This is a genomic window from Algoriphagus aquaeductus (assembly GCF_003253485.1).
In the GTDB taxonomy this organism is placed as follows: domain Bacteria; phylum Bacteroidota; class Bacteroidia; order Cytophagales; family Cyclobacteriaceae; genus Algoriphagus; species Algoriphagus aquaeductus.
In genome coordinates this window covers 115,343-230,685 of the sequence record NZ_QKTX01000005.1, presented here as the reverse complement: position 1 = coordinate 230,685, position 115,343 = coordinate 115,343, and the positions used below count along the sequence as shown (strand labels likewise).

Here is a 115,343-nt window from a genome sequence, read left to right as displayed (position 1 = left end):
TTATCGTTTCGATGAGAGTCAATTCATGGAATCCGATTTCAGTAATTTTTTCCACCATCCATTCCATCCGATCCGGGCTTTTGGTAGGAGCAATGGCCAGGTGGATGTAAAAAAGGTCTTCTTGGGCTACTTTCTTGCTCAGGATTTTCAGACTGGCTTTTTTGGGATTGGCTTCCAAAATCACCGATTCATAGACCATACCTTTTCCATCAGTCAGTGAGATGACATCTCCCTGCTTTTTGCGAAGCACACGGATCAAATGCTTGGATTCTTCTTCTGTGAGCGTGGAAATGGGTTCGGTAACCTGGTCTTGAAAAAACAGCTGCATAACCTGATGGGATGTGGACACAAAAAAAGCACATTCCTATCAGAAATGTGCTTTTAAACCAAATTAACCTATAACCAAATTAACCTTTTGAAATTTCCATGTTGACGGTCTTTCCTTTGATGGTGTTGTTTTTCATCACTCGGATTACGTGCTCAGCGTCTTTCTGAGGCACATCCACAAAGGAGAAGTTGTCAAAAATGTCAATGCCGCCGATGCTTTTTCCAGGTACGCCAGTTTCTCCGGCGATGGCTCCTACAATATCATTCGGACGGATTCTATCTTTGTTTCCTAAGTTGAGGAATAGACGCGTCATGTTAGCATCCCGTGTACGCTCTGTTCTTGGAGCGAAGTCTCTTCCGCCTTCTTTTTTGTCACCAAAACGGCTTCCTCTTTCGAAACGATCTCCACCACTTCTTGGACCTCTTTCAAAACGGTCTCCTCTTCCTTCGCTACGTCCAAATCGATCTCCTCTTCCACCTTCTCTTCGGTCTCCGAATCTGCTTTCACGACCTCCGTCACGTCCGCCTTCTCTTCTTCGGTCTCCGTAGGCTGTTTCGATGCCAAAGTCCTGATCCTTCAGTTCTTTCACGGCATCTCCCATCACCATTTTCAATAGGCCAAGAGAAATTTGCTCTGGAGTCAAACCTTCTTTAACCATTTGACTGATGGTAGATTCGAAGATTTCGTTGTTTTCTTCCTTGCTCAATACGCGGTGTACGTCTTTCACCAATTGAGCTTTTTTCAACTCGACCAGTTCTGTAACTGATGGAGGAGTCATTTTATTGATAGAAGCCTTGGTGTAACGCTCCAAGTCTCTCAATTTCATGGTTTCTCTACGACCCGTAATAAAGGTGATCGCTGTTCCGGATTTGCCGGCACGGCCTGTTCTACCGATTCGGTGTACGTAGTACTCTTCGTCCAATGGAATGTCGAAGTTGAAAACAGCTTCCACATTGTCCACGTCAATACCTCTGGCGGCCACGTCAGTTGCTACCAAAACGGTGCAAAGTCCTTTTCTGAACTTGCCCATCACCTTGTCACGCTGAGCCTGAGAAAGGTCACCATGAAGTGCTTCTGCTAGGATTCCTCTGGCACCCAATGCCTCAGTTACCTCATCGGTCATGCGCTTGGTGTTACAGAAGACCACGCTGAGGGCGTAGTTGTTGATATTCATCAGACGAACCATCAATTCCATTTTCAAAGAAGGCTTCACTTCATAGTAAACCTGCTCGATTTTGGATACGGTAAGCTCATTTTTAGCAACCTTGATGATTTCCGGGTTGGTCTGGTACTTTCTGGTCAAGTCCATGATTGGCTTGGCCATCGTAGCTGAGAAGAAGACGGTCTGTCTTTCTTCCGGCATTTCCTGAAGGATCGCCTCGATATCATCTCTGAAGCCCATATCCAGCATTTCATCTGCCTCGTCAAGGACAATGATACCGGCGTCTTCCAATCTAAGCGTACCACGATCCATGTGATCTTGAATACGGCCTGGAGTACCTACCACGATCTGAACGCCTTTCTTCAGGGTACGAATCTGCTTGTCGATAGATTCGCCACCATAGATAGCCACAGAACTGATTTTTTTGTGATACTTCGCCAATTTCTGGATTTCTCCTTCTACCTGCACCGCGAGTTCACGGGTAGGGCAAAGGATGATGGCCTGAGGTCTGTTGAATTCAGGATCTACCAAATCGATAATTGGAATGGCAAATGCTGCAGTCTTTCCGGTTCCGGTTTGCGCCTGACCGATGACATCGCGACCTTCCAGTACGAAAGGAATAGCTTGTGATTGAATGGGGGAAGGTTGAGTGTAACCCATCTCTTCCACGGCCCGCAAGATTTCTTCTGAAATCCCCAGGTCTGAGAATTTGATTGTGTTTTCCATGAATGTTTCCTTACTTTTTCTTGCCATGTACTCCTAAATCCCAGACAAGCGACAGTAAGGATTCACGGCTCGAAAAATAGCTGTGTCAAAATTGACGATGCAAAAGTAGGATGAAAAATTCCGAAAACCAAACCCACTTCAAAAGTTTTTAGAATATTCTGTAAAAATCAGAGGTTTAAAGCGAAATATATTTGGTTTTCCTTTTTTTGAATCTTTTAAATTTTCTGTTTTTATCTCCAAACTATTATAAAAACGACCTGTCTGCCGAAGCCTCCTTTGCCATTTTTTCTGCAAGATCCTTACCCAAATAACGGTCAATCATGCCATGTCCCACATACAAAAGAGGTGTCAACAAAACTGCCACGGTAAATTTGTAGATGTAATTGATCATGCCTACGGCGATGATCTGACTGATGCTCCAGTTGCCAAAGACATAAAAAGCAATGCCAAGCACCACAAATGAGTCAATAAACTGGGAAACCAAGGTAGAACCTGTGGCTCGAAGCCAAATCATTTTTGGACCCGTGACAGCTCTGAGTTTTTGGAACACAAATACGTCGATCAACTGACCCAATAGAAATGCGGTTAATGAGCCGATGATGATTCCCAGACCTTGTCTGAAAATCGTATTGAAGGCATAGTCAATATTGAAGCCAGAACCATCCGGAGTCTGGGCATTGACTTCCAACCAGAAATCTGCGGGCACTAAAACTGTGACTAAGCTGATGATTACAAAAACGTAAGCGATCAATCCTGCTGTAATGAAGCTGATCTTTCGGACTCCTTTTTTTCCAAAGTATTCATTGATGATATCTGTGGTAATAAAAACGATAGGCCAAATGACGGCTCCTGCGGTCAGATTGAAATCCAAGACATATTCTCCGAAAAAAGTCCAGTTGACCGGCTCAAATCCCAGTGTTTTTTCTCCGGAAAATATCTTGACTCCGATGATTTCGGCGAGGATGGCATTGGTCAAAAAGATGGATCCCAGAATGATAAACAGGTTCGTTTTTCTGCTTTGTTGAATTTCATTCATAATTAGAAAGGATAGGGTAAGTGCTGCCTTCTTCGCTTAAAACAGAATGGGGAAAAACGGTTTGGGCTTCGGTCAGCATATCATTTAAGTCCGCATATCGGGATGAAAAATGACCCAACAGCAATCTTTTTACGCCGCTTAGTCGTGCGATTTCGGCAGCTTGTATGGCAGTGCAGTGGAAAGTGTCTTTTGCACGCTTTGAATCAACTTCCATAAAGGTGGATTCATGGTAGAGTAAATCTACCCCTTGAATAAATCCGGAGATTTCGGGATGGAAAATCGTATCGGAACAAAAAGCATAACTCCTCAAAGGAGGCAGGGGATAAGCATAGTCTTCTGCCCGGTAATCCTGACCGTCCGAATCCCTGTAATCCCTGCCTTGACGGAGTTCGTGAATGGCCTCCAATGGAATTTTCTTTTCTTGAAGTTTTTCTTTGATCAGGCTTCTGAGTCCTTTTTTTTCCCTGATCAAAAATCCAGTGGTAGGTATGCGGTGAAGCAATGGGAAACTGTAAACAGCAAATCTGGGAAGGTCTACCAGTAGATTTAGGCTATCAGCCTTGGTTTGTACAAATTCGATGGGATAGGAAAGACGCGTGTTACTCCAGCGGAAATGGGTGGTAATAATTTCATCCAGGCCTTGCGGACCAAAAATAGTCAATGGCTGGGTTCGTTTCGAAAGATGGTAACTGGACAACACTCCGATCAAGCCCAAGTAATGATCTCCGTGAAGGTGGGAGATGAAAATGTGTGAAATCTTGGAAGACTTGATCTTATACTTCCTCATTTGGATTTGAGTAGCCTCACCACAGTCCAGCAATAAACACTCCTGCCCAAATCTGACGACTTGGGCAGTGTGATTTCTTCCATGCACAGGGATGGAAGAAGTGTTTCCTAAAATGGTGACTTCAAATTCAGGGATCAAGCCTCCTCCTCGTCTTCGCCTCCGTCGATTTCGTGCATGAATACGGCTTCTCCTGCCTCTTCAAGACTGTTGACCAAATTTAGTTTTTTGTCCAGCATGGAGATTTTCAACAGCTTCATGACATGCTCCTGCACTCCTGAGATCAAGAAAATACCCCCGTTTCGGCCGAATTCGCGATCTCCTACAAGCAGTGCACTCAATCCGCTGGAGTCCACATATTTTACCGCACTCATGTCCAATACAATATTGGCGTATCCTTCTGCATGGATGGTCAACAGCTCTGACTTCAGTTTTGGAGCCAGCAAGGAATCGATCTTTTCCTCCATAGGGGAGAAAACTACATACTGCTCTTTTTTATCGATGGTGTATTTCATATTTGGTGGGGTTCTTATTAGTTGGTCAAATGGTTCGTAATTGCTTTTTCTATTCTTGATTGGATGTTGTTCGTGTCTGCTTTGACGAACTTTTCTCCGGTGATGTTTTCGAAAAGCTCAATATAGCGATCAGAGATGCTTTCTACAATTTCATCGGTCATTTCCGGTACGGTCTGCCCTTCTTTTCCCTGAAATCCATTGGAGATCAGCCATTGTCGGACAAATTCCTTGGACAATTGCTTTTGAGGCAAGCCTTTTTCCTGATTTTCTTCGTAGCCTTCAGCGTAGAAATATCGGGAAGAGTCCGGGGTGTGGATCTCATCGATGAGCAGGATTTGATCTCCGAATTTTCCAAACTCATACTTGGTGTCCACGAGGATCAAGCCCTTTTCCCGGGCCATTTCCTGACCTTTTTTGAATAAGGCTCTGGTGTATTTCTCCAAAATCACATAATCTGCCTCGCTGACAATTCCCTTAGAGAGAATGTCTTCTCTGGAAATGTCTTCGTCATGCCCCTCGGAAGCTTTGGTGGTAGGAGTGATGATGGGTTCAGGGAAAGGATCATTTTCTCTCAAACCTTCCGGCATGTTGACCCCGCAAAGGACCCGCTTTCCAGCCTTGTATTCTCTCGCGGCATGTCCTGCCAGATATCCTCTTATGACCATTTCCACTTTGAATGGTTCACATCGCTTGCCTATCGTGACATTCGGATCGGGAGTGGATGTCACCCAGTTGGGTACGATGTCAGCGGTGGCTTTCAAAAATCCCGCTGCGATCTGATTGAGCACTTGACCCTTGAAAGGAATCGGCCGGGGAAGGACCACATCAAATGCCGAGATCCTGTCGGATGCGACCACCACCAGTTCTTCTTCGAAAATATATACGTCTCTTACTTTTCCTTTATAAAATCCCACCTGTCCCGGGAAGGTAAAGTGGGTTTCTTTGATGGCATTGCTCATTTGAAATACGTTTGGGCAAAAATAGAAAAACCTATTTCCCCAGCCTCAGACTGGTGTTTTATTTATTGATAATATTTCCGAATTCATAGGTTTCCGAGCGGACTAACTCCCCATTTTCATTGAAGTATTCCCGCTTGCCATGAAGTCTTCCTTTGGAGTAATTTCTGATTTCCTGAGGATTGCCGTTTTCGTAATAAATTTTCACTTCACCTTCTTCCACTCCGTTGATAAATTGGACGATGGAATAAGGCTTGCCTGAAGCGTAGAAATTTTCCTCTTTTTCTTTTCCGCCCTTGGAATCAAATGTGACACGCTGTCGGAGGTTTTCATTTTCATGAAAATAGAGGATAGGCTGGGTGGGAATCCCCTTGGAATAAACCGCCTTCATTTTAAGGGTCCCGTCAGGGAAATATTCGATCAGCTCGCCTTCCGGAATGCCTTTTTTGAATATTCCTTTCCGCTCCGGTTTTCCATCCGGGTAGTTGTTGAGATAGGCTCCGTCCAGAGCTCCCATCACAAATTGCCTTTGAGACTTGATTTGCCCCTCTGAATAGTAACTGATTTCGGGACCGTTCAAAACGCCTTTACTGTAAATGGCTTTGTAAAATAGATTGCCTGATTCATCCCATTCCTCAAAAGTGCCGTGATATTGGCCTGCCTGAAAATTAATCCTTGATTTGACTGCACCATTTGGATAGTAGGAAAGAGAAAGACCATCCGGCTTGTTGTTTTTGAAGGTGGTTTTATCCTGAATTTTTCCATCTTCAAAATAGGAAATGACTTCCCCCTCGAGTTGATTGTTGACAAAGGTGGATTCTTGACTGATTTTGCCTCCGGGAAAGTAACTGATCGATTTCCCTTCCCGCTGATTATCCCGAAAAGTGACGATTCGGAGGGTATCTCCCGTCTCCGGATCCAAATCATAAAAAGCCCCGTTTCGCTTGTCATTTTTGAGATTTCCGATCAAAATCAGCTTTCCGTCGATGTCATACAGCCACACAGGTCCTTCTGCTTTTCCATTGATTTTGGTCAGGACCTCCTTGATTCGGGTTTCACCTTCATCATAATAGGTACGGATGGTATCTTGAGAGAAAGAATGAGACATAAAAACTCCGGACAGCATCAGGAGTGTCAGGAATTTGAATTTTTTGTTAACATGTTGGCTGACCCGAAGAAACAAAACCATATCAAGGCGTTGGTAAGATTTTGGAAAATTAACGAGCAAGGGAGTCAAATTGACTATTTTTGGGCAAAAATTATCCAAACCTTATTTTTCAGGGTTTGCCAAACTCCATTCCGTATGTCATCTAAACCGACTTATTTACTACTTAGCCTGATTTTTATTTTTTCATGCACTCAGGAAAAAGCGCTCGAATTCAAAATGTATGAGGGGGAGATTTTTGGGACTTACTACCGAATTCAGGTCGGTGATCCCGAAAGAGATTTTCAGCCCCAGTTTGATTCGGTTTTCGCATTGATCAACAAAGCCTCCAACTCTTATATTCAAGACTCTGAGGTCTCGGATTTCAACAACACCGGAAAATTGACTCAGCCTTCTTTCACCTTCCAGGACATGATGGATTCTTCGATGAAATACCATCGGTTGAGTCAAGGTTTTTATGAGCCTACGCTTTTTCCGTTGCTGAAGGCATGGGGTTTTTCTTTTGAACAAAGAGAAAAAATGGATTCGATGAAAGTGGACCAACTCAGAAAACTGGTGGGTTTTGAATCCAAAGTTGTCGTTTCTGATTCTGGTTATGTGGCAGCAGAGGATGGAGTCAAACTGGATATTACCGGAATAGGGGAGGGATATGCCATCGACAAGCTTGTAGCGGTATTGGAAGGGGCCGGAGTGGAAAACTATATGGTCGAAATCGGTGGAGAAATGAAGGCTAAAGGCAAAAACCCACGGGGAACGGTCTGGACCATAGGCGTAGAAGATCCTCAGCAGGCAGAATTGGGTATAAGCAGCACCATGCTGACCAAAGTAGAACTGGACGGGAGGGCGATCAGCAGTTCAGGGAATTATCGAAAGTTTTACGTCGACGAGGAAGGAAACAGGCGTCCCCATCTGATCGATCCGTTTACCGGGTTTCCGGTGAGTCATTCGATGGTTTCGGTCTCCGTGCTGGCTCCTTCTGCCACAGAAGCAGATGCTTTGGCTACAGCCTTTATGGCAATGGGATCTGAGCGGGCCAAAGCCTTGGCTGAGAAGCTTCCCGGTGTGGAAGCCATGTTTGTGATCGGCGGAAAAGAAAAGCTGGAACTGGACTTTACCTCAGGTTTTCCAAGAGATCCAGCAAACTAGATTCAATCGCTTCCAAATCTCTGAAATGATGGCTTTTACAAAGAAAAATCATTGTTCAGCCTTTTATCAAACTTTGGCAGGAGTGCTCCTTGTTGGGACGTCATGTTCCTCTATCAAAAATTCTCCGAAATATGGGCTAGGAGAAGAGGTGTATTTATCAAAAATTGATGAAGGAAATTCTCAGCAACTGTACCTTGAGGAGCAAGGGGAGGTCTTGGAATTTTATGAGGTAGAACGGAAAGACGGAAAATGGGTAGTTCCCGATGGTAAATCTCCTTTGCTTGTTATCGATAAAACGAACCCTGAATTTGCCAACCAGCTTCATCTGACAAAGAAATCTTTTGATTTGGATCTGATCACCATACCTATAAAGTATAGACCTGCTCAATCTGTTGTTCCTTCTCAAATCAACAGCGTCTTAAATGCCGCTGCGTATCTTGGGTACCGTCTTGACTACTATCAATTAGACGGGAGTGCCACTTCTCCCCTCGGAAAGGTAAACTTGACCACCGACCATTTTGGGGTTTCTTTTGGTGGGTTTTTAGGAATCGGCAATTCTGATGTCAATGAATTCCTGACGGCAGGAATTGTTCCAATTGACTATCAGGGAATAGTTCTTTCAAAAGGCATTGCAGCCATTTTTGCCGTGAACAAATTTACTTTGGGCTTAGCTATTGGTTGGGATAATCTTCTGGATTCCAACCGGTCGTTTTGGATCTATCAAAATAAGCCCTGGTTGGGTTTAACCATTGGAATCAACTTGAATTAAAAAGAGGCCGCATATTTGTTTGATGCGACCTCTGTTTCTTATTATTTATCGAAGATTAGAACTTTACTGTTGGTTAAAATCTGTTTCTATCCCAATCTTCAAACCTTCTCAATCACAATCGCTGAAGCGCCGCCACCCCCGTTGCAGATGCCTGCTACTCCGATGTTACCGGATTTTTTGTGAAGGACAGAGTTGAGCGTCGTGATGATTCTGGCGCCTGATGCTCCAAGTGGGTGACCGAGAGAAACAGCCCCTCCAAATACATTCAGGCGGTCATTGTCCAAGTGAAGTTGACGCTGATTGGCGATCGCTACCGCTGCAAAAGCTTCGTTGATTTCGTAATAGGAAACCTCGTCTGAAGAAACTTCGGCATGTTTCAAGGCCTTTGGAATGGCCAAAGCCGGAGCTGTGGTAAACCAAAGCGGATCGGTAGCCGCATCTGCAAATCCTCTGATTTTGGCAACTGGAGTCAGCCCAAGCTCCTCCATTTTTTCTTTACTCATCAAAACCAAGGCCGAAGCGCCGTCATTCATGGTAGATGCATTGGCAGCTGTTACGGTTCCGTTTTTGTCAAATACAGGCTTCAGGGAAGGGATTTTGTCAAACATCACATTTCTGAATTCCTCGTCTTCTTCCATCAGGATCGTTTCTCCCTTTCGGCCGGTCATTTCCACCGGTACGATTTCATCCTTAAACATGCCTGCTTCCCAAGCCGCAGCGGCTCTTTTGTAGGATTGGATGGCATATTCATCCTGCTGCTCGCGGGTGATGTTCATTTCTTTGGCGGTATTTTCCGCACAGTTTCCCATTGGGAATTTATAGTACACTTCAAAAAGTCCGTCTTTTACCAATCCGTCGATCAGTTCGGCGTTTCCGTATTTGTACCCAAATCTTGCCTTTGGGACATAATAGGGCACATTGGACATGCTTTCCATACCACCGGCTACCACCACGTCATTGATGCCCAGCATGATCGATTGCGCTGCGAGCATCACGGCTTTCATTCCGGATGCACATACTTTATTCACGGTGGTGCAAGGCACATGGTATCCGATTCCCGCTCCGATGGCAGCCTGACGGGCAGGAGCCTGACCCAGATTGGCAGAGATCACATTGCCCATAAATACTTCATTTACGTCTTCGGATTTGACTCCGGATTTGGTCAAAGCGCCACGGATGGCAATGCTTCCCAGTTCTATGGCAGTCATTCCGGAGAGCTTGCCTCCAAAACTTCCCAGGGGAGTTCTGACTGCGGAGACGATAAATACTTCCTTGTTCATGTTACTATTTGGGTTTAGTTGATGCTTGATGTCTGATGTCCGGTGACCGATGATTCAGCTGACATCGAGCATCGGTCATCGGGCGATTTTTTTACCAATCCGGCAATCCTTTTTTAGGTCGCTGAGTCGGCTTCTTTTTGTTTTCCTGGATATAGCGAAGTTCGGCGGCGTTCAGCGACTCCAGAATCTGCGCTGCCTGTTCGGGAGTCAGGTTCATAGACTTCAATTTTTCCCTCATCTCTTCCAACTTCTTTTGACGATCGGCTAGATTGGCGTCCATTTGGTCATTGGCATTTTCTCCGGCCTCTTCACTTTGTTGGGATGGATTTTCTCCCTTCTGGCCTTCTTTGGCTTTGTCTTCGTTGGTTTGCTCTCCGTCTTTTTGCTCAGATTTGGAGTCTCCCTGTTCGCCTTCGCTTTTTTGACTTTGGTTCTGCTGGTTTTGCTGCTGCTGATCTTGAGGATTTTGCTGTTGTTCTTCCTCCTGTTCTTTTTCCAGTTTTTCCTTTAGTGCCTTAAGCTTGGCGTCATTGGGGAATTTGGTCAAACCATCATTGACTTCCCGGAGTGCCTGTTCCTTTTCGGTTTTTACATAGGAGCGTGCCGCCCGGTTGAAAAAGTCTCCGGCACTTTGAGCGATGGCATATTCCGAAAATATAAACGCCAAAACGAATACCAATCCAAGAGTTTTATTTTTCATCGATTTCTACCACGTCTTTGAGTGTTGTCATAAAATCCTGATATGCTGCCACGGTTGAATCCTGTGCCAAAGCTTCCTCCATAATTTTCAAAGCATCTTTGAAGCGGAATTGTTCCACCAATCGGTCTGCTTCTGCCTTTTTCCTTTTGGCAAATTCCGAAGGTTCGGGCTTGTTTTGTTCCTGTTGCTTTCGCTCTTCGTCTCTTTTAAGCCATCTGGCTAGTAGTTCATAGTTGTATCGGGCTTGCTCATTGAGTGGATTTTGAATCAAGGCGGATTGAAATTTACTCAAAGCCGCTTGGTATTCTTTTTTATTTCCCAGGATGATCCCTGCCTGATTGAAGGAAAAGGAGGCCAGATTTTTATCCTTACTCTGTGTGGCCTGATCATAGAAAGCCATCGCCTCGTCTGTTTTTCCAGCATAGTGATTACTCAGGCCAAGGTCAAAATCCAAGGCAAAGGAGCTATACTGAAACTCATCGATCAATAGCTGATGGTCTCGGATCGCATCTTCGTATCGGGCTTCTGCATAGCTTTTTTCCGCAGTTTGGATGGCATTATTCAGCCTGGTCACCTTGGTCCACGAAGAAGGGATAACAAGTAAAGCCGCAATGATCAGTTTATTCCAGCCCATTAGATTTTGATGGTTTTGATCGGTAAAATCATATCCAGCAATGCCAAACCTAACGCTGCCAACAGGAAATAGAAATACTTGTTGGAGCTGGCTTCCACCACCCGGGTATTGGCCACACCGCCTTCGAGATTTTCTATGGCAGAGATCAGGCTGCCCATTTCTTGAGCTTGATCGGAGATCTCGAAATATTGCCCCCCGGTTTCATTTGCCACATATCGCAGTGGATCGGGGTTCAGTTTTGTGAGCGCAGGCTGCCCGGTTTGCGGGTCGATCACCACGCCATTGCCCCTTGGCATTTGGCCTCCTTTGGTAGTGCCTACGCCAATGGAAAATACTTTGATGCCGTTGTCATAAAGCTCCTCAGAAATACTGCCCAGATTGTCTCCAAAGTGCTCTCCATCAGAAATAAGAATCACTGATTTGGATTTCAGTTCAGGACTTTGGTCATTTTGAAATCGATCCAGGGCCATTTTTAAGGGAGTAGTCAGGTCCGTTCCCATGTTCGGGACCAAACCGATGTTGAGCCCATCGATGTATAAGTTGGCCACTGCCTGGTCATAGGTCAATGGCAGCTGCAGGAAAGCCTCGGTTGAAAAGATGATTAATCCGATTCGGTCTGAAGGAAAAGACTTGAGCAGTTCTTTGAGTTCAAACTGAATTCTCCTCAGTCGATTGGGGGCTACATCCGTCGCTACCATAGACTGCGAAAGATCGATCGCAATAAAAATATCCTTTCCTTCTTCTTTTACTTCCTTGAAGGAATTGCCGATGGATGGGCCTGCAAAGGCGATCAGAAATAGAATGAAATAACTCGTCCTCACGATCAGTTTGGTGAATAGACGCTGCTTTTCAACCTTGAGGCGGCGATTGATTGCCCAAAAGCGGGTGATGTAAAGCAGGTATAGCAGGATAAATATCCCGGCAAACAAAAGGGTGAGTTTGAGGTCAGGGTATGCCCAAATCATGGCCTGAAATTAGGAAATAAACCTAACTTTGAAAGACTCAATTCTGCAAAGGCGCTTATGAGAAGCAAAAGAAATGGCAGAATTAACAAACATTAATTTTCTCTGACCGTTCGCCTTCTGTGACTTATTAATCTTCCCATTCATGCCTTTTTTGCGAGTTCTTACCTTGGTTTACTTGTTTTTCTTTGGCACTCAGGCATATTCCCAAGCGGTAAAGACTTTGAATGGACAGGTCATGGACGTCAGCAATTCAGGGCCTTTAATAGGGGCAAGTGTTTTTTGGGAAGGATATACTTCCCAAGGAACCATTACTGATCTGGATGGAAGATTTCAGCTGTCTGTCATATCCCTACCTGCCAAACTGATCATTTCTTACGTGGGTTTTGAAAGGTCCATCCGGGTGATCCATGAACGAGAAACGGATAAACTGTTGAAGTTTTATCTCAAACCGGAGGAACTTTCCCTTCAAGAAGTCATCATCCAAGAGCGAAGACCGGACGAGCAAATCAAAAATCTGGAAATCGGGAAAGCCTCGGTTCCTATTGAAACCATCAAAAATATTCCGGCACTATTTGGTGAGGTGGATTTGCTGCGAAGCCTTCAATTACTGCCTGGGGTACAGACTGCGGGTGAAGGAACCACCGGGCTTTTTGTAAGAGGAGGTTCCGCGGATCAAAACCTCGTGCAATTGGACGGAGCACCTGTCTACAATGCTTCTCATTTTTTTGGAGTCTTTTCAGTGTTCAATCCTGATGCGCTGAAAAAAGTAGACCTTTACAAAGGAAACATGCCCTCCCAATTTGGAGGAAGAGCTTCCTCGTTGATCGATGTCAGCCTGAGAGAAGGAGGTAGGGATAAAATCCACGGGGAAGGAGGGATAGGCAGTATTTCGTCCAGATTAACCTTGGATGGTCCACTGTTTGGGAAAAATTCAAGCTTTATTCTCAGCGCCCGGAGAACCTATGCGGATTTGTTTTTGAAACTTTCTTCTGATCCCAATATCAATAACAACAAGCTCAATTTCCATGACTTGAGCGGAAAGTTTTCTTTTGTATTGGGGGAAAAAGACAAGCTGTCTTTGAGTACTTATCAGGGAAGCGATTTTTTGGGTTTGGACAATCAGTTTGGCCTTGGCTGGACCAATTGGGTGAGCTCGGTCAATTGGAATAGGGTGAACTCAGAATCCTCTTTTTTCGATTTGCAGGCCTATCATTCGCGATATAAATACCGGGTAGATTTTGAGGATCGGGAAAATGGATTTTTATGGAAAAACGCGCTTTCCGAGTCAGGAATTAAGGCCAATTGGACTCGAATATTTAAAAAATCTACTACAATAAATTGGGGCACGCACCATCAGCTTTATTCATTTGCGCCGATCGATTTGATCCCGGCCCCCGAAAGCGCGATCAGCCCTATCGCTACTCAATCCGTTCAGGGAGTATTGCTGAATTTATTTGGAGGAATAGCCCATGAAATTTCACCTCAACTCAGTACCGAGGCAGGTATTCGATGGGGAGTTTACCAACAGGTGGGAAAAGGAGTTCAATATCTGTATCCCGATGGAATTCCTGACCGAAATATTGACCCTTCCGATTCGGTTTCCTTTGGGACACTTGAAAAAATGAAGTTTTACCAAGGACTCGAGCCAAGACTTGCCTTTCGCTACCTGATCAATCCTGAGTTTTCGGTAAAAGCCGCATTCAATAGAAATTTTCAGTACGCACAGATTGCAACCAACAGTTCTGCCGGTCTGCCGATTGATCGGTGGATCTTGGCAGGAAGATATGTGCGACCGGTCCGAAGCGATCAGATTTCGTTGGGGTTGTTTCATAATTTTGATCAAAATCGCTGGGAGGTTTCATTGGAAGGGTATTATAAAGACTTGCGAAATGTGATTGACTTGCGAAATGGAGCACAAGTGCTTTTTACAGATCGGGTGGAAACAGAAATTCTCAGCGGGAATGGCTGGTCTTACGGAACAGAATTTTTGCTTCGAAAAAATACAGGGAAGACAACCGGATGGCTGGCGTATACCTGGTCACGGGCATGGAGGCAAATCGAAGGAATCAGCAGAAATCAACCCTACAATCCACGTTTTGATCGGCCTCATGATGTGACTTTGGTGCTCAATCATGAGTTTTCCGCATCCTGGACAGCAGGGTTGACTTTCTTGTATACCACCGGTCAGGCCGTATCTTTTCCTGTTGGTTCTTATGTGGTCGACAATCAGATTGTGCCGCTTTATTCGGATTTTCGGAATACCAACCGTTTTCCGGATTATCATCGGATGGATGCATCCATTACCTGGAAAAATCCCGACAAAGGTAGAAAGTGGCGAGGAAGCTGGAATTTCAGTGTGTACAACCTCTATGGAAGAAAAAATCCGTTTGCATACGAGTTTAGGACCATATTCAACAATGACATCAACTTCTCCTTTTCGGACGGCGAGGTGGTCTCTGCAAGGCCTGGTGTAGTGATGACTTACCTGTTTACTTTCTTACCTTCACTTACTTATAATTTTCAGTTCTGATGATAAGATACGCCGTCATATTTCTTTTGAGTCTGACTTTAATGTCCTGTCAAGAGGAGGTGTTTTTGGTTTTGGATCAAAACGAGGAGAGACTTCCGGTCATCGAGGCGCTTTGGACCGATCAGGGGGTCTATAATGAAGTCAAAATGTCCCTTTCCAAAAACTATTATGATTCGATGGATTTGGAGATCATCAGAGATGCGCAGGTTTTCATCCGGGTCAAAAGTTCCGGAAGAGTGATTCCATTTAATTTCATCACTGCTTCCAATTCTTACCGCCCCCATCCATCAGAGCGGGCGCGGGTAGGAGAAACCTATGAGCTCAATGTGGTGTGGAATGATAAAGCATATCAAGCCTCAGGAATGATGCTGGCTGCACCGATTGTAGACAGCGTCACCTGGAAATTTGAAGAAAAAAGACTTTTTAGAGAAGAAGGTTTCTACATTAAAGTATATGGAAAAATCCCTTTCACAGCGGACAACAATTACCGCATCCGGGTGATAGAAAATGATACCCTCAAAAATCAACGGGAGGATTACCTGTTGTTTGACGATACTTTTGGTCTTCAGTTTTTTGAAAAAGGCTTGGAATTGGGTTATTCATTTAAAGAGAATGACCGGGTGCGACTTGAACTATACCGTCTCAATCGGGACGCGTTTGAGTACCTTAATCAGCTGGTCAATTTGCTTTTCAATGACGGGGGATTATTCAGTCCTCCGCCTCAAAATCCTGAGTCGAACATTAAAGCAGTGAAAGGTAATACCCCCGCTCTTGGATTTTTCACGGTTTCACCCATTTTGAGCCGAACCGTCCTGATTCAGGCCAAATACGACTGATTTATTTTTAATAATTGTCCGCACTTGTAACATTCCAAATCCTCATTGATTCACGAGGTGGGTACATCGAGTGTGTTCGGCACGGGCAACCGATATTTCGACAAGCTCAGTACAAACGACCGGAGGATTTGTATTTCAACCTTTTCGGGAAATTCCCAATGCCTGCTAAGCCGTCTTACAGGGAGGCTGATTGCCAGTATCCGAAAATTTTTTTCAAAAAATATTCGCAAATGTTTGTCTGAGAAATTTTATTAATCGTAATATTGCAATGTAATTATGGGAATCACGAAAACAGATCTCTTCAGCACTGAGCAAAACGAACTGGCTCAATTGGCAAAGGCCTTTGCGCATCCCGCGAGGATTGCCATTCTGCAGTATTTGGCCAAGACCAAGTCTTGCATCAACGGAACCTTGGTTCAGGAGCTAGGGCTTGCCCAAGCTACTATTTCTCAGCATTTGAGAGAATTGAAAGAATTGGGACTAATAAAAGGGTCCATCGAGGGTGTCTCAGTCAATTATTGTCTCAATGAAGAAAAATGGGAGCGAGTCAGTGCTTTGTTTAATGGTCTTTTTGATCAACTGACCCAGTCTTGTTCATCAGGAGATTGTTGTTAAAAAAAATTTATCTTAATCAATCGTAATATTGCAATAATCCAATCTTTATGTACTTATCAGAAATCAAATCCCAGCTTCCATCCCTAAGTCAACTGACCTTCCTTTTGCCGGATGGAACTTCAGTACCTGCGCATTTTCACATCACTGAAATCGGTCAGGTAAACAAGAAATTTATTGATTGCGGAGGGACCATCCGAGATGAAAAATCCATCAATTTCCAGCTTTGGGAAGATGGAGATTACGATCACCGGTTGGGTGCCAAAAAACTTTTGGACATCATTGAGCTTTCAGAGCGAGTTTTAGGCTTGGAGGATCTGGAAGTGGAGGTGGAATACCAAGGGGATACCATCGGGAAATATGGACTGGAATTTAACGGAGCAGCTTTTGTGCTGACTAAGAAAATGACCGATTGCCTCGCAAAAGACAAATGCGGAATACCTGCTCAAAAACCAAAAGTACGTCTCTCTGAGTTGCAGGCCGCTTCAGCAGGTTGTTGTACTCCCAACTCCGGGTGTTGTTAATTGTTGATTTTCCTTTTTATGAAAAATACAATTTATCCAGTCCTCCAGAGGACTATTGACTCCTTGCCAATCCGTCAGATTCCTGAAGAAAGAATGCCGGTCATTGAATCCCTGGTTGAGTATATTTTAGGCAAAATCAAAAACAGAGAGGAAGTGCGACTGAATTTTATCTGTACGCACAATAGCCGAAGAAGTCAGTTTTCCCAGATTTGGGCACAGACTGCGGCGGATTATTTTGGTATCGAAGCTTTTTGCTATTCCGGTGGAGTGGAGGTGACGGCTTTCAATGAACGGGCCGTAGCTGCGATCCGTCGTGATGGATTCAAAGTGATCCAAAAAGGAGAAGGCAATCCTACCTATTTTGTTTTTCATGGGGAAGATTCCGAGCCTATCACGACGTTTTCGAAAGTATATGATGATGTCATCAATGCACAGAAAGGTTTCGCTGCGGTGATGACTTGTGATCATGCTGATGAGAATTGTCCGTTTATTCCCGGTGCAGAAGCCAGAATCCCTTTAAGGTTTGAAGATCCCAAAGCCTTTGATGGGACAGACTTGGAGGAGAAGATGTATACCGAACGCTCCCATCAGATCGGGGCAGAGTTGTTTTTGGTTTTTCAAAAAGTAAGTGAAAGACGATGAGCGCACCAAGGAGATTGGGATTCTTGGATAAAAATTTGACGCTTTGGATCTTCCTTGCGATGATTCTTGGCGTGGCTTTGGGGTACTTCTTGCCATCATTTGCCGACAGGGTAGAAGCCATGAGCCGGGGTACGACCAATATTCCCATAGCCCTTGGTTTAATCTTGATGATGTATCCTCCCTTGGCCAAAGTGGATTATAGACTTATGCCCAAAGTCTTCAAAAACGTCAGAATTCTCAGCATTTCCTTAATTCTAAATTGGATAGTGGGGCCTATGTTGATGTTTGTCTTGGCCATTGTTTTCCTCAGGGATTACCCGGAGTACATGGTAGGGTTGATCTTGATCGGATTGGCGAGGTGTATTGCCATGGTCTTGGTGTGGAATGATTTGGCGGAGGGTAGCTCGGAGTATGGAGCAGGGCTTGTTGCACTCAACAGTATTTTTCAAGTGTTTGGGTACAGCTTTTATGCCTGGTTTTTCATTACCAAACTTCCTCCCTTATTAGGTTTTGAAGGCGCCATCATTGATGTTTCCATAGGTACTATAGCTGAAAGTGTTGCCATCTACCTGGGTATACCTTTCTTGGCCGGACTTTTAAGCCGCTTGATTTTGCCAAACATCAAAGGTGAAGCCTGGTATAAAGAAAAGTTTTTGCCAAGAATTGCCCCGATCACCCTGATAGCCTTACTGTTCACCATTGTAATTATGTTTTCACTTAAAGGAGAATTGATTGTAGAAATCCCAGGCGATGTACTTCGAATCGCCCTTCCGTTGCTAGTTTATTTCTTGATAATGTTTGTATTGGGCTTCTTTTTCAGTAAAGTGATGGGAGCTCCCTATGTTCAAAATGCTGCGATTTCTTTTACCGCAGCGGGAAACAATTTCGAATTGGCAATTGCAGTGGCAATTGCAGTTTTTGGCTTGAGTTCAGGTCAGGCATTTACCGGGGTAATTGGTCCTTTGGTAGAAGTTCCGGCCTTGATCTTATTGGTCAGGGTTGCTTTCTGGTTGAGAGCTAAATACTATTCAAATTAAGAAGACACACGCTTCTATTTTTATTTCAAAACCGGCTCAAAGACCGGTTTTTTTCTTTAGGTAAGAAAAGATTCAATTTTTTTTGATTCTTCTTCTTGCAATTAACAAGTCAAAAACGTAGAATTACTAAATATTAGTAGCACCAAGAAAAACCACTTAAAATGTCACCTATGGAAGAGTTAAATCAGCACGAAGAAGAAATCATGAGCCTGTTTTGGAAACAGGGAGAACTCTTGATCCGAGATGTATTGGATCAGTTGGAGGATCCCAAGCCACCTTACACGACCTTGGCATCAACTATTCGTAATCTAGAGCGCAAAGGATACCTAAGTCACCGCATGTATGGTACTGTGAATATTTACAAGCCTATCATCAATCAGGAAGCATACAGCAAAAGAAGCATCAACAGATTGGTTTCCACATTCTTTGGAGGATCGGTTGGGAATTTTCTCTCCTTTATGGTTAAGGAGAAAAACATCTCTGAGAAAGAAATTAATGAATTGCAGGATTTGATCGATAAAATGGATAAACCCTCCGAATAATGGAATCAGTACTTGTTTACCTACTTGAAGTTTCGGTTTGTTTGGGTCTGACCTTGTTGATATATAGGTTTGCGCTAAGCGAATTGACTTTTTTTTCCCTAAATCGGGCGATTTTATTGGTACTGTTGGTAAGTTCTTTTACGATTCCTCTACTTTCCATTGATTTTATGGGAATTGGTGGAGGCAATGTAGTGAGAGAAATGACCCTCCCGGTATTTCAAGTAGGTGAACAAGAAACTTTGCCGGCTTATCAAGCCCCTAAATGGCCTTCCATACTCTTAGTAGGTTATTTAATTGGGGCGTTGGTGATGGCTGGAAGATTGATTTTTGGCTTTATGATTTCCCAACGGCTTATCGGTCAAGCGCAGAAAGTCAGGCATGAAAATCATTTGATTGCCTTGCACCCTGATTTTGTTCCGGCTTCGTTTTTTGGATACATCCTGATGCCAAGTTTTGAGCCGGAAGATCCCTCCCAAAAGCAAATTATTCTTCACGAATCCATGCATGTGACCTACCGGCATTCTTGGGATTTGCTATTGGTAAATTTTGCCAAGGTGATCTTTTGGTTTAATCCATTGATTTACCTTTTCGAAAGGTCTTTGAGGGAAGTTCACGAATATCAGGCTGATCAAGGGGTTACTTCTTATTATTCACCGAAAGAGTATGCCATGCTTCTTCTGAGGTTGATCTCAGGCAAACCAGGCTGGCAATTCATGAATAACTTCAATCAGTTTCAGACCAAGAAAAGGATTCTCATGATGGCGAAAGGAAAATCATCTCGCCTGCAGAGATTCCGATTTTTTGCACTGATTCCTGTCCTTGGTATTTTGATGTTTATGTTTTCATGCGAAAAAGAGGAATTGCTTCCAAAAGTCTCCGATTTGAAAGAAGAATTCACCGAAATCGTAGAAGTACCTTTGACAGATCAACCCGCTCCTTCATTTGCTGATTTGCCCAAGGATGAAGTTCAAAAAATCAATCCTGTAATCATCACGGAAGTAGCCGATGAGGTTTTTGATGTAGTGGAGCAACAGCCTAATCCAGAAGGAGGAATGAAAGGCTGGAATGAGTATTTAGCGAAAAACCTTAAATATCCCCTTTCGGCCAGGGAAAAAGGAATCGAGGGAACGGTCATTGTTGTGTTCGAAATTCACACGGATGGTTCTATTCATAATGTTGAGATTCTACGCGGAATAGGAGGGGGAGCCGATGAAGAGGCTGTACGTGTCGTAAGTAGTGCGCCACGTTGGGAACCTGGAAGGCAAAGAGGTAGAGCCGTAAAAACCCGAATGAGATTACCGATTCGATTTAAAATCGAAAAGCCTGTTGCCTTTCCCGTCAAAATCCCTGTATCCGAAATTCCACTTCCAAAAGTCAATCAGCAAAGTGGGTTGGTTGTCACAGCCTACCAATCTAAATAGGAAATATCATCCATCTCTCTAACCAAAATAGATTTGATCTTTCCTACTTAATTAACATACCATAATTAACCTAAACTATAAGCTATGAAATCGAATCGACTTATTCAATTTGGGATACTATTTGTATTTCTAAATTTTGCTTGTGTTTTCCCTGTCTTTTCCCAGTCCAATTCAATCAGAATCATCGGTTCTGTGGTCAATGAGCAAGATGAAATCATCAAAGGTGCGGCCATCCTAATCAAGCAAAGCACTACCGGAACCGTTACCGATCTTTCCGGTAACTTTTCACTGGATGTTCCTTCTTTGCCTATCGTGTTGTTGGTGTCTTATATCGGATATGATACCCAAGAAGTCCAGGTGAATGAAGCTGATGGAACGGTCAAAGTAAAGCTAACCCAAACCCAAAAAACAAATCCGTCTCCAACTGAACCAGAGCCAATTTACCAGGCCATTGACCAGACTGACGAAATCCCTCAGCCCATTGGGGGTCGGGAAGAGTGGCATAAATACATCGCCAAAAATATTGTGTATCCGGCGAATGACAGGAAATCTGGAATCCAAGGAGTGGTGTTGGCAGTCTTCAATGTTACCTCGGAAGGAAAAGTACAGGATGTCGAATTGTTGAGAGGAATAGGAGGCGAATGTGACCAAGAAGTGATTCGGGTAATTTCTGCCAGTCCAGATTGGATTCCTGCCAAACAGGATGGCAAGCCCGTTCAATCAAGAATGCGTGTGCCTATACTCTTTCGGGTGGATTCGGACAAGCAAGAAGACATCGACAAATGGATAAAGGAAAAAGCTGTGTCGGAAGCATACGGAAGGCATTTTGTCGTGGTCGGTTATTCTTCTCCTTCTTCTACTAAGTAATCTGAAACCAGTTTGATGCCCAATTTCCATCCATAAAAATGGATGGACTGGGGGTAGTATGTTCAAAATTTAACCTAAACTCTATAAATCCATGAAAAACAATCTCATGAAAATCAAGCACATGGCTCTAATCTCCGTGTTAGGGCTTGGAGTCACCTTTTCTTCCTGCCAAATCGATCAGGCAGAGGAAATCGAAGGGCCTACACAAGTGGCCGCCAAACCCAGCATGGCTCCCACCAACATTGCCGCACGTATTACGGATGTAGGCAAGGACGGAAAAGAAATTTTCGACGTCACTGAAGTACAGCCAGTACCTCCTGGAGGTTTGGAAGGATGGAACTCGTATTTATTAGCCAACTTGAAGTATCCTTCTGAAGCTAAAAAACTTGGTATTGAAGGCACCGTGATCGTAGATTTTGTGATCAATTCAGACGGTTCAATTTCCAACCCCACTATTCTTAGAGGCATTGGGGGTGGCTGTGATGAAGAGGCTATTCGTGTTGTTCAAAATTCTGCTAACTGGGAACCTGCTCAGCAAAAGGATAGAAAAGTAAATTCCAGAATGAAGTTGCCTGTTCGATTTAAATTGAGCTGATAGGCTTTTGGGAACTAGACCAACTTATTTTGCTGCCAAAGAGAGTATCGTGGCTGCAATGAGAGCCGGGAAGATTAGGGTCTCGAAATCGAAAGGTCTTCGAACCCTCGACTCCAATCTGTCGGCAGCTTGAATTGATACGTTATTTCATTCCCTAGATTACCCCCAACCTGGACAAATCATGGTGCAAAATCAGTAAAGATTTGAATTGTTGGTAGAAAAGCAAAAAAGCCGCTGAATGAGTTATTCAGGGGCTTTTTTTCAAATTCTTGTGCTGAGCTTAGTCGAAGCATCAAATTTCCAATCTCAAATTTCCTAATCCATATTTTCCCCATGGAAAATAGCATTCAAAAAGAGCTTGTTGGTGCCATACCAAGTTCCACGGAAGTTGGGACTGTCGAAGAAATGTACCACACGGCCTTGTCCGGCAGGAGAGATCACCACTCCGGCACTTTGCTTGAGCTTTTCCAGATTCGTTTTTGAAATGTAGCCTCCTAAGTGAGGATTTGAAGTGTATTTGATCGGAGTCAGGTATTTGTCTGCTGATGGTTTGATGAAGATGTCCGTATTTCTGTACACCGGCAGATTTTTTCGGTGATAGCCATAAGCGATCGGATGCGTCAAATCCATTTCTGCCAGATAGATACTTCCGCCTACTTCTTTTGCTCCTTCGAAGTCATTTCTGACACTGAATGGAAGAGCGGCAGGCTCTTGTTCCTCTTTTTCGAGTTTCACGGCTTCTTCTTTGGTGATTCCTTTTTGATTGAGCCAAAGTGAGGCGCTCTTCATGGAAATGATGGTGCCGCCTCGATTCACCCAGTCTTTGAGGTGATTGACTTGTCCTTCGGAAAGCGAATTGTAGTTCCCGGAAGGAAGGATCAGCGTGTTGTATTGGTGAAGGTTGACACGCCCAAATTGTTCCATATTCACTTTGGTAATCGGCATACCAAAATGCTGGTCCAGCAAATTCCAGATTTCTCCGGCTTCGGTGGCGTTGATACCCAAACCTACCATCATGATCACTTTTGGCTGCTGCACGGCTGAAACCAAATTAGACCCCAAATCAATGCCGCTGAGGTTTAATCCGGTCTGTACAGCATAGACTTTCTGTGCATTTTTGGCTGCCAATTCTTTGATTTTTGCACTGACTTCCTCGGCTTTAAGCTTTTGAAAGCCCATAGGAATCATCAGGGTACCCGCCGGAAAGTCCACTTTTCCGTCTTGGGTTTGGGAGGAAAAAGGCCGGTGAATCGATTCCACATGGATTCCTGCTTTTTGCAGATCATAGAGCATTTTGGGAGCATAATAGTCCGACCAATCGATCAGGTAAGCGTAGGCTTTTCCTTCAGGGAAAGAAAAAACAGGAGCTTTAACCTCAGAAATTTGGCTACCAGTTTTTACCGTTGGCGCTGCCGAAAAAGGCATCCCATAAGCCGCAGCCATGGTCCAGGCTGAAGCATCGTAAAATACCGAGTCCGCAAACTCTTTCACATATTCAAACATGGTTCTCACCATGCGGTATTGAGGTTGATTGGTAGGAACCACCCAGGATTTTCCTTTTTTAAACGACTGGCCAGAGGCAGTTAAGTCGGCTGTGTTTTCATAGACTTTGATCTTGTGGTCTAAAAGGAATTGGACAAAAAGTCGGTTTCTGCTTTCATCAAATTCGTCTCCGAACACATAGTTTTTCGCAGGGTCTTTGGCTCCTTCCGCCACCGCAGTTTGGAAAAACTCTCTGAGGTACTCATGCATGTATTCCCGGTTGTCCAAAGCGGCTTCCATGGTGGCCAAGGAATTGACTACATGATTTCGGATAGTAAAGGCAAACGTGATATCTCCTCTTTGGCTGCTTTGCACATGCCCTCGGCTGCTGGCAGTTTCAAACACCAAACCCAGTCCACCATGAATGTCCGGATAGGTTGATCCATAACCTGGGTAGCTATTGTCAAAAACTTCTTTGGTCCAATAGAGACTTCCGATCTCGTCCATGTATTTGGCGAAATATTTGGCGAAGCGGGGATTGATATCGTCGTAATTTTTTCTCGGTACCACCGGGTTTTCGGAACCGTAGGGCTTGGTGGGTTCGAAGAAATAGGTGCTGTTGGTGCCCATTTCATGGAAATCCGTGGTCACGTTGGGATACCACTGATGGTACCATTCCACTTTTACTTTTGATTCGGGATGAGCTAAAGGCAACCAATCCCGATTGAGGTCAAACCAGTAGTGATTGGTTCGTCCATTGGGCCAAGCTTCGTTGTGCTCACGATCCAATGGATCAGCAACGGGAGGGAAGCCTTTGTTGGAGTTAGCCCAAAGGCTATGTCGGTCACGTCCGTCTGGATTCAGAGTCGGGTCGATGTGTACAACGGAATTTTCTCTGAGATTTTTGGCCAAATCCGACTGCGAAGCCATCAGCCAATAGGCGGTCAGCATGGCTGCTTCGGCAGAGGAAGGTTCATTTCCGTGTACGCCATACCCCAGGTGAATGATGGAGGGCATATCGGCTACAGCAGGCTTTGGCTGAGATGGATCGGCCAGTTGAAGCTGCTTTTGGCGGATTTGATCCAGATTCCCCATGTTTTTAGCGGAGGCAATCGTCAAAATGACCTTGGGCCTATGCTCATGGGTGTAGCCGATGGTTTGGAGTTGGGCGGTCTCGATGAGTTGGTCGAGTTTTTCGAAATACTTCACGATCAGGTCATAGCGTGTGTGCCAATCTCCGATCGGGTAACCCAAAAACTGGGAGGGAGAGGGGATTGCAGGATCAAATTTTTCTCCGGGGAAATAGTATTCCTCCTGGGCAAAGGCTTGTAAGGTCAGGATAAGGCCGAAAATCAATCCGAGTAAAGGTCTTTTCATTTCGATAGTTTTTTTGGAAAAGTAGAAAAGGATTTGGGTAAATCCATCAAAAATCCATCAACGGCTTTCCGTTTCACGCCTTTTTTCCTGTAATTTATTGGCAGAGTACTAATTCCTAAAATAATCTATTGTACTATGAAGAAACTATTGACCCTGGCTTTGATTGGAAGTGGCATGAGCCTTAGCCAATTATCTATTGCCCAGCAAAACCCAACTCCTCCGCCATTGCCTCCTCAGGCTACAGAGTTTTACACCCCTGTTGTTCCGAAGATTAGCCCCGGTGCCCAAAACAATCTTCCTCCTTCAGACGCCATCGTCCTATTTGACGGAACCAGTCTCAACAATTTCGTCTCTGCCAAAGATGGAAATGCACCGGCTGAGTGGAAGATCGAAAATGGAGAATTGGTGGTGGTTCGCGGAAAAGGAGATATCCAGTCGAAGCTTCCTTTTGGAGATGCCCAATACCATGTCGAGTGGTCTGCTCCAACCGAGATCGTCGGTGAAGGTCAGGGCCGAGGCAATTCAGGATTTTTCCTGATGGGAATGTACGAGGTTCAAATCCTCGATAGCTACGAAAGCAAAACCTACACCAATGGTCAGGCTGGTTCGATATACAAGCAGTATCCACCCTTGGTCAATCCGCTGAGGGCTCCGGGAGAGTGGAACTACTACGACATCATTTTCAAGGCTCCACGTTTTGACAAAAACGGACATTTGACTTCTCCGGCTACCGTGACTGTTTTGATTAACGGAGTGGTGGTACAAAACAATGTAATTCTCAAAGGCCCAACCGAGTACATCGGTATTCCTAATTACAAAGCCCATGCTGAAGCCCTACCGATCAAGTTACAAGACCATGGCAACCCGGTGAGATTCAGAAATATTTGGGTAAGACCGTTGTGATTTCGGATTTCGGATGGTTGATTTCGGGTCTTCCGACGTCCGAAATCCCAAATCCGAAATTTCACTTTTCTCCCAATAACCATTAATCCAATAACCATCATGTCCTCAAGAAGACGATTTATACAAAACACCATGCTCCTCGGGGCTGGACTTAGCATGCCGTCCATACTGACTGCTGCTGATTTCGGGAAATTCACCCGTACTATTGGCCCGAATGATCAGATCAATTATGGTTTGATTGGCTGCAAAGGAATGGGCTGGTCCAATATGAATGCCCACCTCAAGATTCCTCAAGTCAACTGTGTGGCGATCTGTGATATCGATCAAAGTGTACTCGATCAGCGTAGTGAAGATGTATTCAAACTACGAGGAACCCGTCCCAAGCAATACAAGGACTATCGCAAAATGCTGGAGGACAAGAATATTGATGTCGTCATTGTCGGTACACCGGATCATTGGCACTGCCTGAATATGGTAGATGCGGTATCAGCCGGTAAGCATGTCTATGTGGAGAAACCCATTGCCAATACCATCGAAGAGTGCCAAATTATGGTCAAGGCCCAAGAGCGCTACGGCAAAATCGTCCAAGTAGGACAATGGCAGCGTTCGGGTTCTCAGTACGATGAGGCAATCCAATACGTCAAATCAGGCAAACTGGGCCAAATTCGTCTGGTGAAATGCTGGGCTTACCAAGGTTGGATGAAGCCGGTTCCTGTCGTGCCAAATGGCCCTGTGCCTGCTGGGGTGGATTACGATATGTGGTTAGGTCCTGCACCGAAAAGAGAATTCAACGCCAATCGATTCCATTTCAATTTCCGTTGGTTTTGGGATTACGCGGGTGGCTTGATGACCGACTGGGGCGTACATGAGATCGATATCGCACTGTATGCCATGGGTGTCAGTGCACCTAAGTCAGTGATGGCTTCCGGGGGTAAATTTGCCTATCCGGATGATGCCTCAGAGACTCCGGACACTTTGCAAACCGTATATGAATACGATGGCTTCAATATGCTTTGGGAACACGCCACGGGAATCGATGGTGGAAACTACGGCACTACGGAAGGTATTGCCTTTATCGGAAACAATGCCACCTTGGTCGTCAACCGGGGTGGTTGGAAAGTGATCCCCGAAACCGAAAACGTGGACGGTCAGCGCAAACCAAAAGTGGAAGAAGTCCCTCATACCCGTCCTGCCGGGCCAAGTGCTTTGGACCTGCATGCGGTCAACTTTGTGGAGGCCATGACAGCCAATGATGCCAGTAAGCTGAAGTGCGGTATCCAAACCGGTTCGGTGGCTGCGATCAACGCCCAAATGGGAAATATCGCTTACAAAACCGGCAAGAAAGTCTATTGGGATGCGGGAAAAAATCAGTTTACTGATGCGGATGCCAATGCACTGATGAAAGCACAGTACCATAATGGCTGGAATGTGCCGAAGGTGTAAGATTTGAAATTAGAAATTTGAAGTTTGAAATTGCCCTCCGGAGAAATTCTGGAGGGTTTTTACCCTTCATCATCTTTATGGGGATATGATATCATTCAAGATCTCAAACCATACCTCTGAGTAGAAAATCGGTAACTCCACCTTATTTTTCAAAGAAAATCTTCATCATTTTTCAATATGATCGCTAAGTCAAAAGGTAACTTTTCTCTGATTATTGGATATTTACTTGTTTTGTTCGGATTCCTTTTGTTTCCAATCTTATCCTGGGCTCAGAACAATGATTCACTTTTGCGCAGATTGGAAAAACAACAGTTTGAAAATTCGCCAGAACAACTCCTTTCGCAACTTCAGCAAGTAGATGAAGCGCTTTTGAATCGGAAAATCACCTTTTCTCTTCCTGAAAATATTCGTTTTGCAGCCATCAAAATGGCCTATTTCAACTCCAATGGAGAAGGCGACAAAGGTCTCTTGCTTGCGGACTCACTTCAAAATATTCCTGAATATAAGACTCTGCCTGAGGAGGCTTGGGCCAGCATTTACTTTCAGAAAGGAGACATTTATCTCTACCAGGAAAAAATGCTGGAATCCAGTCGCAATTATGCGCGTGCAATCCAACTTTATGAACTTCAAGCCAAGCCCAATTTTTCCGAACTGGCCCTTTGTCATAACAACCTGGGCTATGTTCAGGATATCCTTGGTTTTCAGAACCGCTCAAAGCAAAGTTATTACCGAGCATTTGAAATATGGAAAACGAGTCACTTGGATGAATTTTCGAATATTTCAACTGTACTGAATAACCTGATATTTGCTGAAATAGAATATGGCAACTATACGGCAGCCGAGGAGCTCTTGGCCTTTTTTCAAAGGTATGTGACTGAGACCAAAAAGTCCTTTGGATTATCTGAAATCGAGGAATTAGATCTTGAAATGAAGCTTCTATTGAACTTTTCCAGGTTTTATGGAGCCACAAAAAATGACCGGCAATTGGATCGGATATTAATTCAAGCTGAGGCGATAATCCGACATGCACCTCGGGATTTTTTTGAGGAACAATGGGGAGTAATGGCCGCGATTTATGAAGAAGCAGGTTTTCTCCAAAAGGAGATGAAAAACTTCCAAGCGGCAGTAGGCTACTACGAACGAATGAAATCCCTTCCTCTTTCGGGATTTTTTCAGATGAAATATCTTGCCAACCAGGCCATAGTATATTATGATGCAGGTGAAAATCAAAAATCGCTCGACTATGCGCAAAAAAGCTTAAGCCTCCTGGAACGATACGGATTTGGAGGTTCAAGTGGTTTTTCATTACAAGTTTTACAGGCGGATCTTTTGAATCGTCTCGGAGAGGAAGGAAAATCCATGGAGATGTTGGAAAAAATGTTGAGTGATCTCCTCCAAAAGCCCATTAATCGTAAAGGGATTGCAGAACTTACCTATTCGGATTTTAAGCAGTTGAATAATGAACGGTACCTCACCATCTTGATCAAATCCGGTCAGATTTTAATGCGGATGGGCAAGAAAAATTCTAATCTTCAAGATTTGAGTTCTTCTCTGAATTTGTTTCAGGTGGCAGGGGAGATGTTTCAGGAATATTACCTGAAGGGAAGTTACACCCAATCCTTGGAAGAGATAAACAAACAGATTCAGGAAGGCATTTTTTCGCTTTGGAATGAAAATGGGCTGCTCACCTCTGAAAAGAAGATCCGCCTATTGGAGTTAGTGGAGCGAAATGATTCGCAACAGGGCTGGAAAAAATTTCTAAGCAAAAATGAGGAGTTCCTTGGTTCTACTTCTGAATTTTTAAAAGAGCTTAATCTAAAAACCATAGAGCTGAATCAAGGTCAGTTATCCCAAGGCAGGGAAAAGAGTCTCCGTGAAGAACTTCACCAAATAGAAAAAAGGATTCAGGAAGAGGAAGCTTACCGTTTCTATAACAGGCCTTTTGACATTCTATCATTTCAAAGGGACCTACCTCCAAATTTGTCAGTGTTGAAATACCTGGTGACCGAAAAGCAAATTTTCGCTTTATTGATTCATCAGAACGATCTTCAGGTTTATTCCTTGGCCCCGGTGGAGATGGTCAATTCCTGGGTGGAGGAGTTTCGAAATTCCATGGTTCGCTTGGATGATAGTTACCGATCTCCTGCTGCCACACTTTACCGACTGCTGGTTTCTCCTTTTGCCGAATCTCTGAGGGAAGAGATTTATATTCTTCCTGACGATCGGCTGCATGGGATACCTTTTGAGGCGCTGATAGATGAAAAAGGAGATTTTTTGGTTCAGAATCATTTCATGTCTTACCAGCAATCTTTTCGAGAGATGGCCTATGAAAGTCCAAAAAATGATCGTTTTGGGGCTGATTTCTTGGTAGCTTTTGCGCCAGACTATCAGGGTACTGGCTATCAGGCTATTAAAAACAATCTCGAGGAGGTAGTCAACTTGACGGGATTGGTGGACGGTAAGGCTATGATTGGTCAACATGCCAATAAGACTGCTTTTATCAACAGCCTAACAGATTATCAGATACACCATCTGGCTATGCATGCAGAGCAAAATCCGGTAAACTATGAGGAGTCTGCCTTGATTTTTTCAGGGGGAGATAAGCTACTCCTGAGAGACCTATATCAGGTAAATTTCCCCTCCGAACTTGTGGTCCTTAGCGCATGCCAAACAGGAATGGGCAAACTGATGCCTGGAGAGGGGCTAATGAGCCTTTCCAAGGCCTTGAATTTGGCAGGCGTCAAAAGTACCGTTTACAGTCTTTGGGCGATCCCCGATAAGGAAACGGCCGAGGTTATGCTCAATTTTTACAGAGGCATCAAAGCGGGAAAACCAAAGCACATCGCCTTAATCCATGCGAAGAGGCAGTTTATTCAGGAAAACCCTTTAAAAAATCATCCGCTTTTTTGGTCAGGATTTGTTCTCAATGGCAAAACAGACCCGCTGTCTTCCTCTTGGTGGTCCAAAGAGGCGAAATTTGCCATGGTTTTCGGATGCCTTGGATTAGTGTTGGGATGGATTATTTTTCTCCGAAAGTCCAGAAAAAGACCTGGTTCACTTTAGTTTTTCCAGAATTTCCTGAGCACGGTTCTGGAGAGGGTGCCCTGGGGAAGCAGCCACTTTTGTCATGAGTGATTTTCCTTCGGGAAGCTTATTGAGCAAGAAGTATCCCAAGGCCTCAAACCAAATTGCGGTGATTTTGTCGGGTTGGGAGGCATTTTCATTAACTTTCTGAAATAAGGGAATGGCTTTTTCCGGTCTACCTAGTTCCAATTGGCAAATCCCCGAATAAAATGCGGCATAATCACCCCCTGCTTCATTCTGTAGCCGGTCAAACAGGCTGGCTGCATTTTCAAAGTCGCCATTGTCAAAAGCCAGAAAGGCATCTGATTTTAGAGTTGATTCTTGATCACCTCTTACTGTGGGTGCTACCAGATTGGGATAAGTTTCATAATAGCTCTTGAATAATTTTTCCCCCGGATTCATACTCAAGTTGATCCAAAGGAAAAAGCCGGTTATAACTATCAGACAGGCGGCAATTCCTGAAAAGAGCCATGACTTGACAGGGCTTGAGGGCTTTTGGCGGTCTTTTTCCTCTTGATCAATTTCTTTCAAAATGGCTTTGAGGTCGTTTCTTTCCTGTAAGGTTACAGCAATTTTGACCTTTTTATGCTCCTCAAGCAACTTTTTATATTCAGGTTGCTCTTCAAGTAATTTTTCGAACAGTTCTTGGTCTTCAGGACTGAGTGTTCCTTCAAGATAGGCGTTGATAAGTTCTTCCTGGTCCATATTAGGTTTGGTTCAAGGTGTCTTTGAGGCTTTTCAGGCATCGGGATTTAGTACTCTTCAGGACCTCTTTGGAATCATATCCCATGATTTGGCATATTTCATCGAGGGATTTGGCTTGATAGTAAAAGAGTCGGAGAATCTCCCGGCATTTTGGTCCAAGATTTTCGAGTTTTTGGCGAAGTCTGAGGATCATTTCATCCTTGGTTTCTTCCTCAAAGCTTTCCGATATCAGTTCTTCCTTGACCTCTTCTGTCAGTTCACTGGTCAGGTGATTCTTTTTCAGGCTTTTAAACAGGATAAATTTTCCAACAGAATACAAATAGGTTCCGATACTGGAATTGAGCGTTTGAATTTTTCCTTTTTGAGCATTTTCTGCCAACACAATGATGGCATCCTGATAGGCATTGTCAATCAGGTCATCATCTGAGGTATAGCGTTTCGCAAAGAGCCTGAAGCCTTTTTTATGCGAGAGATAGATTTGTTTTAAGGTTTCCCGATCACCTGCTTTCAGCAGTTCCAGCTGCTTTTCTTTCACATCCATTGGTTCAAAAAGTATGGAAAAGTAAACATAGATTTTTTCGGATAAGAAGCAAAAGATATGATTTAAGAGGTTAGACAATGGACTGGAGACATAAGATGCAAGAAGCGAGACACAGGAATCAAGATCCAATAGGCTATTATGGGGAAACCTATCTAGCTGGACAAAGTCTTATTCTTGACTACTCAACTTTTTTCACTTTGATAAATGGGTATGATATAAAAGCGCAAAAAAATCTCAATGGTATGTTTACTTCTCCATCGCTGATGCACTAACAGAGGAATTTAACCTCATCGCATCATGAAAAAATTTTTAATCCTGGGACTTTGCATCGGAATTGTGGTTCAGGGGCATGCCCAAAATCTGGGTAGGAGAATTGTAATCAATACCAAATCCCAAACCGAAGGAAAAGTAGAAAACAAAACTTCGGAAACGGTTGACAAGGCCTTCAATAAAATGGAAGAAGGGGTCAATAATCTTTTCAAAAAAAAGGGTAAAGCGGATAAATCAGGAGAAGGGGACGAGGAGTCGGAGGCCGAAACCCAAAGCTATGATGAAAATGGAAGGAGCTCTTCACCATCTCAGGTAATTGAGACGGATGGGAATGCATCTGCGAAAATCCAGGCTTATTCCAACTTTGACTTTATACCCGGTGAGCGGGTGATTGCTTTTGAGGACTTTTCTCAGGATGCAGTCGGTGATTTTCCGGCTCGGTGGAATACCAATTCTTCCGGTGAAGTGGTAACGATCGAAGGGCTTGAAGGCAAATGGTTGGTTTTTTCTGACGAGGGCGTACTTTATCCTGAATTTGTAGGGGCACTTCCTGAGAACTGTACCATCGAGTTTGACCTCGCAGTAATCAAAGAAAATGCAGTGTTGACCAAATTGGCCTTTATTGATGAAAATCACAGCGCTAACATTCTGGATTTTGGTACTGCGAATGCCACGATTATTGAGCTCGAACCTAACACTGGAAACACGGCAATTTTCTCCTATAATATCAACGGGGATGCAGTAGTCGAAAACGTAAAGCCTCAAAAGCAATTTTTTATTCCCAATGGAGAGGAATATGCCTTTGTCAAAGTGTCAATCTGGAAGCAAAAATCAAGGCTTAGGGTTTACCTCAATGAATCCAAGGTATGGGATATTCCCAGGGCTTTTCAGTCGGAAGGTAAGTATCGGTTTGTTCTTGGGACCGCAACATTTTTCGTGGAAAACAGAGAGTTTTTGCTTTCTAATCTCCGGTTTGCAGTGGGGCAGCCCGATACCAGATCCAAGTTGATCACCGAAGGCAAGTTGATCACGCAAGGGATCGTGTTTGATTCTGGTTCGGCCACAATCAAGCCGGAATCCTATGGAATTCTAAAAGAAATCGCCGGAGTCCTTACAGAAAACCAATCTGTGAATGTACATATCATCGGTCATACAGACAGTGATGGAGACCTTAGCCTAAATCAAACCCTTTCTCAAAAGCGAGCTGAAGCGGTCAAATCAGCGCTTTCGGGTCAATTTGGCATTGATGAGGCCCGTATGAGTACAGAGGGAAAAGGGGAATCCGAGCCTATAGCTGATAATGGGAGCTCGGATGGTAAAGCGCAAAATCGTCGGGTGGAATTCATCAAAAAGTAAGCGATGAAAACTCAGATTTTCTACGTGCTGATTCTTCTGGGAATGGTTTCCTGTGGAGAAAAAGGCAATTCCAATGCCCTCGAAGAGGCTGTGAAATTGGCCGAGTCCAAAGGATTGTTTGAAGCAGCAAAAGCCTATGAAGGCAAACTGAATGAACTGCTCACGCTGGAAATGGCGGCAAATACAATGGGTTTTCCTGCGCAAGAGGCTGATGTGGATTACAATACCACCCTTTCCAACCCATCTTTTCATGCGCTCAATTACACGTGGGACCGAGGTCGAACCCGCCCAATGACCGTAGGGAATATGACGGTACAGGTGCCTGACTTGGATCGACTTGAACTTAGTGGTATTCAGAAAATCAGCAAGAAGGATTTTGAATTTCAATATCGGGTCCTGTCTCCCGAGGAGGTTCAACAATCCAATCAATTGATGAAGGACGCACTCCAAGACCGGGTGAGTAAGGGAGAAATCACGCAGGATCAAGCAGATTTGGCAGGTGGATTCGGTGCGGGACTGGCTGGAAACCAGACCCGCGAACAGGTGACAGAAGTCGGGGAGGCTGCCACGTGGATGCCTGAGGACGCTTCACTCTATGTTTATCAGGATGGCTTTATGTTTCGGCTGACGATCAATCAAGCAGGGGAATCTTCGGTCCTCAAGCAAAAGCTTATCCTACTGGCCGACCAGATTCTGAACAAACTATAACTCATCGCATTATTCTTCTTTTCCATAAACTTCTTTCAAAATGAAAAATCTTCATTTCGTTCTACTCTTGCTTTGTGCGATGGTTTTTTCCGCCAAAGCCCAAAATCTCAACTTTGTCAATATCAATGCTACCCAAAATATCCCACGATTTGAGGTCAAGAACAATCAAACCACACTTTACCACATGGTGGGGGGGAAGCAGGTGTTGATGCAGACTTGGAATCAAGTTCCGCAGTTTTTCAACGATGAGGATCGCATCAATCGGTATAAAATGACAGTTTCCCGGGAGGATAAGCTGGCTCGCCGAACTTATGAGGTTTTCTATAGCTTTTCCCGTGATGCCCAAGCCTATGATGGCTATATCAAAACCACTATACGCTACAAGGATTCGAGGCCTAGCAAGGTAATTGAAGATTTCTTTGTGAACAGAACGGCATCCCAATGAGCAACCTGATATGGTAAGGTACTGTAAACCATGCAATTGAATTTTGTATAGAAAATTTTGATTTCATTTCACAGAATTTTAACTCTTATGTATATCCATCGAATTTTAAGTTTGCTTTTTTTTCTCCTCTCAGGAGTCACCTATGCCCAAATGTGGGAAGGGACCTATCAAACCCAATATGGTCCCGTGAAACTGGTTTACGAAAACGGAATCTACTACGGGGATTATGCCGGAAATGGGACCATTTTGGCTTTTGAGTACTTCAACCGGGACCATGAACTACACGGGGTGTTTTTCAATGGCAATGCCCGGGGAAAATTTCTGTGGAGATCAGGAGCAGATCTTCAAGCTCAGGGATTTAGCGGACACTTTGCTTACGATAATTCCATTTCACTCCAAGATTTACGAGGCAAGGGAGTTTACTTTATCTCTGATTTTCAAACCGGAAATACTCAATTCAATTGGAATGGGAAACGCACGTCCACCAGTAAAGTGAGCAATCTGGAAACAGGAGTTTGGTCGGGAAAGTGGAAAACCAATTTTGCCGAGCTTGACTTACAGCAGGTAGGAAATCGAGTCACGGGCAAGTATGGGAGCCTGGGAGATATTGATGCCACCTTTGACAAAGGGAAGAAAATCCTGAAAGGAACCTTCACCAACAATGGCCGCACCGGGTACCTGGAATTTGCATTTTCTGGAAATGAATTTCAAGGAAAATGGGGATGGAATCCAGAAATGACAGAATCTCCTGCATGGTCGGGAAATAAAATCGTCAAATCCAATAGAGCCGTAACGGCTCCGGTTATCGCCTCGGCCACCAAAAAAATCACCGTTAGACTGGGGTCAATCCTGGCACAGGAAATACCGAGCCATAGAAATCCGGAGATTTATGGGTTTGCGGGAGTCAGAATGTATCGGGTTACCTCCGGTGGAAGAGAGGAGATCCGACCTTTTGGAAATAAATCGGCGAATTACTTTGATCGGACCGAATCCAATCCTTTTTCAAGAGATTCCCGATATGATTACCGGGTAGATTTACCAAACACACCTGAATATATCCGGGATTTTACCATTTCTAGTCAAGATTTGAATAATCCGGAGGTGGATATTGAAGTGGAGATTTGGCACCATATCAAAGGGAAAGTACTGGGTCCCAACTTTGATATGGGATATTACAAAGAGGTTCTTAATCTGGAAGCGATCAATTTTGAAAGTGGTGGTCTGTTGAGAGTGGGACAAGGATACCGAAATGGTCAAAGACAGGGTAATCTGAATTCCAAATCCCAAGCGATGGTATATGTGACCGGGTTGTAATTCCATGGTTGATTATTTGCAATTCTGTCTGCCGCTTTGACGTAAACCTCTCTCCGGCGTCTTTGGTGACGAATTGCAGACCTCAGTTGCAGGTTTGCATGAACCCGAGTTACCCCAAATGATCAACCTCAACTACCCCGAATCCCAAAAATGAAAGAAATCCTATGGTAAGCACTGACTATACAAGATTTTAAACTCATCCATTCGCTTGCTGACAAAACAGCAGTTATTCTCCAAGTATACTATGAAACCAAGGCCTTGGAATTTATCAATCAGGTAATCTTAGACTAAGAGATTTATGCGCAGCGTTACTGGTTTAAGCTTTTAGAAAACCTGAACTTCAAACGAAATGGTAAAGCGGCCTTTCAAGTGTGAATTTTGAGCAATAGAAGCTTGAAAAAAAATCACAGAATTTTCTTTTGGAAAGAATTCATTTGATTTCATGATTGGAATAATGGGAATATTCAGTGTTTTATAATTATCTGAATAACAGTTGTTTTGTAGAAATTTGGAATAAAAAACAAAGAGAAAATCCGGACCTTTTCGATGGGTATTTACCAAACTTAATTTGGTCATAAAAAATCTCTTTTTCCTTCATCCAAGTGCTGTTTTTTGAGGATTTTTCTTGATCTACATTTGAGGTTATGCTGTTTGCAGCATTTCCCATTTATGAAAAAAAACGGTCTTACGGTTGCCATTTTGGTAGCCATGTTCCTCGGTCTGATTGTGGGCTATTCGATTCACCAATCCGGCAATCAGGAGCTCATCGACAGCTACAGTAAGAATATCAAACTCCTCGCTACGATTTTCATCCGACTGGTTCAGATGATTATTGCCCCTTTGGTATTCAGTACTTTGGTGGTGGGGATCGCAAAGCTCGGTGATATTCATGCCGTCAGTCGAGTAGGTTCCAAAGCCTTGATCTGGTTTTTCTCGGCTTCCTTGATCTCCCTGATGATCGGTTTGGTGATGGTCAATTTTTTTGAACCCGGAGTAGGAATGAATTTAAGTATATCCGATGCTTCCGGAGTTGCGGATGTGACAGGAAAAACCCAAAATTTTTCCCTTCAAAATTTTGTGGAGCATATCGTTCCCAAAAGTGTGATTGAAGCCATGGCCACAAACGAAATTCTACAATTGGTGGTCTTTTCGATCTTCTTCGGGATTGCTCTTGCAGGATTGGGGTCCAAAGGTAATTCCCTGATCAAAGCTTTGGACGTAGTCTCCCACGTCGTGTTGAAAATGGTAGGGTATGTGATGAAGACTGCCCCATTGGGTGTTTTTGGAGCCATTTCGGCCGTGATCGCCACCAGAGGGTTGGATATCCTGTTGACCTATGCCAAATATTTTGGAGCATTTATCGCGGGGATAGCCGTGCTTTGGGTGATTTTGCTGCTGGTGGGTTATATGATTTTAGGCAAAAGGCTGGGCAGCTTGCTTAAGCGATTGTTTGGCTCGATGGTAATTGCCTTTAGCACCACCAGTTCTGAGGCGGTATTTCCCAAATTGACCGAAGAACTGGAGCGATTTGGATGCAAAGACCGTATTGTTTCCTTTATCCTTCCTTTAGGCTATTCCTTCAATTTGGACGGAAGTATGATGTACATGACCTTTGCCAGTATTTTTATAGCGCAGGTTTATGGAATCGAGCTTGATTTGGGCACACAATTGACCATGCTTTTGGTTTTGATGTTGAGTAGCAAAGGAGTGGCTGGAGTTCCCAGAGCGAGTTTGGTGGTGGTAGCAGCTACCTGTGGGATGTTTGGTGTACCGGTTGAGGGAATTGCCTTGATTTTGCCGATTGATCATTTTTGTGATATGTTCCGAAGTGCTACCAATGTCCTGGGAAATGGACTGGCCACCGCGGCAGTTTCCAAGTGGGAGGGTGAGTTAGAGTCAGAGCCGCTTCCTGCTGTGGAGGAAAAAGTGCTGGTTTAAACCGGATGTTGAATTAGGGTCCGTAGTGGCCAGTCTCGAAGCATTTTACTTTGAATCGGGAATTCTAATACCAATTCCGGTTTGAGGAAAAAGAGGAGGTATCGCTAACTGATTTTTTTAACCCTGAGCGAATTCGAAGGGTTGATGTTGCCCTTCAGAGAGATTTAGAAAGCTTTTTTTGGGTACGCAGTTTGAAGTAGTATTGCCGAAAGATGTTGTACTTTCGTTGGATCCATTTTATTAGAATCTTTTAATTATTCCTGACCATGAAAAAGTTATTTACAAGTTGCGTGGTTGCATTATTCTTTATCGGAGAAATTGTAGCCCAAAATGAAACAGAAAGCCTCGCGGAGGATTGCTCTTGCACGATGGCTTTAGAAAGGAATGATGCTTTACTGTCCAATCATTGGGAGAAGAGAAGTCCTCTTGCTGAAAAACTAGCCAATCATTCCGTATTGGTGTCCATGGACCGATTTGACATGCCCGCAGGTCCTTCTGGATATACGACCGCAATAGGTGTTCGAGGTGGCTATACCACAGGTGTCACATTAAAACACTTTGTAAATAACAAGGCCGCATTGGAGTTGATATTGGGTGCAAGCAGGTGGAGAGGAACCTCTATCACTGGAATTTATGAGTGGCACAAAAAAAACGCCTTGGAAGTACCTGAGTTGAGTTGGGTTTATGGGGTAGGAGCCAGAATCGGATTTTATGATGGTCGGTATTATTATGACGGTTTCCGGGGCCCTTGCAATGATCCAAGAAATCCAAAGTGTCCGGCCTATTGGGGTGACAGGAATTTCGCTGCCATTGGAATTGTTGGGATAGGCGGACTTGAGTATAAGTTTAAAGATGCTCCAATTACAATCGGCTTGGATTTGATTCCCTATTTCTACTTCCAGCATTATCGTGGGAATTTCGTAGATGGAAGCCTTGCCATTCGTTATACCTTGAAATAAATCCTTTTCACTATTGGAGTTCCACTTTTTCCTTGGGCTTATTATTGGAAAAAGGGAAGAGCCAATTACCGGTTGTTACCCTTTGGGAATGGGATGAAAATCTGATTTCCAAAGGGTTTTTCTTTTTATTCCGAGTAGGAAAAAGGCCTTTTCTCAGCTATGGTCTGATTTTTTTCTTTTGGGTTTTCCTTCTTCATTGACTGCTTTGATTTTTACCCTTCGGTATTGAAAAATGATGGACTTAAATATCGTCTGGAAAATACCAGGCATCAGAATTACAAAAATTCAAATAATCTTCGCTTTCACGGCTTAAATTGAATTTTCCCCACCGATTAATCCCTGTTACCGCCATTATAACATTCCTGTTGAAATGAGTGGATAAAGGGATTACATTTAATTTCAAGAATATAAACTAACCATTAAAACTAGAGACCATTGAAAAGAAGAGACTTTCTACATTATTCAGGGCTTGGTTTGGGGGCAATGATGGTCCCAAGTTTGGTGGCTTTCAGCAAACCTGTCGCGGCAGAGCATCTCATCGCTCCCGGCATGGATGCTGCCGCCAAAAAGCTCTTGGCTGATGTGGCACTCAATACGACCAAAAGTCTGGGTGCAACCTACACCGACGTCCGTATCGGCCGCTACCTTCAGCAATACCTGTTTACCCGTGAGAAAAACGTACAGGGAATCACCAATGCCGAGTCTTTCGGAGTGGGAATCCGGGTAATCGCCAACGGTACCTGGGGATTTTCGGCTACTTCCGATGTGACTCCTGACGGGATTAAAAAGTGTGCGGAAACAGCTGTGGCCATCGCCAAAGCCAACTCCAAACTCCAAAAAGAACCCGTAGTGCTTGCCCCTGTCAAGGCTTATGGCGAAGTCAGCTGGAAAACACCCATCCAGAAAAACGCGATGGAAGTACCGGTCAAGGACAAAATCGACTTGTTGCTTTCGGTCAACAACGCTGCCTTGGACAATGGTGCTGCCTTTGTCAATTCTGCGCTTTTCATGATCAACGAGCAGAAGTATTTCGCTTCCACTGACGGTTCTTACATTGATCAGGACATTCACCGCATTTGGCCCAATTTCACCGTGACTGCGGTCAACCGTCAGGAAGGCGTGTTCCGTTCCCGTCAGGCACTGAGCGCACCGATGGGCATGGGTTACGAATATTTGGATGGTTTGGATTCCGAGAAATTCATGAATCCGGCCGGATTCAACAGCTATCGCAACAGCTATGACATGGTGGAAGATGCCGTCACCGCTGCCAAGCATGCAAAAGAGAAATTGACTGCCAAGTCTGTTCTTCCAGGCAAGTATGATTTGATGCTTGATCCGGACCATTTGGGATTGACCATTCACGAGTCAGTGGGTCACCCCTTGGAGTTGGATCGTGTCTTGGGTTATGAAGCCAACTATGCCGGAACAAGCTTCGCCACGCTTGACAAGTGGGAGACCAAAAATTTCAAGTACGGTTCGGATTTGGTCAACATCGTTGCAGATAAAGTCCAGCCCAATTCCCTGGGAAATGTAGGATGGGACGACGAAGGCGTGCAAGCCAAAGAATGGGATTTGATCAAAAATGGGGTGTTGGTGAACTACCAAGCCATCCGCGATCAGGCCAAAATCATCAACGAACCGGAATCTCACGGTTGCTGCTTTGCCGATAATTGGAGTTCAGTGCAGTTTCAGCGTATGCCAAACGTGTCTCTGAAGCCGGGTGAGGCCAAGATGAGTCCTCACGATATGATCATAGACATCGAGAAAGGAATTTACATCCTAGGTCGTGGATCTTATTCCATCGATCAGCAGCGCTACAACTTCCAGTTTGGGGGTCAGCTTTTCTACGAAATCAAAAACGGCCAAATCGCCGGAATGCTCGAGGACGTTGCCTATCAGTCCAATACCCAGGAGTTTTGGAACAGCTGCTCGGCCCTTTGCGACAAAGACGATTACCGCTTGTTCGGTTCTTTCTTCGACGGAAAAGGCCAGCCTTCTCAAGTTTCTGCAGTTTCCCACGGAAGTCCTACCACCCGTTTTGACGGAGTCAATGTCATCAACACCGGTAGATCTATTTAATCCTGAATATTACTATGGCTATACTAACTCAAGAACAAGCTAAAGCGATCATAGATAAGGTGTTGTCTTATGCTAAAGCCGATGAAACCGAGGTGACCATCAGCGGTGGCCGTACCGGAAACATCCGCTATGCCAGAAACACGGTCAATACCAGTGGTGAAACAAACGAGCTCAGCCTCAGCGTCACTTCGGTCTATGGGAAAAAATCAGGCTCTGCCACCATCAATGAATTTGATGATGAGTCATTGAAAAGAACGGTTGCCCGGGCTGAAGAAATTGCCGCGTTGGCACCGGAAAATCCGGAATACATGCCGATGTTGGGTCCGCAGAATTATGCGGCTTCCAAAACTTTTGCAAAAGCTACCGATGCGATCAATCCCGAATATCGGGCACAATTGGCAGTAGACAGCATCAAGCCCTGCGTGGACAATAACCTGACCGCTGCCGGATATTTGGAGGATTTTACAGGCTTTGTGGCGACGGGAAACAGTAAGGGGCTCTTTGGTTACAATCAAAGCACTTCTGTGGAATTCACCATTACCGTCAGATCGGCAGATGGTACAGGTTCGGGCTATGCAGGAAAAGATTTTAACGACGCATCACTTCTGAATGCTAGTCAGGTTACCAATATCGCTGCGCAAAAGGCCATGGCTTCCGTCAATGCCCAAGCCATCGAACCTGGAAAATACACGGTAATCCTTGAACCCATGGCTGCCAATGATCTCCTTAGACTTTTGGCTTCAGGAATGGATGCGAGAAGTGCAGACGAAGGCCGAAGCTTTCTGAGCAAAAAAGGCGGAGGTACCAAGTTGGGCGAAAAGCTATTTGACGAACGGGTGACGATTTATTCCGATCCGAATCATCCGGATATTCCGGCTGCACCTTGGTCAGGAGAAGGATTTCCTTTGGAAAAGACCACCTGGGTGGAAAATGGCGTGGTAAAAAACATGTTTTATTCCCGCTATTGGGCACAGAAGCAAGGGGTAAACGTGGTGCCAAGACCTCAGGGATTCATCTTTGCCGGAGGCGATCAGTCTTTGGCGGACATGATCCGAAATACCGAAAGAGGAATTTTGGTTACCCGTTTCTGGTATATCCGTGCTGTAGATCCTCAGACTTTGCTCTACACAGGCTTGACCCGTGACGGTACATTCTACATCGAAAACGGTCAGATCAAATTCCCGGTGAAAAACTTCCGATTCAACGAAAGCCCCATCATCATGCTCAACAACATTGAAGCAATGGGCAAGCCCGAGCGAACCGGTGGAAACATGGTGCCCCCGATGAAGATCAGGGACTTCACCTTTACCTCATTGTCGGACGCTGTTTGATTTATATAGATTGTTTATCTCTAATGTAAGTGGTGAGTGGTAAGTTGTGAGTAGTTAAACTTACTGTTTACCACTTACTACTTACAAAGGAGGTACACAAATCCACTTCCATCATGTCCACATTTTTCTTCACTCGCATCAAATACACCTCAGGCAATTGGGATACGGATCAGCGCATGCCGTCCAATATCCTGCACAGCCTGGTGGAGTACACCACGATTCCGGTGGACGAAAAGGAGCGCGTGATCGAGTTGAGCAGTGAGGAGATTTACAAAAGTCCCTTTTGCTACCTCAGTGGACACAAGCTCGTGGAGTTTACCCAACAGGAGCGGCAGATCTTCAAAACCTATGTGGAGCGGGGAGGTTTTGTCTTTGTCGATGACTGCAATCATGACATTGACGGACTTTTCGCCAAATCCTTTGAAAAAGAAATGGCCCGAACCTTTGGCCCTGAAGCTTTGCAAAAAATCCCAAACGACCACTGGCTTTACCGATGCTTTTTTGAGTTTGAAGACGGTCCGCCTACCACTTCCTTCGAGCTCAACGGCTGGGGAGATGACTTGGTGCACGACTACCTCAAAGCAATTCAGATCAACGGACGGATCGGTGTCCTGTACAGCAATAAAGACTATGGCTGCGAATGGGATTACGATTTCAGAAATAAGCGCTTTAACAAAATCGACAATACCCGATTCGGGGTCAATATTGTCGTCTACGCATTAACCTAAATCTATGTATCCCAAAACTTTCGCTCAACCAAAGGATTTAAAAGTTTGATGCTGGATTTTGCCAAATTCCCCCTTATCAAGGGGGTTAGGGGGATTTAAACCTCGAAATGAATTCAAATTTTATTTATTCGTGAAACAATCCAAAAGTCATTAACCTAAACCAACTTGGAAACCGAACTCATCAAATACCAACAGCTCGTGGAGAAGATTCCCCAGCTGAAAAAAGAAATTGCCAAGGTCATTGTCGGACAGGAGGAAGTTCTGGATGAGGTGATCATCACGCTTTTGGCTGGAGGTCATTGTTTGCTCGAAGGTGTTCCCGGTTTGGCAAAAACCCTGATGGTCAAAACCATCTCCGAAGTGATGGAGCTGAGTTTTAAGCGGATTCAGTTTACACCTGACCTGATGCCCGGTGACATCATCGGGACAGAAATCCTCGAGGAAGACCACAGTACGGGAAAGAAATTTTTCCAGTTTAACCAAGGGCCGATCTTCGCCAATATGGTTTTGGCCGATGAGATCAACCGAACTCCTCCCAAAACTCAGGCAGCTTTGCTGGAAGCCATGCAGGAAAAACTGGTGACCTATGCAGGCAAAAATTATCCGCTTCCTGATCCTTTTTTGATCATCGCCACCCAAAATCCCATTGAGCAAAGCGGAACCTATCCGCTTCCCGAGGCACAGCTGGACCGATTCCTTTTGTACATCAAGTTGGGCTACCCTTCCGAGCATGAGGAATTGGAAGTGCTTCAAAAAACCACCGGAACCTATAAAGCAAATCCCCAAAAAGTACTCAGCGGATCTGAAGTCAAGCAGCTCCAGGAACTCACCAGACAAGTTCACCTTGATTCGGCACTATTGGCCTATATCAATCGCCTGATCCGGGCGACGAGATTAGAAACTACTTCAGTTGCCGAAGTGAAAAACTACGTGGAGTGGGGTGCAGGTACCCGTGCCGGACAGGCTTTGGTCCTTTGTGCCAAAGCCAGGGCAATTGTCAAAGGCCGTTTTTCCGTGATTCCGGAGGATATTCAGCACCTGATCTATCCGGTCTTGAGGCATCGGATTTCCCTGCATTTCCGTGCGGAAGCCGAGCAGTTGGATACCGATTTTATCATCAAAAAGATCCTCGAGCAAGTTCCTGTTCATGCCAAGTAATCTGGAGATCATCAAGCTCAACGACCTGCGCCTTGCTGCCCGATTGATCAGTCAGCAGCTGCGGCAGGGGATCCACTCGGGCATTCGGGTGGGTGTCGGCAGCGAGTTTGAGCAATACCGGCATTATCAGCCCGGGGATGATCTCAAACGGATCGACTGGAAGTATTTTTCCAGGTCCGGCAAGTACATGATCAAAGAATCCACCACGGAAAGCAACCTTCAAATCCGTCTGATGCTGGACCTTTCCGGTTCGATGAATTATGTGGAAAATGACTTTTCCAGATTGGATTATGCCAAAAACCTGATCGCTTCTTTGGCCTATCTGGGATTTCTGCAGGGGGATGCTTTGAGTTATTTTACCCTGTCCGAAGGGAAAATCGAGCAGAAAGTAGCGCCAACACCCAAAAGTTTCCAAAGGATTTTATTGTTTTTGGAGCAGGCCAAAGCTGGCGGTTCCTGGCCATTGCAGCCGATTTCGGATTCTTTTCTTCAGGGAAAAGAGCGAGAATTGGTGATCTGGGTGTCTGACTTTTTACAGAAAGAATCCGAATGGGAAAACCTCATTAAAGCTTTCAATCATCCCAGAAAAGAGCTGATGTTGATTCAGATTTTGGGTGAACAGGAGTTGGACTTCAAGCTGGAGGGGAACTTTGTTTTTCGGGATTTGGAGTCCGGACAGGAAGTTGTGCAGGATGCAAGGGCGATGCATACCCAGTTTCGCGAGAGGTTTCAGGCCTATCTCGATCACTTGGATCAAACTTTCCAGGCCCCGAATGTGCAATTGATCCGGGTTTCCATGAAAGAACCTTTGGCCGGAGTGATCCGACAGATTTTGAACCGAAAAAAGCTAGCCTGATGGAGTGGATTCAGCCGACTTTGCTTTGGGGAATGTTGGGTTTGTCGATCCCTGTTTTGATCCATTTGTGGAATGGAAAAAAGGGCAAAGTAATCGCTTGGGCAGCTTTTCCCTGGTTGGATCCCAAAGAATCCCAATCCAGCCGTTCGGTCAAACTGGAAAATTGGTTGTTGCTTTTGATCCGAATCCTGTTGTTGACCACGCTTGTTTTTTTGTTGGCCGGATTGATTTGGAAAAGGTTTGAAGGAGGGAGAGAATATAAGGTTGTCCATTTGGTTTGGCCGGATGAGCAAGTGGAGGCGGAGTTTCGGTTTGAACTGGAGCAGGCGACTCAAAAAGGGCAGGAAGTCCGCTGGTTAGGAGCGGGTTTGCCGGACTATCAAGGGGAGCAGATTTCGGGGGTGGGATTTTCTTTGGAAAAATTGCAGGACTATCTGGATGAGTTGGATTCTGACATAGATTCGATTTACCTGTACACGGGATTGCAGGCTTCCTATTTTCAGGAAAACACCTACTGGCTACCGCAAAAGCCGGTTTTTCGGATAGCTGAAAATTACATCGCCAAAGTCAAAAGCCCTGCCATTGCCTTGGAATCCGGGAAGTTTTTGGAGCTGGATTTGGAAGGGATTTTGGTGAAAACCTCTGCAACAACAAACTCCTCCCAAGCGATTTCCGGCACCATTCCTGTTGCTTTTCTCTCTTTAGAAAAGGAGAAAAAAGAAGCGATCCAGTCCGCCCTAGCAGCCATCGAAGAGGTCTATGGATTGAAGTTTACCGAAAGTGATTCGATTCAATCCCTGTTTCTTTTTTCAGAAACTTTTCTCCCAAACCTCAAGAAAAATCAATTGCTTTTTCTCACTGAAAATCATGGAGATAAGGTCTCGCATCAAGTTTTTGCCTTAAGTGATTTGATTAACCTGAACTGGGAGGAAACTTTGGAAAAGGGTCTTCTTCCGGAGTTGATTTTAAAGCCGATTTTGACTCATTTGGAAGTGGAAAAAACTGATCTGAAAATCAGCAAAAACCAACTTGAGCAAAGGTTTTCAGCTATTCCAAAATCTCATTTGACCAAGTCCGCAAACATGAATGAATTGTTCTTGATTCTCTTGGTGATACTCTTCGCTGTCGAACACTTCCTAGCCTACCGCGCCAATCTGTGAAAACGCTCCAATCCCATATCGCCTCGATCGAGCGTCAGCTTTCGGCCAATCTTTGGTTAAAGGCTCTTTTGCTTGGAGTGAGTTTGGCCTTGATTCTTGGTTTTTGGTGGGAAAACCAAATCTGGAAAAGTGTCCTTACAGGTGGAGGAACAGTTGGGATAGCCTATGCTTTGGGGGCTTTTCGAAGCCAAAAGAAAAAAGCGGTACAAGTCCTTCATCAGCAAGCCGGAAATCTGGAGTTTAGCCTGGAACTTCTGGAAAAGAGCGAACTCAACATTGCCGATCAACTCCAAATCACTCGCATTACAGCCCAGATTCCACCAAAAATCTCGGTTTTTGGAAAAGGGCTGTTGCCGTTTGTCGCCGTGTTTGGTGCGTCGCTTTTGCTCACTTTTCTACTTCCTTTTTTAGCCAATCCAAGTCAAGACTTAGAACCCGACATAAAGACTTCTCAGGAAGTATCGTTGGTGAGCGAGGATAATCCAAAGCTTCCCATACTCCAATCTGCCCAAGTGGAGATTCAGGCTCCCGCCTACACCCGTTTGCCTGCACAAACCGAAACCAATCTGGATATCAAAGCCCTGAAAGGTTCTCGTTTGACCTGGGATTTGACTTTCAAAAATGGACAGGATTTGGAGGTTTTTCTGGTGAATTCCTTGGGAGAAAAGCTTCCATTTCAATCCCATTCAGGCGGATTTCAACTCCAGGAGCAACTCACGGGTTCAGGGATTTATTCCATTCAGGCTTTCCGAATAGATGAATCCGTCTTTCAGTCTGAGTTTTACACTTTGGAGTCGGTGGAGGATTTGAGTCCGGTGATTGAGCCTGAAGAGAAAGAGACCTACAAATTCTTTTTCCCCGGAAACAATCCCAAAATTCCCCTCAAAGCGCAGATTTCCGATGATTTTTCGGTTCATGAAGTGGTGATTGTAGCGACTTTGGCAAGAGGAAGAGGAGAGAATGTGAAGTTTCGGGAGACTCAGTTACCGGTTGAAAACAGGCCATTTCAGCAGAAGAACAGCGGGTTGACCTTGGACCTTTCCGGCATGGATTTCAAGCCCGGGGATGAGCTCTACTACTATTGGTCTGCAAAAGACAACAGGCAACCCGAAGCGAATTTTTCCCGCTCGGACACCTATTTCATCAAGTATTTCGATGAAAGTGAGGACAGCGAGGAGGCATTTGCCGGCATGGCCATCAACGTGTTGCCGGATTATTTTCGAAGTCAGCGGCAGATCATCATCGATACCGAAAAATTGGTTGCCGAGCGGAAAAATAAAACTGAAAAGGAGTTCAATTTCATCTCAAATGAAATCGGATACGACCAAAAACTGCTACGCCTCCGCTATGGGCAATATCTCGGAGAGGAGTTTGAATCCGATGCCGGTGGAGGAGTGATGGAAGGGCAGGAGGGCGATCTTTTGAGTGGTTATATGCACCTGCACGATCAGGAAGGAGAGCATGATCCGGATTTTAAGGTGGAGGAAGAAAGCCACGAAGGGCATTCCCACGGAGAGGAACAAACATCAGGGGGAGGAATTGAAAGTTTGCTGGCAGACTATATGCATGCACATGACTCAGAGGAACTGAACACCTATTTTGAGAAAAGTACTCGCGGTGCCTTGAAGTCCGCTCTCGAGCAAATGTGGCAGGCGGAGCTGTATTTGCGGCTTTTTGAGCCCGAGAAATCCCTTCCTTTTCAATACAAAGCCCTGGAACTCCTGAAAACTGTGCAGCAAAAATCCCGGGTGTATATCAAGCGAACGGGCTACGATCCGCCGCCGATCAAGGCAGAGGAGATCCGATTGAGCGGAAAATTGGAGCAACTCGGAACCCGATTGGAAAAGGAATTGGCCGAACTGGAGGAGCAGATCGAACCGCTGGCTTCTGAGGTTTTAGGCTTATTACTCAAGCAAGAATTGACTGTTTCCGAAAAGGAAAATGTCAGGCAATTAGGCCAATTGTGGTCAGCACGGATTCAAAATTCCGGAATGGAGGATTGGTCGGTTTTGCTGGCTTTGCAGGAATTGGAAGCCGGAAAATTGGATAAAAAAGGGAAAAATCTATTGAGGAAAAAACTTTATCCTTTAGCCAAAAATTACAAGTTCGTAGACCCAAGTCAGCTGTCCAATCAGGCTTTGAGAGATGCCTTTTTAAAGAAGAATCCATGAGTTTAGACTTTTCGCCGATCGTTTCTCTTCCCTTGCTTTGGACCCTATTGATTTTGGTCTTGGTGATCGGATTGTCTTCGGTGTTTTTCTATCGAAAGAAAGGCGTTTCTATAAATCGTCTATGGGTCAAAACCAGTCTATTTTTCGGATTTTGGGGGTTTTTGGCTTTATCGCTTCTTCGACCACAAGTGCCAATTTCTCAGGAGTCTGAGCCTTGGTTGGTCTATGAAGAAGGCATAGAACAGGCTGAACTTGACTTTTGGAAAGACAGTTTGGGATTGGAAGAAGCGGTCGAAATCTCTGAATTTGACGGACAGTCTGAACGAGTGGTATTGTTGGGAAAGCAATTTTCCAAAGCAGAATTGTATCCGCTTCGGAGTAGAGAGGTAAACTGGGTTTTGCCGATTGAAAATGGGTTGATCCGGGATATTTCCTGGAAAGGCTATGTGCGGAAAGGGGAAAATCAGCGGGTTTTTTATTCCATTTTCTCCTCCCAACCAGACCAATTTCTAAAACTTGGTATTGCAAAAGCCGATTCAGCAACCATGAACTCCGGTTGGAATCAGGGAGTTCTTGAGTTCCGAACCGCAGGTCAAGGTAGGTCGGAGGTTCCTCTGGTTCTGGAAAAAGACACCCTTGCTATCCTTCGCTATTTTATCGGGCCTTCCGTTCCAAAGAAATACCAATTCCAGATGGGATTTCCGAGTGCAGAAAGCCGGACGCTTGCTACCTGGCTTAGGGAAAAAGGAGAAAACGTCAGCGAACAGATTCAGCTTTCCCGGGAGACTTTTTTGCAGACCCAAGAGAATAATGACTCACTACAGATACGCATCATCGATCCTGCCCAACTTTCCCAAAAGGCTGTTCAGGATTGGGTGAAAGCCGGAATGGGAAATCTGATGCTGATCCAAGTCAGCGATCCAAATGCGCTTACCCAACAAGTCAATCGGCTTTTTGGGACGGAATTTGAGTTGGAATCAGCTGGTTCAGAGCTGGAAAACGGTTTGGAAGCTTTGCCTTTCAGATGGAAGGAAAAGCAAGGTCAGAAAGCTTTTCTGGATCAGCGAATCGCTATCCAGCAGGTTGGAAGTTCCCAAGTTGGGATCAGTTTGCTGGAGTCCAGCTATACCCTAGTGATGGAGGGGAAAAAAGAAGCCTATGAGGAGATTTGGGGAGAGGTTTTTGGAGCGATGCAACCGGATGAACCCCGATCCAAACGCTCGAATGCTCCGGTTTTCCAAGGTTTAGAGGCTAATATTCAGCTGTTTGAACAGGACAGTTTGCCGGAGATTTTGAGAGTGGGAGAGGATACGATTTGGCTAAAAATTAATCCGATCAATGAGTTTCAGGCTGAGGGAAATTGGCAGCCAAACGGAACAGGCTGGTTGGATGCAGGAGATGATTTTTCGGTTTACGGTTATGGTTTGGATGAATTCCCGGCTGTGGCGACCGCTCGGTATATTTCAGAACTTCGGCAGAACACCAAAGCAGTAGAAGAAGCCCAGTCTAAACCCATTTCCCCATGGATCGGCTTGATTGGGATGTTGGTGTTTTTGGGTGCGATGTGGGTGGAGCCGAAGCTGCAGTAGCCAACACAAAATGATTTTACCACAGAGTTCACAGGGATCGTGGAAAATATGGAATCTGTGGATTCTATGGACTTGACAGGTATTTTCAGGGTGGGGGTTAGTCAGCTTTAATGTAGCTTTGATGTAGCTTTGATGCAGCTTTGCTACTAGGTTGATGCCAGTTTGATGGGGAGAAACAAGTATTTCAAGAGACCAAGGTTTGGCGGGGAAATTTTTGAACCTGGATTATGCATTAGAATTCGTAGCGAGAACTCAAAATGCAAGAAAATCAGGCACTTTGGAGATCGAGGCGTAGCACCGCTACGGTGAGATCGAAAAGTGAAGTGAAACGACTGATTTTGAAGCATTATGAGGTCGTAGTAGATTTTCTAATGCATATTTCAGGTTGAACCTGGTTTTTCTGTGGTGTAAGAGCTCAAATCTTCGAATACCGCGTTTGGATTGCAACCCCCGAGGAACTTAAACCATATACTTCTAGATCTAAATAAGGGTTTATATCCTGGAAATTGGCTTGGCATATTGTTTTTTTAAAGTGGATTAATAGCGCTGCGAGGTATATTTAAATCCTTCGATTTGTTGGAATTTAGGGTAAGAACATCAACATTTGGGCAAATGAATCCCGCATGAATTACCTAAGCCGGATAGCGATGATCGCTAGTACCTTGGGACTGTTCGCTTTAATCGCAGATTTTGGTTTCAATCAAAACAGCTTTTACCAAGAGGTTTTTGACGGTTTCTATTTCATTGTTTTAGGGTTTGGAATTATATCCACCGTCGCCCGATATGTTGCCAAAAAGAGATTCCCGGCCAAAAGTGTTTTTGCCTTTGATCTGATTTCCGTCGGCTTTTCCCTGTGGGTCTTTTACCTCTACCTGTTTGTGGGGGTACCCTTTGAGACTGACCTGATGCTGGAAAACCCCATTTGGGTTCAGATCGCCGTCGTGTTGACTTTTATCCGTGAGTTTTCTGAGCTTCGGATCAATTACAAGCGCACCGTACTCAATCCCGCCCAGCTTTTTGTGTCGAGTTTTGTGCTGATCATACTTTTCGGGACTTTTCTCCTGATGACTCCAAGGGCTACGGTGGGAGGTTTGTCTTTTATCGATGCGCTGTTTACCTCGACCAGTGCCGTGTGTGTCACCGGATTGATTGTGGTGGATACCGGAAGCTACTTTACTGATTTTGGGCAGTTGGTTATTCTCTTTTTGATTCAGATCGGAGGTTTGGGGATTTTGACTTTTGCCAGTTACTTCAGCTATTTTTTCAAAGGGGGTGCCACTTATGAAAATCAGCTGGCATTGAGTGATATGACCAATTCCAACAAATTGGGAGAGGTATTTTCGACGATCAAGTCCATTTTGTTGATCACCTTCGGAATCGAATTGATTTCAGCCGTTTTGATCTATTCGAGCCTGGATTCCACCCTTTTTCCCTCCGAACCCAGAAAGATTTTCTTTGCCGTTTTTCATGCGGTTTCGGCTTTTTGCAATGCCGGTTTTTCGACCCTTCCCAATGGGCTTTATGAAATGGGATTTCGGTACAATTACCTCCTGCAGCTGGTGATTATCCTGACTTTCGTGATGGGAGGATTGGGATTTCCCATTGTCAACAACATCATCACCTTTTTGAAATACAAACTGAAGGCATTGGCTTCTTTTGGCCGATACAAACCTACCTATCGTCCTTGGGTTCTGAATCTAAACAGTCGGATTACGCTGGTGACTACCCTTAGTATTTCACTGGTGGGTTTTGTGCTTTTTTTGGCTTTGGAATATAGCAATACCCTGGCCGAACATCAGGGCATGGGCAAGATCGTGACGGCTCTGTTTGGGGCCACCACTCCCCGAACGGCCGGATTCAATACCATCGACACTTCCGCGATGCTCTTTCCCACGACCATGATTGTTTTTTTGCTGATGTGGATTGGGGCTTCACCTGCTTCCACAGGAGGAGGGATCAAAACCAGTACCTTTGCGATTGCCACACTCAATATTTTAAGTTTGGCCAAAGGAAAAAGCAAAATTGAGGTTTACCGAAGGGAGATTGCCGATATTTCTGTCAGACGTGCATTTGCCACCATTTCTCTTTCCTTGATAATAATCGGGTTTGGGATCGTTTTGATTTCCGTATTTGATCCGGAAAAAACCTTGATTCAGATTGGCTTTGAATGTTTTTCAGCATTCAGTACGGTTGGATTGAGCTTGGGGATCACCGCTGCCCTATCCGATATGAGTAAAATTATCCTTACGGTCATCATGTTTGTCGGACGGGTTAGTATGTTATCGTTACTCATCGCCGTTTTCAAAAAGGTGCGGTATAAAAATTATAAATACCCGACGGAGGAAATTGTAATCAATTAATAGGGGCTTGTCAATCGGTTGGTAGCAAGAGGATTAAGCTTGCTGTTTATTCGACTATTAAACATCAACATATTTATGAAATACATCATTGTTGGATTGGGAAATTTCGGGTCTTCCTTGGCTATGAAACTGACCGCTTCAGGTAACGAAGTGATCGGGATTGATTCCCGAATTGAGAAGGTTGATCTGTATAAGGAGAAAATTTCTCATACGATCTGTATGAATGCCACGGATGAATTTACGGTTTCGGGACTTCCCCTGAGAGATACCGATGTGGTCATCGTGGCCATAGGAGAGGATCAAGGGGCCAACATCATGGCCACAGCCTTATTTAAAAATCAGCAAGTCAAACGATTGATCAGCCGTGCCATCAATCCGCTTCACGAGCGGGTGTTGCAAGCGCTTGGGGTGGATGAAATCGTGCACCCGGAGGAAGAAACAGCGGAACGCTTGGCAAAAAAGCTATGCATCAAAAATGTGGTGGACTCCTTCGAGCTCAGCGAGGAGTTTAGCATCATAGAGGCAAATGTGCCGGAAGAGTACGTGGGCAAATCCATCCGAGAGATAGGATTCAGGCAAAAATTCAATCTGCTCGTACTTACAACCATCAAAAAGGAGGAAGTCAAAAGCATCCTCGGGAAAAGCAGAACCATGGAAAGGGTTTTAGGGATTGCTACTCCCGAATTGATCTTGAAGGAAAATGAAATTTTGGTTCTTTTCGGCGCCAACCAAGACTTGGAAAAATTTCTGAAGAAGCGCTTTTAGGTCTTATTTACAAAAGCTCAAAAAGAAAAAGTAATCCCGCTAATCATCCAAAATTTGTCTTTGGAGGTCTGTTGTGCGGTTTGTTGAAACAAAGCCTCTGAAGAATAGAAATACCTTCCTTCTATCCTCAGGAGCAGATTTGACTGAGGGGTGAGGTTGAGGCATAGCCCATTGCTGAAAGCCTGGAATGGGGGTTGGAGCTCAGCGGTGATCTGAATCGAGTTGGGGTCGGAAAAATACTCCATTCTGCCCGATAGGGCTATTTTTTCGGTAAAGTGGTAACGGGCGATAAAATTGGCCTGCCACCAAAATACCTTGGAATTGAAGCGGTCCATCAGGTTGTTTTGGAAACCTGCATATAGACAGGAGGTGAAATCCCATTTTCCATCCCCATCGTGAATCCAGTACACATCGCTGAATGCCCGCAGTCGATCCTCGGGTCGGTCTGAAGACCGCTCATCTCCCCAGTAAGTATTCCAGTTGATGAGGTTTTTTTTATCAGGACGGTATTCGAGCTGAGTTCCCAGAGCTTTGCCGCGATTTTGATCCCTGATTTGTTGCCAGCCATTAAGTAGATATAGATAGGCAGTGAGTTTTCCGGAAAGAGGTAGGGTAAACTTGGCTCCTGAAAGGTAATAGGGGACATACTCCGGAGCAAAGCTGCGGGTATACATCAGGTGATCTCGACTGATGGCGCTTTCATTGGTATAGGGTGAACCCAAGATCCCAAAATCAACCCAGATTTCTTTTTCTTTGAACACTTGGAAACCCACAGAGGCTTCCACCAGATTTTTCAAGGTACCCGGCTCATTTTGGTAGTTGGCATTGATATAGGTGCCAAAACCCGGAACCAATCGCCCCCTTACTCGCTCAGATTCGTATCGGATATCCACAAAGGCCAGGTTGACAGTGGCCTCATTGTGCCGGTTCATGGATACAAAATAGGGGACTTGCCCATCTTCCGGACGGCTAAAGTCAAATCCAAAATAGGTGTCAAGGTAGGCTCCGATACTGAGGTTGCCGATATGTTCTCCCGTGTCGGAATTCATCAGTCCGGAGTTGAGAACCTGTGCAGACACTGGAGTCAGGGTTACCCAACCCAAAAACAAATGGAGTAAAAAAAGCCTCATTTCTAACAGATTTCGGAGAATCATATCCTGGTAGTGAAAATCAAATCTTATTAAACGCTTTGCTGCCTGTCGGGGAATTCCTTTTGATTTTGGGTCGTGTGATGCGAACTTCCCGACTTTCGTCGGTAAGGTGCTCAGCCCAAGCGACCGAAGATGCACAAAAGCTTGTCCTAATCTTGCTCTTCAAATGGTTAAGATGAAATGGCGGTAAGATTCCCTTTTTCCCAAAATTCAAATCTCAAATCTCAAATTTGAAATTTACCACACCCAGGTCCCTGTGGCGCCGGGATTCAGAGAGCCGAAAATCACCTTTTCCTTTTCCTGGATTTTGAAGCTGATCGGTTTTTGGGAATCATTTAGCGCAATCAATACTTTTTTTCCGTCAGGACGAAGAAATGCCACGTTGGACAGTCCTTCAAACACATTGGAATCAATTCGGACAGACCCGGGATCGACGAATTTGCTCGCATGGGCGATCACATAGTAGGCCGGATTGCGGGTCACCTGATCCCCATCGATGGTGACTGCACCAAGGCATCGGTCACATCCACCTCGATCGGTGTGCGGAGTGAGAGAAGGATTGGAACTGAGGTTCCATTCGAGCACCGTTTTGGCCCAATTGCGGGGAGCACCGATCAGCAGGTTTTTGACATGCCAGGGGATGTCACCTTCCAGGTTGCCGGGAGCGCCTACCCATTGCTCGGTGAAGTAGATGTTTTTGTCAGGATAGGCCTGATGAACTTCAGAAAGCGCTTCGATCTGCCCTCCGTAAAGGTGAAAAGCGGAGCCATCCACAAAGGGATTGGCCAGGGAGTCATTTAATATGGAGATGGGATAATCCGGCCGGTCTGCATTGTGGTCGTAGATGACAATTTTGGTTTTGATACCTTCATTTTTGAAAGCTGGACCCAAATGCTGCCCCACAAACCTGGCTTGTTGGATAGGCAACATAAAAAGTGACGGATTATTTCCGGGGTGTAGCGGCTCATTTTGGATGGTAAGCGCATCGATATTGAATCCCCTCTTTTCCATTTCTCGGATGTATTTTACCAAGTACTGTGCATACACCGGCTCAAATTCCTCTAATAGCGAACCCCCACGCGTGTCTTTGTTGTCCTTCATCCACTTGGGTGGTGACCAGGGAGAAGCCATAAGTTTGATTTCCGGATTGATTTCCAGGATTTGTTTCAAAACAGGAATTACATCCAATGTATCGTAGCTTAAGCTGAAATTTTCGAGCGAAAGATCGGTGGCCAGCGAATCCTCCAAATCGTTGTAGGAGAAGGGGAATTCATTGAGATCGGAAGCCGCCACGGCAAGTCGGAGATATGATATGCGGATGTCTTTTTCTCCATTGCCAAACAACTCTTTCAATACGGCAATCCTAGCCGAATCACTCATTTCCAAGAGGTGTTTGGCCGAACCCTGACTGAGTGTAAATCCAAACCCATCCATACTTTGATAAGTGGTTTCGGGATCTACCTGAATGATCAATTCCGAATCATTGTCATCCAGGTCTTCGGTAAGTTGCTGGAACAGAATCCCCTCTTTAGGGTCAGTCAGCCAAAATTCGGCGATGGGCTCTTTTTTGGAGCAGGCAAAGAGCAACAGGGAGAGGAATAGAAAAGGAATTTTTTTCATGACCTTAAAGAAAATGCCCCATTCTCGGGGTTTCAAAGTTTGTGATTTGAGATCAGAAATCAAGTAATTCCAGTCATAATTCCTTTTTATGATAATACAGAAGAAAGGAAAACGTCAATTCCAGCCTTGTCTAAGTCGTTCCAGCACTTCATGGGGGAAAATCATCCGGGTCAAGGGATCATTAGCTTTATACTCTCCAAAATACCAGTGATTGGAATCTCTTTTGGCACTCGCGATCAAGGTGTTTTTGACCTTGATGGTAAATCGCATGGTCTCTTCGTCAAAGCGGATTTGCTGCCCGGAATACGCAATCTGAAATCCTTCGTAGAGTTGCTGGATTTGTTTTTCTGTGGTGAAAAGAGAGGGGTTGAGGTAAATTTCCAAGGTCATGGTGTAATCTACGGGAACATAAACCGTGTCTGTAAGTACAAGTCCTTCCTTGAAATCGAGAATTTTCATTTCGCCAAAGTCAAAGCGCATGCCCACTTCATGTTCCATCTGACTGTACATCTGTTCCATCATTTTCCGAGGGGCCAAAGTGAAAATTTTGGGATTGGCCATGTCCAAAACGGTTTTCCAGTCCTTTGTCTTGGTGGCCAGAAAGTATTGTTCCAGTTTTGGTTGAAGTTCCAAGGAATGACCTTGTGCCCAAGCACAGTGAATAGACAAAAAGGCTGCGAGGAAAAAAAGAACAGATTTTTTCATAAGCGAGGGCAATGGTGAAAAATAACCCAAAAAACCGGGATTTCAGGAATGCTAGAGAAGAAATCAGTCAAGGATCATTTTTCAGTTTTTTCGAAGGGGGGGGCGAGGAAGGGGATTATCCGTTTTCAGGAATTTAAAAATCCGGCAACCGGTATTTTTTCGGGGAATATTTTATGGAAACAGTCAAAAAGAGGCTTTTCTAAATCCAGCCTGCTTTTTTCACTCTATAAGCTCACGAATCTACTAATTATCTGTTTTGTTAATGATTTAGTAATGGTCTGTAAGCGAAAAAAAAGTATTTGAAGTGCAAAAAAATATAAACAAAATGATCAACGGTATTTTGTTTATTCAAAATACTTTTAATCTTTGACAATTGATTAAGTGGGCTGATGTCGAGTTTTTTATAGAAAAATCAGTTTCACTCAGTTTTTAAGGCGAATTATTTGACACAACTATGGGAAAGAAAATTTTACTCCATTGGACCAGGCTGCTGTTACTGGTCATGACGATTGGCTTATCGGGGATGATAAGTCAGGAGAGTTGGGGGCAGGTTGTCCAGCCAACTGTCACAACGGATAAGTTGGATTATGCACCAGGAGAGGTTGCAATTATCTCAGGTAGTGGATGGATTGGGGATTCAAAGATTGATATTCATATGGATGAGGATCCTCCTTTACATGCAGATCATCAGCATGATTTTACTGATGTACCTGTAAATGCAGATGGTACATGGAGTGTGCAATTTCCAATTGAAGAGTACCACCTAGGGGTCACTTTTTATGTCACTGTAACAGGTCAAGAGACTGGAAGGACTGCGGAGTGGGTTTTTACGGATGGGAATGTGACGTTTAATTCAGTTGGATTACCAGGTCTTTCGGGCGCTTCCGTTGATTATAGGTACAGGAATCCAACAGGTGCGAATAATAGTAGTAATGACATAATTGGTACAGATAGTACTTCATTCACTGTAGGTGCAAGAAATAATGAACTTGTATTTTTTTCTTACCCAGATTTAATTTCAATTGGTGGAATTAATTATAGTTTAATTAGTGTCGGAATCAGTTCAGGAACTTTGGCTGAAGGTACTTTAGGGTACGACTATCAATTTTCATCCCCAAATGCAACAAGAACTTTAACTGGGAATTATGGAGCCTTAGTCATTTCTCCAGTTACGACGACCTATGGCAGTGCCTCTGTAGAACTTAAATCAACATTATACTCTAACTATCAAACTTCCGTCGGAATTTCAGGTCAAACAATTACATTTTTCATAAATGGAACCAGTGTCGGTACTGGCACAACGAATGCTAGCGGTATTGCCACTCTGAACGTAGATATTACCTCTTTGCCTTCACCTCTTGGAAAACTTGATGCGGGCGGTAGCTATACAATCACAAGTTCGTTTGCCGGGGTAACTGGAACCTATCTGCCAATTTCAGCAGCAAACAGTACTTCAAGTACTTTAACTGTAAATAAGCGTCCGGTAACGGTGACTGCGGAGGACAAGAGCAAGATCTATGGCAATGCCGATCCTGCCTTTACCTACCAGATCACATCGGGCAGCCTTGCGTTCACCGATTCGTTTACGGGCGCTTTGACCAGAGATTCCGGTGAAGACGTAGGCGACTACGCGATCACGCAGGGCACGCTGGCCTTGAGCAGCAACTATGACCTGACCTTCGTGGCGGGCAATCTGGAAATCACCGAAAGACCGATCGAGGTGACTGCGGATGACAAGAGCAAGATCTACGGCAATGCCGATCCTGCCTTTACCTACCAGATCACATCGGGCAGCCTTGCGTTCACCGATTCGTTTACGGGAGCTTTGACCAGAGATTCCGGTGAAGATGTAGGCGACTACGCGATCACGCAGGGCACGCTGGCCTTGAGCGGCAACTACATCCTGACCTTCGTGGCGGGCAATCTGGAAATCACTCCACTTCCAGTAACTGTGACAGCTGATGCCATCAGCAAATTCTGTGGCCAGGTTAATCCTCCGCTGACTTATACTTCAAGTCCTGCAGTTGGAACAGCCTTGCCAAATGGAGCGCTTATTGGCTTCACTGGTTCATTGACCAGAGTACCTGGAGAAGGTGTAGGAAGCTATGCCATCCAACAAGGTTCTTTGGCTAACAGCAACTATGTGATTACCTATGTGGGTGCCAATTTCACCATAAATGGTGTCACCATCGATGCCTCAGCTTCCAGTACTCCTGTTCCGATGGGAAGTGCAGCTATGTTGAGCGCAACAGTAACTCCAAATGTGGCTGATGTAACCGTAACCTTCACAGTTACAAATGAGGCTAACACAGTGGTATTTACAACAACGGCTTCGACTAATTCATCTGGTGTAGCAACTGCTACAACAGGTAGTCTAAATGCCATCGGTGTTCTCAAAGTGACAGCTACTGCAGGTTCAGGATGTGCTGAATCCGTTGCTTACATCCCAGTATTTGATGCCAGCGGAAGCTTTGTAACCGGTGGTGGCTGGATCGAATCTCCTGCTGGTGCAATGCCTGCTAATCCTAACGCAGTTGGAAAAGCCAACTTCGGTTTCGTATCACGTTACAAAAAGGGAAGCACCCAAGTAGATGGTAATACCGAATTCCAATTCAATGCAGGTGGAATTAACTTCAAGTCCACTATGCATGAATCAGGTTCATTGGTAATCTCCGGTAGAAAAGCGACTTACCGTGGATCAGGAACTATAAATGGTCAAACTGGATTTAAGTTCGTTGTTGTGGCAATTGATGGTGATTGGAACGGGCAAAACAATCCTGATGCTTTCAGAATCAAAATAACAACTACTTCAGGTGTCACTATCTATGATAACAAAATTGGAAGCGCAGAAAATGCAGACGATGCCACCATTCTTGGCAACAACGGTACAGGTGGTGGATCTATCGTAATCCATGAAGTGAAGGCTCCAGCCAAAGGAAACAAGCGAGTTTCGACCGAACTGATGACCGTTGCCTGGAACACTCCGGTGGAAACTATAAAGAAGCAAGTAGATCAGTTGAGCCTCACTTGGTTTGAAAGCAGAAAACTGCCAATGACCTTGGATGCAAGCAACTACGATCCATTGACTCCTGGATTCTATGAGTTGAAAGTAGATCTGATGGAAAATGAGTTCTTCGCTCTGGATGAGCCGATCTCAATTCAGGTGCTGGTTCAGGATAAACCAAAAGCTTTGGATATCCTTGTCGATAACAGCAAACTGACCAAAGAACTACGAGTAGGAGATGTGTTGGGCATCTTGAGAACAATCGATCCGGTGGATAATATCCATACCTATGGAATCGGGGATCATCCTGATCTCACCCTGGATGGCGATAAGCTGATCTGGAAAGGAACTACGGTTCCGGCACAGTTGAAGCTCACCGTCTTCAGTACTGATCGGGCAGGTCAGACCATCAGCAGAGAAATCAGCCTGAGCAGAGAAATGAAACCGGGAGAGTTCTTCCTGTATCCAAACCCTGCACAGCGTGAGACTAACGTAATGGTAGATCTGGACCAAGAAGCCACCGTAGCGATCAGAATCTATGACGCAGTCGGCCGAATGGTCGTAGAAAATGAAGCATACCGTGAAGGAAGCTTCACCCAAACCTTCAACTTAGACGGCCTGGCCGCAGGCTTCTACACCGTGCAGGTGAAAGTCGGAGATATGGTCATGACCAAGCGATTGATTAAGAAATAATCACCAATTAATTTTCCTCAAAATCCCGGTTCGCTTCGAATCGGGATTTTTTTGTTTTTGGACTTTCGGGAATTTTCTTGAGATTGGTAAAACCGCTAACCACTCAATAATCCCATGGCTGAAATCAAGACCAAACAAACAGATGCAGATGTATATGAATTTATCCGGGCTTTTGCGGATTCGGAGCAAAAGCGGCAGGACAGCTACGAATTGATCCGGATTATGCAGGAATTTACGGGCTTTGAACCCAAAATGTGGGGTCCCTCTATTATCGGGTTTGGCAAGTACCACTACCAATCCGAGCGAAGCAGTCAGCAGGGGGATTGGCCCTTGGTTGGATTTTCTCCCAGAAAAGCGGCCATCTCCCTCTACGTTTACACCGGTAGTCCCAAACATGCCCATCTTTTGGATGGTCTTGGGAAATTCAAAATGGGAAAGGCCTGTATCTATATCAAAAAACTAGCAGACATCAATATCGAGCAAATGAAAGTCCTCATGCAGGCTTCCATAGATTTTCTTCATGAGAAATACGGGAAAATTGACTAGGAATCCCCTCCATTAAAGATCCCCCTTCTTCCCAATCAGCTCCGGATCATACTGCAATTCAGCTTGCTGTGGGATCTGGAGTGGTCATTTGGTCCACTCTAAATTCCCTCCTAAACAATTCAAACTTTTTAGATTCATCATAAATTCTATTTTTGGACAAAGTTCAATCATGCGCCCCGAAGAAATCGACCGCCTTTCTACCGTCCTTTCCTATAATCTGCTGGATACTCCTCCCGAAGCAGACTTGGATGAATTGGCTGAGCTTATTTCTTTAGTTTGTGCTACTCCCATCGCCATTATTTCATTGATTGACGATAAGAGGCAATGGTACAAGGCCAAGGTAGGGGTTGAGAATTCTGAAGTTCCGGTTGAGGACTCCTTTTGCCAGTACACGATGCTTGACTCCACGCTCTTGGAGATTCCGGATGCGAGCAAGGATGATCGGGTCAAAGACAAACCGGCCACCCAGGGAAAGAACGGGATTCGTTTTTATGCCGGAATTCCCCTTCAGGCACCCAATGGGCATAATATCGGTACGGTTTGCGTAGCAAGTCCGATAAAAGGAAAGCTCAGTGAAAAGCAACAAAAGGCTTTTCGATTGCTGGCGAAGCAGGCGATGAATTTGATTGAATCCAAAAAAATGAACAAAAATTTGGGTTTGGAGCTTCGTCAAATCATTGATACCGAGCGGAAAAAAGCCGAGAGCAAACTGTACGAAAAAGAAGCTGAAATCAATGCCTTGATCCAGGCGATCAGTCTTTCCAATGGATTAGTCGAGTTTTCTCCCGAAGGAGAGATCGTATTGGTCAATGAGATTTTTGCCAGTTCAGTTGGCTATCAGGTTGCTGAATTGACAGGTAAGCTACATTCTGAATTGCTGTTTGAAGAAGATTTGGACCAATATGGGGATTTTTGGCATAAACTGAGGCAGGGCATTTTCAAGTCGGGACAGATGAAACGGCGTCACCGAAATGGGAATCCTGTTTGGATTTTGGCAACCTACAATCCCATTTTGGATGAAAAAGGAAGAGTCACCAAAGTCATAAAAATCGCCCAGGAAATTACCCAGTCCATCGAAAGTAGGGATACCCTGCAAAAAGAGAAAGAAAAGGCAGATATTCTCAATATTCAAAAGGACAACTTTATCGCCAATGTCAGCCATGAGATTCGTACTCCGATTCATGCGATTTTGGGATTTACGCAGCTTTTGCTGGATTCGGAAACTGAGCCTTTAAAAACGGGTTACCTCCAAGCCGTAAAGACTGCAGGAGATACCCTGCTTTTCATCATCAACGATATCCTGGATATTTCCAAAATTGAATCCGGGATTTTTCAGATTGACCAAGTCGAGTTTGATCTTAGGCGAACCATCGAAGAGCTCTATTCTTTTCTAAGAATCCGGTCGATTCAAAAAAACCTGGATTTCAGTTTTCAGATCGACCCTAAAATTCCGCCTTATTTGCTGGGGGATAAAAACCGACTTGCTCAGGTTTTGATCAATCTGGTTGGGAATGCGATCAAATTCACGGAGGAAGGTTTTGTGAAACTGATGGTATCGCAAAAAAGACAAACCAAGGATAAAGTTTGGATAAAGTTCAGTGTTCAGGATTCGGGGATAGGGATTCCTGCTGAGAAATTGGGGCAAATTTTTAACCGTTTTTCCCAAAGTGGAGAAACCAATTCCAGAAGATTTGGAGGGACCGGTTTGGGGCTCAATATTTCCAAGAGCATTGTCGAAAAAATGAACGGGTTGATCGAGGTCAACAGCAAGGAAGGGGCAGGTTCTGAATTTTCCTTTGAAATCGCCTTCAAAAAATCAGACCGGAAGCAGAGTTCTGATTCTCAAAGTACGCCCAAAGAACCGGGCGATAAGAGGCTTAATCCCATCCGGATTTTACTTTGTGAGGACAACGAGCTCAACCAAGTCCTGATGACCAAGTTGCTTTCACCTCCTCATTTTGAGTTGACTTTGGCCAAATCGGGGTTGGAAGGAGTCCGGTACCTGGAAAGTCATTCGGTGGATTTGATCTTGATGGATATCCAAATGCCTGTGATGGATGGATATCAGGCTACTGACAAGATTAGAAACGAATTGAACATAAAGGCCCCGATAATTGCGCTTTCGGCAAATTTCTTGATAAAAGAAAAGAAAAAATGTCTGGATGCAGGCATGGATGATTATTTGTCCAAACCGTTTTCTCAAGAGGAGTTGTTTCAAAAAATTCACGACTGGGCTCCGGCGGGAAGTGTAGCTTCGAATACGGATGGGGAGTATCATCCTGATCTTCAGGCGTCCGAATTGCCGGTTGATCTGAGTATTCTGAGTGAATTTTCGGGAGGGAATCGGGAATTTGAACTGGAAATGATCCGTATGTTTTTGGATCAGGTGAAGTCTTGGAAGGAAGAAATGAAGCAGGATATTTCTCAGGAGAGTTTTGAAGGCATCAAAGCCAGCAGCCACCGCTTGAAATCCTCTTTTGCAGTCATCGGAGCAAAAGACGAGGCCTTAGCCCAACTTCAAGTGCTTGCAGAAAACCGTGACTTAAGCAATATTATCGGCGTGTTTCAGGGAATGATTGAATATCTGGACCTGGCAATTCCCTTTTTGGAAGAAAAATTAAACAAAAAATGAAGAAATTATTACTGGTCGAGGATGATGAAATGCTCTTGAAATCCCTCTCCTTTTATTTGAAAACCAATCAATTTGATGTCTTAGCCTATGACAATGGCGCTGATGCCATTGAGATGCTTTCCGATTCAAATTCGTCCGTTGATTTGGTCATCACGGATCTCAATTTGCCCTTTGCAGGAGGTCAGCAGGTCATTCAGGCAGTAAAAAACAGTTCTCGCCCTGATCTTCCTATCATTGTGTTGACCGCTTCAGGAATAGAATCCACAGAATTGGAAGTCTTGGACTTGGGTGCGGATGAGTTTATTTCCAAGCCTTTCAGCCCTGCGATTTTGCTCAAGCGTATTCAGAAATTAGTGAAATAATCCAACCGTCTTTTTGATGTCGTTTTTCAATCTTGGCTCTTATGGAATTTTTGGAAACCCGTAGTCAGTTTTTTCGGGAATGGTGGCTCAACATTTCGTTGAAAGAAGGCTTGATCCTGGTTATTCTGGCGTTTGCGTTGGCGGGTTTGTTCTTTTTCCTGCTGACCTTGTGGAAAAGAGCCCGAAAGCTGAAGGAGATAAAGGTAAAGGATGCTTACCAAGCGGAAATAGATCAGGTACTTTTTGGGTTTGTATTTGGTCAGGATGGGGCGGAAGAGGAATTGAAAAAATTTTCCATTTCGGGGAAATCCAATTTGTATAAAAAAGTATTGATCAAATCACTGATCAGCCTTCACAGCAATTTTACCGGGAGTTCGACAGACAAATTAGAAGAGTTCTATGTCAGTTCGGGCTTGGTGAGTTATTCCCTTCACAAGCTGCAATCCAAGAAATGGACCGAAGTCGTGGAAGGAATCCGTGATTTGGCGGCTTTGAATTATCAGCCTGCTTATGACTCTATCAAACAGGTGAAATTTTCCAAAAACGACCTCGTGCAGCAGGAAAAACTGATTGCGAGGATTAGGCTGCGGGGATTAAGCGAACTTAGCGAGTTCCGAAACAGCAAAGCCTATTTTAATGATTGGACCCAAAGTAATATCCTTTTTTCGGTCAAACGATTTAAGGTGAAGAACCTGGAAAACCTCCAGGATTTGCTCGATTCGTCCAATGAATCGGTGGCTCTTTTGGTGATTCGATTGATATTTTATTTCCGAAATTCAGCCCAATTGCTGGCCATAGATGATTTTGAGCAGCGCACAGGGAGTGAAAAATTACTCAGTGAGATCAATTTTTTAAAGCGAAACAGTACGATAAAGGCCTATTCGAGTTATGACAGGAATTGATTGGTTAGATACCGGGATTTGGGTTTTCAATTACTTTATCCTCTTTTTCGCCTTTCTGGTGATGATTTCCTACTTGGTTTTGGCCGCGATCAGTGCCCGTGGATTGACGCAATACCTGGCACGAAATCGATTTGTCAATTATCAGGCGCTGTTATCCTTAGAGAATGTGCCTCGAGTAAGTTTGATCGCCCCTGCCTACAACGAAGGCCGAACCATAGAGGAAAACGTGAAGTCTCTTTTGGCGATCAATTACAACAACTATGATGTGATCGTGGTCAATGATGGGAGCAAGGACAACTCGATGGAAGTGCTGATTGCCGGTTTCCAGTTGGTGCGGTCTGAGATAACCTACGTTCCCTACATTCCGACTAAGCAAGTCAGAGGTATTTATATTTCCACAAATCCTGCCTATTCTAAATTGGTCGTGATTGACAAGGAAAACGGAGGCAAAGCAGATGCCCTGAATACGGGGATCAATCATTCTCAAAATCCCTACTTGGTGTGCATCGATGTGGATTGCATCATGGACAAAGACGTGCTGTTGAAGCTGGCCAAGCCGTATATGGAAGCTTCTGATTCCAAAGTCATTGCCACCGGTGGGGTCGTGCGGATTGCCAATTCCTGCGTGATCAAAGCCGGCAAACTGGTAGATGTCAAAGCCCCTGACAATTTTCTGGCGAGAGTACAGGTGATCGAGTACCTGAGGGCTTTTATCCTCGGGCGTATGGCTTGGAGCAAAATGGACGGACTGTTGATTATCAGCGGGGCATTCGGAATGTTTGACCGGGACATTGCGATGAAGTGTGGGGGATACAGTACCTCCACGGTGGGAGAAGATATGGAGTTGATCGTGCGGATGAGGAGGTATATGATCGATCAGGGATTGCCATACAAAGTTCAATACATTCCTGATCCCCTATGCTGGACAGAGGCACCGGAGAGTTTCAAGATTTTGGGCAAGCAGCGAAGCCGTTGGATGCGGGGCACGATCGAGACGCTTTGGACCCATCGCAAGATGCTGTTCAATCCCAAGTACAAAATCCTGGGCTTGCTCAGTTTTCCGTATTGGTTTTTCTTTGAATACCTCGCGCCTTTGGTTGAGTTTACCGGCTTGATCATCACCTTTATTCTGATCTACCTCGGTATTGTGAATTGGGAATATTTCGTTCTCTTTATTATTCTGGTGTATGTGTTTGCGGTATTTTTTTCCATGCTGGCACTGTATGCCGAGGAATCCACTTTCAAACGCTATCACCGAATCAAGGACTTGGTCAAACTGGCAGGTGTAGCCCTGATCGAACCCTTATATTTCCATCCCTTTACGGTTTATGCCTCCCTCAAGGGCAACTGGGAAAAGTTGAGAGGAAATAAAGGCTGGGGCGAAATGACCCGAAAGGGATTTGAGAAAAAACCGGGTTGAAGTAATTCAGAGCCAAGGAGGTGAGGTGTCGAATTCTTTTAATTAGACTCTTCCTGCCCGCTTGAAGGGGCTTGAGGTTGTTTGACAAGGGTGAATCCTCTCTAGGTTTACTAGAATTATGATTGGGACTTGGCGTATGGTTGTAACTACGCCTTCCTATCCAAACAAATTTGTAATTTGCTTATGGTAAAATATGATCTTAGAATGAACCAATTGCAAATTGGGAAGGACATGAGGGTGAAGTTTCAAACTTCACCCAGCACCCAACTGAACTTCAGAGGTGGTGAGGAGATAATAAGGCTTGGGGAGATTTTGAATAAAGCCGGGTTTTTAAGTTGAATTAATCGCTTTATTTTTTTCCAAATACGTCTCTTATGGCTTCCAGATAGCTGAAACCGTGACCTTCGGTAGGTTCGATGTAGTTTCCTTCCAGGTATTCGTTCCAGCAGCAAATCATCACGGTATTGCCGTTGGCGGATCGGTATTTTTGGGAGATAGCTTGAGCTTCCTTGAGTTTGGCTGTGAAGGAAGATTTATCGCTATGAACGAGGTCTTTGTAGGGTTCTGAAGGGAATCCGCTGGTTTGAGGCCAAGTGCCTCCTGCAGGTCGCATATCCCAACCCATCGCCACAGGAACTTGATATTCAAAATTTGGATCATTCTTAAACTGCTCTGACCATCGATTCCAGTGCCTTCGGTAGGTTTCCCGCATGTCAGCATAGGATCGGTTGTCTTTTTCCATAAAGTTGTGGTAAACGTAGGCCGTCATGCCTTCAAAGCCCATTCCTTTGAGTCTGGGGACATATTCCTGTAAAAGCTGACGGTTTTGATACCTTCCGCCTTCCCAGGGACGATTGGGATTATTGGCTCTCCAGCGAGTGGGAAGTCCATACATGCGTTCCCGCTCCAGCATGGGACCTGCCATCACTGCGATAAATTTGATTCCGGGCAATCCGGCTTTTTTGGCTGTGGCCTGAGAAAGTTCCAGTAAATCATTCATCTTCAGCCCATAGAAGGCTGCTCTGGATTCTGTGTCTTGGGGAAAATAAAAATACACTACGGGTCTGCCATCGGCTTCTTTGAGGTAATCCTCCCTGCTGAAATATTGATCAATCCAGAGTTGGGTTATTTTTTCGTGAACCTTCAGGTAGAGCGCCTTGTCAGGTTTTTCCCCAGGATAATTGGCGTTTCGGGCCATTTCTTCTGGTGAGCCCACTTTTAGCCACAGCATCCAGCGTTCGTGACTATCGTCGCACCAGTTGATGGCAAATTTTAGCTGTTCCTCTTTAGGAAGTTTCGCATTTTCTGCCAAAAGCACTTCGAGCTGATCACCCCATTCGACCAAGCCCGGTACTGCCACCCGGCCGTCCCGATTGGGATCGATAGGCCAGCCTTGAGGATAGTAGATTTTTGACTGAGGGCCAAAATAAAGGTGATAGTAGTAATGTCTGCCAAAAAACCAGTCGTAGGCGAAAAAATCAATCCCATAGCTTTTCATGTATTGAAGTTGCTTGCGAGCCACCTCGGGGTCGGTTCGGGAGTAAAAACCCTTAAGTTCAGCAATCGGTTTCCTATTTAGATAAGGGCCTTCGTAAGGATATCGGGCATTATAAATTCTTCCCCGTGGCCCCCAGGTTCCAGTATTTTGAAGGTTGGCACAATCCGCAGGATTTTGAAGGCAGGACCAAAAGCTATCCCGGTCCACATTAGGATCAGGGGAAGTATTCCAGGAAGGCATAAAATAGACGCCGATGAGTTCGTTAGTTTCTTTTTTGAAAGATGGGGAGGAAAAGGTCAAATCAAACTTTTTAGAATCAAGTTTGGATTTGGATTCTGATTTGGTACAAGAAACCTGGACAAAGGCCATTAAAAATAATATGCTGAAAACTAATCGGCTAAACATAGATTCCTAGGATAAAATGGAAGAATGAATGCATTAATGAAGTTTAATCGATTCTAAGAAAATGAAAGATCATGCCAAATTCTTTTTCATGATCTGAATATTCCGGTATTCCGGATACATCTGTTCAAAATCCAGCGTGTAAGTCATCAGGTGCTCAAAACCATTTTTCTCATAAAACCGCTTAGCCTGAGGCTGACATTCCATCGCCTCCAGCCAAATCGAATCCAGCTGGTTTTCTTTGGCAACTTGTTCGCAATGCTGCATCAGGAGGGGAGCGAGACCTTTTCCATGCGCTTTGGGATGTAGATACAGCCGATGAAGCTTCATAGCATTGGGGATATCGATTTCTCTTGGGGAAAAGGGAAAGTCGTACTTTAAAATTCCGATTTTTTCACCATTCCATTCCACAAAAAAGTAATGGCTTCGACTACGGGAAAGCTCCTTCAAAACAGTTTCTGGACGATAAATCAAATCCACATACCAATCTCCCTCATCATACCAGATGTAGCGGTAACTCGCCCGATAGACTTCGTCCATTAGCTTGTATAGTGTAGGTTGGTCTTCTGGTAAAATGCGATTTAAGACCAGGTAATCTGAAAGAATGATGGGCTGTTCCATTCCCGAAAATTAGGGAAATCTACCGCAGTTTGTCCACCATTTCCTTGGTCATTTCATCGGCATACACGCCATAGGAATTGACCAAAACGCCTTTGATTTCTCCATCGATTGAGGATATGGCAAACAGGATAGCCTCATCCGCAGGATTGGTATTTCCTTCAAACCGGTAGGTACGATCCACCTCAAACTGGTTGGGAAGCAGACAAATATCTCCGCAAATCAGGCTGTCGAATCGGATATTGAAGTCTTCGGTGTATCCTTCTTTTCGGAGTTTTTCCAAAGTTTCGACTAGGGTAGGTTCGTAATTTTCCATGGCTAAAAAGAATTTGGTGAGGTGAATGAAGGTACAAATTTTTAGCCAGGAGTACGACCTTTGGGGTTTTTGAAACCCCGAAGGTCTTTGATTTGGAATAAAACCTTCGAGGTCAGAAAAAGACCTCAAAGGTTATCGGCGGTCCTGCTTTTCCGAAAGCAGGAATTGGTTATAAAAAAGAAAATCCTGCTCAAGAGGAAGCAGGATAAAGTTGGGGATACCTTTGGTTTTTTAAGTCTCCCTTTGAAAGATTAACCTTGAGCCATCTAGTCATTAAATCGCAAATTTTATATGAAATCAGCGATTATAATCGCAAATTTTAAATGATATTTGCGATTATGTTTATTCAGAGACAAGTTCAAGATAAGCTAACCAAGCGTCTTCAGGACCCAAAAGCCATTATCATTTTTGGCCCAAGACAAGTGGGCAAAAGCACCCTATTGAAGCACCTTGCCGATAATTTTCAGCTTCCAATACTGTGGTGGAATGGAGATGATGCGGATATCCGCGAAATGCTGGAAAGCCCAAGTTCTACCAAACTCAAAACATTGATTGGAAAATCGAAAACGCTTGTCATCGATGAAGCACAACGAATTCAAAATATTGGCATTTGTATCAAAATCATCGTTGATAATTTTCCTGAGGTCAAAGTGTTGGTCACCGGTTCCTCTGCTTTTGAACTCTCCAATAGTATTAAAGAACCCCTTACCGGAAGGAAATGGGAATATTTTCTTTTCCCCTTCTCTTTTACAGAAATGGTAAACCAAGGCAATTTCTTAGAAGAAAAGCGGATGATTCCCTCAAGAATGGTTTATGGATATTATCCAGAAATTGTCTTGAATCTAGCCGATGCAGCCGATCGGCTAAGAATGATTGCGGATTCTTATCTATTCAAAGATGTTTTTGCATTGGGGAATTTGCGCAAACCTGAACAGATCATCAAGTTGCTTCAGGCTTTGGCTTACCAGGTAGGGAATGAGGTTTCTTACCACGAATTAGGGATGATGGCTGGTTTGGACAATGAGACCGTGGAAAAATACATCACCCTTTTGGAACAAGCATTTATCATTTTCAGGCTGGGTTCTTTCAGTAGGAATCTACGTAATGAGCTCAAAAAAGCTAAGAAAGTCTATTTTGTAGACAATGGTATCCGAAACAGCCTGATCAATAATTTTCTTCCCTTGGAAAGTAGGACAGATGTCGGGGCTTTGTGGGAAAACTTTCTGATGGCGGAACGTTTCAAGAAAAATGCCTTAGAGGGACAGTTTAATCGGGGATATTTTTGGAGAACCCATGCCCAACAGGAAATTGATTATGTGGAAGAAGTAGAAGGAAAGCTTTCTGCTTGGGAATTTAAATGGAGTCCAAAAGCCAAAGTCAAGATTCCATCTACCTTTAGGCAGGCATATCCCGAAGCCTCCATACAAACTATTCACGCTGAAAATTTTGAGGAATTTGTTTTGTAGTTTTTTAACCAAAACAAAAAATCCTGCTTCGGGAGAAGCAGGATAAAATTCATTTTTCAAAAAGGCCTTTGCGTTTCTCTGCGTTCTTTGCGGTGAGAAAAAACCTTCGAGGTTTGGAAAACCTCAAAGGTTATTTTCTCGCTAATGCTCTTTTTGCAGCCTTCACGATATTTTCGGCATTCAAACCGTATTTCTCCAGCAATTGTGTTGGGGTGCCTGACTCGCCGAAGCTGTCATTGACACCCACATACTCTAATGGCGCAGGATTGTGACGAATCAAAGTTTGAGCAATGCTGTCACCCAAGCCACCGTTGATCTGATGCTCCTCGGCAGATACCGCACAACCGGTCTTTTTCACTGATTCGAGGATTGCTTCTTGATCCAGAGGCTTGATCGTATGGATGTTGATGACCTCCGCATGGATACCTTCCTGACGAAGCATGGCCTCAGCCACTACGGCTTCCCAAACTAAGTGTCCGGTAGCGAAAATGGTCACATCCTTGCCATCAATCATTTTCCAGGCTTTCCCGATTTCAAACTTCTGATCTGCGGGAGTGAAGATTGGCCAGCTTGGGCGTCCAAATCTTAGGTAAACAGGCCCTTCGTACTCCGCAATCGCCAAAGTCGCTGCTTTGGTCTGATTGTAATCACAAGGGTTGATCACGGTCATGTGCGGGAGCATTTTCATCATGCCTAAGTCCTCCAAGATTTGGTGTGTGGCACCGTCTTCTCCAAGCGTCAAACCGGCATGAGATGCACAGATTTTCACGTTTTTATCAGAATAGGCAACGGATTGACGGATTTGGTCATATACCCGACCGGTGGCAAAGTTGGCGAAGGTACCTGCAAAAGGAATTTTTCCTCCCAAGGTCATCCCTGCAGCCAAACCGATCATATTCGCCTCGGCGATACCAGTCTGGAAAAAGCGATCCGGAAATTCTTTTTGGAAATCGCCCATTTTCAGGGATCCGATCAAGTCGGCACAAAGGCCCACCACATTGGGATTTCTTCTTCCTGCCTCGAGGAAGCCGTCACCGAAACCGGAACGGGTGTCTTTTTTTTCTGTATAGGTAAATTTTAAGTCTAAGCTCATCTTCTTGTCTTTTGGGATGGGAAATCAATAATCACCGAGTGTCTCTTCCAATTGACCCAATGCTTTGGCCAACTGCTCGTCGTTTGGAGGGGAACCGTGCCACTTGTGCGTGCCGACCATGAAGTCCACGCCGTAGCCCATTTCGGTGTAGAGTAAGTTCATCACCGGCTTTCCTTTTCCGGTCAATGACTTCGCCAATTCCAATCCTTCGATTACAGATTTGAGATCGTTTCCGTTTTTGGTTTCGATGACCTCCCAGCCAAAAGCTTCCCATTTGGCTTTCAGATTTTTCAGGTCCATCACTTTGGTCGTGGGACCGTCAATTTGCTGACCGTTGTAATCTACCGTGGCAATCAAATTGTCCACTCCATAATGTGCCGCATACATCGCCGCTTCCCATACTTGCCCTTCCTGTAGCTCGCCATCACCCATCAGGATATACACCAATTTGTCGTCTTGATTGAGTTTTTTGGCCTGAGCTGCTCCTAAGGCAACCGAAAGTCCCTGACCCAAAGAACCTGAAGCTATACGGATACCCGGAAGGTGCTCGTGTGTAGCCGGGTGACCCTGAAGTCTGGAATTGAGTTTTCGGAAGGTTTTCAGTTCTTCTACCGGGAAATAGCCACTTCTTGCCAAGACAGAATACCATCCTGCAGATAGGTGACCATTGGAAAGGAAGAAAAGGTCTTCACCTGAACCGTTCATTTTAAAATCAGGATTGTGGTGAAGTTGGTCAAAATACAGCGCGACGAAGAATTCGGCACAGCCAAGCGGTGCACCGGGGTGTCCTGACTGGACGGCATGTACCATTCTCAGTACATCCCTGCGCAGCTGTGTGCAGATGTTTTGGAGTTGTTCAATTGATTGTTTTTCCATTAGCTAGGTTTATTTGAGGATTTGAGCAGTATGGTTTTTGGTATCGACTTTCTCGATTACCTCAGCAATTTTTCCTTCCTCATCAATTACAAAAGTGGTTCTTGCGGTGCCCATGTACTTTCGGCCATACATGGATTTTTCGACCCAGGTACCATAGGCTTCGTGCACTTTCAGATCCGTATCCGCGATCAAAGGGAAGGGGAGGTTTTGCTTTTCTATAAATTTCTTATGTGATTTTTCATCATCCGAACTGATTCCGAGTACCACATAACCGGCTTTCAATAAAGCATCATAGTTGTCTCTCAGGTTACAGGCTTGAGCGGTGCATCCGGGGGTGGCATCTTTGGGGTAAAAGTAAAGAACTACCTTTTTGCCGCGGTAATCGGAGAGCTTGATGGTTTCGCCTGTTTCAATTTTTGCTTCGAAATCTGGGGCCATTTGGCCTACTTCTAGTGACATAATTTTGTTGGTTTGAATGGAACAATTAAGAAATGGTCGTGCGATACTCGGCTACATTGCCGGCCATATCGGTGACCTTCAGTAAAACCGTCCCTTTCAGCGGTTGTTTAGCTTTTGTTTCGGACCAGATGACCGCCTGCTTGTGTTCATAGCGCATCAGCACCCATTTTCCATCTACCCAAGCCTCAAAACTTCGGATTCCTGACAGGTTGTCCTTGATCGTAAATCTCATGCCTTGTGCATTGACCCGAATGGGTGTGATGGTGGGTTTGACATTGTCTTCGGCCAAAACAAAACTACCAAAATTTCTGGTTTTGAAGCGGATTTGGCCGCCTTCCCAATTCCCTCCGACAAAGGAGCGAGCGCCATTGGGGGAGCGTTGGTACACATGGGTCTTGGTTTTGTCTCCAGCGTAGCCATTTACATCCCAAAGCAGTTCGATGGGGTTCCAAAGATACTCTGTAATTTCCTGAAGGCGAAGTACGGGAGAGTTGGCTGGACCTGAGTGGGCTACCCGGAGGTACAAATCCTCCAAGAGGCTGTTTTCTTCCACTTTTACAGTCAATTTTTCTGTGGCCAAAAGCTGCTCTTTTCCAACGGGAAAATGTCCGATGATTTCCGGAATGTATATTTCTGAACAAAGGTCAATTTTGCTCGGGATACCAAATCTCAAGTCCCAGAGGTAGGTTCGGCTCTGTGCATCCTGATAGGCTGGGAGTATTTCATAGGCTTGATTTCCAATAAAATACTTCGCTAATCCGCCTTTGTCTGATTGCTTGACTTTGATTTTCATGATGCTTTTGAAGAAGCTTACTTGGGGACTTACCGGACCGGCTCCGTCTGCGATCGTTGAATCCAGGTCAGCTCCGGTCAAAGTCAGATTGACCAAGCGGGAATTGCTGTAGGCATCGGAGAGGCGGATTTGCACATTCTTCTTTTGACCGGCTTCTACCTGAAAGGTTCCCGTACCGGTGGAATTGGGGGTAAAGAAGTCAAATTTCAGGTCAGGTTGGTGATACAGACGCGTGAAGCGATTTTGATGGGTATGCAATAAAAAATGTCTGGTGTAGTTGAAATCAACTTGATTGATCAACAAGGTATAGAGCAGTCCATTATCATCCGAAACCTCGAATTTTGGAAAACCATTCTGATTTTCTGCGCCATCTAGTTTATCATAGCTTTGGATTTCCAGTCCGACTTTTCCGGTTACCCGGATCGTTTCGGGGATCCGATAGCTTGAGCCGCTGAGTACAGGAGTAAGCTCCAACCGTTGAAATTTCCCATTTACCCGGCTGTCGATTTCCAGCGGGACTATGGCGATTTTTTGAGGAGTAGGAGGGATGTTGTCGAGGATTTCTGTGAAGCCCGCCTTCAAGGGGTCCATGGCCCGATCCAAACTGTCCCGGATTTCAAAATGCAGGTGTGGACCTCCCGAACTTCCGGTATTTCCTCCATAGGCAATCAATTCCCCTTTTTTCACCGGCAATTCTCCGACAGCGGGAAAAACTTCCAATTCATTTTGCTCCGCCTCATACATCTTTTGTACCATCCAGTCGTGAAGCTTAGGTACGAAGTTTCTGAGGTGTCCATACAGCGTGATATTTCCGCTGGGATGCTTGAGGTAAATGACATTCCCGTAGCCGAAAGAGGAAATTTTGATCCGATGCACCCATCCGTCTGCAGCTGCATAAATGGGCTCGCCTTCGACTCCTCCGAATTTATAGTCCAACCCGGTATGAAAGTGGTTGGGTCGAAGTTCGGAGAAGTTACCGGAAAGGTAATTTCTGCCGCCTGGCTTGACGGGAGAGCGGAAATAGCCTTTTTGGATTTCTTGGGCAGAAATATCCGAGAATAAGAAAAGACCAAAAAGAAAGAGTAGAGAGGAAAGCTTACCTGACTTCAAAATCCAACATTTTTTCATTTCCGATAAAACCTGTTAGGTGATCTCCGATTTTTACGGGACCTACCCCTGCCGGAGTTCCGGTATAGATCAAATCTCCTTTTTTCAGGGTAAAAAATTGGGAAACGTATGCGATGATCGTGGCAAAATCGAAGAGCATCAGGCTGGTATTTCCTTTTTGCTTGAGCTCCCCGTTGATTTCCAGATGAAAGTCGATGTCTTTGAGATCAGCAAAAGCCGAAACAGGCTTGAAATCACCGATCGGTGCCGAACCGTTGAATGCTTTGGCAATTTCCCAAGGAAGACCTTTTGCCTTGCATTGATCTTGGAGATCGCGGGCCGTAAAGTCGATTCCGAGGCCGATTTCTTCAAAATAGCGATGTGCAAATTGAGGCTGAATGTATTTTCCTTCCTTGGATACTTTGAGGACGAGTTCGACTTCGTGATGAATATTTTCGGAGAAATCCGGATGAAAAAAAGGTGCCCCACCTTTCAACAAAGCGGTATCCGGTTTAAGAAATACGACTGGTTTTCCGGGTTTTTCGTTTTTGAGTTCTTCGATATGAGCGGCGTAGTTACGGCCGATGCAGATGATCTTCATAGGTTTTTGGCGCTTTTCTGGGCTGTAAAATCAGATTCGATTTCCAGTCGTGAAAATAAGGATATCCTTGGCAAAAAGTGGATGAAAAGCAGAGATAATGGGGATTTTTACTCGACAGGTTGGAATCGTATCAGGAGATTTCCAGTTGAGTCAAAAAAATCCAGAAAGCCATTTGGTGAGAGTTGATATTGAGTTGTGGATTGGACAAAGCTAAAACCTCCTTTTTGAATTGGGCTTTGGCCTAAGCAAACTTTATCGGCATCCAATCGGTAATATTTATCCACTAATTGGATTTTTCTTTCGCCTACTTCCCCCAAGCCTGTGATGCCCTTAAAACAACCTCCATAAGTTTCGAGCGTTCTCGTTGGTTTTTGTACGTGAATAAATATTGGAAAAAAGGGTTGGTCCGGTAGGGGGATATTTTTCCAAGCTCCCTCAATAGTGCCGATGAAATCTTTCCTTTTCTCTAAAATTGATTTCAATTTCAATTTTTGAGGAGGTTGAACCTCTTCATATTCAACTTTTAGTTTGTAAAAATATCCTTCTTCAAATTTAAAGTCTTTAATTTCGAAACTCTCAGATTGACGTTGCCAGCTAGAGTAATCCAGCTCTTCTTTATCTTGAGTAAGGATAAAAATTCCCGTTTGGGCATAGGGATAAAGTTCTGTATTCAGGCGATATGGATAAACCCAAATGGTTTTAGTTTCCTTTTCCTCACAGGAAAAGAATAGGGTAAAGTGGATAATCAAATATCTGGCTGACTTCATCTCAATTTATTTTTTCCCAAACTGCCACTTCCCCTCCTAAGTCATTGTGAAATATAAGCAGGTTGCCTTCTCTTTTGAATTTTTCCTGTAATCCGGGATATGGTTTAATTAATAAAGAAGGAGGACAAGCCACTAAGGTTGATCGCACATCACCAAATGAAATAACCCGATTGGGCCCAACTTTCTTTATCTGAAGGGAAATGCTGTTGCATCCATCTGAGGATAAAGCCATTCTTATTCCCGGTAAAAAATTAATGCTCTGCCCTTTGGGAAAACTTGGATTGGGCAAATCTTCACCGAGGTATCGCTTTACTTTCCAATTCCCCTCCAACAAATCATAATAGTCTCGTTCTTCTTCTAAAATCCGAACCAGCTTGGTGGTGATTTTCTTAGTATTTATGTTTCTGAATCTTTGAACCTGGATTTTCTGAAGGTAAAATGGCTTGAATGTAAAGCCCTCGATTTCAAAAGGAATTCGTTCTAGAACGGACCAATTGAAATCAAATTCATCAGACCGTGAAATTCCCAAGCAGGTAGTCTGAGTCGTGCCCGTAGGATCACATGGAATTGGATAACTGTACACCCAGAAAGTTTCCAATTCCCCAAATGGTTCTTCTATCCCTTGACAGGAAACAGTCAGAAAGAAGATGATCAGAAGTAAGTAGGCATTCTTTTTCATAGCTAAAAAAGAACTGATATGCGTCAAACTTACTTGAACGCCAAAAAATACACCTCCCATAAAATGCAAAATCCGAGATTTTATTTCTCGGATTTTGCAAAATTGGATCTTTTGTGAGCTATCAGAATTTCATCTTTTTGACCTCCTTCAGGACTTTTTCCGTCCATCTAGCATAGACTAATCCCGATGGATGCAATTGGTCTTCGACGACCATGTCAGGCTGTGCTCCGATTTTTCTGTAATCTTTCGTGATTTCCACAAATGCGACTCCATATCGATCACATATCGTTTTTTTCGCGGCATTGTATGCATCTATTTCACTCGCAACTTTGGCCTGATCAGCATTTCGATTGGCTGCAAATGGGGTGACACCCCAATCGGGAATGGATATGACTACGACATGATCTTTTTGATCTTTGGCAAATCCAATGGCTCGATTCAGCATGGCCTCAAAGTCTTTTTCATAATCGGTCACTGGTCTTCCCCGGTATTGATTGTTTACTCCGATCAGGAGGGTGACCAGATCGTATCCCTGTTCGTCGGTTTGGCTGGAATTGATTCCTGCATCGAGTTCGTCTACAGTCCAGCCGGTCTTTGCAATGATTTGCGGAGTGCTGAATTCATATTTTCCTGATTTATTCAAGGCCTCCACCAACTGAACCGGATATCGGTCTTTTTCCGCGACTCCTTCACCGATGGTGTAGCTATCGCCCAGGGCTAGGTAGGTGAGGGTTTTGTTTTGATTTTTGGGTATCACTGATGAAGTCATTAGGCAAAGGGAGCCGACAAGGATTAGGAAAAGGTTTGGAATATTCATGTCCTTAAAGTTCTGATCTTTTTTCAAATTCTTTTTTCAACTCCTCAAGAAGTTGCTTTTCGCTGGGAAGGTAGAGTTGATAGCTACTTGCAAAAATAGTTCGATTGTTTTCGGGTAAAGCATATTTGACCATAGAGTTATTTTTGTCAGCACAGAGTAAAATTCCTAGGGTAGGTTTTTCACTGGGTAATTTTTCCTCTCTATCGTAGTAATTCACATACATTTGGAGCTGGCCAAGATCTTGATGAGTGAGTTTTTGAGTTTTAATTTCAATTAGGACAAAACAGGAAAGCAGTCTATTGTAAAAGACTAGATCGATGTAAAAATCATCCCCATCCAAATGAATTCTTTTTTGCCTGGCCACAAATGCAAATCCATTTCCTAATTCAAGCAAAAAATCATGGAGGTGGGTTATAATGGCAGATTCTAGGTCTTTTTCGTAGTAGGAAGATTCTCTTTTAAGTCCCAAGAATTCCAAAACCATGGGATCTTTGATTATTTCGGATGGATTTTCGGGAATTCGCTCTTTTCTGGCTATTGCTAATAAAGTTTCCTTGTCAGTACTTAGCAAAAGGCGCTCATAAAATTGAGAATTAAGTTGGCGCTCAAGTTCCCTGACAGACCAATTGTTTTTCTTTATTTCAGCGATATAAAACTCTCTTTTGTCCTGACTGTCAATACTCAGAAGCAAAGAATAATGACTCCAACTCAATTGCGTAGACAATGTCTGCGCAATTGGAAAGGTTCTGAAAAACAACCGCATTAATTCCAAATTCCTTGAAGAAAATCCGTTTCCGAAATCTTCACTAAGCTTTTCTGAAAGGTTTTTGATCAAATAAAGGCCATACTCAGCTCTGTCCTTTCCGTTTTGCTCTTCCTCAAAAATCCTCTTTCCAATTTGCCAGTACATTAATACCCGTTCAGTATTTACAGATCTGACAGCACGTTCTCTAGATTGAAGAATGATTTTTTGAATGTCCTGAATTAGATGTGATAGTTCCATTTTAAAAGTTATTCAAAAAGTGAAATCTGTGAATTAAGACTGAAATACATTTTCCACCATAGTAAAGCTACCTGCATCAGCATCCATCTTCACTCTTGCCCCAACCGGTACGATAAACTGACGTGGAATATGCCCAATCATCGCGCCTGTATAAGCCGGAATTCCCAAGGGAAGAACATATTGATCCATGATCTGATCTACAGTGAGAGTTCCGTAGCCAGCGCCAGGTTTACAGTCGGAACATTGACCGAAAATAAAGCCTTTGATCTTGGCCAGTGTTCCGTTAAGCTGAAGCGTACTCATCATCCGATCGATGCGATAGGGATCCTCTCCGATGTCTTCGATGAATAAAATAGCGTCTTGAAAATCAGGATAATAAGGTGTTCCAGATAAAGCGGTTAATACAGTCAGATTTCCTCCCAGAATTTTACCTTCAGCAGTTCCTCCTTGGAGTGTTTGGATTCGATTGGCCTTGAGTACCAATTCATCTCCCTTTCCTCCTTCATTTTTGAAGGTCACCAATTCTTTTTTGAAGAAAATCTGGTCAAACTGTTTCACATTAAAGCTGTTCCAAGAACCCGAGCCATTGGGTCCGTGAAAACTGATCAGACCTGCTTGACTTTGGAGTGCGCAATGGAGCGCGGTAATGTCCGAATAGCCCAAAAGTGGCTTAGGGTTTCTTTTGATCTGTTCGTAGTTGATCAAAGGGAGAATCCGGGAAGCCCCCGATCCACCACGGATGCAGATGACTGCTTTGACCTCAGGGTCTGCAAACATGGCATTAAAATCATCGGCTCGCTCCTCATCCGTGCCGGCCAGGTGACCGAATCGGTTGGTCAGGTTTTTACCCAATTTTACTTTGAAGCCGAGCGCTTCCATGGCTTCTTGGGCATAGGTAAATTCCATCCGGTCGGCAGTGGCTGCAGATGGGGAAATGATCCCTACGGTGTCTCCTTTTTGAATGGACTTTGGGAAAAGAGCCGCTGCGGGGGAATTGTTTTTGAAATCAAAACCGAGAAAGGAAGCCGAAGCAGTGGCTAGGCCGAAAGATTTGAGAAAGGCGCGCTTGTTCATAGGATTCAAATTGGAATTGAAATTACTTTCTTTTCCAGCTAAAAGAAAAACCCTGCCAAAAAGCAGGGCTTTCTTATGGTTTTCAATATTCTCTTATTTCCCACAGATTTTCACAGAAAAAGTCACAGATTTCCGCAGATAAAGGAGAGTCAACTGATTATTTCTTTATCTCCAGCAGCATTTTTTCTAGCTGTTCCATAATTGGCTTGAGGGTTTGGTCGTATTTTTTGATCCTGCGTCGGATGCTGATATGCATGACCACAAAAATCATTACTGTAAGACCCAAATGAGCGCTGATCCGAATGGTGGCTGATAAAGGTTCTAGCAGGACAAAATAAGCCACATTGATCGCAGCGGCCAGCAAAAACGCATAGAAATACATGTAAGTCCCGGCGATTTTGTAGCGTTGTTTCAATTTGGTGAGTTGGGTTTCGATGTAGGCTTTGTTGGAGTAGCTTGCCGAATCATCGCTTGGCTTCAGTGCCGAACTGAAACTCAACCATCCCACCCAAAGCATCGCTGCGGCAATGACCAACAGGCTAAAAAGGATTGCTTTGCTTTCGCCCCAAGGCATTACTGCAAATAAAAAAACCAAGGTGGAAGGTGTGATGATCGCGATAGCTATTCGTTCTTTCCGCTGTTTTTCTTCGGTCTTTTTGAGGCCCGAGATTAACCCTTGGATGTCGAAATTGCTGGCTTTTTGACTTTGCCAGAGTTGTTGAATATCGTTGAAGTTAGTTTCCATGTGTTTGAGGGTTGAGCTTTTGGGTGAGGGAAGTTTTGATACGATTGACTTTGACGGCCACATAGTTTTCGCTGATGCCGCTGATCTCTGCGATGGTTTTGTAGGCAGTACCTTCCAGAAGAAGGGTGGCAATGATCCGGTCCAATTCCGGGAGTTCAGAAATGGCTTGATAGAGGAGTTGTAGTCTGATTTCCTGTTCTTGGGAGTAGTTTTCCGGTTCGGCAAGGTCCAGATTATCAGGAAACTCGGTTTTCTGCTCAGCCATTTTCTTTTCCTTGGCAGTGAAAGTCAAAGCCGTGTTGTAGGCAATTCGATAGATCCAGGTGCTGATCTCGCTTTCGCCTTTGAAACTTTCGAGGTTCCTCCAGATTTTGATCAGGATTTCCTGGAAAAGGTCATTGGCAAGTTCTTTTTCCCGAACAAAACCCATACAGAGACGGTAGATTTTGTCCTTATGACTGAGGTACAAGGCTTCAAAATCCTGTTCTTTTTGGGTTCTCATCGGAGAAAGGAGCTAAGTTTTTCCATAAACCATTCCGGGTTGTCCCACATGATGAAGTGGTGGGCCGTGGGAGCCAGTTCAATTTGGACGTTTTCGGCCAATCGGTATTGGTCGGAGAACGATTTTTTTACGCTCTCCTCAGTCAATCCATAGTTTTTGCCCGAGGCCCAAGCTCCCAACACCAACATGGGTGTCTTTACCTCCGCCAATTCATCTCTGAAGTCCGTGGTCATCAACTCGTAAAAAGCTTCCGCTGTGGTGCCTCGGTCACTCTGCATGGACCAATCGACAGCGATTGGGAGTTTTTCGGCATTGATGGTCATCATGGGCATGCTAGCCTGCTGCTGAGCGCGGTATTGCTCGGGACTTTGGGAAAGCATCAGTTGCTTCATCTGGGAGGCCATTCCTACCATGTTTTCTTCGGTGGCTGCCGGATTAAAGGCAGCGGAGTAAAAGGGAAAGGAGTCGACGATGACGACTTTTTGGATACGATCGGGGAGACTCCGGGAGAGCCTGAGCGAGAGAAATCCGCCCAGGCTGTGTCCGATTAAGGTTACTTTTTCTTTTTGTGCTGTTATATAGTCGATGATTAGTTTTTCCATGGTAGGTAGAAATCCCGAGGGCATCTCAACTGCGGGATTGGTACCAAATCCGGGAAGGGTAAGGACATGGCATTCGTAGTTCTTGGAAAGTTGGGCCACTGTTTCATCCCACACTTCACCCGAAGAGGCCAATCCCGGGATGAGGATGATTTTTGGTCCGTTTCCGCTGACAGATACCTTAAGGTCTTGCGTGTGCGCTTGGGTCAGACTTCCAAAAATGAAGAGGTAAAGAAGAATAAGCTTTTTCATCTGTTTATAATTTGATTTTTAATGGTCAGATGGAATGCCCTAGATAATCATTCCCCTGTGTGAGAAGCATTTTCTCATGGGCATTTCATGGGTTTTGCTTGTTTTCTTCTTTAGACCAACCGGTAGGGGAAACCTTACAGCGTCAGTGGGAAATTTTGAAAAAAGTTTTTTGGGGTAATCTGTGTTGGGGAAGCAAAGTCTAATTTGAATGTTGTCCAGTTCTCGAGTTGTCAAAAGTAAAATGACGATTTCTTTGCTGGATAACCCGACAACTTGATAACCCGACAACTCGACAACGAGAAAGGCTAAAACCCATCCCTTACCATCACCATGACCTTTTCCACTTCTTTTCTTACGGTGGATGCAGGGTAGGGAAAGTTGGTGTTCATGAAGGCGAAGGCATAATTTTTCCCGCTTTTGGTTTTGATCAGACCCACGAGGCTGTAGTTGTTGCTCATGCTTCCGGTTTTTGCAAAAATGTAGGGCTGTGCGGCCTGAAAGCTGTTTTTCAGGGTTCCTGTTTTTCCGCCAATGGCTAAGTATTCATTCAGTTCGGCTTCGGGAAGCAGTCGGTACAACTTTTCGAATAAGGTCACCATCGATCTCGGAGTAAAGAGATTATGCCGACTCAGCCCGCTTCCGTCTACCCATTTGGGCTGATCGGGGAGGTCGAAGAGGTAGGTTTTGAGCATGTACTCGATGGCCCGCTCGGTATCCAAGGTCTGAAAGAGTCGGTCAGAAACCATAAAAAGCAACTGCTCAGCCAGGAAATTGTCACTTTCCAGCATCATCTCTTTAAGAATTGGTGAAAGGAGCGAACCTCTCCAATGCTTATGATCGACCGGTAAAGGCTCAGGTTTGTAGATCCATTTCTTGCCCGTTTCTGCTTCCGCCAATTGGACAAAAACATCTGGTGTATTCAAAAACGGGATAAACTGCTCTCTTCCCAAGAAAGTCGAAGGATTGAAATAAAACCGGTTGCTGTGAAAGTCCCGCTCCAGTTCTTTGAAAGGTTTGGAGGTGGTGAATACCTGATTTTTGAAAAATGCGGGGCTCACATCCGGCCTATTGCCAATTTTTTTGACCTGAATTAAATTTCCATAGATCGGTAATGAGCTCCGTTCTGCCGAATAATCATAGTAATAATCGTCCCATTGCCAGCCGTAGCCGAAGGCCGGCGAGACCTGATTGGCATCGGAAAATTGGATGATGGTGTGGTTGCCAATAATCCTTTGAAAGTCGGGTTGTGCAAATTCTTTGTACTTCCAAGTTGGATCGCCCGCTCCCCATATTTTCAAGGTGTCTCCGGCGGAGACATATCGCAGCGTTTGTGTGCTGTCCTGAAGAATCACCAAAGAAGCAAACAAAGTAAACAGCTTGGTAGTCGAAGCTGGCAAGATGCGGATTTGACTGTTTTTCTCAAATTCCACATGTTGGGAGTCCAAGTCATAGAGCATAAATCCGGTCAAATGCCCGTTGAAAAAGCTCTCTGGCCCGAGGGCTTTTTCCAAGACCAAATAGTTTTCCTTTTTGATCTGGGCAAAAAGCCGGAAATGGAAGGACAGAAGGAGAAACAAGAATATGCCTCTTTGGATCATATCAGGCATTTTTCAAAACGGCATAGGCTAAACCCAGCCAACCCAAAATAAATCCAACTCCACCGATCGGGGTAATTGCCCCCAGCCAGGTAATTCCGGTCAGACAGAGGATATACAGTGATCCTGAAAAGATTAAAACACCCAAAAACATTCCCCAAGCTGCCAAACTCAAGCCTTTCCAATCCGGCTTGATTAAAGCCAGAATCCCCAATCCCAGTAAACCTAAAGTATGGTAAAAATGATAGCTGACGGCAGTTTCGAAGGTGTCCAATCTTCCGTTTTGGATCAAAAGCGGCTCCAATCCATGGGCTCCAAAAGCTCCAAGGCCTACGGCCAAGGCACCGGAAATCCCGGTAATAACTAGTATGTTTTTTCCCTTCATCCTTGTGAATAATTTCTTGCTCCAAATATGGCCGAACCGATCCGCACCATCGTGCTGCCCTCTTCCTGTGCGATCTGATAATCTCCACTCATGCCCATCGATAATTCTTCCATTTGGACGAAACCGGGAAGAGGTCTGTTCTTCAGTTTTTCAAACAGGTGTTTGAGTTCTCGAAACTCTTTTCGGATCTGCTCCTGATTTTCAGTAAAAGTTGCCATCCCCATCAATCCCCTGATTTTGACATGGGAAAGGGTCTTAAATTCTTCAGAAGCCAACATTTCTTCCAATTCAACTTCATCAAATCCGAATTTACTCTCCTCTTCGGCAATATGGATCTGAAGCAGAACAGGAATGACCCGGTCGATTTTTTTTCCCTGTTTGTCAATTTCCTTCAAGAGTTTGAAAGAGTCCACGCCATGAATTAAGTGGACAAACGGGGCGATGTATTTGATCTTGTTGCTTTGCAGGTGGCCGATCATATGCCAACGGGTATCGGCAGGCAGCTCGGGTTGCTTGGCTTGGATTTCCTGGACTTTATTTTCTCCGAAGTCCCTGATTCCCGCTTGGTAAGCGGCTTTGAGATCTCCAATCGGCTTGGTCTTGCTCACTGCTATCAGTTGGCACGCCGGGTTGACAAACGAATTTTTTATATGTTCCAGGTTGGCTTTGATGTCCATTTTCTATTTTTTAGCATAAATTTTTAGCCTCACAGCCTAGACAAAGATATGGCAATCCTCAGCAATTTGCTCAAAAATGGCATCCGACTCCGGGTAAGTTTGGAGCAGGAATATTCCAATCCACTGGATTTGCAGAAGCAACAGCTTCAAAAGCTTTTGCTAAAATGTGAGCGGACCCAGATTGGGAAGCGCTATGATTTCAGCTGGATTTTGAAGGGGTTTAAGGGAAGTGAAAATGAGTTTTATGAGCGATTCAAGACCCAGGTTCCGATTTACGACTACAACTCCATTTATGAGGAATTTTGGCACTTGCAGCTTCAAGGAAAAAAGAATATCACTTGGCCGGGTGCTGTTAACTATTTTGCCTTGAGTTCGGGTACCTCGGGGGCGTCTTCGAAATATATTCCGATTACCAAATCCATGGTAAAGGCAATTAGAAAAACCGGGGTGAGGCAAATCTTAAGTCTTTCGAAATATGATTTGCCCTCCTCTTTGTTTACCAAAGGTATCCTCATGCTCGGGGGAAGCACGGATTTGGAGTTTAATGGGACGTATTTTGCAGGAGATTTAAGCGGAATTACGGCAGGAAGGCTGCCGATTTGGTTTCAGCGATTTTATAAACCCGGTAAGAAAATCTCCCGAAATCGAAACTGGGGAGATAAACTTGATCAGATCGTTGAAAAGGCACCTGATTGGGATATTGGGATCATCGTAGGGGTACCTGCATGGCTACAGTTGCTGATCGAGAAAATCATCGATCGGTATCAGGTGAAAGATATTCATGAGATTTGGCCCAATTTGAAGATTTTTGTCCATGGAGGTGTTTCCTTTGAACCCTATCGTAAGGGCTTTGAGAAGCTGCTCGGGAAGCCGATGATCTACATTGAAACCTATCTGGCGTCAGAGGGATTTTTGGCTTTTCAGGCAATGCCAAACCGAAAATCCATGCGGTTGGTGTTGAATAATGGTATTTTTCATGAGTTTGTCCCATTTACCTCCGATAATTTTGATGAGGATGGCAACATAAAAAAAGAGGCCAAAACCTTGAAAATAGATGAAATCGAGGAAGATAAAGACTATGCCGTCTTGATCAGTACCTGTGCAGGTGCATGGCGATACCTGATTGGAGATGTCATCCGGTTTGTTTCCAAATCTGAATCAGAAATCATCATTACTGGACGAACCAAGCATTTTTTGAGTCTGTGCGGGGAACATCTCTCGGTAGATAATATGAACAAAGCCATAGAGTTGGCTTCGGAGGAGTTGAATATCCGGGTGAAAGAATTTACCGTTTTGGGAGTGCCTTTCGAGTCCCTTTTTGCACATAATTGGTATGTGGGAACTGATGATGAGGTGGATGCGGTAAAACTTACCGAGTCCATTGACCGGGAGTTGAAAAAGCTAAATGACGACTATGCGGTAGAACGCAATCATGCCTTGAAAAAAATCGAGGTTCGACCACTTCCCAGTGGTGATTTTTACGAATGGATGCGCCAGAATGGAAAGGAAGGCGGTCAGAATAAATTTCCCCGGGTCTTGAAAGGGGAAAAGGCCAAAAGCTGGCAAGAATTTATCCGTGCAAAATATCCCGACTTATGATTCAGGCCTTATTGGAGGGAATCAGTATGGGCTTGCTGCTTTCGGTCATCGTAGGTCCGGTATTTTTCACCTTGATTACCAACAGTATGGAGTATGGCTTTCGCTATGCGTCGATGCTGGCTTTTGGAATTTTTTGCAGTGATACGCTGTACGTGATTCTGACCTATTTCGGAGTAAGCTTTTTAGCCAATTCACCTTATTTCCAGTTGATTTTGGGCTATGTTGGAGGTTTGATTTTATTGGGTTTTGGGATCAGTTCTTTACTGAAGAAGCGAATGATTCGGCCCAATTCCGGAGGATTGCCGATTTTGAAGGCGAAGAAACGGACAGCTTTTGCCAAAGGATTCAGCATCAACGGAATCAATCCGTTTGTGATGCTTTTTTGGATTTCGATTGCTAGTTTGGTTTCTTTAAAAACGGACTGGAAATCATTCCAAGTTTTCAATTATTATTCCGGGATATTGCTGACTGTTTTTGTAATCGATTTAGGGAAAGCATTTATAGCCAAGCAGCTTTCCCATCTTGTGACCCCCAGGCTGATGGGGATTTTGAATAAACTGGTAGGTCTGATCATTATTTTCTTTGGACTCAAAATGCTTTGGAATACCCACTTTGCCTAAACCTGTTTCCATTTTGGCAGTTTGTACCCTATGAACCACTCATTCAAAGTCTTATTTCTAATGATGCTAGTCCTATTTTTTGCGACGGAAGGCATGGTCTTGGCACAGGAATTTCCTCCACTTCAAGCATTCAATCAAACCCGAATTGATTACAATCAAAAAGGAATGGTCATTCTGGGTTCTTGGGCGATTGGAAATATGGTTTGGGGTGGGATTGGAGCAAGCCATACAACCGGAGAAGTGAAAGCTTTTCATCAGATGAATCTGTATTGGAACACGGTGAATCTTGCCATTGCCGGATTTGGCTATTGGCAGGCGGCCAAAGAAGTTCCGGGAACAGATTTTTGGGCAACCATGGAGGCACAGCAAAGCATCGAGAAAACCCTATTGGTCAATGCAGCCTTGGATGTGGCCTACATGGCAGGTGGACTTTATATGAAGGAAAGAGGAATTAGAACGGATAATTCCCGCTTAGTTGGATTTGGGAAATCGGTGATTTTGCAAGGGGCTTTTCTCATGGCTTTCGATGCGGTGATGTACGGGTTTCATCAGGCTCATGGAAAAGAGATTCCGGGTTTGATACAAAATGTCAGTTTTGGTCTCTCAGGAGTCAATTTTAGAATGAATTTCTAAATAGTTGGTTAATTTCAAACTAGTTATTGAATAATTCGTATTTTTAGTCAACTGGAAAATAAACCTTGAAATATGAAGAACTTCCTCCCTTTACTCGCTTTGGTTTTTGTTTTGGGTTCATGCAAGATTTCCGAATCCGTCACCGTCGATTCCATTGCCAATGCAGAAATGCTGAAAGGATATCAAAGCTTTAAACTGGTGGAGGAGGATTATGCAGATAAACGGAATGGCCGAATTAAGCTTACTTTTAGAGACAAACTGCTCGAATATGGTTTTGAGGAATCTTCCGAAAATCCTGATTTTTTAATCCAGGGAGTGGTAGTTACCCGCAAATTCATTCAAGAACTAGGGCTGACTTCTACTATTCCGGGCCCTTTTTACGGTGGATTTAATTCTAATAATAATAGCGGTGGCGGCATTAGTGGTGGTAGGAGTGCCTTTGTAGTGAATCGAGGAATGATCGGTAAAGTGATTTTTTTGATTCAGGATGCTAAAACCAATGAAATCGCATGGATGGGCGTCAGCACTGGAGTAATCACTGGAGGTGGTCTGTTTGATCCTGAGGATTTGGATCTAGCACTGCATGAATTGATGGCCTCGCTTTAAGAATAATTTTTTACTCCCCCGAGTGGTTATTTTGTAGCAGGCGGAGCTCACTGTAAGGGCAGCCAAAGGTTTGGTATAAATTATTTTTATCTTTGGCCTATGGAAAATTTATCACCTTGTCCAAAATGTAAATCTGAGTACACCTATGAAATGGATGGCCTGATGGTCTGTCCAGACTGTGGATTGGAGTGGAACTCTGCTGAAATCCAAGAAGAAGTAGAGATAGGATTGGTCGTGAAAGATTCCAATGGAAACGTTTTGGCCGATGGTGATTCAGTAGTGATTATCAAAGATCTTCCTGTAAAGGGTGCGCCAAAGCCGATCAAGGCAGGAACCAAAGTAAAAAGCATCCGACTGGTGGAAGGCGATCATAACATCGATTGCAAAATCGAAGGGTTTGGATCGATGGCTTTGAAGTCGGAGTTTGTGCGAAAAGCGTGATTAAAGACACAAAAATTTAGACATAAGACATAAGACACAAGAAGCTAGACTCAAGACATAAGATGCCAGCTATTATACTAAAGCGAAAGTCCACTTAACTTTTCCAAAGTTTTGAACTCTGGAAAAGTTCTCCATCCTAAGCCTCTTTATCTACTAATTTTTGCAAAAAAAATCCCACTGAATTCACTCCAGTGGGATTTTCGATTTTCTAGGCTATGGATTAAGCCAAGAAGTTTTCTACCGGTGTGTAAGGCATGTTGAATGCCTCTGCTACTGCCTTGTACACAATTTCTCCGTTGATCACATTCAATCCGGGAACCAATTCCGCATTTTCCTGCGCTGCTTTTTTCCAGCCTTTATCAGCCAATTGGATGGCGTAGGGAAGGGTAGCGTTGGTCAAAGCCAAAGTAGACGTGTAAGGAACCGCACCCGGCATATTAGCCACACAGTAATGTACTACATCATCGATCACAAAAGTTGGATTTTCGTGGGTAGTAGGCTTGCAGGTTTCGATACAGCCACCCTGATCTACGGCTACATCTACGAGTACCGCACCTTTTTTCATGTCTTTGAGCATGTCACGGGTGATCAGGTGAGGAGCTTTTGCTCCCGGAATCAATACTGCGCCCACGATCAAGTCAGCATGCTTAATCATTTCACGAATATTATATTCGTTGGACATCATGGTTTTTACATTCTTTGGCATGACATCATCGAGGTATCGCATTCTGCCTAGCGACACATCCATGATGGTGACATCAGCACCCATTCCGGCAGCCATCCAGGCCGCTTGGGTTCCCACGATACCACCTCCTAGAATCAATACTTTCGCAGGAAGGACACCCGGTACGCCACCAAGTAGAATGCCTCTACCTCCCAATGGTTTCTCCAAATAGTTAGCACCTTTTTGTATTGCCATTCTTCCGGCTACTTCAGACATGGGTACCAAGAGCGGTAGGCTGCGATCTGCCTTTTCGACAGTTTCATAAGCCAAACAGACAGACTTGCTCGCCACCATGGCTTTGGTCAATGGCTCATAGGAAGCAAAGTGAAAATAGGTGAACAAAAGCTGATTTTCTTTGATCAGTTTGTATTCAGACTCGATCGGCTCCTTCACCTTCATGATCATCTCAGCGATTTCGTAGGTTGCTTCGATGGTCGGCAAAATGTTTGCTCCAGCAGCTTGGTATTCAGCATCAGAGAATCCACTCCCTACACCAGCTGTATGCTGTACGTAAACGGTATGGCCTCTCTTGATTAGTTCTTTTGCGCCTGCAGGAGTGAGCGCAACGCGATTTTCATTGTTTTTGATTTCCTTCGGAACACCTATAATCATGGCAAAGTCTATTTGGATTTACACTAAATTGGCGCAAAGATAAGAACCAATACGCTTCTGTAAAGCCGTTTGGAAAATACTATTTGGATACCATTTTGTAAATAGTTGTTTTTCCGAAGTTTATTTGATTTTTATTCGGATAAGTATAGATTATTCCAAATTTTCAGTTTTAAAAAACGAATATTTTGAAAATTTTTTTTCGAAAATAAATTATTCCAAGGCTTTTCCCTTTTTTCAAATGTTCAATCAAAACGCCTGATATTTGAAGAATATCCAAATAATATTTCATTATAATCGTAATATTTTCAATTATACCAAATATTAAATGGTGTAATACTTTCTTGGAAATTTGTACAACCGAGGTTTTTGGCTATTTTTGAAAGTGACAAAGTATTCAAACCCAAAATAGCTTTAGTAACAGCAACAGTATGGCAGTAAAATCACAATCCCGGGCTTCCGAATTGCCCACACTTGAGCGGAAAGAAATATTGGATGATTTCAGAGTGGCAGTCCTCAGTAGGCATGCTTCTTTGATGGGAAGGAAGGAAGTGTTTATGGGTAAGGCCAAATTTGGGATTTTTGGAGATGGAAAAGAGCTCGCTCAAATTGCCATGGCCAAAGCCTTTAAAAAAGGAGATTTTAGAGCAGGATATTACAGAGATCAGACATTTATGATGGCTCTGGGTGAATTGACGGTTCAGCAGTATTTCGCTCAACTCTATGCGCATACCAACGTGGAGGCTGATCCTGCCAGTGCGGGCCGTCTGATGAACGGGCATTTTGCCACCCGAACTATTCATGAAGATGGTACTTGGAAGGAATTGACCAGTCTGAATAATTCCGCTGCGGATATTTCACCTACGGCTGCACAGATGCCCAAGCTTCTTGGTCTGGCTTATGCTTCGAAACTTTTTAGGGAAAATAAAGGGCTAAAAAACCTGACCCAATTTTCGGTCAATGGCAATGAAGTGGCTTGGGGTACTATCGGCAACGCTTCTACTTCAGAAGGGATGTTTTTTGAATCCATCAATGCGGCCGGGGTTCTACAGGTGCCCATGGTCATTTCGGTGTGGGATGACGGGTATGGTATCTCTGTACCTCAGGAATACCACACGACCAAAGGAAGTATTTCCGAGATTTTGATGGGTTTTCAGCGCACCGAATCAGAAAAGGGCTTTGAGATTCTCCGTGTAAAAGGGTGGGATTATGAAGCACTACTTCAGGCTTTTGCCTATGCAGGAAATGTAGCCAGAAATGAACATGTGCCTGTGTTGATTCATGTGGATGAAATGACACAGCCGCAGGGGCATTCTACTTCCGGTTCTCACGAGCGATACAAATCTGCTGAAAGACTACAGTGGGAAAAGGATTGGGACTGCATCGCCAAGTTCCGTGAATATATCATCTCAAATGGCATTGCAAATGCGGATCAACTAGATGAAATAGAGTCGGAGGCTAAGACCGAAGTAAAGCGTCAAAAAGAAGCGGCTTGGAATGATTTTTCCAAAGAAATAAAAGAGGAATTGGAGCAGGTGATCCAACTTATTCGCAGTGCTGCCGAAAAATCAAACAGAAAAGTGGTGCTCCTTCAGATCGCAGATGATCTCAAAAAGACCATCAATCCGATCCGAAAAGACGTCATCAGCACGGTTAGAAAAGTATTGCTGTTGCTCCGTGCGGAGCCTGAATCGGTCAAAGGAGAACTGAAGGCTTGGTATGAGAGCCAATCCAAGAATAATTTTGATAGATACAGCAGCCATCTCTATACCGAAACCGGTTTTTCGTCCCTGAAAGTGAAGGAGGTTCCTGCTCAAATTGATGAAAAATCACCAATGGTGGATGGCAGAGAGGTCCTTCAGGCTTTCTTTGATTATACCTTGGATCATGATTCCCGATTCTTCGCATTCGGTGAAGACGTTGGGAAAATCGGAGACGTGAATCAAGCATTTGCAGGACTTCAGGCCAAACATGGGGAGTGGAGAGTGACCGATACCGGAATTCGAGAATGTACCATCATAGGTCAGGGCATTGGGGCAGCATTGAGAGGCCTTCGGCCAATGGCAGAGATCCAATATTTGGATTATCTGCTTTATGGTTTGCAGATGCTATCTGATGATTTGGCATCCTTGCACTACCGTACCAAAGGAGGTCAAAAAGCACCGCTGATTGTCCGTACGCGGGGACATCGATTAGAAGGGGTGTGGCATGCGGGATCACCGATGGGGATGATTCTTTCGAGCTTAAGGGGAATGATGGTGTGTGTGCCACGTGATATGACCCAGGCTGCCGGGATGTATAATACGCTCCTGAAATCGGACGATCCTGCGATTGTGATCGAATGTCTAAACGGATATCGACTAAAAGAAAGATTGCCTCATAATATGGGGGAATATACTGTGGCTTTGGGTAAACCGGAAATACTCCAGCAGGGACAGGATGTCACCATCGTTACCTATGGCAGTATGTGTCGGATCGTGATGGAGGCAGCCGCAGAATTGGCGGAGATTGGCATTTCTGTGGAGGTGATTGATGTGCAGACTTTATTGCCTTTTGATACCTATGGCATCATCGGAAAGTCAATCCAAAAGACCAATCGGGTAATTTTTGCGGATGAGGATGTTCCTGGAGGAGCTACCGCATTTATGCTTCAGCAAGTGATGGATCATCAGGATATATTCAGACACCTGGATTCCGAACCACAAACTTTGGCAGCAAAAGCGCATCGCCCCGCATATTCTTCCGATGGGGACTACTTCTCCAAGCCCAGTGCAGATGATGTGGTAGAAAAGGTCTATCAGATGATGCATGAGAGTAATCCTAAAAAGTTTCCTTCTCTCTGAGACAAAAAAAAATGAAGAAGGCAGCGAATTCGCTGCCTTTTTTCATTACCTGAGTGTATATCAATTTCTTGTAATCTGCCTTAAAGTCAATTCAGGACTGGACACTTCATTGGATCGGTTCAGTGCTCTATCTTGGATTTGAACATCTATTCTGAGCGTGTCATTTCTGAAAATGGATTCCCAACCCGAAGAGAGCATTCGATACGAAATACTTCCTTCTACCGGCTGTCCTTCTTCCGTGGTCAATACTCTGGGAAACCGACCATTGAAAGTAGTGAAAAATGGAGGGTCCTGCCATCTAAACTCCGTAAACCGACCATTTCTCTTGATGAAAAACCGGACAAAAATATTGTACTGATTTTCGTTTTGCTCCACCCACAAGGTGTCTCGGATGGTATTATTATTCACGATTGGGTTGATAACCCAATCTACCGGATTATATGTCGGAGCATTTGCCGGACGTCTGGAATAAGTAATCAAATTGTTTGCTCCATCTCTTCGGAAGTTGAATGGATTAAATGGAGGGTTGATTTCCGTCGCAGAAAGACCCAAATCACCTTCCGCATCTTTGAACTTGATCGTGAGTATCAAAGAATCCTGAGAAGGGGTGGGAGCGTAAACTAAACTTGAAAATTCGATTTCAGGAACGCTTGGAAAATCTTCGGGTGGACTAATGCAAGAAGTGCCGAATAGTGCCAAGCCAAACAATAATCCTGAATAGTTTTTAATTCGCATGGGACGAAGGTAAATTTACTTCCTAAAATAAGGTAAGTTTTTCCCTTGGGAAAACTCAAATGATAAAACGATGCTAGATTTCAAAAGTTTTTCAGACAGGTTGGATAATTTGACTCCTGGCCAATTTGAAAATCTAGCACTGGATTTATTTCGCTTTCAAGCTACTTCCAATAAAATTTACCAAGCCTATCTTCGTGCAAGGAAAATTGACTTTTTTGCTGTAGATGCCCTTCGTGATATTCCATTCCTTCCGATTCGTTTTTTCAAAGATGCTGCGGTGGTATGTGGAAATCCGACAGATTACACCTCCTTTTATTCCAGCAGTGGGACCACGGGAATGATTACCAGCAAGCATTACATTTGGTCCGAGTCTTGGTATTTGCGACATACCCAAAGGATTTTTGAAAAGGAATATGGCCCCTTGCGCGATTTCCATGTGCTCGCGTTGCTTCCTGCTTACTTGGAGCGTCCTGGAAGCAGTTTGGTATCGATGGCCAATTTTTTTATTGACAAAAGCCAGTCTGCCCATTCTGGTTTTTACCTCTACAATCAGGAGGAATTACTCGAGAAACTTCAGTCCTTGAAAAATGACTCTAAAAAGGTGCTTTTGCTGGGCGTTACTTTTGCCTTACTCGATTTGGCAGAGTCTGAAAAACCATTTTCCAAAATGGAAAATTTGATCATCATGGAAACCGGAGGAATGAAGGGCAGGAGGAAGGAGATGGTCAGAGAGGAGGTTCATGATCGGTTAAAGTCATTTTTCCAGACAGAGGTCATCCATTCAGAATATGGAATGACGGAGTTGATGTCTCAGGCCTATTCAAAAGGCAATGGAAAATATACGCTACCGGATTCTATGCGCGTTTTACTCAGAGACATCAATGATCCACTGAGTTGGGCAACGAAATCTCAAGGAGGGATTAACATCATCGATCTGGCAAATTTTCATTCCTGCGCATTTATCGAAACCCAAGATTTGGGAAAATTTGATGAAAAAGGGCAATTGGAAGTATTGGGCCGGTTTGATAATTCAGAACTCCGAGGGTGTAACTTGTTGGTGCAGTAATTGCTATCTTAAAAATTATTAGACATATTTATCGAAATAAATCAAATCTTATGAAGAGAATTGCCTCAATAGCACTTTTGATTGGAGTTTTGGCTCTGGGTGCCTGCGCCTCAAGTAAACCTTGTCCGGCTTATGCCAAAGCACCTGTTTCTCAGAAAGCATCCAGTTGAAAAAATATGCTGACCTTAATAGTCAGCATATTTTTTTACATCCTCTAGGCTGATGGTCGGTTCTCCTAAGATCACCAGCCGCTCTACCACGTTTCTCAGCTCCCGAATATTCCCGGTCCACGGGAATTCTTGAAGTTTCGTGACAGCTTCGACCGTGATTTTTTTCTTCGCATCCCCATTTTCCTGAGCGATATCTTCCAGAAATTTTTCAATAAGCAGGGGAATATCTTCCTTACGGTCTTTCAGGGCAGGTACCTGAATCAGGATCACGCTGAGTCGGTGATACAAATCCTCTCTAAATCGCCCTGCCTCAATTTCTTTTTTCAAGTCTTTGTTGGTTGCAGCCAATACCCGAACATCTACCTTGATGTCTTTATCACTGCCGACACGGTTGATCAGATTTTCCTGCAAGGCTCTCAAAACCTTCGATTGTGCCGAAAGGGACATGTCACCGATTTCATCCAAAAAGAGAGTGCCACCTTGGGCTTGTTCAAACTTCCCCGCCCGCTGCTTGTGGGCAGAGGTAAACGCGCCCTTTTCATGTCCAAATAGTTCGGATTCGATGAGTTCGGATGGAATAGCAGCGCAATTGACTGCGACAAAAGCTTCTTCCACCCGGTTGCTTTTTTGATGAATCCAATGGGCTACCAACTCTTTACCGGTTCCATTGGGGCCGGTGATCAATACTCTTGCATCTGTCGGAGCCACTTTTTCAATGGTATCCTTCACCCTGGCGATAGCAGGGGAGGCACCCACCATATCAAATTTTTTGGAAAGCTTCTTTTTGAGCACCTTGGTTTCGGTCACGAGCTGCTTTTTGTCCAGGGCATTGCGTACCGTAAGCAAAAGTCGATTGAGATCAGGAGGCTTGGGGATAAAGTCAAACGCTCCCTTTTTAGTGGCCTCCACTGCGGTTTCGATACTGCCATGGGCAGAGATCATGATGAATTGAGGTGATTTGTCCAAGGACTTTGCCTGGTCCAAAACCTCGATCCCATCCATTTTTGGCATTTTTACGTCGCAAAGGACTAAATCGAATTCTTCATCCTTGATTTTTTGCAGGCCTTCTTCCCCGTCTTGAGCTTCGGTGACTTCAAACTTTTCATATTCTAGAATTTCCCTAAGGGAGGCACGGATAAACCGTTCGTCGTCGATGATCAGAATTTTTGGCATGATGTAAAGTAAGTAAAAAAGTGCAAGTCTGTAAGCCGGGTTCTGTATCCCGATTGCACGGGATTCCTGTCATTTATCTCGATCCTGATTCACATCAGAACTCTATCGATCTACCCACCCCGGAATTCTTCTTCGAAAAGAAGAAATCGAACGAGCAGCTCTTTGCCCGAGGCCTATTTGATCTTTCAACCCATAAGGTTTGCCTTGCCCCCTTCATCACTGTCGGGGCGGTGGGCTCTTACCCCACCTTTTCACCCTTACCCTTCGACATGCTCAGGGCAGGCCCTGTGTCTTGAGGCGGTTTGTTTTCTGTGGCACTATCTGTCTTCTGACCGTCTCCAGTCAGAAGCCTTCCCGTTAGGAAGTATGGCGCTCTGTGTTGCCCGGACTTTCCTCCCTCCCGACATTTATCGGCAGAGCGACAGGACGACTTGCACGGTGCAAAGTACGGTATTTTCGGCCAAAGGGTTAAAAAGAAGGTGCTTTTACTTTCTCTAATCCTTTTTTGAAAAAAAAATGATTTTTTTTTCAGGCTTTGAAAACTTTCTTGAGGTTTCCCTGTTCTATATCCAAAGGCTTAAATAGCTTTTCTTCATAGTGCTGGGTTGAGCCGCTCCGAAAGGGGCGGTTCTTTTTTTGTCCCTGATTTCAAACCTAGGTTCATTTTTAATTTGATTACCTTTGGATCAAAGTTGATTTGCAAATGATTCTCATTGGAAACGCCGTCTTGTCTGACGATATCAAAGAAAATTTTTTCGTCTGTGACCTTGAAGCCTGCAAGGGTGCTTGCTGTGTCGAAGGGGATGCAGGTGCGCCCTTGGAAGAAGAGGAGACTAAGATTTTGGAAGAAATCTATCCTATTGTAAAAGATTACCTTACAGAAGAAGGACGTCAGGCGATAGAGGCTCAGGGTACTTGGGTGATAGACAAGGATGGGGACAAGGGAACCCCTACGATAGGCGATAATCGGGAGTGTGCCTATGCCTTGTATGATGAGCGGGGTATTCTCAAATGCGGCATAGAACAGGCGTATCTCGATGGAAAAATCTCCTGGAAAAAACCGATTTCCTGTCATTTGTACCCCATAAGGGTGACGAAATACGATGAGTTTGATGCCCTCAATTATGATCGCTGGCACATTTGTGATCCCGCTTGTCAATTGGGAAAAAGCCTGCAGGTTCCCTTATACCGATTTCTTAAGGATGCGCTTGTAAGAAAATACGGTGAGGCTTGGTATGGGGAATTGGTCGCTGAAATCGAGGGGTATTGATGAATTGTGAAAAGTAAGAGGTTGGTAAAAGGTACCCATAGCAGGGCGACAGGCGATCAAAAGAGATTTCTCTTTTTCAATCCCTGAATGGCAAACGCTGCGATTTTTTGGTATCCCAAGTCAGATGGATGAATCTGGTCTTCTGAGAAAAATCCCGGACTTATTTCTACGGATAAAGGGTCAAAAACAATTTTAGCGTTTTCTCGAGCCAACTCTATCATCTCATTTTGTAGAAATTGCCGTTGGATTTTTAGAAAATCCCTCATTTTCTCGGAAAAGGCAGGAAATAGATGGACCGGTGGAATATCTGCCAGATAAATCCACTCGGGATGGGATTCTGACTCGATCTGATTAATCAAATGTTTCAATTCCCGTTTGAAAGCGGTGGGTTGAGTGACTCTAAAACAATCATTTGCTCCTAAAAACAAGATCACTCCGCTGATTTTTTTAGGATTTTCTGTTCTTAGATTCTTTAAAAGGGGATACGCTTCCCGGACCCTCAATCCATTTCTTCCATAGTTTTCAATCGTAAAATCATTTCCGAAAAGGCCGGATAAATGACCCGCCAAGGTTTTTTCAAAAGTACTTGCCCCAACTCCGGCAGCAGTGGATTCTCCCAAAACAAGAATTCTTGCCGGTCCGATTCCGAAAATCACATTTTCCGACCTGGCCGGAAGCTTGACGCCCTTACTTCGGATCCGGGCTGCCTCCAAATATAAAACAGGAAGAAAGGGGATCAAGCGAAGCTTAAAAAGCCAATACATCTTGATTATCCTCCGGACTTTTTGGCGCCATAACCGGCCTGCAACAAGACCTGAAGGACTTTGTCCCGGTGATCTCCTTGGATCAGAATTTCTCCTTCTTTCGTTGACCCACCGACCCCGCATTTGTTTTTGAGCAATTTGCCCAATTCTTTGAGGTCCTCTTCTGTTCCGATAAATCCTTCCACCAAGGTTACCTGCTTTCCTGCTCTTGCTTTTTTGTCAAGCAGGACTTTGAGTTTTTGCTGAGACGGAGGCAGGGTGATTACTTCATCGCCTTCTCCAAAATTGTATTCGAAATTATCTGATGTGGAATAGACTACACCGTCCCTTTTTTTCCAATCGTTATTTTTCTTGCTCATATGGATAAATCAACAAAAAAGCCCGTCCGAAGATAGACAGGCCTCAAAGTTAAGAGTTTTCAACTATTTGGTTTTGAAAGTCCAAACAGGACGTTTGGAATGATTGACTACATCCTCTGCGATACTACCGGTGATCAGGTGAAGTAGGCCCGTTCGACCATGAGTGGTCATAGCAATCAGATCCGCATCAATGTCCTCCGCAAATTCAATAATTCCCGACTCCTCAGTCAGGGAATTGTAGATTTCAGCCTTGATGTTATCAAATTTATGCTTTTGTACAAAGGTCCTGATTCTTGCCATGGAATCACGGGTGGTTTCAAAATTACCCGGTGTATTGATGACAACAAAGTAAAATTGGGCATCAAATACACTTTGGATCCGCTTGATTCGGGCCGCCACCTCATCATCAGAATCTCTAAAATCCGATGCGAAAACCACCTTTTTCATGTCTTGGACTTGGGTTTCACCTTTGATGGTAATGACCGGACATGGGGCAGTGCGGACAATTTTCTCTGTGTTGCTGCCTATAATCACTTCCTCAAGTCCAGAAGCGCCTTTGGACCCCATGACTACAAGATCAGGTTTTGCCTCCTGAATTGCCTCTGAAATTCCCTTGAACACATTGCCAAGGATTAATTTGGTTGAGAATTCGAAGTTTGAGTTGTGGTAGGTTTCTTCCAGTTCTCTGAGTTGCTTTTTCCGGGTTTCGATCAGCTCCATAAAGAATATCTGATTTTCGAAATCAGGCATTGGATCTAATCCTCCCCCCATGGTACTCATCCCTGAGGCTACGGGAACCTCGATCACATGGAACACCGTAATGCTGATTTTTGGGTAATTCCCAGCCAAGCCTGTTGCGAAATTCAGGGCATAGTGGGCTGTCTGGGAAAAGTCGAAAGGTACAAAGACACTGATCATAGCTTTTGGGTTTTATTGGTCCAAATTAGGGATTAATAGTTACCATAAAAGGACTTTTATCAGCTTTTGATCATATAATAATTCCCAGGCCAAAGAGTAAAGTCCAAATCAGTGTACTGATCGCCATGATTTTCAGAAAAGGATCTGTCCTTTCTGAAGTTTTGGCCTTCTGCACCCCAAATCCCACTTTGAGCATAAGGGGAGAAGCCAAGAAAGCCAAAAGAGTGAAGTATTGTGTACTAAATAGGGCGAACAACACAAGGGATAGATATCCAATAATCAAAAGAACCCAATTGTACTGAACCGCTTTTTCCCTTCCAATTCTCACCGGTATGGATTTCTTACCTGCTTTTTCATCCGATTCAATGTCCCGGATATTGTTGATATTGAGGACTGCTGTACTAAAACATCCCAGGGAAATGGCAATCCATACTGCCAAGGATTCAAAACTCAGCGTGTGGAGAAAATAGGTACCCAACACCCCGGTTAGCCCGAAGAAAGCAAAGACGGAAAGGTCACCCAAGCCCGCATACCCGTAAGGATTGCTGCCTGAGGTATAGGTGATTGCAGCCCAAATGGCCGCAATACCCAATCCCAGAAATAGGAGGAAAAGCTTCCAGTCTTCCAAAGCGAAAAAGATCAGCAGTAATCCGGAAATCAAAGATAGGAAACCGAATAGGTACATCGCCCGCTTCATTTCAGCCAAAGTAATTATCCCGGACTGTACGGCTCTCACCGGACCTTGGCGATCTGCTGAGTCCGCTCCATGAACCGTATCCCCATAATCATTGGAAAGATTGGATAGAATCTGAAGGAAAATGGTGGTAAGTGAAGCCAAAAGCAAAATTTCCCAGCGAAAGCCATCTTGCCATTTGGCCAGAAATGACCCTGCCAAAATACTCGCCAAGGCCAGGGGTAAAGTACGAAGCCTGACTGCATGCAGCCAGGCCTCTCTTTTCGTTGTAATTTCTTTTTTCAATGCAGTTTTTATCAGATCAGGCTTCGATAAGTTTCAAAATCTGCTCGTCAAGCGGAGTCACAGAGGAGGGGAAGAACTTTACCAATTCACCTTTTTCGTTGATGAAATACTTGCAGAAGTTCCAGCTTGGTTCTTCATTGTTCCACCCGTTTTGCTTGGCGTCTGATAGCCATCTGTACAGCGGATGCTTGTCAAAGCCTTTTACCGATACTTTTTCAAACATTGGAAAAGTCACACCGTACTCGGTAGAGCAAAACTCCTTAATTTCTTCATTGGAACCCGGTTCCTGTCCTCCGAAGTTATTGGCAGGAAATCCCAATACCACAATTTTATCGCTGTGATTGGCATAAAGCTCCTGAAGCTGTGCATACTGCTTGGTGTAGCCGCACTTGGAGGCTACGTTGACGATCAGGAGTTTTTTTCCTTTAAATGAGGAAAAATCAACTTCCTGCCCGTTGATGTCTTTCATTTTGAAATCGTAAAAAGAACTTTCCATAGTATGGTCATAGGAAGGGTGAAAACTGGATGTCTCACTTGGACGCTCCAGGGTTTTGCCACAGGCAAAAAGGATAATGCTGAGGGTAATTAGGATGGTTTTCATGGTTACATTCGTTCAGGGACTTGTATGCCTAGCAAACTCATCCCTTTTTTGATTGTTTTGGCTGTAAGTGCAGAAAGTGCTACTCGGAAAGATTGAATCGCTTGATCTTTTTCATGAAATATAGGAAGATCTGCATAAAAGCGGTTGTATTCCTTGGCCAAGTCAAACAGGTATTGGGCAAGAATGGAAGGAGAATATTCCTCAGCAGCCATTTTGATTTTCCGCTCAAAATCATTCAAAATCTGAATCAAAGCTGCTTCTGAATCTGCCAATTCACCTACACCCGAAAAATCATGGGTTTGGTAATCCACGCCGATTTGATCCGCTTTCCTCAAAATTGCAGCGATTCGTGCGTGAGAATACTGTACAAACGGGCCGGTATATCCCTGAAATTCGATGGATTCCTGAGGATTGAAAAGCATCCGCTTTTTGGGATCTACTTTGAGCAAGAAATATTTCAAAGCACCCAGTCCCAGGATTTCATATAGTTCTTTGGCCTGTTCCTCGGTAAAGCCTTCGATTTTCCCAAGTTCTTTGGTGTGATGCTCGGCCGTTTCGATCATTTCCTGAATCAAGTCATCTGCATCGACGACTGTCCCTTCGCGGGATTTCATTTTTCCGGTAGGCAAATCCACCATACCATAAGAAAGATGGTACAAGCCCGGACCGTAAGAACGGCCCAATTTTCGCATGATCTTAAACAGGACATCAAAGTGGTAATCCTGTTCATTTCCAACTACATATACGGATTTGTCAATCTGGAAATCCTTGTATTTCAGATCGGCTGTTCCCATATCTTGGGTGATGTATACGGAAGTGCCATCTCCTCTGAGAACCAGTTTTTCATCCAATCCTTCATCCGTCAGGTCCACCCATACGGATCCGTTTTCTTTTTTGAAAAAGACTTCTTTTGCGAGGCCTTCTTCAACAATATCTTTTCCGAGCAGGTAAGTGTCTGACTCGTAGTAAAATTTGTCAAAGTTGACTCCCATTTTTCGATATGTGGCATCAAATCCCGCATATACCCAACTATTCATCTGCTTCCAAAGAGAAACCACCGCCTCGTCTCCTGCTTCCCACTTTCGGAGCATTTCCTGGGCTTCCAGGAGAATTGGTGCATTTTTCTTGGCTTCCTCTTCAGATTGACCCCGGGAGATCAGCTCTTTGATCTGATTTTTGTATTCGATATCAAACTTGACATAATACTTCCCCGCCAAGTGATCGCCTTTCAATCCGGAGCTTTCGGGGGTTTCTCCATTGCCAAAGTGCTGATAAGCCACCATGGATTTGCAGATGTGGATACCCCGATCGTTGACCAGGTTGGCTTTGATGACTTCGTAGCCGTTGGCTTTGAGGATTTCGGCCACAGAATAACCCAGGAAGTTATTTCGAAGATGCCCGAGGTGAAGCGGCTTATTGGTATTGGGAGAGGAGTACTCCACCATGACCTTTTGGCCATTGGAGGGGAGTTGGCCTAGAGAATGATTGCTGTAGATTTTTTGGAAGAGATCCAGCCACACCCGTTCGTTGAGGACCAAGTTCAAGAAACCTTTGACCACATTGAAATCCCGGACAGCAGGAACATTGGCCTTCAGGTACTCGCCAATAAGATTTCCGGTATTTTCCGGAGTCGTTTGGGAGATTTTGAGAAAAGGGAAGACCACGAAAGTATAACTGCCCTCAAATTCCTTTTTGGTAGGAGCAAGACTGATCTGCTCTAAAGGAAGATCATGGTTGAATATATTCTGAAAGGCTAACTGTATGCCTTGAATGATGGATTCTTGAAAGTTCATTTTACTGAAATATTAACCGCAAAGAACGCGAAGGTACACAAAGAAAATCAATCAAAAGGACCTGGGGCCTTCCGTTAAAATGACCCTTTTGATTCCTGATCTTAATTGATACACATTGAAATTTATGATTAATCCTAATTTAAATTTGCCCAGTTTCAGATAGTTAATTACTTAAGCAACATGCACATTGGATATTTCTTTGACTGATTTCGGCTCCAAAACAAGTTTGTTTTCTATCAATAGATCGATTTTGTAACCCAGATCTAGTATCAAATCATCCACTTGAATGGGCATATTTTTTTCCATTTCAACAAAAAGACCCGCCTTCGTAAGCTTGTGAAACAAAACTTGCTTATAAACATTTTCCAAAAGGCCAGGTCCAAGCTGAGAATGAACGTCTATCGCAATTCCAAGCACAATATTACTCAGTTCATTTTCACTTAAATGGCTAAAGGTTATCATCTCTTTGTGTTTCTTGGTGTTCTTTGTGGCTAGACTAAAAGTTGTCTACCAGCGACTTAGTAGTGATTTCCAAGACATCAAAAGCGATTTCGGCCATCGTGTTTTCGGTGTCGAGCGTGGGATTCACTTCCACGATTTCCCAGCAGCAAACCCGCTTGTCTTTGATCAACTCCGCATTGAGTTGGATGGCTTCTTCTACCGTGAGACCATTGGGCACAGGCGTACCTGTACCGACTGAAATAGAACTGTCCAGACTGTCTACATCAAATGATATGTAGAGCTGATCGCAGTCCTTTAAAGTTTGAAGGGCTTCTTGAGCAACTTTTGAGATTCCCAATTGCCGGACCTCAGCCGTGCTGAAATTCTTGATTCCATATTTTTTGATCAAAAAATCTTCCGGTTCTTCGGTGTCACGTACGGAGATAAACACCACGTCTCGTGGATCAATTTTAGGCGAATCGCCTCCTATTTTTTTGATTTTTTCCCAATAGGAAAGGGTTTCTGCAAGAGGTTGATTGACTTTGCATTCTAAATTATCCAGTTGGGCTACCATGGCCAATGGCATCCCGTGCATATTCCCCGATGGTGTGGTATAGGGCGTATGCAGATCGGCATGAGCATCGATCCAGATCACGCCAAGACGCTTTTCGGGATGGGCCGCTTTGATCCCCATGATGGTGCCGGCTGCGGTGCTGTGATCTCCAGCCAACACGATAGGGAATTTCTTCTCTAATCGAAGCGACTCGATGGTGGAGTAGACGTTTTTCAAAACTTGATATACGCCATCGATGTACTTTGCATGAGGATGCTTATTTCCTTTCCATAGAAAATTGTTGGCATCGGGAACGTTGATCGGATCAAACTGAGTGAAAAAATTAGACTTCTTATCCAAGCTTGCAATTTTGAGTGCATCCACTCCCAAACTTGCACCTCTGGTTCCTGCCGCAATTTCCGAGCGTACTTCTACTAGTTTTATTTTTCTCATCTCAGGTTAAAATTTGGGTGTTGGCTTTTCAAAAGTTGAGGGCAAAACTACTCAAATAGCCCAATTTTCCGCCTTGGCCATGATTTGAAATTTTTTTTCCTTTTTTAGTCTACAAAATTTATAGGGAAAATAGGTTTATAAATTTTATCAGCTTATTTTTGAAGCAGTTTCCATTAAACAGCATTTCAAATGAGCGTAGCCGTGCAAATCAACAGTTCAGAAAATTCCACTACCTCTTGGACCGTTTCTACTTCACCGGAGTCAGTAAATTTTCATTTTGGCCAACAAGACATACTCAAAATTTCTTCTCAGCCGATTGCCAACAAGATGCAGGGCATGTGCCGGTTTGAGAATGGATTTGAAAAGCTATTACCGCTTTTCCGCGGACTGATTCTGCTGGGAAAGCCCTCCTCACTGAGTTTAATCTATGATTTTACCCGTGCTCAGGTTTTCTTTACCTATGCTCATACAGAAGCCCAAGAGGTGGATAAGTTTTTTGGCAAAGTGATCGACATGCTAAAGAATGAAGTTCGATTCAAGCAGATTCTAGAAAAAGTCATTCAAAACAACAGAAAATATCAAGCCGAGCAGGCTTTGCTTCAAACCGCACTGCACCGGGTGAATTGGGATTAACCGATGGTGAGCTTATTGGAAAAAGGACAGGTCTTTTGCGGATTTGTCCTTTTTCTTTTTTGGGGGACTGTTTTTTTTCTGAAAGTCTCCGATATAAAACCACACAATGAGATGAAGCCTGACAGGTCTTTTACAGGTTCATCGCTGTGGGTGAACATCTAATTTCAATTATGTTATACTGTATATGCGATTTCATACCGGTAGACTTAGCTAGCTTGAGAAATTTCTCAAAAAGGCAGAAATCAGGAATCCTTCAGTCGCCTGTGCTGAGTACAGTCGAAGCATCCGACCCATTAAACAAAGAGAATTTGGCGGGTGGTAATCACAAATGTTTTATCCAAGAGTGTAGGTGCTAACAAATCTTCTCCTGAAGATGAAGTTTTCTCCCATGCATTTGATATCCCCCGATAAAAGCGCAATTTTTGCACCCTTGATTCCCATAGTTAACCCCCTTGGTAAATGAACAGATACATTGACTTGATTCAGCAGACGTTTGACTTTCCCACCAAAGAGTTTCATGTAGAAAATAATGAGCTCTTTTTCAATGGGGTCAATCTGATGGAAATCATCGAAACCTACGGTACTCCGCTGAAGCTGACCTATCTGCCTAAAATTTCCGAAAGCATCCAAAATGCCAAGCAGTATTTTGGCAATGCGATGAAAACGCATAATTACCAGGGAAAATACACGTATTGCTACTGCACCAAATCCTCTCATTTCAGCTTTGTGTTGGATGAGGCTTTGAAAAATGACATCCATATCGAAACGTCTTCGACTTTTGATATTCCCTTGGTGAGAAGTCTTTATGCCAAAGGGAAAATTTCCAAGGAGACCTATATTGTTTGTAATGGATTTAAGCGTGAAAAATATAAAGAATACATTTCCGAGCTTCTCAATGATGGATTTGTCAATTGTATTCCGATTCTGGACAATTTGACCGAGATTGATTACTACCTCGAGCATGTCAAAGTACCTTTTCAAGTCGGGATTCGGATCGCTGCCGATGAGGAACCCAAATTTGGATTCTACACCTCTCGGTTGGGGGTCCGATACAATGACATCATTCGACTGTATGAAGAAAAAATCAAAGACAATCCTCAGGTTAGTCTGAAAATGCTTCATTTTTTCATCAATTCGGGGATCAAGGATACAGCCTATTATTGGTCTGAATTGACTCGATTTATCCAAAAATATGTGGATCTGAAAAAAGTAGCTCCAAGCTTGGATACCATGGATATCGGGGGAGGCTGGCCGATCAAGACCAACGTCTTTTTTGACTATGATTACCAATACATGGCCGATCAGATTGTCAAAAACATCAAGTGGATGTGCGCCAAAAACAATACCACCGAGCCCAATATCTTTACGGAGTTTGGTAGCTATACCGTAGGAGAAAGCGGAGCAGTACTGTATTCCGTTTTGGACGAAAAGCTCCAAAATGATAAAGAACTTTGGTATATGATCGATGGGTCCTTTATCACCCAACTCCCGGACAGCTGGGGGCTCAACCAAAAATACATCATGCTCGCAGTCAATAACTGGGACGAAACCTATCAAGGCATTTCCCTGGGAGGCTTGACCTGCGATAGCATGGATTACTACAACTCCGAAGCCCACCAATTCAATATCTACCTGCCAAAGATCGAGCTAGGCAAAAAGCAATACATCGGTTTCTTCCATACCGGTGCCTATCAGGAATCGCTCGGTGGCTATGGAGGAATTCAGCATTGCCTGATTCCTGCACCTAAGCACGTCTTGATCGACCGGGACGAAAACGGTAAGATCAAGCATTGGCTATTTGCCAAAGATCAGACCGAGGAAAGTATGCTAAAGACTTTGGGATACTGAGATGTGGGAAGATAGGAGACGGAAGACCGAAGAGACCAAATAGGTACTGCCTGTCATCCAAAAAAAATAAAAAAGACCGCCTCTTGGTGGTCTTTTTGGTTAGTATAGATTAGTTTCAATTATGTTTTTCACCTCACCGTCACATGGTAGCAACTTTGTCTTCGCTCCTTGATGACATAGATTTTTCCGGTTTGTTGGAAGTGGTTGAGGACGGTTTCGAGGTTTTTTTGGGCTTTTACATCCCAATCACGGATTCCATTGAATCGGATGTAGGAAATATCAAAAGACACTCCAAAGGAATGAGAACTATTGCCGTCGGTGGCATTCCGGTTTCTACGCTTCAGGGCTTTTTGCTGTTCTTCCGTGCGGGTCGCTGAAGAGACCGTGAAGAAATTTCCTTCTCCAGCCAAGGATTCGTAGGCTCTTCCAAGTTCTTCCAAAACTGTTTTTGTCTCCGGGGTGAAATAAGGATAGCTATGGGTCAGGGAATCCACCTTGTAGCCTTTACCTGAGTAGGCCTCAACCAAGGATTTTTCTGAGACTCGCAAGTATAGCTCATAGTCATTTTGGATGAGCTTCAGTCCCTTGAGTTCGGCAGCGCTCAGGTGCTCCTCATAGGTGTCTTTTTTCAGTCTTCCCGAATAAGAAACCAATGCAGTAGGATCAAAAGAACGGTCTGTTTCCACTGAAACGGGTTCCTGAGCAATCCCTTCATTTTGTATTTCCTTTTGAAAAAATTCTGTGTAGACATCCATAAGGATGTATTTCAGATCCGGTTGAAGTGAAACTACCACCACCAGGTAAATACTGAATAAAACACAGAAAGTGGAAACAAACAGAAGGGTGGATTTCTTCATAAAGCAATGAAGCAAACTCGATGCGAACTTGAAAGATCTTTTTGGTAAATGGTGAAAATTGCGGGAATCAAAAAGACCGCGGATGGGCGGTCTTTTGGAAAATTATTCGCTTAAAATGGAATCGAAGTAAGCAATTGTTTTGACCAGACCTTCCCTGAGGGGTATTTTGGGTTCCCAACCAAGTTCCTGTCTGGCAAGGTCTATGACAGGTTTTCGTTGCATGGGATCATCCTGAGGCAAAGGCATAAATACCAATTTACTTTTGCTGTTGGTCAGCTCGATGACCAGCTGGGCCAGTTCCAGCATGGTAAATTCTCCCGGATTGCCGATGTTGACCGGACCTGTAAATCCATCTCTGGAGTTCATCAGTCGGTACATTCCGTCAATATTATCGTCTACGTAGCAGAATGAGCGGGTCTGTCTGCCGTCTCCATAGATCGTGATATCCTGTCCCTTCAAAGCCTGAACAATAAAGTTGGACACGACACGCCCATCATTGGGATGCATTCTAGGACCATAGGTGTTGAAAATACGCATGACCTTGATCGCTACTCCGTGCTGACGGTGATAGTCAAAGAAGAGGGTTTCCGCGCAGCGTTTGCCTTCATCATAGCAGGCACGGGGTCCGAGGGGATTGACGTTGCCCCGATAGGATTCGGGTTGTGGATGGATTTCAGGATCTCCGTAAACTTCCGAAGTAGAAGCTTGAAGGATCTTGATCTTCAGTCTTTTAGCCAGGCCCAACATATTCATGGCCCCGATTACTGAGGTTTTGGTGGTCTGTACCGGATCAAATTGATAGTGGATCGGAGAAGCCGGACAGGCGAGGTTATAGATTTCATCCACTTCCACATAAAGCGGATGAGTGATGTCATGTCTAAGGAGTTCGAAGTTTTTATTGTCCAACAGGTGGTGGATATTTCTTCGGTTGCCTGTAAAAAAGTTGTCTACACAAAGTACTTCATTTCCTTCTTTCAGGAGTCTGTCACAGAGATGGCTGCCCAAAAAGCCGCCGCCACCGCTTACTAAAATTCTTTTCATTGGAGATTGCCTGGATAAATCAAGATGGCCAAAAATAGTGAATTGTGAGGGATTTCATCTGTTTATAATTTGATTTTTTATGGTCAGATGGAATGCCCTAGATAATCATTTCCCTGTGTGAGAAGCATTTTCTCATGGGCATTTCATCTGTTTATAATTTGATTTTTTAAGGTCAGATGGAATGCCCTGGATAATCATCCCCCTGTGTGAGAAGCATCTACTCATGGGCATTTCATAAGATTAAATTGATTAATCAATAGGAGGCAAAAGGGATCATTGAATTGAAGTAAACTAAACAGATCTACTATTTCTGAACCGTAGAATCTTGTAGGAAATACATTAATCATGCTTTGATCCGAAAAAAAATGTATAAAAACCAGGAGTTAGCAAATCCGGTTACTCTTTTAAGGTCGTATATGCCTGAGTTCTAAAAAATTTTATAACCCTTTTAACCAAAATTTTATGAAAACAACACGGATCAATTATGCATTTGTAGGCTTGTTGGGGCTATTGGCCTCCTGCAGTTCTATGGTAGAAGAAAGTCCCTATGAGGCGCCCTTATCCACCCAAGAAACCATTCAGGAGGGCGGGGAGAATTTCAGGGTAATGAACGCGACTCAATTCGGTGCGTTTCTGACAGGCAGGGAGGAGGTACCCGCTGTAAATTCTTCCGGGGCAGGCTCGGCCAAATTTGAGATTTTGGATGGCGGGCAGGCCATTAAATTTGAGGTACGGGTAGCCAATACCTCCGGAATTATTTTTGCCCATATTCATAAGGGTGGAATCGGAATGAATGGTCCTGTGATGGTAGACTTAATCCCTGCCCAATCTCCTTCCGGGTTGGTCAATGGGGTGGTAGCCGAAGGAATGATCACTGCCGGGGATCTCAAGGGTGCTTTTGCTTCTGAAAATTTAGCTGGATTGATCGCGGATCTCAAATCCGGAATGGCTTATGTCAATCTTCACACCTCTGCATTTCCGGGCGGGGAATTGAGAGGCCAAGTGAGCGTGATCGACCCCAGAACCAACAAGAATTTCAATGCTCAGCTTTCAGGGGATCAGGAAGTTCCTTCAGTCATGACTCAAGCACGGGGCGTGGCTAATTTTCAGTTCTCCAAAAACTTGTCCTTTCAGGTCAATGTGGCCAATCTGGAAAATGTCAGATTTGCACACATCCATTTGGGTAAGCCTAGTGAAAATGGACCTGTGGTGGTGAATCTAAAAGGAGATCGAATTGATGGAGCGGTCAATGGGGTCTACGCCAAAGGAGAGATCATGCCTGGAAATCTGGTAGGGCCATTGCTTGGAGGAGATTTGACGATACTCATGGAGGCTTTCCGTACGGGTAACGCCTATGTTAATGTCCATACAGATAAATTCCCGGGAGGAGAATTGAGAGGTAATATTCGCTGATAGGTTCAGCGTAAATCCATTACACTTTACCTTTTCGATTGCATTTGCTCAGAATAAACACCCGACTGTGTCTTAAGCCACGCGGGTGTTTTTTATTTCTGGATATACGGAACGTTGCCAGTAGCCAACTTACATGTTCAAAAAGACTAGTAAAAGCCAATTTTTTGATCTCTTCGGTCTTCCGTCATCGGTCTTCCAGCTCAATATCAAGGCAATATTCGTCTACCGGCAGAATAGCGTATAATCAGATTTTTATTTCTTGCTACTTGACTTGAAACCTTGATTTTGGAGGATGGAAAAATGAAACAAGCCCTTTTTGGGTCAAATTTCACCTCAAAACCAATCTTTTTCCATCGTGACGGTAGGATAGGAAGCAGCATGAAATCTTGGGATCAATCCCAAAATTTTCACCAATTCGTACTCCATGAAATACCTGGCCGTTTCGATTTTCCCCAAATAAAAGCTTTGCTCTAGAGCTCCGGAGGAGATCGCCTTTTGAGCCGAAATGGCCTGCTTTATCCACATCCAACCCACGCAAAGTATGCCGCTAGCTTCCAAGAAAAGGGTAGCATCTGCAAGGAATTTCTCCGGTCCCAGATTTCTTTTAAACAGCAACTCTCCCGCCGAATGGTTGAACTTGAGAAATATCTCCTCAAAAGAATGCCCCAAATCGTTCAATTCTTGAATTGACTTTACCTGATCAAGTGAATGTTGGATTTCCTGTTGCAGGGTTTTCCAGCCCAAACCTTCCTGGAGCCACACTTTTCTGCCCAAGAGATCCAATCCATGAATCCCGGTCGTACCCTCATGAATCGGATGGATTCTTGATTCCCGGAAATACTGCTCTACCGGAAAATCCGTCGTGTATCCTGCTCCGCCCAAAACCTGCACCGCCATGGAAGTGCTCTTCACGCCCATTTCGGAAGGATAGCTTTTTGCTATCGGGGTCAACAAGTCCAGCAGGGCTTCCATTTTTAGCTTTTTCGCTGCCGAAGTCTCCTGAGCTATTTTATCGGAAAGGATTCCGCAATAAATGAGCAAAGCCAAAGCTCCTTCGGTCACACTTTTTTGAAACAAGAGCATGCGTTTTACATCTGAGTGCTCGATGATGGGAACCTGAGGCTTACTGAGGTCTTTTTCAGAGATTTTTCTTCCCTGGGGTCGTTCTTTGGCATAGGCCAAGGAAGCCTGGAAAGCAGCCGTGGCGATGGCAACCGCATTCATTCCTACACCCAGGCGTGCCTCATTCATCATTTGAAACATATACTTCAGTCCCTGATGTGCTTCTCCGACGAGATATCCTTCGCATTCCTCCTGACTTCCCATCATAAGATGGGCAATGGGAGCGCCTTTGTAGCCCATTTTATGGTAAATACCTTGGGTCAATACATCGTTTGGCGCTCCATCGAGTCGAATTTTGGGAACTACAAACAGGGAGATTCCTTTCGTGCCGGAGGGTGCGCCTTCGATACGGGCGAGCATCAGGTGGATGATGTTTTCGCAGGCATCATGATCACCTGCGGAAATGTATATTTTTTGACCCTTGATCCGGTACACTCCTGAAATGGAAGCCGGAGTGGCTGTAGTGGTCAGGTCTGATAGCGAACTGCCGGCATCCGGTTCGGTTAGGGCCATGGTGCCCTGCCATTTTCCCGCAAACATCTTTGGCGTGAATTTTTCCTTCAGTTCTTTCGAGCCAAACGTCCGGATCAGATTTGCTGCACCGGTGGTGAGGAAGGGAAACACGCTCGCAGAATAATTGGAGGCCTGAAAAATAAATCCTGCAGCCAGGTGAATGACCCAAGGCAGTTGCTGCCCACCCTCTTCGTATGGAAAAATGGCATTGATCCAACCGTCTTCCCCAAATTTGCGAATGATGGTTCCCATTGCGGGATGAATCCGGATTTTACCGTCTACCAATTGGGGTTCTTGCCGATCCATTTCTCTGAATATCGGATAGAGTGATTTTTCGGCGATTTGTTCCGCTGCTTCTAGAACCAGAGTAAAAGTCTCTTTACTATGGTCTGAAAAATAGGGGAGTTGAGTCAGTTCAAGGCAGTTTTGATTTTCAAAAAGCTGGAAAAACAAGTCTTTTTTGGAGTAGAAAGAAGGCATGGTGCACTCGTTTTGTGGTCAAGCGAAGATAGCTTGAAAGTAACTTCAAGCTTTTCCTTTCCGACGAACTTTTCCAAAGTTTTGAACTTTGGAAAAGTTAAACACCCAAAAAAATCCCCGGCAAATTTCATTTACCGGGGAAGTGATTTGGTTTTAATAAACCTTTATTAAAGTCTATAGACTGAATTTTTTCAAAGTTTCGGAATTTGGAAAAGTTGAATGGGAATCAGGATTTATTTTTCATCCACAGCAAGGCTTCTTCCACGCCTCTGATTTCGGCCAAACCTTTGAGGCGACCGATCGCGGTATATCCGGGATTGGAGACTTTTTTGTGGAGATCATCCAGCATTTGATGGCCATGGTCGGGACGCATGGGAAGACTTTTTCCCCGTTTTTCCTGCCATTTCAGGATTTCATGGATGACTTCGACCATAGGCACATCTCCTTCCAGGTGGTTGTCTTCAAAGAAATTCCCTTCCGGGGTTCGTTTGGTACTTCTCAAATGAATAAAATGAATCCGCTCTCCAAATTCCCGGACCATTGCCGGAAGGTCATTGTCCGGTCTCACTCCATAGCTGCCTGTGCAAAAGGTCAAGCCATTATGCTTGCTTGGGGTTTCGCTAAGGATTCGTCGTGCATCCGCAGCCGTACTCACCACTCTTGGCAATCCATATAAAGAAAAAGGAGGATCATCCGGATGAATGCAAAGACAGACCCCAACTTCCTCAGCCACCGGAGTGATTGCATCAAGAAAAAGCCTGAGGTGTTCGGCAAGTTTTTTGGCATCGATGCCTTCATAAGTTTTGAGCATGGCCCGAAACTCATCCATGGTATACCCAATCTCAGAACCGGGAAGTCCTTTGAGAATGTTGTCGATGATCAAGCGTCGGTCATCCGGAGGAAGAGATTCGTAGTATGTCTTAGTTGATTCGATTTCTTCCGGGCTGTATTCCTGAAAAGCTTCTGGTCTTTGGAGTATAAATAAGTCAAAAGCGACCACGGCTCTTCGTTCGTAAAGCAAAGCCTTGGCTCCATTTTCAAGCTCATATTCGAGATTGGTCCTGGTCCAATCCAAGATAGGCATGAAGTTATAGCAAACGGTGAATACTCCCTCTGCGGCAAGATTCCGAAGAGTTTGCTTGTAGTTTTCGATCAGTTGGAGATAGTCTCCCGTTCGGGTTTTGATCCGCTCATGGACGGGTACAGACTCTACCACAGACCAGGTGAGGCCGGCTTCCTCTACGGTGTCTTTACGGAGCTTGATTTCTTCTCTTGTCCAAACTTCTCCATTTGGAATGTGGTGAAGTGCAGTGACGATGCCTGTTGCGCCGGACTGTCGGATGTCACGGAGACTTACCGGATCTTTGGGGCCGTACCAGCGCATGGTTTGTTCCATTCTGTAGCTCATGGAAGGAGTATTTTTGGTTATAGGTGTATTAGTTATTGAGTTATTTGTTATTGGCTGGCTGGAAGTTAAAGGTTAAACGTTAAAAGTTTACTGAACTTTTTGTCGATTAACTGTTAACGCTTAACGACAAACAATTTCTAGACTCCTGAATAAGCACTGAATCCGCCATCCACGGCGACGATCGTGCCGGTGACAAAAGCGGAGGCATCACTGCAAAGCCATTGTAACGCACCCAAGAGATCTTCCGGTTTCCCAAATCGATTCATGGGTGTATGGGTGATGATTTGATTTCCCCGTTGAGTCAGACTCCCGTCTGCTTCAGTCAATAAGGTGCGATTTTGTTCGGTAAGAAAAAAGCCCGGAGCGATTGCATTCACTCTGAAATGGGGGCCATGTTTATGAGCCAATTCCACCGCAAGCCACTTGGTAAGATTATCGATAGCCGCTTTGGCAGAAGCATAACCCATCACTCGGGTCATCGGTCTCGTGGCAGCCATGGAGCTGATATTGAGGATATTTCCTTTCCCGTTTTTCAGCATTAAGGGAAGTAAAACCTTGATAGGCAGGACCGTTCCGAGATAGTTGAGGTCTATTACTTTACGCAGCGATTGAGTGTCCAAATCCAGAAAATTTTGATCTGGCCGGATCACTGCCCCGGGCATGTTTCCTCCAGCGGAATTGATCAGAATATCCAAGCTTCCATGCTGGGCCTCGATGACCTCGGCCATTTTGGTCAACGAATCTTCATCTGTCACATCTGCATAATATCCCCAGGATTTTCCACCCCGGGAGTTGATCTCGCTGACAAGGTCACTGACTTTTTCAGGACTTCTGCCCAAAATCAGGATTTCTGCCCCTTCTTGGGCAAGATGAAGGGCCATGCTGTGGCCTAATACTCCCGTTGCGCCAGAAAAGGCTATTTTTTTCCCTTCAAGGGAAAATAGAGTTGAAGGGTTCATGCTTAAAGGTTGTAATTGTCCCGGGAAAAGTTGAAGTAGTTTTTGGCATTGTGGTAGCAGATGTCTGAAATGAGTTTTCCCAGCCATTTTTCATCCCAAGGCAATTCTCCGTTTTCTACATCCTGACCAAAAAGGTTACAGAGGATTCTTCTGAAATACTCGTGTCTTGGAAAAGAGAGAAAACTTCTGGAATCGGTCAACATTCCGATAAAACAACTGATCAAGCCCATGTTGGAAAGCGTGTTTATTTGTTTTTCCATACCGTCCTTTTGATCCAAATACCACCATCCCGATCCAAACTGCACTTTACCTTTGACCGAACCATCATTGAAATTGCCGATCATGGTCGCAAAGACCTCATTGTCCCGGGGATTGAGGTTGTAGATTACGGTTTGCGAAAGTTGGTCAGTGGAGTCCAGTTCGTTTAGGAATTTGCCCAATGCTACGGCCTGATTGAAATCTCCAATGGAGTCAAATCCCGTGTCGGGACCCAATACGGTCAGCATTCGGGTATTGGTATTTCTCAAGGCTCCCAAATGAAACTGCTGCACCCAACCATGCGCATGGTACAGCTTGCAGAGTTTTTTTAAAACCTTAAACTTAAAATATTCGATTTCCTCGGCATTGGGCAGGTTTCCCCGCAGTACTTTTTGCAAAATTCCATCGGCCGAAAGCCTGGAATCATCGGAGTAATACATGTTTTCCAATCCATGATCCGACAGTCTGCAACCATGGGCATGAAAGAATTCGATTCGTTTGGAAAGGGCTTCGATCAAGGTGTCAAAGGAGGTGATTTCGATACCGGCGACCTCGCTGAGTTTTTTCAAATAAGTTTTGTAGATCCAGGGGTTTTCGATTGCAAATGATTTATCAGGCCGGAATGCCGGATACATGGCTACTGATTGGTCTTGGCGGAAATAGTTGACGTGATGCTCCAAGGTGTCGGTAGGATCATCTGTGGTGCATACTACTTCTACTTGCATTCGCTCCAACAATCCTCTGGCGCGGAAGTCTTCTTCTTGCAACATCTCAGAAGTCTTCTTATAGACTTCCTCCCCATTGCTTACCGTAAGGAGGTCATCCAGTCCAAAATACCGGCTGAGTTCCATTTGGCTCCAGTGATAGAGCGGATTTCTCATGGTGTAGGGCAGGGTATAGGCCCATTTTTCAAATTTTTCCTGATCCGACGCAGTTCCGGTAATATACTTTTCGTTCACCCCGAGGGTACGCATGGCTCTCCACTTATAGTGGTCTCCTGCAAGCCAGATTTTACTGATATTTTCAAACCGTCTGTTTTGGGCAATTTCAGCAGGTGGAAGATGATTGTGATAATCAATGATGGGTAAGTGCTTGGCAAAGTCGTGATATAGGATTTTCGCGTAATCGCTTTTGAGCAAAAAGTCTTCGGAAAGGAAGGTTTTTTGGGATTGTGCAGTAATCATAGGCCAGGGTTTGGGCTCGTAATTTCGGTGTTAAATCTGTACTCAATTTATCCTTTAAAGGCGGGTAAAACTGAATAAAATACGGAAACGATTGCAGATATTATTTAATTGGAAATATTTCACTATTTTGAATAGCCTAAAATTTTTAAGCAAATTTTAAGGCAATTTAACCCAAACAACCTATGAGTGCCGGAGTAAATCTAAAAGAACTCGCCGCTGAGCTGAAGTTGTCTCCCTCGACTGTATCCCGTGCCTTGAATGACAGCTACGAGATCAGTGAGGCGACCAAAAAGAAAGTAATCAGCATGGCTGAAAAGCTGAATTACCAGCCTAATCCCTTTGCCAGAAGCCTAAGGGAAAACAAAAGTAAAACCATCGCAGTGGTCATCCCAGAACGGATCAGCAGCTTTTTTTCCAAAGTGGT

The 115,343-nt window shown here is 44.3% G+C and carries 102 protein-coding genes, 1 other RNA gene and 1 pseudogene (2 of these 104 running past the window's edge); 50 read left to right on the top strand and 54 right to left on the bottom strand.

Annotation, left to right across the window (positions count from 1 at the left end):
* From CLV31_RS09165 to CLV31_RS09135, 7 genes are all read right to left on the bottom strand, one after another.
* Positions 1–328: the beginning of a 16S rRNA (uracil(1498)-N(3))-methyltransferase gene (locus CLV31_RS09165; RefSeq protein WP_111392586.1), read on the bottom strand. It extends 377 nt beyond the left edge of the window; 328 of the gene's 705 nt are visible here — the first part of the coding sequence; it begins with the start codon at positions 326–328; its stop codon lies beyond the left edge, outside the window.
* Positions 329–407: 79 nt separating this feature from the next.
* A complete protein-coding gene (locus tag CLV31_RS09160) occupies positions 408–2,216 on the bottom strand; it encodes a DEAD/DEAH box helicase (protein WP_111392639.1) in 1,809 nt (602 codons plus the stop codon).
* Between the two features lie 244 nt (positions 2,217–2,460).
* Positions 2,461–3,252: a queuosine precursor transporter gene (locus CLV31_RS09155; RefSeq protein ID WP_111392585.1), complete on the bottom strand. Its 792-nt coding sequence runs from the start codon at positions 3,250–3,252 to the stop codon at positions 2,461–2,463.
* Positions 3,245–4,177: a ribonuclease Z gene (locus CLV31_RS09150; protein WP_111392584.1), complete on the bottom strand. Its 933-nt coding sequence runs from the start codon at positions 4,175–4,177 to the stop codon at positions 3,245–3,247. Before CLV31_RS09150 ends, CLV31_RS09155 begins: the two co-directional genes overlap by 8 nt.
* On the bottom strand, positions 4,174–4,551 hold the full coding sequence (locus tag CLV31_RS09145; protein WP_111392583.1) for an STAS domain-containing protein: 378 nt from the start codon (positions 4,549–4,551) through the stop codon (positions 4,174–4,176). Before CLV31_RS09145 ends, CLV31_RS09150 begins: the two co-directional genes overlap by 4 nt.
* A gap of 17 nt (positions 4,552–4,568) precedes the next feature.
* Positions 4,569–5,510 (bottom strand): phosphoribosylaminoimidazolesuccinocarboxamide synthase, encoded by a 942-nt coding sequence (locus CLV31_RS09140; protein ID WP_111392582.1) that lies wholly within the window; start codon positions 5,508–5,510, stop codon positions 4,569–4,571.
* A 58-nt stretch (positions 5,511–5,568) separates the two neighbouring features.
* The gene (locus CLV31_RS09135) at positions 5,569–6,615 is read right to left on the bottom strand and encodes a toxin-antitoxin system YwqK family antitoxin (RefSeq protein WP_181452599.1); all 1,047 of its coding nucleotides are present in this window, start codon (positions 6,613–6,615) and stop codon (positions 5,569–5,571) included.
* A 195-nt stretch (positions 6,616–6,810) separates the two neighbouring features.
* Here CLV31_RS09135 and CLV31_RS09130 point away from each other — a divergent pair, with 195 nt between their 5' ends.
* Complete coding sequence (locus tag CLV31_RS09130) at positions 6,811–7,818, top strand: FAD:protein FMN transferase (RefSeq protein WP_181452598.1); 1,008 nt, start codon at positions 6,811–6,813, stop codon at positions 7,816–7,818.
* Positions 7,819–7,843: 25 nt separating this feature from the next.
* Positions 7,844–8,587 (top strand): hypothetical protein, encoded by a 744-nt coding sequence (locus CLV31_RS09125; protein ID WP_111392579.1) that lies wholly within the window; start codon positions 7,844–7,846, stop codon positions 8,585–8,587.
* Positions 8,588–8,685: 98 nt separating this feature from the next.
* Here CLV31_RS09125 and CLV31_RS09120 read toward each other — a convergent pair whose 3' ends face one another.
* The 4 genes from CLV31_RS09120 to CLV31_RS09105 form a co-directional block, all read right to left on the bottom strand.
* A complete protein-coding gene (locus CLV31_RS09120; protein WP_111392578.1) occupies positions 8,686–9,867 on the bottom strand; it encodes an acetyl-CoA C-acyltransferase in 1,182 nt (393 codons plus the stop codon).
* A gap of 91 nt (positions 9,868–9,958) precedes the next feature.
* Positions 9,959–10,567 carry a hypothetical protein gene (locus tag CLV31_RS09115; RefSeq protein ID WP_111392577.1) on the bottom strand — a complete coding sequence of 203 codons (609 nt, stop codon included), beginning with the start codon at positions 10,565–10,567 and terminating at the stop codon, positions 9,959–9,961.
* A complete protein-coding gene (locus CLV31_RS09110) occupies positions 10,557–11,201 on the bottom strand; it encodes a hypothetical protein (RefSeq protein WP_111392576.1) in 645 nt (214 codons plus the stop codon). Before CLV31_RS09110 ends, CLV31_RS09115 begins: the two co-directional genes overlap by 11 nt.
* Positions 11,201–12,166 carry a VWA domain-containing protein gene (locus tag CLV31_RS09105; protein WP_111392575.1) on the bottom strand — a complete coding sequence of 322 codons (966 nt, stop codon included), beginning with the start codon at positions 12,164–12,166 and terminating at the stop codon, positions 11,201–11,203. Before CLV31_RS09105 ends, CLV31_RS09110 begins: the two co-directional genes overlap by 1 nt.
* A gap of 142 nt (positions 12,167–12,308) precedes the next feature.
* On the opposite strand from CLV31_RS09105, the gene CLV31_RS09100 reads away from it, so the two are divergent.
* From CLV31_RS09100 to CLV31_RS09055, 10 genes are all read left to right on the top strand, one after another.
* Complete coding sequence (locus CLV31_RS09100) at positions 12,309–14,696, top strand: TonB-dependent receptor (RefSeq protein ID WP_111392574.1); 2,388 nt, start codon at positions 12,309–12,311, stop codon at positions 14,694–14,696.
* Positions 14,696–15,532 carry a DUF4249 domain-containing protein gene (locus tag CLV31_RS09095; RefSeq protein WP_111392573.1) on the top strand — a complete coding sequence of 279 codons (837 nt, stop codon included), beginning with the start codon at positions 14,696–14,698 and terminating at the stop codon, positions 15,530–15,532. The genes CLV31_RS09100 and CLV31_RS09095 overlap by 1 nt, the downstream gene beginning before the upstream one ends.
* Positions 15,533–15,808: 276 nt before the next feature.
* Positions 15,809–16,147, top strand: a complete 339-nt coding sequence (locus CLV31_RS09090) for an ArsR/SmtB family transcription factor (protein ID WP_111392572.1) — start codon at positions 15,809–15,811, stop codon at positions 16,145–16,147.
* A 47-nt stretch (positions 16,148–16,194) separates the two neighbouring features.
* Positions 16,195–16,668: a DUF6428 family protein gene (locus tag CLV31_RS09085; protein WP_111392571.1), complete on the top strand. Its 474-nt coding sequence runs from the start codon at positions 16,195–16,197 to the stop codon at positions 16,666–16,668.
* Positions 16,669–16,686: 18 nt separating this feature from the next.
* Positions 16,687–17,310 carry a low molecular weight phosphatase family protein gene (locus tag CLV31_RS09080; RefSeq protein ID WP_111392570.1) on the top strand — a complete coding sequence of 208 codons (624 nt, stop codon included), beginning with the start codon at positions 16,687–16,689 and terminating at the stop codon, positions 17,308–17,310.
* On the top strand, positions 17,307–18,347 hold the full coding sequence (gene arsB / locus CLV31_RS09075) for an ACR3 family arsenite efflux transporter (RefSeq protein WP_111392569.1): 1,041 nt from the start codon (positions 17,307–17,309) through the stop codon (positions 18,345–18,347). Before CLV31_RS09080 ends, arsB begins: the two co-directional genes overlap by 4 nt.
* Before the next feature lie 161 nt (positions 18,348–18,508).
* Complete coding sequence (locus CLV31_RS09070) at positions 18,509–18,889, top strand: BlaI/MecI/CopY family transcriptional regulator (RefSeq protein ID WP_245943366.1); 381 nt, start codon at positions 18,509–18,511, stop codon at positions 18,887–18,889.
* On the top strand, positions 18,889–20,310 hold the full coding sequence (locus CLV31_RS22045; RefSeq protein WP_111392567.1) for a M56 family metallopeptidase: 1,422 nt from the start codon (positions 18,889–18,891) through the stop codon (positions 20,308–20,310). The genes CLV31_RS09070 and CLV31_RS22045 overlap by 1 nt, the downstream gene beginning before the upstream one ends.
* An 84-nt stretch (positions 20,311–20,394) precedes the next feature.
* Positions 20,395–21,177, top strand: a complete 783-nt coding sequence (locus CLV31_RS09060; RefSeq protein WP_111392566.1) for an energy transducer TonB — start codon at positions 20,395–20,397, stop codon at positions 21,175–21,177.
* Between the two features lie 91 nt (positions 21,178–21,268).
* Positions 21,269–21,772: an energy transducer TonB gene (locus CLV31_RS09055; protein ID WP_111392565.1), complete on the top strand. Its 504-nt coding sequence runs from the start codon at positions 21,269–21,271 to the stop codon at positions 21,770–21,772.
* A 315-nt stretch (positions 21,773–22,087) separates the two neighbouring features.
* Here CLV31_RS09055 and CLV31_RS09050 read toward each other — a convergent pair whose 3' ends face one another.
* The gene (locus tag CLV31_RS09050) at positions 22,088–24,631 is read right to left on the bottom strand and encodes a M14 metallopeptidase family protein (protein WP_111392564.1); all 2,544 of its coding nucleotides are present in this window, start codon (positions 24,629–24,631) and stop codon (positions 22,088–22,090) included.
* A 135-nt stretch (positions 24,632–24,766) separates the two neighbouring features.
* Between CLV31_RS09050 and CLV31_RS09045 the strand changes: the two genes are divergently transcribed.
* From CLV31_RS09045 to CLV31_RS09035, 3 genes are all read left to right on the top strand, one after another.
* Positions 24,767–25,534: a 3-keto-disaccharide hydrolase gene (locus CLV31_RS09045; RefSeq protein ID WP_111392563.1), complete on the top strand. Its 768-nt coding sequence runs from the start codon at positions 24,767–24,769 to the stop codon at positions 25,532–25,534.
* 99 nt (positions 25,535–25,633) lie between these two features.
* Positions 25,634–26,977 (top strand): Gfo/Idh/MocA family protein, encoded by a 1,344-nt coding sequence (locus CLV31_RS09040; protein ID WP_111392562.1) that lies wholly within the window; start codon positions 25,634–25,636, stop codon positions 26,975–26,977.
* A 297-nt stretch (positions 26,978–27,274) separates the two neighbouring features.
* Complete coding sequence (locus CLV31_RS09035) at positions 27,275–30,040, top strand: CHAT domain-containing protein (protein WP_181452597.1); 2,766 nt, start codon at positions 27,275–27,277, stop codon at positions 30,038–30,040.
* On the opposite strand, the gene CLV31_RS09030 is transcribed toward CLV31_RS09035, so the two are convergent.
* Together CLV31_RS09030 and CLV31_RS09025 are read right to left on the bottom strand one after the other, a co-directional pair.
* Positions 30,032–30,766, bottom strand: coding sequence for a YbbN family protein (locus tag CLV31_RS09030; protein ID WP_111392560.1), 735 nt, complete (start codon positions 30,764–30,766; stop codon positions 30,032–30,034). The two genes, CLV31_RS09035 and CLV31_RS09030, sit on opposite strands and share 9 nt — an antisense overlap.
* 1 nt (position 30,767) lies before the next feature.
* Complete coding sequence (locus CLV31_RS09025) at positions 30,768–31,307, bottom strand: RNA polymerase sigma factor (protein ID WP_111392559.1); 540 nt, start codon at positions 31,305–31,307, stop codon at positions 30,768–30,770.
* A 297-nt stretch (positions 31,308–31,604) separates the two neighbouring features.
* Between CLV31_RS09025 and CLV31_RS09015 the strand changes: the two genes are divergently transcribed.
* The 16 genes from CLV31_RS09015 to CLV31_RS08935 all read left to right on the top strand — a co-directional run bounded on the left by CLV31_RS09015 (position 31,605) and on the right by CLV31_RS08935 (position 52,494).
* Positions 31,605–32,933 (top strand): OmpA family protein, encoded by a 1,329-nt coding sequence (locus tag CLV31_RS09015; protein WP_111392557.1) that lies wholly within the window; start codon positions 31,605–31,607, stop codon positions 32,931–32,933.
* 3 nt (positions 32,934–32,936) lie between these two features.
* Positions 32,937–33,641 (top strand): hypothetical protein, encoded by a 705-nt coding sequence (locus CLV31_RS09010; RefSeq protein ID WP_111392556.1) that lies wholly within the window; start codon positions 32,937–32,939, stop codon positions 33,639–33,641.
* Between the two features lie 40 nt (positions 33,642–33,681).
* Positions 33,682–34,086: a hypothetical protein gene (locus CLV31_RS09005; RefSeq protein WP_111392555.1), complete on the top strand. Its 405-nt coding sequence runs from the start codon at positions 33,682–33,684 to the stop codon at positions 34,084–34,086.
* Positions 34,087–34,173: 87 nt separating this feature from the next.
* Positions 34,174–35,400, top strand: a complete 1,227-nt coding sequence (locus CLV31_RS09000; RefSeq protein WP_111392554.1) for a hypothetical protein — start codon at positions 34,174–34,176, stop codon at positions 35,398–35,400.
* A 669-nt stretch (positions 35,401–36,069) separates the two neighbouring features.
* Positions 36,070–37,338: a dicarboxylate/amino acid:cation symporter gene (locus tag CLV31_RS08990; protein WP_111392552.1), complete on the top strand. Its 1,269-nt coding sequence runs from the start codon at positions 36,070–36,072 to the stop codon at positions 37,336–37,338.
* Positions 37,339–37,604: 266 nt separating this feature from the next.
* On the top strand, positions 37,605–38,297 hold the full coding sequence (locus CLV31_RS08985) for a hypothetical protein (RefSeq protein ID WP_111392551.1): 693 nt from the start codon (positions 37,605–37,607) through the stop codon (positions 38,295–38,297).
* Between the two features lie 435 nt (positions 38,298–38,732).
* The gene (locus tag CLV31_RS08980) at positions 38,733–40,376 is read left to right on the top strand and encodes a TldD/PmbA family protein (RefSeq protein ID WP_111392550.1); all 1,644 of its coding nucleotides are present in this window, start codon (positions 38,733–38,735) and stop codon (positions 40,374–40,376) included.
* 14 nt (positions 40,377–40,390) lie between these two features.
* Positions 40,391–41,707: a TldD/PmbA family protein gene (locus tag CLV31_RS08975; RefSeq protein WP_111392549.1), complete on the top strand. Its 1,317-nt coding sequence runs from the start codon at positions 40,391–40,393 to the stop codon at positions 41,705–41,707.
* A gap of 113 nt (positions 41,708–41,820) precedes the next feature.
* A complete protein-coding gene (locus CLV31_RS08970) occupies positions 41,821–42,435 on the top strand; it encodes a DUF4159 domain-containing protein (protein ID WP_111392548.1) in 615 nt (204 codons plus the stop codon).
* Between the two features lie 165 nt (positions 42,436–42,600).
* Positions 42,601–43,593 (top strand): AAA family ATPase, encoded by a 993-nt coding sequence (locus CLV31_RS08965; RefSeq protein ID WP_111392547.1) that lies wholly within the window; start codon positions 42,601–42,603, stop codon positions 43,591–43,593.
* A complete protein-coding gene (locus CLV31_RS08960; protein WP_111392546.1) occupies positions 43,583–44,449 on the top strand; it encodes a DUF58 domain-containing protein in 867 nt (288 codons plus the stop codon). Before CLV31_RS08965 ends, CLV31_RS08960 begins: the two co-directional genes overlap by 11 nt.
* Complete coding sequence (locus CLV31_RS08955; RefSeq protein WP_111392545.1) at positions 44,449–45,609, top strand: BatA domain-containing protein; 1,161 nt, start codon at positions 44,449–44,451, stop codon at positions 45,607–45,609. The genes CLV31_RS08960 and CLV31_RS08955 overlap by 1 nt, the downstream gene beginning before the upstream one ends.
* Positions 45,606–47,780, top strand: a complete 2,175-nt coding sequence (locus CLV31_RS08950) for a hypothetical protein (RefSeq protein WP_111392544.1) — start codon at positions 45,606–45,608, stop codon at positions 47,778–47,780. Before CLV31_RS08955 ends, CLV31_RS08950 begins: the two co-directional genes overlap by 4 nt.
* Positions 47,777–49,369: a hypothetical protein gene (locus CLV31_RS08945; protein WP_111392543.1), complete on the top strand. Its 1,593-nt coding sequence runs from the start codon at positions 47,777–47,779 to the stop codon at positions 49,367–49,369. Before CLV31_RS08950 ends, CLV31_RS08945 begins: the two co-directional genes overlap by 4 nt.
* 623 nt (positions 49,370–49,992) lie before the next feature.
* On the top strand, positions 49,993–51,729 hold the full coding sequence (locus CLV31_RS08940) for a TrkH family potassium uptake protein (protein ID WP_111392542.1): 1,737 nt from the start codon (positions 49,993–49,995) through the stop codon (positions 51,727–51,729).
* A 75-nt stretch (positions 51,730–51,804) separates the two neighbouring features.
* Positions 51,805–52,494: a potassium channel family protein gene (locus CLV31_RS08935; RefSeq protein WP_111392541.1), complete on the top strand. Its 690-nt coding sequence runs from the start codon at positions 51,805–51,807 to the stop codon at positions 52,492–52,494.
* A gap of 17 nt (positions 52,495–52,511) precedes the next feature.
* Here the strand turns inward: CLV31_RS08935 and CLV31_RS08930 are convergent, their stop codons facing one another.
* The 3 genes from CLV31_RS08930 to CLV31_RS08920 form a co-directional block, all read right to left on the bottom strand.
* Positions 52,512–53,624: an outer membrane beta-barrel protein gene (locus CLV31_RS08930; RefSeq protein ID WP_245943365.1), complete on the bottom strand. Its 1,113-nt coding sequence runs from the start codon at positions 53,622–53,624 to the stop codon at positions 52,512–52,514.
* Positions 53,625–53,882: 258 nt separating this feature from the next.
* Positions 53,883–55,265, bottom strand: coding sequence for a glycoside hydrolase family 30 protein (locus CLV31_RS08925; RefSeq protein WP_111392540.1), 1,383 nt, complete (start codon positions 55,263–55,265; stop codon positions 53,883–53,885).
* Between the two features lie 114 nt (positions 55,266–55,379).
* Positions 55,380–55,970, bottom strand: a complete 591-nt coding sequence (locus CLV31_RS08920) for a hypothetical protein (protein WP_111392539.1) — start codon at positions 55,968–55,970, stop codon at positions 55,380–55,382.
* 502 nt (positions 55,971–56,472) lie between these two features.
* On the opposite strand from CLV31_RS08920, the gene CLV31_RS08915 reads away from it, so the two are divergent.
* From CLV31_RS08915 to CLV31_RS08890, 6 genes are all read left to right on the top strand, one after another.
* Positions 56,473–59,667: an MBG domain-containing protein gene (locus CLV31_RS08915; RefSeq protein ID WP_181452596.1), complete on the top strand. Its 3,195-nt coding sequence runs from the start codon at positions 56,473–56,475 to the stop codon at positions 59,665–59,667.
* Positions 59,668–59,781: 114 nt separating this feature from the next.
* Entirely contained in the window at positions 59,782–60,213 is a 432-nt protein-coding gene (locus CLV31_RS08910) for a DUF1801 domain-containing protein (RefSeq protein WP_111392537.1), read from the top strand.
* 169 nt (positions 60,214–60,382) lie between these two features.
* A complete protein-coding gene (locus CLV31_RS08905) occupies positions 60,383–62,845 on the top strand; it encodes an ATP-binding protein (RefSeq protein WP_111392536.1) in 2,463 nt (820 codons plus the stop codon).
* Entirely contained in the window at positions 62,842–63,207 is a 366-nt protein-coding gene (locus CLV31_RS08900) for a response regulator transcription factor (protein WP_111392535.1), read from the top strand. The genes CLV31_RS08905 and CLV31_RS08900 overlap by 4 nt, the downstream gene beginning before the upstream one ends.
* A gap of 41 nt (positions 63,208–63,248) precedes the next feature.
* Positions 63,249–64,109 (top strand): hypothetical protein, encoded by an 861-nt coding sequence (locus CLV31_RS08895; protein WP_111392534.1) that lies wholly within the window; start codon positions 63,249–63,251, stop codon positions 64,107–64,109.
* Complete coding sequence (locus tag CLV31_RS08890) at positions 64,096–65,529, top strand: glycosyltransferase family 2 protein (RefSeq protein WP_220084330.1); 1,434 nt, start codon at positions 64,096–64,098, stop codon at positions 65,527–65,529. The genes CLV31_RS08895 and CLV31_RS08890 overlap by 14 nt, the downstream gene beginning before the upstream one ends.
* Before the next feature lie 349 nt (positions 65,530–65,878).
* On the opposite strand, the gene CLV31_RS08885 is transcribed toward CLV31_RS08890, so the two are convergent.
* From CLV31_RS08885 to CLV31_RS08875, 3 genes are all read right to left on the bottom strand, one after another.
* Positions 65,879–67,396 carry a glycoside hydrolase family 99-like domain-containing protein gene (locus CLV31_RS08885; RefSeq protein ID WP_245943364.1) on the bottom strand — a complete coding sequence of 506 codons (1,518 nt, stop codon included), beginning with the start codon at positions 67,394–67,396 and terminating at the stop codon, positions 65,879–65,881.
* A gap of 105 nt (positions 67,397–67,501) precedes the next feature.
* The gene (locus CLV31_RS08880; protein ID WP_111392532.1) at positions 67,502–68,050 is read right to left on the bottom strand and encodes a GNAT family N-acetyltransferase; all 549 of its coding nucleotides are present in this window, start codon (positions 68,048–68,050) and stop codon (positions 67,502–67,504) included.
* A gap of 19 nt (positions 68,051–68,069) precedes the next feature.
* On the bottom strand, positions 68,070–68,363 hold the full coding sequence (locus CLV31_RS08875) for a phosphoribosylpyrophosphate synthetase (RefSeq protein WP_111392531.1): 294 nt from the start codon (positions 68,361–68,363) through the stop codon (positions 68,070–68,072).
* 323 nt (positions 68,364–68,686) lie between these two features.
* On the opposite strand from CLV31_RS08875, the gene CLV31_RS08865 reads away from it, so the two are divergent.
* Entirely contained in the window at positions 68,687–69,829 is a 1,143-nt protein-coding gene (locus tag CLV31_RS08865; protein ID WP_220084329.1) for an ATP-binding protein, read from the top strand.
* 130 nt (positions 69,830–69,959) lie between these two features.
* Here CLV31_RS08865 and CLV31_RS08860 read toward each other — a convergent pair whose 3' ends face one another.
* From CLV31_RS08860 to CLV31_RS08785, 16 genes are all read right to left on the bottom strand, one after another.
* Positions 69,960–70,922: a transketolase family protein gene (locus CLV31_RS08860; RefSeq protein ID WP_111392528.1), complete on the bottom strand. Its 963-nt coding sequence runs from the start codon at positions 70,920–70,922 to the stop codon at positions 69,960–69,962.
* Between the two features lie 24 nt (positions 70,923–70,946).
* Positions 70,947–71,798, bottom strand: coding sequence for a transketolase (locus CLV31_RS08855; protein ID WP_111392527.1), 852 nt, complete (start codon positions 71,796–71,798; stop codon positions 70,947–70,949).
* A gap of 9 nt (positions 71,799–71,807) precedes the next feature.
* Positions 71,808–72,257, bottom strand: a complete 450-nt coding sequence (gene bcp, locus CLV31_RS08850; protein ID WP_111392526.1) for a thioredoxin-dependent thiol peroxidase — start codon at positions 72,255–72,257, stop codon at positions 71,808–71,810.
* Between the two features lie 25 nt (positions 72,258–72,282).
* On the bottom strand, positions 72,283–74,178 hold the full coding sequence (locus CLV31_RS08845) for a M23 family metallopeptidase (RefSeq protein WP_111392525.1): 1,896 nt from the start codon (positions 74,176–74,178) through the stop codon (positions 72,283–72,285).
* Complete coding sequence (locus CLV31_RS08840; RefSeq protein WP_111392524.1) at positions 74,147–74,758, bottom strand: fumarylacetoacetate hydrolase family protein; 612 nt, start codon at positions 74,756–74,758, stop codon at positions 74,147–74,149. Before CLV31_RS08840 ends, CLV31_RS08845 begins: the two co-directional genes overlap by 32 nt.
* A gap of 107 nt (positions 74,759–74,865) precedes the next feature.
* Positions 74,866–75,525 (bottom strand): DUF4377 domain-containing protein, encoded by a 660-nt coding sequence (locus tag CLV31_RS08835; RefSeq protein WP_111392523.1) that lies wholly within the window; start codon positions 75,523–75,525, stop codon positions 74,866–74,868.
* 1 nt (position 75,526) lies between these two features.
* Positions 75,527–76,204: a hypothetical protein gene (locus CLV31_RS08830; protein ID WP_181452595.1), complete on the bottom strand. Its 678-nt coding sequence runs from the start codon at positions 76,202–76,204 to the stop codon at positions 75,527–75,529.
* Between the two features lie 121 nt (positions 76,205–76,325).
* A complete protein-coding gene (locus CLV31_RS08825) occupies positions 76,326–77,021 on the bottom strand; it encodes an SGNH/GDSL hydrolase family protein (RefSeq protein ID WP_245943363.1) in 696 nt (231 codons plus the stop codon).
* Between the two features lie 4 nt (positions 77,022–77,025).
* Entirely contained in the window at positions 77,026–78,024 is a 999-nt protein-coding gene (locus CLV31_RS08820; RefSeq protein WP_111392521.1) for a PDDEXK nuclease domain-containing protein, read from the bottom strand.
* 33 nt (positions 78,025–78,057) lie between these two features.
* Entirely contained in the window at positions 78,058–79,098 is a 1,041-nt protein-coding gene (locus CLV31_RS08815; RefSeq protein WP_111392520.1) for a S66 peptidase family protein, read from the bottom strand.
* Positions 79,099–79,255: 157 nt separating this feature from the next.
* Complete coding sequence (locus CLV31_RS08810; protein ID WP_111392519.1) at positions 79,256–79,843, bottom strand: hypothetical protein; 588 nt, start codon at positions 79,841–79,843, stop codon at positions 79,256–79,258.
* Positions 79,833–80,345 (bottom strand): RNA polymerase sigma factor, encoded by a 513-nt coding sequence (locus CLV31_RS08805; protein WP_111392518.1) that lies wholly within the window; start codon positions 80,343–80,345, stop codon positions 79,833–79,835. The genes CLV31_RS08810 and CLV31_RS08805 overlap by 11 nt, the downstream gene beginning before the upstream one ends.
* Complete coding sequence (locus CLV31_RS08800; protein ID WP_111392517.1) at positions 80,342–81,196, bottom strand: alpha/beta fold hydrolase; 855 nt, start codon at positions 81,194–81,196, stop codon at positions 80,342–80,344. The genes CLV31_RS08805 and CLV31_RS08800 overlap by 4 nt, the downstream gene beginning before the upstream one ends.
* Before the next feature lie 305 nt (positions 81,197–81,501).
* Positions 81,502–82,794 (bottom strand): D-alanyl-D-alanine carboxypeptidase, encoded by a 1,293-nt coding sequence (locus tag CLV31_RS08795; protein ID WP_111392635.1) that lies wholly within the window; start codon positions 82,792–82,794, stop codon positions 81,502–81,504.
* A 1-nt stretch (position 82,795) separates the two neighbouring features.
* A complete protein-coding gene (locus CLV31_RS08790) occupies positions 82,796–83,176 on the bottom strand; it encodes a DUF423 domain-containing protein (protein ID WP_111392516.1) in 381 nt (126 codons plus the stop codon).
* Positions 83,173–83,853, bottom strand: a complete 681-nt coding sequence (locus CLV31_RS08785) for a YggS family pyridoxal phosphate-dependent enzyme (protein WP_111392515.1) — start codon at positions 83,851–83,853, stop codon at positions 83,173–83,175. The genes CLV31_RS08790 and CLV31_RS08785 overlap by 4 nt, the downstream gene beginning before the upstream one ends.
* Before the next feature lie 48 nt (positions 83,854–83,901).
* Here CLV31_RS08785 and CLV31_RS08780 point away from each other — a divergent pair, with 48 nt between their 5' ends.
* From CLV31_RS08780 to CLV31_RS08760, 5 genes are all read left to right on the top strand, one after another.
* Positions 83,902–85,452 carry a GH3 family domain-containing protein gene (locus CLV31_RS08780; RefSeq protein ID WP_111392514.1) on the top strand — a complete coding sequence of 517 codons (1,551 nt, stop codon included), beginning with the start codon at positions 83,902–83,904 and terminating at the stop codon, positions 85,450–85,452.
* Entirely contained in the window at positions 85,449–86,072 is a 624-nt protein-coding gene (locus tag CLV31_RS08775) for a LysE family translocator (protein WP_111392513.1), read from the top strand. The genes CLV31_RS08780 and CLV31_RS08775 overlap by 4 nt, the downstream gene beginning before the upstream one ends.
* A 60-nt stretch (positions 86,073–86,132) precedes the next feature.
* Positions 86,133–86,705, top strand: a complete 573-nt coding sequence (locus tag CLV31_RS08770; protein WP_245943362.1) for a DUF6992 family protein — start codon at positions 86,133–86,135, stop codon at positions 86,703–86,705.
* 72 nt (positions 86,706–86,777) lie between these two features.
* A complete protein-coding gene (locus tag CLV31_RS08765; protein WP_111392511.1) occupies positions 86,778–87,311 on the top strand; it encodes a DUF4136 domain-containing protein in 534 nt (177 codons plus the stop codon).
* Positions 87,312–87,410: 99 nt separating this feature from the next.
* Positions 87,411–87,752, top strand: a complete 342-nt coding sequence (locus CLV31_RS08760) for a zinc ribbon domain-containing protein YjdM (RefSeq protein ID WP_111392510.1) — start codon at positions 87,411–87,413, stop codon at positions 87,750–87,752.
* A gap of 220 nt (positions 87,753–87,972) precedes the next feature.
* On the opposite strand, the gene ald is transcribed toward CLV31_RS08760, so the two are convergent.
* Positions 87,973–89,088: an alanine dehydrogenase gene (gene ald, locus CLV31_RS08755; RefSeq protein WP_111392509.1), complete on the bottom strand. Its 1,116-nt coding sequence runs from the start codon at positions 89,086–89,088 to the stop codon at positions 87,973–87,975.
* A 428-nt stretch (positions 89,089–89,516) separates the two neighbouring features.
* Between ald and CLV31_RS08750 the strand changes: the two genes are divergently transcribed.
* The gene (locus tag CLV31_RS08750) at positions 89,517–91,928 is read left to right on the top strand and encodes an alpha-ketoacid dehydrogenase subunit alpha/beta (RefSeq protein WP_111392508.1); all 2,412 of its coding nucleotides are present in this window, start codon (positions 89,517–89,519) and stop codon (positions 91,926–91,928) included.
* Between the two features lie 60 nt (positions 91,929–91,988).
* On the opposite strand, the gene CLV31_RS08745 is transcribed toward CLV31_RS08750, so the two are convergent.
* The gene (locus CLV31_RS08745; RefSeq protein ID WP_111392507.1) at positions 91,989–92,663 is read right to left on the bottom strand and encodes a hypothetical protein; all 675 of its coding nucleotides are present in this window, start codon (positions 92,661–92,663) and stop codon (positions 91,989–91,991) included.
* 70 nt (positions 92,664–92,733) lie between these two features.
* Here CLV31_RS08745 and CLV31_RS08740 point away from each other — a divergent pair, with 70 nt between their 5' ends.
* Positions 92,734–93,729, top strand: a complete 996-nt coding sequence (locus tag CLV31_RS08740; protein ID WP_111392506.1) for a long-chain-fatty-acid--protein ligase — start codon at positions 92,734–92,736, stop codon at positions 93,727–93,729.
* A 185-nt stretch (positions 93,730–93,914) separates the two neighbouring features.
* On the opposite strand, the gene CLV31_RS08735 is transcribed toward CLV31_RS08740, so the two are convergent.
* Complete coding sequence (locus tag CLV31_RS08735; protein ID WP_111392505.1) at positions 93,915–95,072, bottom strand: sigma-54-dependent transcriptional regulator; 1,158 nt, start codon at positions 95,070–95,072, stop codon at positions 93,915–93,917.
* Between the two features lie 15 nt (positions 95,073–95,087).
* Positions 95,088–95,510, bottom strand: an RNA gene (rnpB, locus tag CLV31_RS08730) — RNase P RNA component class A.
* A gap of 265 nt (positions 95,511–95,775) precedes the next feature.
* Between rnpB and CLV31_RS08725 the strand changes: the two genes are divergently transcribed.
* Positions 95,776–96,342 (top strand): DUF3109 family protein, encoded by a 567-nt coding sequence (locus CLV31_RS08725; RefSeq protein WP_111392504.1) that lies wholly within the window; start codon positions 95,776–95,778, stop codon positions 96,340–96,342.
* Between the two features lie 56 nt (positions 96,343–96,398).
* Here CLV31_RS08725 and CLV31_RS08720 read toward each other — a convergent pair whose 3' ends face one another.
* The 8 genes and pseudogenes from CLV31_RS08720 to rocF all read right to left on the bottom strand — a co-directional run bounded on the left by CLV31_RS08720 (position 96,399) and on the right by rocF (position 103,203).
* Positions 96,399–97,106, bottom strand: a complete 708-nt coding sequence (locus CLV31_RS08720) for a GDSL-type esterase/lipase family protein (protein WP_111392503.1) — start codon at positions 97,104–97,106, stop codon at positions 96,399–96,401.
* A gap of 5 nt (positions 97,107–97,111) precedes the next feature.
* Positions 97,112–97,465, bottom strand: a complete 354-nt coding sequence (locus CLV31_RS08715; protein WP_111392502.1) for a translation initiation factor — start codon at positions 97,463–97,465, stop codon at positions 97,112–97,114.
* 63 nt (positions 97,466–97,528) lie between these two features.
* Complete coding sequence (locus tag CLV31_RS08710) at positions 97,529–98,383, bottom strand: universal stress protein (RefSeq protein WP_111392501.1); 855 nt, start codon at positions 98,381–98,383, stop codon at positions 97,529–97,531.
* Positions 98,384–98,453: 70 nt separating this feature from the next.
* The gene (locus tag CLV31_RS08705; protein ID WP_111392500.1) at positions 98,454–99,362 is read right to left on the bottom strand and encodes a 1,4-dihydroxy-2-naphthoate polyprenyltransferase; all 909 of its coding nucleotides are present in this window, start codon (positions 99,360–99,362) and stop codon (positions 98,454–98,456) included.
* 16 nt (positions 99,363–99,378) lie between these two features.
* Entirely contained in the window at positions 99,379–99,858 is a 480-nt protein-coding gene (locus CLV31_RS08700) for a glutathione peroxidase (protein WP_394335955.1), read from the bottom strand.
* 107 nt (positions 99,859–99,965) lie between these two features.
* Entirely contained in the window at positions 99,966–101,756 is a 1,791-nt protein-coding gene (gene argS, locus CLV31_RS08695; protein ID WP_111392498.1) for an arginine--tRNA ligase, read from the bottom strand.
* A 51-nt stretch (positions 101,757–101,807) separates the two neighbouring features.
* Positions 101,808–102,218 (bottom strand): annotated as a pseudogene (locus CLV31_RS08690) (GxxExxY protein).
* A gap of 34 nt (positions 102,219–102,252) precedes the next feature.
* Positions 102,253–103,203 carry an arginase gene (gene rocF, locus CLV31_RS08685; protein ID WP_111392497.1) on the bottom strand — a complete coding sequence of 317 codons (951 nt, stop codon included), beginning with the start codon at positions 103,201–103,203 and terminating at the stop codon, positions 102,253–102,255.
* Positions 103,204–103,392: 189 nt separating this feature from the next.
* On the opposite strand from rocF, the gene CLV31_RS08680 reads away from it, so the two are divergent.
* Both CLV31_RS08680 and CLV31_RS08675 read left to right on the top strand, forming a co-directional pair.
* Complete coding sequence (locus tag CLV31_RS08680; RefSeq protein ID WP_111392496.1) at positions 103,393–103,836, top strand: hypothetical protein; 444 nt, start codon at positions 103,393–103,395, stop codon at positions 103,834–103,836.
* Between the two features lie 459 nt (positions 103,837–104,295).
* Positions 104,296–105,684, top strand: coding sequence for an arginine decarboxylase (locus tag CLV31_RS08675; RefSeq protein ID WP_111392495.1), 1,389 nt, complete (start codon positions 104,296–104,298; stop codon positions 105,682–105,684).
* Positions 105,685–105,812: 128 nt separating this feature from the next.
* Here CLV31_RS08675 and CLV31_RS08670 read toward each other — a convergent pair whose 3' ends face one another.
* Together CLV31_RS08670 and CLV31_RS08665 are read right to left on the bottom strand one after the other, a co-directional pair.
* Positions 105,813–106,541 (bottom strand): DUF5715 family protein, encoded by a 729-nt coding sequence (locus tag CLV31_RS08670; protein WP_111392494.1) that lies wholly within the window; start codon positions 106,539–106,541, stop codon positions 105,813–105,815.
* A 102-nt stretch (positions 106,542–106,643) separates the two neighbouring features.
* Complete coding sequence (locus tag CLV31_RS08665; protein ID WP_111392493.1) at positions 106,644–107,582, bottom strand: UDP-glucuronic acid decarboxylase family protein; 939 nt, start codon at positions 107,580–107,582, stop codon at positions 106,644–106,646.
* A gap of 462 nt (positions 107,583–108,044) precedes the next feature.
* On the opposite strand from CLV31_RS08665, the gene CLV31_RS22040 reads away from it, so the two are divergent.
* Entirely contained in the window at positions 108,045–108,995 is a 951-nt protein-coding gene (locus tag CLV31_RS22040) for a CHRD domain-containing protein (protein ID WP_245943361.1), read from the top strand.
* A 333-nt stretch (positions 108,996–109,328) separates the two neighbouring features.
* Here CLV31_RS22040 and CLV31_RS08655 read toward each other — a convergent pair whose 3' ends face one another.
* From CLV31_RS08655 to uxaC, 4 genes are all read right to left on the bottom strand, one after another.
* Complete coding sequence (locus tag CLV31_RS08655) at positions 109,329–111,110, bottom strand: acyl-CoA dehydrogenase (protein WP_111392492.1); 1,782 nt, start codon at positions 111,108–111,110, stop codon at positions 109,329–109,331.
* A gap of 226 nt (positions 111,111–111,336) precedes the next feature.
* A complete protein-coding gene (gene uxuA, locus CLV31_RS08650) occupies positions 111,337–112,518 on the bottom strand; it encodes a mannonate dehydratase (RefSeq protein WP_111392491.1) in 1,182 nt (393 codons plus the stop codon).
* A gap of 137 nt (positions 112,519–112,655) precedes the next feature.
* Positions 112,656–113,477 carry an SDR family oxidoreductase gene (locus tag CLV31_RS08645; RefSeq protein WP_111392490.1) on the bottom strand — a complete coding sequence of 274 codons (822 nt, stop codon included), beginning with the start codon at positions 113,475–113,477 and terminating at the stop codon, positions 112,656–112,658.
* Between the two features lie 2 nt (positions 113,478–113,479).
* On the bottom strand, positions 113,480–114,919 hold the full coding sequence (uxaC, locus tag CLV31_RS08640) for a glucuronate isomerase (protein WP_111392489.1): 1,440 nt from the start codon (positions 114,917–114,919) through the stop codon (positions 113,480–113,482).
* A gap of 182 nt (positions 114,920–115,101) precedes the next feature.
* On the opposite strand from uxaC, the gene CLV31_RS08635 reads away from it, so the two are divergent.
* Positions 115,102–115,343, top strand: partial view of a LacI family DNA-binding transcriptional regulator gene (locus CLV31_RS08635; protein ID WP_111392488.1) — the beginning only. The gene runs 784 nt beyond the window's last position; 242 of the gene's 1,026 nt are visible here — the first part of the coding sequence; it begins with the start codon at positions 115,102–115,104; its stop codon lies off the right edge, out of view.

Excerpts from the sequence above, each read along its gene's own strand:
- CLV31_RS09160 (WP_111392639.1), bottom strand. The coding sequence starts at position 2,216 with ATGGAAAACACAATCAAATTCTCAGACCTGGGGATTTCAGAAGAAATC.
- CLV31_RS09155 (WP_111392585.1), bottom strand. The coding sequence starts at position 3,252 with ATGAATGAAATTCAACAAAGCAGAAAAACGAACCTGTTTATCATTCTG.
- CLV31_RS09145 (WP_111392583.1), bottom strand. The coding sequence starts at position 4,551 with ATGAAATACACCATCGATAAAAAAGAGCAGTATGTAGTTTTCTCCCCT.
- CLV31_RS09140 (WP_111392582.1), bottom strand. The coding sequence starts at position 5,510 with ATGAGCAATGCCATCAAAGAAACCCACTTTACCTTCCCGGGACAGGTG.
- CLV31_RS09135 (WP_181452599.1), bottom strand. The coding sequence starts at position 6,615 with ATGTCTCATTCTTTCTCTCAAGATACCATCCGTACCTATTATGATGAA.
- CLV31_RS09130 (WP_181452598.1), top strand. The coding sequence starts at position 6,811 with ATGTCATCTAAACCGACTTATTTACTACTTAGCCTGATTTTTATTTTT.
- CLV31_RS09125 (WP_111392579.1), top strand. The coding sequence starts at position 7,844 with ATGATGGCTTTTACAAAGAAAAATCATTGTTCAGCCTTTTATCAAACT.
- CLV31_RS09120 (WP_111392578.1), bottom strand. The coding sequence starts at position 9,867 with ATGAACAAGGAAGTATTTATCGTCTCCGCAGTCAGAACTCCCCTGGGA.
- CLV31_RS09115 (WP_111392577.1), bottom strand. The coding sequence starts at position 10,567 with ATGAAAAATAAAACTCTTGGATTGGTATTCGTTTTGGCGTTTATATTT.
- CLV31_RS09110 (WP_111392576.1), bottom strand. The coding sequence starts at position 11,201 with ATGGGCTGGAATAAACTGATCATTGCGGCTTTACTTGTTATCCCTTCT.
- CLV31_RS09105 (WP_111392575.1), bottom strand. The coding sequence starts at position 12,166 with ATGATTTGGGCATACCCTGACCTCAAACTCACCCTTTTGTTTGCCGGG.
- CLV31_RS09100 (WP_111392574.1), top strand. The coding sequence starts at position 12,309 with ATGCCTTTTTTGCGAGTTCTTACCTTGGTTTACTTGTTTTTCTTTGGC.
- CLV31_RS09095 (WP_111392573.1), top strand. The coding sequence starts at position 14,696 with ATGATAAGATACGCCGTCATATTTCTTTTGAGTCTGACTTTAATGTCC.
- CLV31_RS09090 (WP_111392572.1), top strand. The coding sequence starts at position 15,809 with ATGGGAATCACGAAAACAGATCTCTTCAGCACTGAGCAAAACGAACTG.
- CLV31_RS09085 (WP_111392571.1), top strand. The coding sequence starts at position 16,195 with ATGTACTTATCAGAAATCAAATCCCAGCTTCCATCCCTAAGTCAACTG.
- CLV31_RS09080 (WP_111392570.1), top strand. The coding sequence starts at position 16,687 with ATGAAAAATACAATTTATCCAGTCCTCCAGAGGACTATTGACTCCTTG.
- arsB (WP_111392569.1), top strand. The coding sequence starts at position 17,307 with ATGAGCGCACCAAGGAGATTGGGATTCTTGGATAAAAATTTGACGCTT.
- CLV31_RS09070 (WP_245943366.1), top strand. The coding sequence starts at position 18,509 with ATGTCACCTATGGAAGAGTTAAATCAGCACGAAGAAGAAATCATGAGC.
- CLV31_RS22045 (WP_111392567.1), top strand. The coding sequence starts at position 18,889 with ATGGAATCAGTACTTGTTTACCTACTTGAAGTTTCGGTTTGTTTGGGT.
- CLV31_RS09060 (WP_111392566.1), top strand. The coding sequence starts at position 20,395 with ATGAAATCGAATCGACTTATTCAATTTGGGATACTATTTGTATTTCTA.
- CLV31_RS09055 (WP_111392565.1), top strand. The coding sequence starts at position 21,269 with ATGAAAAACAATCTCATGAAAATCAAGCACATGGCTCTAATCTCCGTG.
- CLV31_RS09050 (WP_111392564.1), bottom strand. The coding sequence starts at position 24,631 with ATGAAAAGACCTTTACTCGGATTGATTTTCGGCCTTATCCTGACCTTA.
- CLV31_RS09045 (WP_111392563.1), top strand. The coding sequence starts at position 24,767 with ATGAAGAAACTATTGACCCTGGCTTTGATTGGAAGTGGCATGAGCCTT.
- CLV31_RS09040 (WP_111392562.1), top strand. The coding sequence starts at position 25,634 with ATGTCCTCAAGAAGACGATTTATACAAAACACCATGCTCCTCGGGGCT.
- CLV31_RS09030 (WP_111392560.1), bottom strand. The coding sequence starts at position 30,766 with ATGGACCAGGAAGAACTTATCAACGCCTATCTTGAAGGAACACTCAGT.
- CLV31_RS09025 (WP_111392559.1), bottom strand. The coding sequence starts at position 31,307 with ATGGATGTGAAAGAAAAGCAGCTGGAACTGCTGAAAGCAGGTGATCGG.
- CLV31_RS09015 (WP_111392557.1), top strand. The coding sequence starts at position 31,605 with ATGAAAAAATTTTTAATCCTGGGACTTTGCATCGGAATTGTGGTTCAG.
- CLV31_RS09010 (WP_111392556.1), top strand. The coding sequence starts at position 32,937 with ATGAAAACTCAGATTTTCTACGTGCTGATTCTTCTGGGAATGGTTTCC.
- CLV31_RS09005 (WP_111392555.1), top strand. The coding sequence starts at position 33,682 with ATGAAAAATCTTCATTTCGTTCTACTCTTGCTTTGTGCGATGGTTTTT.
- CLV31_RS09000 (WP_111392554.1), top strand. The coding sequence starts at position 34,174 with ATGTATATCCATCGAATTTTAAGTTTGCTTTTTTTTCTCCTCTCAGGA.
- CLV31_RS08990 (WP_111392552.1), top strand. The coding sequence starts at position 36,070 with ATGAAAAAAAACGGTCTTACGGTTGCCATTTTGGTAGCCATGTTCCTC.
- CLV31_RS08985 (WP_111392551.1), top strand. The coding sequence starts at position 37,605 with ATGAAAAAGTTATTTACAAGTTGCGTGGTTGCATTATTCTTTATCGGA.
- CLV31_RS08975 (WP_111392549.1), top strand. The coding sequence starts at position 40,391 with ATGGCTATACTAACTCAAGAACAAGCTAAAGCGATCATAGATAAGGTG.
- CLV31_RS08970 (WP_111392548.1), top strand. The coding sequence starts at position 41,821 with ATGTCCACATTTTTCTTCACTCGCATCAAATACACCTCAGGCAATTGG.
- CLV31_RS08960 (WP_111392546.1), top strand. The coding sequence starts at position 43,583 with ATGCCAAGTAATCTGGAGATCATCAAGCTCAACGACCTGCGCCTTGCT.
- CLV31_RS08955 (WP_111392545.1), top strand. The coding sequence starts at position 44,449 with ATGGAGTGGATTCAGCCGACTTTGCTTTGGGGAATGTTGGGTTTGTCG.
- CLV31_RS08945 (WP_111392543.1), top strand. The coding sequence starts at position 47,777 with ATGAGTTTAGACTTTTCGCCGATCGTTTCTCTTCCCTTGCTTTGGACC.
- CLV31_RS08940 (WP_111392542.1), top strand. The coding sequence starts at position 49,993 with ATGAATTACCTAAGCCGGATAGCGATGATCGCTAGTACCTTGGGACTG.
- CLV31_RS08935 (WP_111392541.1), top strand. The coding sequence starts at position 51,805 with ATGAAATACATCATTGTTGGATTGGGAAATTTCGGGTCTTCCTTGGCT.
- CLV31_RS08930 (WP_245943365.1), bottom strand. The coding sequence starts at position 53,624 with ATGAGGCTTTTTTTACTCCATTTGTTTTTGGGTTGGGTAACCCTGACT.
- CLV31_RS08925 (WP_111392540.1), bottom strand. The coding sequence starts at position 55,265 with ATGAAAAAAATTCCTTTTCTATTCCTCTCCCTGTTGCTCTTTGCCTGC.
- CLV31_RS08920 (WP_111392539.1), bottom strand. The coding sequence starts at position 55,970 with ATGAAAAAATCTGTTCTTTTTTTCCTCGCAGCCTTTTTGTCTATTCAC.
- CLV31_RS08915 (WP_181452596.1), top strand. The coding sequence starts at position 56,473 with ATGACGATTGGCTTATCGGGGATGATAAGTCAGGAGAGTTGGGGGCAG.
- CLV31_RS08910 (WP_111392537.1), top strand. The coding sequence starts at position 59,782 with ATGGCTGAAATCAAGACCAAACAAACAGATGCAGATGTATATGAATTT.
- CLV31_RS08905 (WP_111392536.1), top strand. The coding sequence starts at position 60,383 with ATGCGCCCCGAAGAAATCGACCGCCTTTCTACCGTCCTTTCCTATAAT.
- CLV31_RS08900 (WP_111392535.1), top strand. The coding sequence starts at position 62,842 with ATGAAGAAATTATTACTGGTCGAGGATGATGAAATGCTCTTGAAATCC.
- CLV31_RS08895 (WP_111392534.1), top strand. The coding sequence starts at position 63,249 with ATGGAATTTTTGGAAACCCGTAGTCAGTTTTTTCGGGAATGGTGGCTC.
- CLV31_RS08890 (WP_220084330.1), top strand. The coding sequence starts at position 64,096 with ATGACAGGAATTGATTGGTTAGATACCGGGATTTGGGTTTTCAATTAC.
- CLV31_RS08885 (WP_245943364.1), bottom strand. The coding sequence starts at position 67,396 with ATGGCCTTTGTCCAGGTTTCTTGTACCAAATCAGAATCCAAATCCAAA.
- CLV31_RS08880 (WP_111392532.1), bottom strand. The coding sequence starts at position 68,050 with ATGGAACAGCCCATCATTCTTTCAGATTACCTGGTCTTAAATCGCATT.
- CLV31_RS08875 (WP_111392531.1), bottom strand. The coding sequence starts at position 68,363 with ATGGAAAATTACGAACCTACCCTAGTCGAAACTTTGGAAAAACTCCGA.
- CLV31_RS08865 (WP_220084329.1), top strand. The coding sequence starts at position 68,687 with ATGATATTTGCGATTATGTTTATTCAGAGACAAGTTCAAGATAAGCTA.
- CLV31_RS08860 (WP_111392528.1), bottom strand. The coding sequence starts at position 70,922 with ATGAGCTTAGACTTAAAATTTACCTATACAGAAAAAAAAGACACCCGT.
- CLV31_RS08855 (WP_111392527.1), bottom strand. The coding sequence starts at position 71,798 with ATGGAAAAACAATCAATTGAACAACTCCAAAACATCTGCACACAGCTG.
- bcp (WP_111392526.1), bottom strand. The coding sequence starts at position 72,257 with ATGTCACTAGAAGTAGGCCAAATGGCCCCAGATTTCGAAGCAAAAATT.
- CLV31_RS08845 (WP_111392525.1), bottom strand. The coding sequence starts at position 74,178 with ATGAAAAAATGTTGGATTTTGAAGTCAGGTAAGCTTTCCTCTCTACTC.
- CLV31_RS08840 (WP_111392524.1), bottom strand. The coding sequence starts at position 74,758 with ATGAAGATCATCTGCATCGGCCGTAACTACGCCGCTCATATCGAAGAA.
- CLV31_RS08835 (WP_111392523.1), bottom strand. The coding sequence starts at position 75,525 with ATGAAGTCAGCCAGATATTTGATTATCCACTTTACCCTATTCTTTTCC.
- CLV31_RS08830 (WP_181452595.1), bottom strand. The coding sequence starts at position 76,204 with ATGAAAAAGAATGCCTACTTACTTCTGATCATCTTCTTTCTGACTGTT.
- CLV31_RS08825 (WP_245943363.1), bottom strand. The coding sequence starts at position 77,021 with ATGAATATTCCAAACCTTTTCCTAATCCTTGTCGGCTCCCTTTGCCTA.
- CLV31_RS08820 (WP_111392521.1), bottom strand. The coding sequence starts at position 78,024 with ATGGAACTATCACATCTAATTCAGGACATTCAAAAAATCATTCTTCAA.
- CLV31_RS08815 (WP_111392520.1), bottom strand. The coding sequence starts at position 79,098 with ATGAACAAGCGCGCCTTTCTCAAATCTTTCGGCCTAGCCACTGCTTCG.
- CLV31_RS08810 (WP_111392519.1), bottom strand. The coding sequence starts at position 79,843 with ATGGAAACTAACTTCAACGATATTCAACAACTCTGGCAAAGTCAAAAA.
- CLV31_RS08805 (WP_111392518.1), bottom strand. The coding sequence starts at position 80,345 with ATGAGAACCCAAAAAGAACAGGATTTTGAAGCCTTGTACCTCAGTCAT.
- CLV31_RS08800 (WP_111392517.1), bottom strand. The coding sequence starts at position 81,196 with ATGAAAAAGCTTATTCTTCTTTACCTCTTCATTTTTGGAAGTCTGACC.
- CLV31_RS08795 (WP_111392635.1), bottom strand. The coding sequence starts at position 82,794 with ATGATCCAAAGAGGCATATTCTTGTTTCTCCTTCTGTCCTTCCATTTC.
- CLV31_RS08790 (WP_111392516.1), bottom strand. The coding sequence starts at position 83,176 with ATGAAGGGAAAAAACATACTAGTTATTACCGGGATTTCCGGTGCCTTG.
- CLV31_RS08785 (WP_111392515.1), bottom strand. The coding sequence starts at position 83,853 with ATGGACATCAAAGCCAACCTGGAACATATAAAAAATTCGTTTGTCAAC.
- CLV31_RS08780 (WP_111392514.1), top strand. The coding sequence starts at position 83,902 with ATGGCAATCCTCAGCAATTTGCTCAAAAATGGCATCCGACTCCGGGTA.
- CLV31_RS08775 (WP_111392513.1), top strand. The coding sequence starts at position 85,449 with ATGATTCAGGCCTTATTGGAGGGAATCAGTATGGGCTTGCTGCTTTCG.
- CLV31_RS08770 (WP_245943362.1), top strand. The coding sequence starts at position 86,133 with ATGATGCTAGTCCTATTTTTTGCGACGGAAGGCATGGTCTTGGCACAG.
- CLV31_RS08765 (WP_111392511.1), top strand. The coding sequence starts at position 86,778 with ATGAAGAACTTCCTCCCTTTACTCGCTTTGGTTTTTGTTTTGGGTTCA.
- CLV31_RS08760 (WP_111392510.1), top strand. The coding sequence starts at position 87,411 with ATGGAAAATTTATCACCTTGTCCAAAATGTAAATCTGAGTACACCTAT.
- ald (WP_111392509.1), bottom strand. The coding sequence starts at position 89,088 with ATGATTATAGGTGTTCCGAAGGAAATCAAAAACAATGAAAATCGCGTT.
- CLV31_RS08750 (WP_111392508.1), top strand. The coding sequence starts at position 89,517 with ATGGCAGTAAAATCACAATCCCGGGCTTCCGAATTGCCCACACTTGAG.
- CLV31_RS08745 (WP_111392507.1), bottom strand. The coding sequence starts at position 92,663 with ATGCGAATTAAAAACTATTCAGGATTATTGTTTGGCTTGGCACTATTC.
- CLV31_RS08740 (WP_111392506.1), top strand. The coding sequence starts at position 92,734 with ATGCTAGATTTCAAAAGTTTTTCAGACAGGTTGGATAATTTGACTCCT.
- CLV31_RS08735 (WP_111392505.1), bottom strand. The coding sequence starts at position 95,072 with ATGCCAAAAATTCTGATCATCGACGACGAACGGTTTATCCGTGCCTCC.
- CLV31_RS08725 (WP_111392504.1), top strand. The coding sequence starts at position 95,776 with ATGATTCTCATTGGAAACGCCGTCTTGTCTGACGATATCAAAGAAAAT.
- CLV31_RS08720 (WP_111392503.1), bottom strand. The coding sequence starts at position 97,106 with ATGTATTGGCTTTTTAAGCTTCGCTTGATCCCCTTTCTTCCTGTTTTA.
- CLV31_RS08715 (WP_111392502.1), bottom strand. The coding sequence starts at position 97,465 with ATGAGCAAGAAAAATAACGATTGGAAAAAAAGGGACGGTGTAGTCTAT.
- CLV31_RS08710 (WP_111392501.1), bottom strand. The coding sequence starts at position 98,383 with ATGATCAGTGTCTTTGTACCTTTCGACTTTTCCCAGACAGCCCACTAT.
- CLV31_RS08700 (WP_394335955.1), bottom strand. The coding sequence starts at position 99,858 with ATGGAAAGTTCTTTTTACGATTTCAAAATGAAAGACATCAACGGGCAG.
- argS (WP_111392498.1), bottom strand. The coding sequence starts at position 101,756 with ATGAACTTTCAAGAATCCATCATTCAAGGCATACAGTTAGCCTTTCAG.
- rocF (WP_111392497.1), bottom strand. The coding sequence starts at position 103,203 with ATGAGAAAAATAAAACTAGTAGAAGTACGCTCGGAAATTGCGGCAGGA.
- CLV31_RS08680 (WP_111392496.1), top strand. The coding sequence starts at position 103,393 with ATGAGCGTAGCCGTGCAAATCAACAGTTCAGAAAATTCCACTACCTCT.
- CLV31_RS08675 (WP_111392495.1), top strand. The coding sequence starts at position 104,296 with ATGAACAGATACATTGACTTGATTCAGCAGACGTTTGACTTTCCCACC.
- CLV31_RS08670 (WP_111392494.1), bottom strand. The coding sequence starts at position 106,541 with ATGAAGAAATCCACCCTTCTGTTTGTTTCCACTTTCTGTGTTTTATTC.
- CLV31_RS08665 (WP_111392493.1), bottom strand. The coding sequence starts at position 107,582 with ATGAAAAGAATTTTAGTAAGCGGTGGCGGCGGCTTTTTGGGCAGCCAT.
- CLV31_RS22040 (WP_245943361.1), top strand. The coding sequence starts at position 108,045 with ATGAAAACAACACGGATCAATTATGCATTTGTAGGCTTGTTGGGGCTA.
- CLV31_RS08655 (WP_111392492.1), bottom strand. The coding sequence starts at position 111,110 with ATGCCTTCTTTCTACTCCAAAAAAGACTTGTTTTTCCAGCTTTTTGAA.
- uxuA (WP_111392491.1), bottom strand. The coding sequence starts at position 112,518 with ATGAGCTACAGAATGGAACAAACCATGCGCTGGTACGGCCCCAAAGAT.
- CLV31_RS08645 (WP_111392490.1), bottom strand. The coding sequence starts at position 113,477 with ATGAACCCTTCAACTCTATTTTCCCTTGAAGGGAAAAAAATAGCCTTT.
- uxaC (WP_111392489.1), bottom strand. The coding sequence starts at position 114,919 with ATGATTACTGCACAATCCCAAAAAACCTTCCTTTCCGAAGACTTTTTG.